This is a genomic window from Flagellimonas profundi, assembly GCF_017313275.1.
GTDB classification, from domain to species: domain Bacteria; phylum Bacteroidota; class Bacteroidia; order Flavobacteriales; family Flavobacteriaceae; genus Flagellimonas; species Flagellimonas profundi.
Map to the genome: position 1 here is coordinate 1 of NZ_JAFLNM010000005.1, position 115,343 is coordinate 115,343.

Annotated in this window: 88 protein-coding genes (1 of these 88 running past the window's edge); 37 read left to right on the top strand and 51 right to left on the bottom strand. The window is 41.5% G+C overall.

Annotation, left to right across the window (positions count from 1 at the left end; all coding sequences use genetic code 11):
- From J0654_RS16535 to J0654_RS16545, 3 genes are all read right to left on the bottom strand, one after another.
- Window positions 1-676 (bottom strand): phosphoenolpyruvate carboxykinase (ATP) (locus J0654_RS16535; RefSeq protein WP_207030235.1); only part of this gene is annotated, 676 nt, incomplete at its 3' end.
- 707 nt (window positions 677-1,383) lie between these two features.
- Window positions 1,384-3,579: a thioredoxin domain-containing protein gene (locus tag J0654_RS16540; protein WP_207030236.1), complete on the bottom strand. Its 2,196-nt coding sequence runs from the start codon at window positions 3,577-3,579 to the stop codon at window positions 1,384-1,386.
- A gap of 26 nt (window positions 3,580-3,605) precedes the next feature.
- The gene (locus J0654_RS16545) at window positions 3,606-5,108 is read right to left on the bottom strand and encodes a vanadium-dependent haloperoxidase (protein WP_237686038.1); all 1,503 of its coding nucleotides are present in this window, start codon (window positions 5,106-5,108) and stop codon (window positions 3,606-3,608) included.
- A gap of 496 nt (window positions 5,109-5,604) precedes the next feature.
- On the opposite strand from J0654_RS16545, the gene J0654_RS16550 reads away from it, so the two are divergent.
- From J0654_RS16550 to J0654_RS16565, 4 genes are all read left to right on the top strand, one after another.
- The gene (locus J0654_RS16550) at window positions 5,605-6,321 is read left to right on the top strand and encodes a VIT1/CCC1 transporter family protein (RefSeq protein WP_207030237.1); all 717 of its coding nucleotides are present in this window, start codon (window positions 5,605-5,607) and stop codon (window positions 6,319-6,321) included.
- Window positions 6,322-6,567: 246 nt separating this feature from the next.
- Window positions 6,568-7,815 (top strand): type III sulfide quinone reductase, selenoprotein subtype, encoded by a 1,248-nt coding sequence (gene sqr / locus J0654_RS16555; RefSeq protein ID WP_207030238.1) that lies wholly within the window; start codon window positions 6,568-6,570, stop codon window positions 7,813-7,815.
- A gap of 24 nt (window positions 7,816-7,839) precedes the next feature.
- A complete protein-coding gene (locus J0654_RS16560) occupies window positions 7,840-8,148 on the top strand; it encodes a TusE/DsrC/DsvC family sulfur relay protein (protein WP_207030239.1) in 309 nt (102 codons plus the stop codon).
- A gap of 52 nt (window positions 8,149-8,200) precedes the next feature.
- Window positions 8,201-8,677, top strand: a complete 477-nt coding sequence (locus J0654_RS16565) for a DsrE/DsrF/DrsH-like family protein (protein WP_119606865.1) — start codon at window positions 8,201-8,203, stop codon at window positions 8,675-8,677.
- 113 nt (window positions 8,678-8,790) lie between these two features.
- On the opposite strand, the gene J0654_RS16570 is transcribed toward J0654_RS16565, so the two are convergent.
- From J0654_RS16570 to hypA, 5 genes are read right to left on the bottom strand one after another with little or no spacing between them, the layout of a single operon-like run.
- Complete coding sequence (locus tag J0654_RS16570; RefSeq protein WP_207030240.1) at window positions 8,791-10,533, bottom strand: tetratricopeptide repeat protein; 1,743 nt, start codon at window positions 10,531-10,533, stop codon at window positions 8,791-8,793.
- Window positions 10,534-10,549: 16 nt separating this feature from the next.
- A complete protein-coding gene (locus J0654_RS16575; RefSeq protein WP_207030241.1) occupies window positions 10,550-11,233 on the bottom strand; it encodes a leucyl/phenylalanyl-tRNA--protein transferase in 684 nt (227 codons plus the stop codon).
- Between the two features lie 11 nt (window positions 11,234-11,244).
- Entirely contained in the window at window positions 11,245-11,511 is a 267-nt protein-coding gene (locus tag J0654_RS16580) for a HypC/HybG/HupF family hydrogenase formation chaperone (RefSeq protein WP_207030242.1), read from the bottom strand.
- 10 nt (window positions 11,512-11,521) lie between these two features.
- Window positions 11,522-12,409, bottom strand: coding sequence for a hydrogenase nickel incorporation protein HypB (gene hypB, locus J0654_RS16585; protein ID WP_207030243.1), 888 nt, complete (start codon window positions 12,407-12,409; stop codon window positions 11,522-11,524).
- Between the two features lie 16 nt (window positions 12,410-12,425).
- On the bottom strand, window positions 12,426-12,767 hold the full coding sequence (gene hypA / locus J0654_RS16590; RefSeq protein WP_207030244.1) for a hydrogenase maturation nickel metallochaperone HypA: 342 nt from the start codon (window positions 12,765-12,767) through the stop codon (window positions 12,426-12,428).
- Window positions 12,768-12,928: 161 nt separating this feature from the next.
- Between hypA and J0654_RS16595 the strand changes: the two genes are divergently transcribed.
- The 7 genes from J0654_RS16595 to hypE are packed head-to-tail and all read left to right on the top strand — an operon-like array spanning window position 12,929 to window position 21,510.
- Complete coding sequence (locus tag J0654_RS16595) at window positions 12,929-14,053, top strand: hydrogenase small subunit (protein ID WP_207030245.1); 1,125 nt, start codon at window positions 12,929-12,931, stop codon at window positions 14,051-14,053.
- Window positions 14,054-14,063: 10 nt separating this feature from the next.
- Complete coding sequence (locus tag J0654_RS16600) at window positions 14,064-15,797, top strand: nickel-dependent hydrogenase large subunit (protein ID WP_207030246.1); 1,734 nt, start codon at window positions 14,064-14,066, stop codon at window positions 15,795-15,797.
- Window positions 15,798-15,810: 13 nt separating this feature from the next.
- Window positions 15,811-16,563: a Ni/Fe-hydrogenase, b-type cytochrome subunit gene (cybH, locus tag J0654_RS16605; protein ID WP_207030247.1), complete on the top strand. Its 753-nt coding sequence runs from the start codon at window positions 15,811-15,813 to the stop codon at window positions 16,561-16,563.
- Window positions 16,564-16,573: 10 nt separating this feature from the next.
- Window positions 16,574-17,128 carry a hydrogenase maturation protease gene (locus J0654_RS16610; RefSeq protein WP_207030248.1) on the top strand — a complete coding sequence of 185 codons (555 nt, stop codon included), beginning with the start codon at window positions 16,574-16,576 and terminating at the stop codon, window positions 17,126-17,128.
- Window position 17,129: 1 nt separating this feature from the next.
- The gene (gene hypF, locus J0654_RS16615) at window positions 17,130-19,391 is read left to right on the top strand and encodes a carbamoyltransferase HypF (RefSeq protein WP_207030249.1); all 2,262 of its coding nucleotides are present in this window, start codon (window positions 17,130-17,132) and stop codon (window positions 19,389-19,391) included.
- Window positions 19,388-20,482, top strand: coding sequence for a hydrogenase formation protein HypD (gene hypD, locus J0654_RS16620; RefSeq protein WP_207030250.1), 1,095 nt, complete (start codon window positions 19,388-19,390; stop codon window positions 20,480-20,482). Before hypF ends, hypD begins: the two co-directional genes overlap by 4 nt.
- 2 nt (window positions 20,483-20,484) lie before the next feature.
- Window positions 20,485-21,510, top strand: coding sequence for a hydrogenase expression/formation protein HypE (hypE, locus tag J0654_RS16625; RefSeq protein ID WP_207030251.1), 1,026 nt, complete (start codon window positions 20,485-20,487; stop codon window positions 21,508-21,510).
- On the opposite strand, the gene J0654_RS16630 is transcribed toward hypE, so the two are convergent.
- Both J0654_RS16630 and J0654_RS16635 read right to left on the bottom strand, forming a co-directional pair.
- Complete coding sequence (locus J0654_RS16630; RefSeq protein ID WP_207030252.1) at window positions 21,507-22,211, bottom strand: sulfite exporter TauE/SafE family protein; 705 nt, start codon at window positions 22,209-22,211, stop codon at window positions 21,507-21,509. The genes hypE and J0654_RS16630 overlap by 4 nt on opposite strands.
- A 124-nt stretch (window positions 22,212-22,335) precedes the next feature.
- Window positions 22,336-23,259, bottom strand: a complete 924-nt coding sequence (locus tag J0654_RS16635) for a LysR family transcriptional regulator (RefSeq protein ID WP_207030253.1) — start codon at window positions 23,257-23,259, stop codon at window positions 22,336-22,338.
- Between the two features lie 96 nt (window positions 23,260-23,355).
- On the opposite strand from J0654_RS16635, the gene J0654_RS16640 reads away from it, so the two are divergent.
- The 6 genes from J0654_RS16640 to J0654_RS16665 all read left to right on the top strand — a co-directional run bounded on the left by J0654_RS16640 (window position 23,356) and on the right by J0654_RS16665 (window position 31,621).
- The gene (locus J0654_RS16640) at window positions 23,356-23,664 is read left to right on the top strand and encodes a hypothetical protein (RefSeq protein WP_207030254.1); all 309 of its coding nucleotides are present in this window, start codon (window positions 23,356-23,358) and stop codon (window positions 23,662-23,664) included.
- Between the two features lie 299 nt (window positions 23,665-23,963).
- Window positions 23,964-25,421, top strand: a complete 1,458-nt coding sequence (locus tag J0654_RS16645; protein ID WP_207030255.1) for a proton-conducting transporter transmembrane domain-containing protein — start codon at window positions 23,964-23,966, stop codon at window positions 25,419-25,421.
- Window positions 25,418-27,799, top strand: coding sequence for a DUF2309 domain-containing protein (locus tag J0654_RS16650; RefSeq protein ID WP_207030256.1), 2,382 nt, complete (start codon window positions 25,418-25,420; stop codon window positions 27,797-27,799). Before J0654_RS16645 ends, J0654_RS16650 begins: the two co-directional genes overlap by 4 nt.
- A gap of 200 nt (window positions 27,800-27,999) precedes the next feature.
- Window positions 28,000-29,001, top strand: a complete 1,002-nt coding sequence (locus J0654_RS16655; RefSeq protein WP_207030257.1) for a DUF6340 family protein — start codon at window positions 28,000-28,002, stop codon at window positions 28,999-29,001.
- A 33-nt stretch (window positions 29,002-29,034) separates the two neighbouring features.
- On the top strand, window positions 29,035-30,177 hold the full coding sequence (locus tag J0654_RS16660) for a helix-turn-helix domain-containing protein (RefSeq protein WP_207030258.1): 1,143 nt from the start codon (window positions 29,035-29,037) through the stop codon (window positions 30,175-30,177).
- A gap of 37 nt (window positions 30,178-30,214) precedes the next feature.
- Entirely contained in the window at window positions 30,215-31,621 is a 1,407-nt protein-coding gene (locus J0654_RS16665) for a S41 family peptidase (RefSeq protein ID WP_207030259.1), read from the top strand.
- Between the two features lie 40 nt (window positions 31,622-31,661).
- Here J0654_RS16665 and J0654_RS16670 read toward each other — a convergent pair whose 3' ends face one another.
- On the bottom strand, window positions 31,662-32,426 hold the full coding sequence (locus tag J0654_RS16670) for a 3-keto-disaccharide hydrolase (RefSeq protein ID WP_207030260.1): 765 nt from the start codon (window positions 32,424-32,426) through the stop codon (window positions 31,662-31,664).
- 163 nt (window positions 32,427-32,589) lie between these two features.
- Here J0654_RS16670 and trxA point away from each other — a divergent pair, with 163 nt between their 5' ends.
- Window positions 32,590-32,883, top strand: a complete 294-nt coding sequence (trxA, locus tag J0654_RS16675) for a thioredoxin (protein ID WP_207030261.1) — start codon at window positions 32,590-32,592, stop codon at window positions 32,881-32,883.
- Between the two features lie 11 nt (window positions 32,884-32,894).
- Here the strand turns inward: trxA and J0654_RS16680 are convergent, their stop codons facing one another.
- The 21 genes from J0654_RS16680 to J0654_RS16780 form a co-directional block, all read right to left on the bottom strand.
- Entirely contained in the window at window positions 32,895-33,755 is an 861-nt protein-coding gene (locus J0654_RS16680; protein ID WP_207030262.1) for a universal stress protein, read from the bottom strand.
- A gap of 3 nt (window positions 33,756-33,758) precedes the next feature.
- Window positions 33,759-34,604 (bottom strand): universal stress protein, encoded by an 846-nt coding sequence (locus J0654_RS16685; RefSeq protein WP_207030263.1) that lies wholly within the window; start codon window positions 34,602-34,604, stop codon window positions 33,759-33,761.
- A 151-nt stretch (window positions 34,605-34,755) separates the two neighbouring features.
- Entirely contained in the window at window positions 34,756-36,375 is a 1,620-nt protein-coding gene (locus tag J0654_RS16690; RefSeq protein ID WP_207030264.1) for a sodium:solute symporter, read from the bottom strand.
- 9 nt (window positions 36,376-36,384) lie between these two features.
- Window positions 36,385-37,569, bottom strand: coding sequence for an aldose epimerase family protein (locus J0654_RS16695; protein ID WP_207030265.1), 1,185 nt, complete (start codon window positions 37,567-37,569; stop codon window positions 36,385-36,387).
- A 23-nt stretch (window positions 37,570-37,592) separates the two neighbouring features.
- Window positions 37,593-39,098, bottom strand: a complete 1,506-nt coding sequence (araA, locus tag J0654_RS16700; protein WP_207030266.1) for an L-arabinose isomerase — start codon at window positions 39,096-39,098, stop codon at window positions 37,593-37,595.
- 15 nt (window positions 39,099-39,113) lie between these two features.
- Window positions 39,114-39,815, bottom strand: coding sequence for an L-ribulose-5-phosphate 4-epimerase (locus J0654_RS16705; protein WP_207030267.1), 702 nt, complete (start codon window positions 39,813-39,815; stop codon window positions 39,114-39,116).
- Window positions 39,816-39,817: 2 nt separating this feature from the next.
- Window positions 39,818-41,494 (bottom strand): ribulokinase, encoded by a 1,677-nt coding sequence (locus J0654_RS16710; RefSeq protein ID WP_207030268.1) that lies wholly within the window; start codon window positions 41,492-41,494, stop codon window positions 39,818-39,820.
- 27 nt (window positions 41,495-41,521) lie between these two features.
- Window positions 41,522-43,453, bottom strand: a complete 1,932-nt coding sequence (locus tag J0654_RS16715) for a glycoside hydrolase family 97 protein (protein WP_207030269.1) — start codon at window positions 43,451-43,453, stop codon at window positions 41,522-41,524.
- A gap of 3 nt (window positions 43,454-43,456) precedes the next feature.
- Window positions 43,457-45,469, bottom strand: coding sequence for an alpha-L-arabinofuranosidase C-terminal domain-containing protein (locus tag J0654_RS16720; protein WP_207030270.1), 2,013 nt, complete (start codon window positions 45,467-45,469; stop codon window positions 43,457-43,459).
- Between the two features lie 20 nt (window positions 45,470-45,489).
- The gene (locus J0654_RS16725; protein WP_207030271.1) at window positions 45,490-47,481 is read right to left on the bottom strand and encodes a glycoside hydrolase family 127 protein; all 1,992 of its coding nucleotides are present in this window, start codon (window positions 47,479-47,481) and stop codon (window positions 45,490-45,492) included.
- Window positions 47,478-49,382 (bottom strand): glycoside hydrolase family 43 protein, encoded by a 1,905-nt coding sequence (locus tag J0654_RS16730; RefSeq protein WP_207030272.1) that lies wholly within the window; start codon window positions 49,380-49,382, stop codon window positions 47,478-47,480. The genes J0654_RS16725 and J0654_RS16730 overlap by 4 nt, the downstream gene beginning before the upstream one ends.
- Complete coding sequence (locus tag J0654_RS16735; RefSeq protein WP_207030273.1) at window positions 49,379-50,968, bottom strand: glycoside hydrolase; 1,590 nt, start codon at window positions 50,966-50,968, stop codon at window positions 49,379-49,381. The genes J0654_RS16730 and J0654_RS16735 overlap by 4 nt, the downstream gene beginning before the upstream one ends.
- 6 nt (window positions 50,969-50,974) lie before the next feature.
- Window positions 50,975-51,946: an arabinan endo-1,5-alpha-L-arabinosidase gene (locus tag J0654_RS16740; RefSeq protein ID WP_207030274.1), complete on the bottom strand. Its 972-nt coding sequence runs from the start codon at window positions 51,944-51,946 to the stop codon at window positions 50,975-50,977.
- Window positions 51,947-51,961: 15 nt separating this feature from the next.
- A complete protein-coding gene (locus J0654_RS16745; protein WP_237686039.1) occupies window positions 51,962-52,969 on the bottom strand; it encodes a glycoside hydrolase family 43 protein in 1,008 nt (335 codons plus the stop codon).
- Window positions 52,970-53,007: 38 nt separating this feature from the next.
- Window positions 53,008-54,555, bottom strand: a complete 1,548-nt coding sequence (locus J0654_RS16750) for an alpha-N-arabinofuranosidase (protein ID WP_207030275.1) — start codon at window positions 54,553-54,555, stop codon at window positions 53,008-53,010.
- A 259-nt stretch (window positions 54,556-54,814) separates the two neighbouring features.
- Window positions 54,815-58,069 carry a VCBS repeat-containing protein gene (locus J0654_RS16755; protein WP_207030276.1) on the bottom strand — a complete coding sequence of 1,085 codons (3,255 nt, stop codon included), beginning with the start codon at window positions 58,067-58,069 and terminating at the stop codon, window positions 54,815-54,817.
- Window positions 58,070-58,078: 9 nt separating this feature from the next.
- Window positions 58,079-61,423 carry a VCBS repeat-containing protein gene (locus J0654_RS16760; protein ID WP_207030277.1) on the bottom strand — a complete coding sequence of 1,115 codons (3,345 nt, stop codon included), beginning with the start codon at window positions 61,421-61,423 and terminating at the stop codon, window positions 58,079-58,081.
- A gap of 1 nt (window position 61,424) precedes the next feature.
- Window positions 61,425-62,015: a hypothetical protein gene (locus tag J0654_RS16765; protein ID WP_207030278.1), complete on the bottom strand. Its 591-nt coding sequence runs from the start codon at window positions 62,013-62,015 to the stop codon at window positions 61,425-61,427.
- Window positions 62,012-65,368 (bottom strand): VCBS repeat-containing protein, encoded by a 3,357-nt coding sequence (locus tag J0654_RS16770; RefSeq protein WP_207030279.1) that lies wholly within the window; start codon window positions 65,366-65,368, stop codon window positions 62,012-62,014. The genes J0654_RS16765 and J0654_RS16770 overlap by 4 nt, the downstream gene beginning before the upstream one ends.
- Before the next feature lie 136 nt (window positions 65,369-65,504).
- On the bottom strand, window positions 65,505-67,034 hold the full coding sequence (locus J0654_RS16775; protein ID WP_207030280.1) for a RagB/SusD family nutrient uptake outer membrane protein: 1,530 nt from the start codon (window positions 67,032-67,034) through the stop codon (window positions 65,505-65,507).
- A 13-nt stretch (window positions 67,035-67,047) separates the two neighbouring features.
- A complete protein-coding gene (locus J0654_RS16780) occupies window positions 67,048-69,999 on the bottom strand; it encodes a SusC/RagA family TonB-linked outer membrane protein (RefSeq protein WP_207030281.1) in 2,952 nt (983 codons plus the stop codon).
- A 163-nt stretch (window positions 70,000-70,162) separates the two neighbouring features.
- On the opposite strand from J0654_RS16780, the gene J0654_RS16785 reads away from it, so the two are divergent.
- The 3 genes from J0654_RS16785 (at window position 70,163) to J0654_RS16795 (ending at window position 74,252) form a co-directional block, all read left to right on the top strand.
- Window positions 70,163-70,900: an NUDIX hydrolase gene (locus J0654_RS16785; RefSeq protein WP_417949265.1), complete on the top strand. Its 738-nt coding sequence runs from the start codon at window positions 70,163-70,165 to the stop codon at window positions 70,898-70,900.
- A gap of 409 nt (window positions 70,901-71,309) precedes the next feature.
- The gene (locus J0654_RS16790) at window positions 71,310-73,313 is read left to right on the top strand and encodes a beta-L-arabinofuranosidase domain-containing protein (protein ID WP_207030282.1); all 2,004 of its coding nucleotides are present in this window, start codon (window positions 71,310-71,312) and stop codon (window positions 73,311-73,313) included.
- A 243-nt stretch (window positions 73,314-73,556) separates the two neighbouring features.
- Complete coding sequence (locus J0654_RS16795; protein ID WP_207030417.1) at window positions 73,557-74,252, top strand: NUDIX hydrolase; 696 nt, start codon at window positions 73,557-73,559, stop codon at window positions 74,250-74,252.
- Window positions 74,253-74,269: 17 nt separating this feature from the next.
- Here J0654_RS16795 and J0654_RS16800 read toward each other — a convergent pair whose 3' ends face one another.
- From J0654_RS16800 to J0654_RS16830, 7 genes are all read right to left on the bottom strand, one after another.
- A complete protein-coding gene (locus J0654_RS16800) occupies window positions 74,270-76,420 on the bottom strand; it encodes a family 43 glycosylhydrolase (RefSeq protein WP_207030283.1) in 2,151 nt (716 codons plus the stop codon).
- Window positions 76,421-76,444: 24 nt separating this feature from the next.
- The gene (locus J0654_RS16805) at window positions 76,445-79,144 is read right to left on the bottom strand and encodes a DUF5695 domain-containing protein (protein WP_207030284.1); all 2,700 of its coding nucleotides are present in this window, start codon (window positions 79,142-79,144) and stop codon (window positions 76,445-76,447) included.
- Window positions 79,145-79,210: 66 nt separating this feature from the next.
- Window positions 79,211-80,908, bottom strand: coding sequence for a DUF885 family protein (locus tag J0654_RS16810; protein ID WP_207030285.1), 1,698 nt, complete (start codon window positions 80,906-80,908; stop codon window positions 79,211-79,213).
- A gap of 83 nt (window positions 80,909-80,991) precedes the next feature.
- Complete coding sequence (locus J0654_RS16815) at window positions 80,992-84,039, bottom strand: beta-L-arabinofuranosidase domain-containing protein (protein ID WP_207030286.1); 3,048 nt, start codon at window positions 84,037-84,039, stop codon at window positions 80,992-80,994.
- A 41-nt stretch (window positions 84,040-84,080) separates the two neighbouring features.
- Complete coding sequence (locus tag J0654_RS16820; RefSeq protein ID WP_207030287.1) at window positions 84,081-85,088, bottom strand: 4-hydroxyproline epimerase; 1,008 nt, start codon at window positions 85,086-85,088, stop codon at window positions 84,081-84,083.
- 3 nt (window positions 85,089-85,091) lie between these two features.
- Complete coding sequence (locus J0654_RS16825) at window positions 85,092-86,615, bottom strand: aldehyde dehydrogenase (NADP(+)) (RefSeq protein ID WP_207030288.1); 1,524 nt, start codon at window positions 86,613-86,615, stop codon at window positions 85,092-85,094.
- Window positions 86,612-87,535, bottom strand: a complete 924-nt coding sequence (locus J0654_RS16830; protein WP_207030289.1) for a dihydrodipicolinate synthase family protein — start codon at window positions 87,533-87,535, stop codon at window positions 86,612-86,614. Before J0654_RS16830 ends, J0654_RS16825 begins: the two co-directional genes overlap by 4 nt.
- Window positions 87,536-87,670: 135 nt before the next feature.
- Here J0654_RS16830 and J0654_RS16835 point away from each other — a divergent pair, with 135 nt between their 5' ends.
- Together J0654_RS16835 and J0654_RS16840 are read left to right on the top strand one after the other, a co-directional pair.
- A complete protein-coding gene (locus tag J0654_RS16835; protein WP_207030290.1) occupies window positions 87,671-88,513 on the top strand; it encodes an AraC family transcriptional regulator in 843 nt (280 codons plus the stop codon).
- Window positions 88,514-88,584: 71 nt separating this feature from the next.
- Window positions 88,585-89,955, top strand: coding sequence for an exonuclease domain-containing protein (locus J0654_RS16840; RefSeq protein WP_207030291.1), 1,371 nt, complete (start codon window positions 88,585-88,587; stop codon window positions 89,953-89,955).
- 3 nt (window positions 89,956-89,958) lie between these two features.
- Here J0654_RS16840 and J0654_RS16845 read toward each other — a convergent pair whose 3' ends face one another.
- The 3 genes from J0654_RS16845 to J0654_RS16855 form a co-directional block, all read right to left on the bottom strand.
- The gene (locus J0654_RS16845) at window positions 89,959-90,735 is read right to left on the bottom strand and encodes an aldose epimerase family protein (RefSeq protein WP_207030292.1); all 777 of its coding nucleotides are present in this window, start codon (window positions 90,733-90,735) and stop codon (window positions 89,959-89,961) included.
- Window positions 90,735-92,033, bottom strand: a complete 1,299-nt coding sequence (locus tag J0654_RS16850) for a M20/M25/M40 family metallo-hydrolase (protein ID WP_207030293.1) — start codon at window positions 92,031-92,033, stop codon at window positions 90,735-90,737. Before J0654_RS16850 ends, J0654_RS16845 begins: the two co-directional genes overlap by 1 nt.
- A gap of 65 nt (window positions 92,034-92,098) precedes the next feature.
- Window positions 92,099-93,340: an ABC transporter permease gene (locus tag J0654_RS16855; RefSeq protein WP_207030294.1), complete on the bottom strand. Its 1,242-nt coding sequence runs from the start codon at window positions 93,338-93,340 to the stop codon at window positions 92,099-92,101.
- 3 nt (window positions 93,341-93,343) lie between these two features.
- Between J0654_RS16855 and J0654_RS16860 the strand changes: the two genes are divergently transcribed.
- Window positions 93,344-94,567 (top strand): exo-beta-N-acetylmuramidase NamZ family protein, encoded by a 1,224-nt coding sequence (locus tag J0654_RS16860; RefSeq protein ID WP_207030295.1) that lies wholly within the window; start codon window positions 93,344-93,346, stop codon window positions 94,565-94,567.
- A 580-nt stretch (window positions 94,568-95,147) separates the two neighbouring features.
- Here the strand turns inward: J0654_RS16860 and J0654_RS16865 are convergent.
- On the bottom strand, window positions 95,148-95,978 hold the full coding sequence (locus J0654_RS16865; protein ID WP_207030296.1) for a sterol desaturase family protein: 831 nt from the start codon (window positions 95,976-95,978) through the stop codon (window positions 95,148-95,150).
- Window positions 95,979-95,999: 21 nt separating this feature from the next.
- Window positions 96,000-96,494: a YkgJ family cysteine cluster protein gene (locus tag J0654_RS16870; RefSeq protein ID WP_207030297.1), complete on the bottom strand. Its 495-nt coding sequence runs from the start codon at window positions 96,492-96,494 to the stop codon at window positions 96,000-96,002.
- A 73-nt stretch (window positions 96,495-96,567) separates the two neighbouring features.
- Here J0654_RS16870 and J0654_RS16875 point away from each other — a divergent pair, with 73 nt between their 5' ends.
- Window positions 96,568-97,278, top strand: coding sequence for a class I SAM-dependent methyltransferase (locus J0654_RS16875; RefSeq protein WP_207030298.1), 711 nt, complete (start codon window positions 96,568-96,570; stop codon window positions 97,276-97,278).
- Between the two features lie 41 nt (window positions 97,279-97,319).
- Window positions 97,320-98,120: a hypothetical protein gene (locus tag J0654_RS16880; protein ID WP_207030299.1), complete on the top strand. Its 801-nt coding sequence runs from the start codon at window positions 97,320-97,322 to the stop codon at window positions 98,118-98,120.
- Window positions 98,121-98,130: 10 nt separating this feature from the next.
- Here J0654_RS16880 and J0654_RS16885 read toward each other — a convergent pair whose 3' ends face one another.
- Complete coding sequence (locus J0654_RS16885) at window positions 98,131-98,763, bottom strand: 7-carboxy-7-deazaguanine synthase QueE (protein WP_207030300.1); 633 nt, start codon at window positions 98,761-98,763, stop codon at window positions 98,131-98,133.
- Window positions 98,764-98,795: 32 nt separating this feature from the next.
- Window positions 98,796-99,248 carry a RidA family protein gene (locus J0654_RS16890; RefSeq protein WP_207030301.1) on the bottom strand — a complete coding sequence of 151 codons (453 nt, stop codon included), beginning with the start codon at window positions 99,246-99,248 and terminating at the stop codon, window positions 98,796-98,798.
- 56 nt (window positions 99,249-99,304) lie between these two features.
- Here J0654_RS16890 and J0654_RS16895 point away from each other — a divergent pair, with 56 nt between their 5' ends.
- The 4 genes from J0654_RS16895 to J0654_RS16910 are packed head-to-tail and all read left to right on the top strand — an operon-like array spanning window position 99,305 to window position 102,686.
- A complete protein-coding gene (locus J0654_RS16895; RefSeq protein WP_207030302.1) occupies window positions 99,305-100,816 on the top strand; it encodes a helicase HerA-like domain-containing protein in 1,512 nt (503 codons plus the stop codon).
- Window positions 100,817-100,821: 5 nt separating this feature from the next.
- Window positions 100,822-101,370: a hypothetical protein gene (locus tag J0654_RS16900; protein ID WP_207030303.1), complete on the top strand. Its 549-nt coding sequence runs from the start codon at window positions 100,822-100,824 to the stop codon at window positions 101,368-101,370.
- A 20-nt stretch (window positions 101,371-101,390) separates the two neighbouring features.
- Complete coding sequence (locus tag J0654_RS16905) at window positions 101,391-102,230, top strand: alpha/beta hydrolase (protein ID WP_207030304.1); 840 nt, start codon at window positions 101,391-101,393, stop codon at window positions 102,228-102,230.
- A gap of 33 nt (window positions 102,231-102,263) precedes the next feature.
- Entirely contained in the window at window positions 102,264-102,686 is a 423-nt protein-coding gene (locus J0654_RS16910) for a VOC family protein (RefSeq protein WP_207030305.1), read from the top strand.
- Between the two features lies 1 nt (window position 102,687).
- On the opposite strand, the gene J0654_RS16915 is transcribed toward J0654_RS16910, so the two are convergent.
- Entirely contained in the window at window positions 102,688-103,314 is a 627-nt protein-coding gene (locus J0654_RS16915; protein ID WP_207030306.1) for a DUF2306 domain-containing protein, read from the bottom strand.
- 120 nt (window positions 103,315-103,434) lie between these two features.
- Here J0654_RS16915 and J0654_RS16920 point away from each other — a divergent pair, with 120 nt between their 5' ends.
- Window positions 103,435-103,587 (top strand): hypothetical protein, encoded by a 153-nt coding sequence (locus J0654_RS16920; protein WP_207030307.1) that lies wholly within the window; start codon window positions 103,435-103,437, stop codon window positions 103,585-103,587.
- Window positions 103,588-103,591: 4 nt separating this feature from the next.
- Here J0654_RS16920 and folD read toward each other — a convergent pair whose 3' ends face one another.
- From folD to J0654_RS16935, 3 genes are all read right to left on the bottom strand, one after another.
- On the bottom strand, window positions 103,592-104,470 hold the full coding sequence (gene folD / locus J0654_RS16925; protein WP_207030308.1) for a bifunctional methylenetetrahydrofolate dehydrogenase/methenyltetrahydrofolate cyclohydrolase FolD: 879 nt from the start codon (window positions 104,468-104,470) through the stop codon (window positions 103,592-103,594).
- A gap of 42 nt (window positions 104,471-104,512) precedes the next feature.
- Window positions 104,513-105,841: a signal recognition particle protein gene (gene ffh / locus J0654_RS16930; protein WP_207030309.1), complete on the bottom strand. Its 1,329-nt coding sequence runs from the start codon at window positions 105,839-105,841 to the stop codon at window positions 104,513-104,515.
- Between the two features lie 105 nt (window positions 105,842-105,946).
- Complete coding sequence (locus tag J0654_RS16935) at window positions 105,947-107,713, bottom strand: hypothetical protein (protein ID WP_207030310.1); 1,767 nt, start codon at window positions 107,711-107,713, stop codon at window positions 105,947-105,949.
- Window positions 107,714-107,827: 114 nt separating this feature from the next.
- Here J0654_RS16935 and J0654_RS16940 point away from each other — a divergent pair, with 114 nt between their 5' ends.
- From J0654_RS16940 to J0654_RS16955, 4 genes are all read left to right on the top strand, one after another.
- On the top strand, window positions 107,828-108,328 hold the full coding sequence (locus tag J0654_RS16940; RefSeq protein ID WP_207030311.1) for an RNA polymerase sigma factor: 501 nt from the start codon (window positions 107,828-107,830) through the stop codon (window positions 108,326-108,328).
- A 76-nt stretch (window positions 108,329-108,404) separates the two neighbouring features.
- A complete protein-coding gene (locus tag J0654_RS16945; protein ID WP_207030312.1) occupies window positions 108,405-109,319 on the top strand; it encodes a FecR family protein in 915 nt (304 codons plus the stop codon).
- Window positions 109,297-111,864: a TonB-dependent receptor gene (locus J0654_RS16950; protein WP_207030313.1), complete on the top strand. Its 2,568-nt coding sequence runs from the start codon at window positions 109,297-109,299 to the stop codon at window positions 111,862-111,864. The genes J0654_RS16945 and J0654_RS16950 overlap by 23 nt, the downstream gene beginning before the upstream one ends.
- Window positions 111,865-111,955: 91 nt before the next feature.
- Window positions 111,956-112,324 (top strand): endonuclease domain-containing protein, encoded by a 369-nt coding sequence (locus J0654_RS16955; protein WP_207030314.1) that lies wholly within the window; start codon window positions 111,956-111,958, stop codon window positions 112,322-112,324.
- 35 nt (window positions 112,325-112,359) lie between these two features.
- On the opposite strand, the gene argS is transcribed toward J0654_RS16955, so the two are convergent.
- On the bottom strand, window positions 112,360-114,138 hold the full coding sequence (argS, locus tag J0654_RS16960; RefSeq protein ID WP_207030315.1) for an arginine--tRNA ligase: 1,779 nt from the start codon (window positions 114,136-114,138) through the stop codon (window positions 112,360-112,362).
- A gap of 94 nt (window positions 114,139-114,232) precedes the next feature.
- On the opposite strand from argS, the gene J0654_RS16965 reads away from it, so the two are divergent.
- Window positions 114,233-114,658 (top strand): hypothetical protein, encoded by a 426-nt coding sequence (locus J0654_RS16965; RefSeq protein ID WP_207030316.1) that lies wholly within the window; start codon window positions 114,233-114,235, stop codon window positions 114,656-114,658.
- Window positions 114,655-115,343: the start of an SDR family oxidoreductase gene (locus J0654_RS16970; protein WP_207030317.1), read on the top strand. The gene runs 736 nt beyond the window's last position; only the first 689 of its 1,425 coding nucleotides appear in the window; its start codon is at window positions 114,655-114,657; its stop codon lies beyond the right edge, outside the window. Before J0654_RS16965 ends, J0654_RS16970 begins: the two co-directional genes overlap by 4 nt.

Sequence of the window (115,343 nt, forward strand, 5' to 3'; positions counted from 1 at the left end):
CATTGGCAGAGCAATGCATGGGCAAGGTGTTTTTGTAAACCGGTAAAATAAAATTGAGTGCGGAGAATATTCCCTTTTTAATCTCGCCCGTATATCCGGTCCCACCGATAAGGGCAATCTTCCGGCTAAAGTTAAGAATGGCAAAGTTATGCTGTCGGGTACCATCCACCTTGGGATCTGCCATAAAACCAGGGGCATTGACAACGGTCCACTCTGGATCAAAGTCATCCAACTCCGCATCGGTAGGGCGAAGGAACATATTGTAGGCGAACATATTGGACCATGGATATTCGTTGATTACCCGAATATTCAGTTTGTAGTCCGGGTCGGCACAGGCATACGAGTCCCTTACATAAAGCTCCTTTTCGTTCAGATAGGCAATGACCTTAGTATACAGCGCATCGAACTTGTCACTATCAAAAGGGATATTGATATCGCCCCACCAGACCTTATCCTTGGTAATATCGTCCTTTACGATAAACCGGTCCTTGGGAGACCTACCGGTGAACTCGCCAGTATTGACGGCCAAAGCGCCCGAGGAGGCCTCTTTGCCCATACCTTTTTCAATGGTGATGTCCTGAAGTTCTTCCGGGGATAGTTGATAATGGGTTTTATTAGGTTTAAGTTTTAATTTTTCAATGTAGGATGTAACGTTTGCTGGAGGCGATACTGACATGATATCTTGATTGTTAATTTTATGTTCCTATCAAGGATATCGAAAAAATAGCGGGAAATCAGACTTTAACAACGTTTACCAAATTTTATCGATTTTTAGATTTAATCCCAAATTATTGAAGTTTGTCTTGAGCTCAATAAATCCATACCCTTGTCAAATCCATAAAATTATAAGTATAAACGGGGGGTGCATAAATTTCAAAGTCATTAAAATATTATACTAGATGAAAAAATAATTGGTTAGAATCATTGGTTATCCACTTAATAGGATAATAATATTGATTATGTGGAAATGATATTAAAATCTAACCAATAGTAAAGCTTAATGAAATCCGGAATTTTAAATTTAAGCATCCATTTTTGGAATTAAGATTATATGGGCTTTACTCAAAAAATAATGCTGGTAATCAACAATAATTTTTCGGAGGATACCTATTCGGTGAGCATCAAATTTTGAATAGCTGAAAAGCCCTTATTTATTGAGGTTTTGAGAGATAGGTTCTGGTGCCTCCGGCTCCACTTTGAAAAGCTACCTATTGGGTAGCTTTTTTTTTAAAACTACTGGATCGAAAGCCAGCATTGTATAGCCGCTCCTGCGCCCAAAAGTTCTATCTACTAGACCTTTTGAATGCTCGGTTGTCCCCTACTTCACTGTAACACCATCAAAACAACACATTAAACCTGTGCTACTTTACAAAGCGGAATATCCTAAAAAGCAGGATGCCCAAAAGATGTCATTTGTTTTAAAAAATCGGGGATAGTGGTTACCGGAAGTTTACAGGTCTTGTTTTCGCAAACATAAATAAAGGTCTCCCCTTCCACATAACGTCCATCAAAAATAGACAGGTCACTTTCCGTTGAACTGCCTACCAATAGGGTATTCGAAAACGGATAATTGTCAATTTCCGAAATTACGGACGCTGCATTTTCCCCGACCACCACTATCTCCAAATACGGGTAAGCCTTATGCAACATCAACGAAGCCCAGGTGCCATAAAACCCGATATTTTCATTTATTCCATTTGTTGTCATGGAAAGCATGTCATCCGATTTTTGCAAAAACTTTTTGTTATATTCAATATGGCCTATTTTAAAAAGTAGTTGCGCCATTATGGCATTTGCTGAAGGAAGGACACCATCGGGAATGTTGATGATCTTTGTGATCAATTCATCCGATTTACTGTAGGCATACATGCCCGATTCATCCGCAAACCTTGCCATCGCCGTATTGAGCAGCCTTTTGGCCACATCCAAATAATTCGGCTTTAAGGTAACTTCGTATAGACCCAGTGCGCTTTTGGCCATAAAAGCATAGTCTTCCAAAAAAACTTCTTGACGGCTACCTTCTTCCTTAAACGAATGTAACAGACTTTCCCCGTAATAATTATGGGACATCAAAAAGTCAAATACCTTTTGTGCCTCAGTCAGAAAAACTTGATCATCAAAAGTTCTGTAAGCTTGGATATAACCGTCTATCAACAATGCGTTCCATGAGGTAATGATCTTATCATCAATAGCAGGTCGTTTTCGTTTTTCTCGATGGGAGACGAGGGCTTTTTCCCAAGTTTCTTTCTTATTATTAAATTCTTCCACACTTAAATCGTTTTCATCGGCAAACGCACTGCCCTGCCTGGTGGTGTAAGGAACAAAGCCTCCTTCTTGAAGTTCCTCCCCATCTTTGATATTGAAATACTCCGCAAACAACGGATAATCCTCCTGTAGCACAGACCTTAGATCATCTTTTTCCCAAATATAATAGCCGCCTTCTTTTCCATTTGAATCGGCATCCATGGCACTGTAGTATCCTCCATTGGGATTTCTCATTTCATCTTTTAAGAATCCAAATGTTTTATATACCACATCTTTAAATCGGGGATTCGGCATCACTTGATAGGCCTTTGCATAAAGTTGAATCAGCTGTGCATTGTCATATAGCATTTTTTCAAAATGGGGTGTTTTCCAGTATGGATCGGTACTATATCTAAAAAACCCACCGCCAATATGATCGTAAATGCCACCCATAGCGACCTTTTCTAGCGTAAGTTCAACATGGTGTTTTGCAGATTCGTCATTTTCCAAAACGCTATAATCCAGTAGCATGTTCAATTTAGCTGGGCCAACAAATTTTTGATTCCCCATATCACCTCCCCAGGTATTGTCCCATGAATTGGACCACTTGGCAATTCCTGATTCCACCATCAACCTGCTATCCGTTAATCCATTGGTAGATGCAGGCAGTTCATAAAAGCCCTGGACGCCCTTGGTAAGTAGGGCTGCATATTCCTTTATTTTATCTGGATTGTTTTTATACTCGCTGCTAAATTTAGAAAGTACTGCCATCCATTCTTCCTTTGTATGATATGTACCCAAATACACGGGCTTGCCATCGGGCAACAGTATCGCATTCAATGGCCAACCGCCATTTCCGCTGACCAGTTTTAATGCTGTTTGATATACCTGATCTAAATCTGGCCGCTCTTCTCGGTCCACCTTGATATTTACAAAGTTTTCATTCATCAAGGCAGCAACTTCAATATCCTCAAAAGATTCCTCTTCCATAACATGACACCAATGACAAGAGGAATAACCAATACTCAAAACGATCAGTTGATTGGTATTTTGAGCAGTATCCAGGGCATCAGGGCTCCACGGCCTCCAGTCCACAGGGTTATGTGCGTGTTGCAGTAAATAGGGGCTACTCTCATCAACCAGGTCATTTGTGAATTCAAAGACCCTATTTGCAGTTTCTCCATCAAGTTGACTACTTGGCTTTGATTCCCCTACATTTTTGCAAGATCCCATAGCCAGCAGAAGAAAAGCAAGAAAACCGGGATTAAAATGAAGTGTCCTGAAAAAGTCTATATAAGAAGTAATTGGTAAAAACCTGATTTGTTTCCACATCATATGCTTTCTGTATTTTAGAAAGATAGCTATTCTTTTCCAATGTGTTTTTCATAGAACTTCCAAGCCTCTCTGGCCACATCTTTCCCCAGTTCCAGGCCTGCTATATTATCAGATTGGATATGGTACCCCCCGAGTACCCTTGAAATACCAGCCATATTGGCCGTTTCCGTAAATGTTGGAAATTTCAAGGTAATAGTGTCACCTATATTATTAGGTTCGGTCAATGCTCCTGCGACAAGTTCCGTTTCATATCCGAATTCATCACTTCCAGTCCACAGCCTTAATGCTTCGGCACATCCACCACTTATGGTACTATGGCCAGAAGTATAACTGGGAAATGGCGGACAAAGGAAAGTATCCGGCGAATAGGGCCTCCACTGACTTCCGTCCATTTCCACCATGCCCTTGCCAACTCCTCCCCAAGCCTTTATTTTTTGGCCCGAGTAATATTCATGCACCAAAGCAAAAGGCCTTGCAAAGTCATAGTACATCTTGCTGTCCCAAGAAGCAATGAACGCATCCATTGCAACAACTTGATTGTAAAAGAACATCTTCACATCCTCGTCCAGTGTATGATTGTCCCTAAGAGAAACCTCCTGTGCAAAATTAAGCCAGTGCCCCGCCTGTTGTACGGATTGTGGTCCGTCCCTCATGAACTCCACTAAAGCCTTTTGGTAATCCGTAAGATTGGCCTGTAGTTCCACAACTTCCATCACCTCTTTCTCCAGTTGTTCCGATCCAATCTTAGGGGGAGGCCCGGGTCGAAATTGGTCACCTGATTTTAATGCAACAGGTTCCACTTTGTCCCAAAATGGCGTGAGGCAAGAAGGCGCGAACCGACCGCCCTTTCCATCCGAAAAATATTTGGGTTGCCAGCGATTGGGGTCTGTATTTTCATCCACAGGGTTGACCGGCTCATAACCGGTATAATCAAAATAAGGAACGCCATTGGACCCCTCTTCTTCCGCATACTGGTTGGCGCCGTCCCCTTTTCTTGCCTCGATGACTGCCTTAGCTGCCAAGTTACCGATTCCTTCTGGAGTATTGGGATCCAACGAAGTATTGTTCGGGTCCAGACCCAATTCCACCATAAAATCGGCAAACATGGGTTCATCGGAATAATAATACTCACTTAAGGCACGATAAGCCGCATAGCTGACCGCTATCTCCTTGTTCTCCAATGTAAGCTCCCCTTCGGGTCTTCTATCTACATCTTTTAAATACACAGGAATTGCTTGGGCATCAAACCGGCTCCATGCATCAAATATCGAGACAAAAATCAGTCCAAGAAACCGTGATGTCACTGTGGGCCTTGGATTGAATTTTTCGGTATCATGAGCAGTTCCCAAAATCGCCATTTCGCTCCATTGGTGGGCTACATTATCCGCTCCCAAAGGCTCTTCGACCTCCATTTCATTGTTAGTCTTTTCCGATTTGCTGCTCTCCTTGCATCCAACGAGGATAAGGGTAAGCAGTGCAAGCATTGCAAAACCCTTAAAGCCTATTGGCATCTTACGTATTTCTTTCATTCTATTTACACAATTATTGTTATAACCCCCCACACCCCATACTTTTCATAAAATGTCTTGGAAATATTATTACGGATTTGTTTCATAATCAACCTCAAACACTCCCGTACAAATTTGGTATTACAACTCCTTAGTAGCTTTCTGATTAGCTACGAAATAACTATATCTAATACACAAAAGCAAACGCCTTTTGTTTTCAACTGGGTTTCCGGCTCTTTTTGGTCATAGAATGTCCTTTTATTTGAAGGCTTGATATCAAGTTTTTCAAACCCTTTATTTATGAGGCTTTACTTGGGTAGGCTCCAGTGTCTCTAGCTTTACTAAAGCATCATCAAAACAATGTATAAAACCTGTAAAAAAGTAATTTAAAGGTTTTTCATTTTTTTTTACCCAACCACATAATTCCTTGTCAAGACAAGCTGATAAAAATCACCTGTGCTATTTTCCGTTTTTAGTATCTTGTTAAGGTTAAGCTACAACTCTCCAATTAGTTACCATGAAAGATAGTGAACCCAAATTACAAGATTACTTAGATCCACATTACATTACAAGGAGCAATTGGCTACGCGCCGCTGTACTTGGCGCAAATGATGGTATACTCTCTACTACAAGTATCGCTATTGGTGTTGCTGCCGCAAGCGATAGTAAAGAACCTGTTATTTTGGCCACCTTGGCCGGGTTGGTTGCAGGTGCTTTATCCATGGCCGCGGGGGAATATGTTTCTGTTAGTTCCCAAACCGATGTGGAAAAAGCTGACATTGAACGGGAAAAGAAAGAATTGGAGGAAACACCGGAAATGGAATTGGAGATGCTCACCCAGATATATCAGGAAAGGGGGCTCAAAAGGGAAACAGCGCAGATAGTGGCAAAGGAATTAACCGAGAAAGATGCCCTCGGCGCGCATATTCGTGATGAACTTGGAATCAATGAAATCAATCAGGCGAAACCGATACAAGCTGCCCTGGCTTCAGGTGGGGCTTTTACCTTTGGCGCCCTGCTACCTTTAGTAGTGACCCTAATTTTACCATTGAAGCATTTGGAATACTACTTATATGCTTTTGGGATTTTCTTCCTTGTATCATTAGGGGCCATGGCGGCCAAAACCGGAGGTTCAAGTATTTTAAAAGCCGTTGCCAGAATCACATTTTGGGGTACCATTGCCATGGGCATAACCGCATTGGTCGGTTATTTGTTCGATGTTACGGTCACCTAACTTGGGTAAAATGAATTAAAGGACTACTTTTAAAGCAATTCATGTTCCACTTCAAATATTAACATGATGTCTGTTCAGATTTCGATTTATGTCTAACAAACAGATACTTAAAGACCTAATCCACTATAAAACAACACCTTATGTAACTTAAGTTACACAGAAAAAAGTCAAAAACTGACAATTGTCATATTTGCAAATTTAACCATTGAGTACTTTTACTCCAGTAAATCATAGAAACCAGAAATCATGAAAAATTTAGTCATATTAGGAGCAGGAACAGCCGGAACAATGATGTCCAACCATCTTGTATCAAAACTTCCTAAAGATGAATGGAAAATCACCGTGGTAGATCAATATAAAACCCACTACTATCAACCTGGGTTCTTGTTTCTCCCCTTTGATATTTATACGACCAAACAGGTCAAGAAAAAAGGTGCCAAATTTATTCCTAAAGGAGTCAATTACATCAACGAGAAAATTGAACTTATCCAACCTGAGGATAATAAAGTTTTGCTCGAAAATGGCACCGAACTCGCTTACGATATCTTGATCATCGCCACCGGCACCAAGATTGCCCCAGAGGAAATCGAAGGCATGAAGGGCCCTGAATGGCACAAGAGTGTGTTTGACTTTTATACTTATGAAGGTGCCAAAGCCCTTCGTGATAAATTCCGTGAGTGGGAAGGTGGTAAATTGGTGGTTCACATCACCGAAATGCCCATCAAATGTCCCGTAGCTCCTTTAGAGTTTGCTTTCTTGGCCGACTCCTACTTTAAAAACAAAGGTATGCGAGACAAAGTGGACATTACTTTTGTAACTCCTTTGGGAGGTGCTTTTACCAAGCCAAAAGCTACCGAAGCACTGCACCACTTATTGACCGATAAAGGAATAAAAGAGGTGACCGATTTCAATATTGAGCGAGTTGATTATGAAAACAACAAGATCATTGACTACGCAGAAACAGAAGTTCCCTACGATATTTTGGTAACAGTGCCCACCAATATGGGAGATGCCTTGATAGAACGATCAGGAATGGGCGATGACCTCAACTTTGTTCCAACAAACAAGGCTACACTACAAACCGATGACCATGAAAACATTTTTGCCCTTGGCGATGCTACCAACCTACCTGCTTCCAAAGCTGGGTCTGTAGCACACTTTGAGGCCGAAATTTTGACAGAGAATATTTTGAGATATATCAACGGAGAACCTTTAAAAGAAGAGTTCGATGGCCATGCCAACTGTTTTATCGAAACAGGAGGAGGTAAAGCGTTATTGATAGATTTCAACTATACGCATGAGCCAGTTGAAGGTACGTTCCCGTTCCCAGGAGTAGGTCCATTGAACCTACTCAAGGAAAGTAGGACAAACCACATGGGAAAAATGGCCTTTAGATGGATCTATTGGAACATGCTGATCAAAGGAATCCATATTCCTTTTGTATCTGCCACCATGAGCGAAAAAGGAAAACATTTTGAAGAAACAGAAGCATAATTATTAAACCTAAATACTAAAAAAATGGACAAGACAATAGCACAAGCAACCGTTTCAGTGGACCAAGAAGGGTATCTAACCGATTTTTCCCAATGGAACAAAGAAATTGGTACAGAGATAGCAAAAGAGCAAGGTATTGAAATGACCGATAAACACTGGGAAATCATAGATTTCATCCAAGATAAATTTAAAAATGAAGAGCCACTATCCATTAGGGGTATCAAAAAAAGTGGTGTGATCAATATTAAGGAGTTCTATGCACTTTTCCCTGGTGGACCATTGAAAAAGGCCACTATGATCGCTGGGATTCCAAAACCAAAAAGCTGTATTTAATTACGGGTAATGTTAATTCAACGGATTTACAAACAAGGTTAAACTTAAGATTATGAGCGATACAAAAGTCAAAAAAATGCTCTTTATACTCTCCAAGGCCACTCTTGAAAATGTGTACGCAGCATTTGTGATGGCCAATGGAGCCCGAATGGAAGGCATCGAATCTGAAATATTCTTTACGTTCTTTGGATTGGAAGCTATTCAAAAGAAGAAACTGGAGCACTTGCACGTTGCCACAGTAGGTAACCCGGCAATGCACATGCCTACGATGCTGGGAGGTCTGCCAGGTGTTGAAGCTTTGGCCTCCAATATGATGAAAAAAGAAATGGACAAACTGGATATGCCACCAGTGGGTGAGTTCTTGGAAATTCTATCCGATTCCGGGTGTAAGCTTTGGGCATGTAAATTAGCCGTTGACATGTTCCACTTAGAAGAAAAAGATCTTATCGATGATTTGGACGGTATCCTTACCATTGGAGATTTCTACAGCAGGGCAGACCAAGATGGAACCCAATTGCTGTTCATATAAGAATATAGAAAAACAATACCTTTTTTATATTTAACGGGAACTGGCCAAAAGGTGCAATACTGTTTAAACAAACAGAAACACTTTTTGGTCAGTTCTTTTTTTGTCTTTCAAGATTATTTGAAACGCTCTGTTACCGTTTTGAAACCATCATGATCGATTCCGTCCCTCCTTAGGGTTTCAAAGTCTTTTAAAATGATTTCCATATAACTTTCATTCTGATTGTTCACTTTTTCCGAAAGTTCCTCATAAAGCAGCATTGCTTTATCCGTCTGATCTTTCAACAGATAACTATGTGCCAAATTACAGGTCAAAGAAAGTAAGGGGCTTTCCAATATCGGAGCTTCAAGTATGGTTTCCTCTGCTTTGCTAAACTCTTTTAGTCTCAATTGAAGCCAGCTCATATTTACATGGGCCAGGGCAAGTTCGTATTTTAAACGGTCATTACTGGGATATTTGTTGCGATTGTCTTTGAGGAGTTTCATTATTTCTTTTTGAAAGATCATTTTTTCCTTAGGGTAAATGGTTTCATCTATCTGCTCTTTCAGATGATTGACCTTTCTTAAAACATGATGTAAAGACAAGTGTTCCTCATTGATGTTTGTAAAATGATCTAAATAATGTTGGAGATCGTTTTTCATGTTTTTGATGACCGGCAAATGGTCTCCATATTTTCCCAAACGTGTCTCCACATCGGCCAGCAGCTCCAAAGCTTCGGCTTTAAAATTGAAATCTAATTTGTTTTCCAATTCGGATTGATAGAGCTCCACCAGGTTCAAGGCAGTTGCACAATAATCGGCATCAAACTCCTCAGGTTGTTCAGAAGCCAGTTTTTTCCTGATTTCAAGGGCTTGATCAAAATAGTACGTCGCTTTATCATAGTTCCTCAATTCAAAATGGAACAAGCCCAAATTATGTAAACCTGTGGCCAAATAATGGGTGTACTCCTGAGGTCTTGCATCTGCCAGCTCATTGTACCGATCTACAGCCTGACGTATGTTTTGAATGGCCTGGTCAAAATTCTGCATTTCGGAATGAACAATGCCCAAACTATTGAATGTGGACGCTACATAGGGCTGAAATACATCAAAATTGCGATCTGACAATTCCTGATACGCTTTTAATGTCATATCATAATATTGCAACGATTTCCCAGGCTCCTCCATGGCGTTGTAGGTGACGGCCAAATTGTTCAGTACGGCGGCCAAATAGGGTTTTAAAGTGTCGTATCCCTCTGCTATCAAATTTTCAAAAAGGGTCTGTGCCTTTATGTAATGAACTTTTGCATCGAACAGATTGAATTCTTCCGTATAAATGTTACCTAATTGATAGTGGGCACTTGCCCTAAGCTTCATATAGGCCCGGTCCTTTAAGTTTTCGTAAATTTTAATCGCCTCTTTATAATATTTTTTGGCGAAGTAGAAATCATTGTTCTTGGCATATACCTCTGCAAGGGCAAATTGGGTGTTTGCCAAATGTGGGTGATAATCAGTTTTTCCCTTTTCAACTGCTTCAGCATAAATGGCAGAAGATTTTTTATAATTTTCAATGGCCTTTACCTTCTCCGTTTCGGATTGTATGGCAGCAATATTGTTCAAGATGGAGGCCCTATCTATCGAGGAACCCAGATCAGGATTCCCTTCCATCAAAGTCAAAGCGTTGTTAAAAGCCTCAATAGCCTTTTTCGGGCTTTTTGTTCTTTGGTACAACCTTCCCAAAATACTGTTTAAATGGAGTTGTTGCTCGGAAGTTGTGGCCAACTGCAATGCTTCTTGATAGTTCTCAATGGACTTTTCCACTTCATTTTCGTGTAAGAGTACATTGGCATTTTGTATCTGTTCGGCAAAGGAAAGTCTCATAGCTTTTTGATTTTAATTAAAATTCAGTTTGGACATCTTTATACTTCAAAGCATTTTCTTTACAGATGTCCACATATTCCAATCTGGGCATTTCATCATAATCGATGCCAGGGGAGAAAAAGGTTTGTTTTTGCATATCCAACAACCTATAATCTTGATTCTTCAGTTTAGTGATCAAATACAATACGGCAAGCTCATCGGCACCTTCAACTACAGAAAACAAATACTCCCCGAAAAACAGTTTTCCTACGGTTACTCCAAACAGACCGCCGACAAGTTCTCCACCATTCCATACCTCAACGGAATGGGCATGTCCCATGGCATTCAATTCTGAGAATATACGCACCATACGCTCTGTCAACCATCTGTTGTCCATTTGGCCATCAATATTGTATGTTTTTTGACAACTGCGCAGTACCTGTTCAAAATCGGTATTGACCGTTACGGTGAACTCTTTATTCAAAGAATTCCATCTTGATTCAGGTGTTTCAAAACATTCTGGCTTTATCACGATTCTTGGGTCGGGCGACCACCATTTAATGTGTTTTAGTGGGTAGTGCCAATAAAAAATTCCGCTATTGTACGCCAACAGTAAACGCTCTGTGGACATAGTGCCTCCAACAGCCAGTAGCCCTTCTATATCTGCAAAATAGGCAGGTGGGAAATTCGTATCGTCCTTTTTAAGTTCAAAGTATGGCACTTGAGTATAAATTAACCGGTAGCGTCCGGTTGTTGGTTCAAATCTTCCAGTTCCCCCAATTGGGACAAAACCTCGAATGTTTTCTTGGCTTCTTCTTCATCAACAACGCTTATGGCTGCTCCTACATGGACCATCACATAATCGTCCACCTTTGCCTCTGGCACCAGTGCAAGGCTTACATCTTTTTTTACACCTCCGAAAGAGACCTTTCCCATTCGAAAGGTTTCATCCAGTGCGGAAGTTATCTCCAATAATTTCCCGGGTATGGCCAAACACATTGTTCTTTATTTATTGGTTGTCAGGATTCGTTTTACTGTTTTGCTCCAGCCACTCATACCATTGTTCCATTCCTGTTCCCTTGGTAGCCGAAACTTCGAAGAATACCAAGTTTGGATTCACTTGTAAAGCGTTCTTCTTTAACTCTTCAATATTGGTATCCAAATACGGTGCTAGGTCAATTTTATTGATGATGCAGATATCGGAGGTATGAAACATATCCGGATATTTGATGGGTTTATCATCCCCTTCCGTCGTGCTTACAATTACCACACGTTTATGTTCCCCTAAATTGAACATGGATGGACACACCAGGTTCCCCACATTCTCGATCATGAGAACCGAATTGTTCTTAATGCTCATTTTCTTAACGGCATCATGTATCATATCGCTTTCCAGATGGCATCCTTTGCCCGTGTTTATTTGAATAACCGGCACATCCAAGGCAGCTATACGGTTGGCATCATTTAAGGTCTGTTGATCGCCCTCGATCACATAAAAAGGGATCTTGTCCTTAAGATCTTTCAAAGTACGCTCTAAAAGTGAAGTCTTTCCAGATCCTGGAGAACTTACCAAATTGAGTGCAAAAACATCCTTGGCATCAAAATATCCCCTATTTCTTGCCGCCATGATTTCATTTTGCTGCAGAATGTCCCGCTCCACTTCCAAAACCGTTTTCTGATGATGGTCATGTCCATGCGAATGGTCATGATGATGGTGGCCGTGATGATGGTGATGGTGGTCATGGTCGTGATGATGCCCATGTGAATGATTAGGCGAGTGTTCGTGTGCATGGGAATGGTTTTTCCCATGGTCATGGCCATGTTTTTCCTTGCCAATTGTAGGGGTCAATATTTTTGGCCCGTTTTCTTCGCTACCACATCCGCAGGTTCCGCACATAACTGTATATTTTAATTTAAACAACCTCAAGGGCCTTGACCCTTAATTCTTTACCTTGAATTATTCCTTTTAAATTACTACCGCATTTTGGGCATGAATCATAAAAATGCTCAACTTCAAAAACCGAATCACAATCTGCACATTGGGCCAAACCTTCTTTCATATCAATTTTTCGTTCGGCATTTTCAAGTACCGTATTTTTAACAGCGGCTGGCCAAACAAAGTCCAATGATTCGAACTCAACACCGGCTAGTTTTCCTATTTCGAGTTCAATCAAAGTAACCTTCTTCGCTTCGGCTTTTTTGGTTTCGTCCTCAGCGATTTTAACGATTCCCATTGCTACAGATAATTCATGCATCTGCTTCTTGTTTAGCTTTTGATTATAAGCAACATAAGACACAATATTATTGAAAATCAATTTTCAATAACATGACATTTGTCATTTCCAAGGCATTGATTATTAGGTACTTTTAGTGTTAAACCCTTTAAAATGAATAGTTAGGTTTAAATAATTGGGCCATGGCAATAGAAAAATCAGTAAAAGAGACCTATTACGAAAGCATTATAAAACAGGGATATAGCAGAAGGGACTTTATGAAGTTTGCCACCTATATCGCTGCTTATATGGGCTTGGAAACTTCAATGATCGGCCAGGTGGCCAAATCTTTGGAGAACACGTACCGGATTCCTGTTATTTGGGAACACTACCAAGAATGCACATGCTGCAGTGAATCATTTATAAGATCGGACCACCCCATTGTTTCAGATATAATTCTTGACAAAATTTCGTTGGATTACACATTGACCTTGATGGCCGCCTCCGGACATCAGGCCGAAGCAGCCAAACAGGCTACAATGGAAAAATACAAAGGAGAATATATCCTTTGCGTTGAAGGTTCCGTTCCACTTGGCGACGATGGCAATTATTGCTGTATTGCCGGTAGATCCGCCAAAGATCTTTTGGTCGAGGCCGCCGAAGGGGCCAAGGCTATAATCGCATGGGGAAGTTGTGCATCCAATGGATGCGTACAGGCTGCCTACCCAAACCCAACAGAAGCAACCCCCATACATAAAATAATCAAAAACAAGCCTATTATAAGGGTTCCAGGATGTCCTCCAATAGGCGAGGTCATGGCCGGTATCATCGTGCACATGATCACCTTTGGTCGTTTGCCCGAATTGGACGGATTGGGCAGACCAAAGGCATTTTATTCAAAAAGAGTACATGATTCCTGTTACAGAAGACCTTATTACGATGCCGGGCTATTTGCCGAAACCTTTGACGATCAAAATGCAAAAGAAGGCTATTGCCTGTACAAAGTAGGTTGCCGAGGTCCAATGACCTATAATTCCTGTGGTACCATCAAATGGAACAATGGAGTCAGTTACCCAATCCAATCAGGTCATGGTTGTATTGGTTGTAGCGAAGAAGACTTTTGGGATAATGGCCCATTTTATAAAAGGCTTACAGGTTTGGCCGGATTTGGCATCGAAAGTACTGCGGATACCATAGGTAAGGTTGCCGCAGGTGTCGTTGCAGGTGGACTGGCAGTGCACGCGGTTGCAGCCAATATTTCTAAAAGAAAAGAACTCCGTAGCCGTACAACACGCGGAAAACAAAATGAAAAGAAACTAGATTCTTAATAAAATTATCATGGCAAATAGAATAGTTGTAGATCCCATTACCAGGATTGAAGGGCATTTAAGAATTGAGGTAGAAGTTAAAGATGGAAAAATAACCGATGCCTACAGTTCGAGTCCTATGGTAAGAGGTCTTGAAAATATTGTCAAAGGAAGAGACCCCAGGGATGTTTGGGCATTTGTTCAGCGTGCGTGTGGGGTATGTACAACGATACATGCACTGGCTTCGGTAAGGTCGGTTGAAGATTCTCTTGGGATTGAAATTCCACCCAATGCGGAAATGGTGCGGAACATTATGGAAGGTGCGCTTTACATGCACGACCATACCGTACACTTTTACCATTTGCATGCATTGGACTGGGTAGATGTGGTCAATGCCTTAAAAGCAGACCCGGCGGAAACCTCCAAACTGGCCCAAAGTATCTCAAATTGGCCCAAAAGTTCACCAGGGTACTTTTCTGATATCAAAAAAAGAATTACAAAGTTTGTTGAAAGTGGGCAACTGGGAATATTTGCAAACGGTTATTGGGGCCATCCCCAAATGAAACTGCCCCCGGAAGTTAACCTTTTGGCAGTTGCCCACTATTTAGAAGCTCTGGAATGGCAAAAAGAAATTGTAAAGGTGCATACCATTTTCGGTGGTAAAAACCCACACCCCAACTACTTGGTCGGGGGTATGGCATGTGCCATCAACACCGAAAGCCCTGGAGGAATAAATGCCGAACGGTTGGCCTATGTCGGACGCTTATTGGAAGAAGGAAAACAATTTATTGAACAGGTCTACATACCCGATTTATTAGCTATTGCATCCTTCTACAAAGATTGGGGCGCCATCGGAAAAGGGTTTGGCAACTATATGTCCTACGGAGATTTTCCAACCAATGGTTATGGGGATATATCCAATTTTAAATTCCCTCAAGGTATTATTTTGGATAGGGATTTATCCAAAGTGTACGATGTCGACCATAGAAATGATGATATCGCGGAATTTATCAACAACTCTTGGTACGATGAATATTCCGAAGGAAAAGAACATGGAAAACACCCATGGGATGGTGAGACCAACATCAATTACTCCGGTCCAAAACCACCTTACGACCAATTGGATGTAAGTCAGAAATACAGCTTCATCAAAACACCACGATGGAGGGGAAAACCTATGGAAGTAGGGCCATTGGCCAGATTATTGGTAGGTTATGCTCGTGGCAATAAAGAAATACAAGAAGCTGTAAATGGTGCTTTAGGTCATTTGGATGTTCCCGTAGAGGCGTTGTTCTCCACTTTGGGCAGAACAGCAGCGAGAGGTATTGAAACGCAACTGGTCGCCAATTGGACCATGGAATTTTATGATACTTTATTGCAGAATATCAAAAATGGGGACACCCGAATGGCCAATATGGACAAATGGGAGCCCGAATTATGGCCTGCAGAATCCAAAGGAGTCGGTTTTGCCGAAGCTCCACGGGGTGCCCTTGGCCACTGGATACAAATAAAAGACGGCAAGACCGAAAATTATCAACTCGTGGTGCCATCAACTTGGAACGCATCCCCCCGAGATCCCAAGGGACAACGTTCAGCTTATGAGTCCACCTTGTTGGGAACTCCGGTTGCAGACCCAGAGTTGCCATTGGAAATTATACGTACGATCCATTCGTTTGACCCCTGTATTGCCTGTGCAGTCCACCTGTACGATGAGCACGGTAAACATATTTCTCAAGTACAGAACGTTTCAAGCTGCGAAATCTAGAAAATGGGAAAACATGGAAACACGAAAATTTAGACGGGTATATGTCTGGGAACTCCCAGTTAGGGTTTTCCACTGGATCAATGCATTTTCAATAACCATATTGGCAATAACCGGCTTTATTATAGCCGACCCGCCCGCCATCATGTCCAATGCAGAGGCCAGTGATTCTTATTGGTTCGGAACGGTGCGTTTTATTCACTTTGCAACAGCCTATGTTTTCTTTTTCAATATGATTCTTAGAGTCTACTGGTCCTTTGTTGGGAACAAGTTTTCCAGTTGGCGCGCCTTTTGGCCCTTCAGCAAAAAGATGTGGCGTAATTTTTTGCACGTGATCAAAGTCGATGTATTTCTTGCCAATGAAAAAAAACCGGACATTAGAGATATCAGCATCGGTCATAACAGTGTAGCTGCCTTCTCTTATGCAATTCTATTTGTATTGGCCTTGGTACAGGTATTTACAGGTTTCGGCCTGTACTCTGCCACATCCAGTTGGTGGTTGCCGAACTTATTTAGTTGGGTAGTGCCCTTTTTAGGTGGTGATTTTATTGTGAGAACCATCCATCATACCTCAACTTGGCTATTCATTCTGTTCACCTTGATCCATGTATACCTTGTTTTTTATCACGATTGGCTGGAAGGTAGAGGTGAAGTTTCTTCCATGTTCGGAGGTTATAAATTCGTATGCGACGAACGTCTCAAAAAAATTGAAGAGGAGGAAGAAATTGAAGAACCTGTTGATGAAGAGGAATTGGAAACCTTAGAATAAGACCAAAAAAATGGCAGAATCAATACAACCCAAATCGGATTTTGACAAAAAACCCATTGCTATCAGCAGTGATGCTTTTTTCTTTGAAAAAGACAAATCCAAGAATATTTTGGTTTTAGGGGTGGGCAACTTCCTTATGGGAGACGAAGGCGTTGGGGTACATTTGATTCAAGAAATGGATAAAATGAAGTTGCCCGCCCATGTTGATATTCTCGATGGCGGAACCGGTGGGTTTTTGCTCCTCAACTGTTTTGAAAGCTATAACAAAATAATTTTTGTAGATGCTACCATGGACGGTAAAAAAGAAGGGACCATCTCCCTTATACGTCCAAAATTTGCCAGTGACTTTCCTTCTGCGCTTAGTGTTCATGATGTGGGTTTGAAAGATATGATAGAAGCCGTATACCTTATGGAAAACCAACCAGACCTCTATCTATTTACCATATCCATTGAAGAAGTGGTTCCAATGACCACCGAACTGGCTCCAAAAGTTAAAAAAGCAATCCCCAAGACCATTGAAGAGATCATACGTCTGAGCAATACTTTGCACGAACAAATTTTATAAAGTGCCCAAAACTTACAAAATCATAGTGACCGGTCGAGTACAGGGGGTCGGGTTTAGACCCCATGTCTTTAATTTGGCCACTAAATTTAAATTGAACGGTACCGTTTCCAATAATGAGGAGGGCGTTATCATCTACCTTACCGGTGATGAAGATGTGGTGCGTTCCTTTTATCGAATATTGACAGAACACCCTCCCAAGGCATCCAAAATAAAAGAACACCATCTTTACGAAGCACAATCGCAACATTTTGATGGTTTCCATATTGTTCCTTCCAAAAAAGCAGGGAAACTGAACTTACAGCTCACACCCGATTTTGCCATTTGTGATGACTGTAAGGAAGAGATCACCAATTCAGACAATAGGCGTTACCATTACCCCTTCACTACCTGTGTGAACTGTGGTCCCCGATGGGCGATCACCAATTCCTTCCCTTTTGAACGTGACAACACCAATTTGGATGTATTTGAAATGTGCGATACCTGCACCGATGAATATGAAGACCCTTCGAACAGACGGTTTCATTCACAGACCAACACCTGTTCTAATTGTGGTATACAGCTGAAACTATCAACAGCCAATGGAGATATCCTTTCAGCAGAACATCCTATTCAAAAAACCGCAATCCTGATCAAGGAAGGTAATATCGTCGCCATTAAAAATACAAGCGGGTACCTCTTGTGCTGTGAAGCCAATAATGCGGAAGCCATCAAAAAACTGCGGGAAAGAAAAAACAGGCCCTCAAAACCATTTGCCATTCTGTATCCCTCGTTGACCTTGCTAAAACGGGATTTAAAAATTAACGAGATTCAAGAAAAAACACTCACCTCTCCTGAAAGTCCTATCGTTATTATTCCAAAAACCAACTTTACTGGTGATTTGGCTTTGAATGAGCTCGCTCCCAACCTTAACCAATTGGGGGTTATGCTCCCCTACTCCGGTATTTTGCATTTGTTGGCCAAGGAGCTGGAAATACCCATCGTTGCAACCAGCGGAAACATACATGCATCGCCAATCATCAACGATGAGACAATGGCACATAAAGAATTGAACGGGGTTGCCGATTATTTCTTAGATCATGATCTAAAGATTACCAACCCCCAAGACGATTCTGTGGTCAAGTTCAGCCCAAAATTCAACACAAAAATCATATTTAGAAGATCAAGGGGACTCAGTCCAAATTTTGATACCGAAATCGATACCAATAAAAAAATTATGGCCATGGGCGGACACCTGAAAAGCACCGTTGCTTTTCTGCCCAATGATTACCTTTATATCAGTCAATATTTGGGAAATCTGGACCATTTTGATGTATTTGATCGCTATACATCGACCGTAGAAAGGTTCATGAAACTGTTTGAAGTGACACCCGAAGTTGTTTTGGTGGACAAACATCCCGGATACAACAGCACTCGCCATGGCATTGAACTTGCCAAATCAACCACGGCAGAGCTAAAACAAGTTCAACATCACAAAGCACATTTTGCTTCAGTTTTGGGAGAGCATGCCCTTTTTGATAATGAATCTGGCATTTTGGGAGTGGTTTGGGATGGAACCGGCTATGGGGATGATGCCCAGATTTGGGGAGGGGAATTTTTTACTTATCAAAATGGAGAAATGAAACGCGTAGGGCATTTTGACTATTATGATTGGTTGGCCGGAGACAAAATGGCCAAAGAACCCAGAATTTCTTTTTTCTCCTTGTCCAACGACACTATGCAAAGTGAAATCTGTCAAAAATTTTCCAAGCAGGAAATATCGGTTTATAATCATCTCAAGAAAAAGGAATCCCTGCAAACCTCATCGGTGGGCAGACTATTTGATGCCGTAGCCTCCCTTTTGGACCTTTGCAATTTTAACACCTACGAAGGCGAAGCTGCCATTCTTCTGGAAAATCAAATTACGGATTATCAACTTGAAAATTGTAAATCTTATGTATCGGAAATGGTGAACGGCACAGTGCCCACAAAGGAGCTCTTCAACAATCTATACTTGGATTTTAAAACTGGGAAAAAGAAAGAAGAAATTGCAACGAACTTTCTGTACACCTTGGCAACAGTAGTTTTAAAAATGGCAGAGCAATGGAACATTCAAGAGATTGCAATGAGCGGCGGGGTGTTTCAAAACACCGTTTTGGTTGATATGATAAAAGAATTATCCGGAAGCGAATACAAGCTATATTTTAATCGTAACTTAAGTCCAAACGATGAAAACATTTCTTTCGGGCAGTTGATGTACAACCAACATATAAAAATTGAACGATGAAGTATTTGAGCGAATATCGAAACTTGGAGGACACCAAAAAGTATTTGGACCTGATAGCAAAAACTGCCACGCAAACATGGAATATCATGGAAATCTGTGGTGGACAGACCCATGGATTGGTAAAAAATGGCATCATTGACCTGCTACCTGAAAATGTCCGAATGATTCATGGTCCAGGGTGTCCTGTCTGTGTTACTCCGATGAACCTGATAGACAAGGCCATTGAATTATTGGAAAATGGGGCTATCGTTTGCTCATTCGGTGATATGGTACGTGTACCCGGTAGTAAAAAAAGTCTATTGGAGGCAAAGGCCAATGGTGGCGATCTTCGTATTCTTTATTCCCCATTGGAAGCTGTGAACATCGCCAAACAAAATCCGGACAAAGAAGTGGTATTTTTTGCCGTTGGGTTTGAAACCACGGCACCGGCAAACGCCCTATCGGTTATGCATGCCAAAAAGGAAAACGTTACCAATTATTCCATTTTGGTCTCCCACGTGCTTGTTCCACCGGCCATGGAAGGAATTTTGGACGATGAACTCTGTACGATCGATGCATTCCTTGGGGCAGGTCATGTTTGCGCTATTATGGGAATGAAAGAATATTACCCATTGGTCGAAAAATATAAAATACCCATTGTCATAACCGGATTTGAGCCCTTAGATCTTGTTCAAGGCATCTATATGGCGCTCTTGCAGCTGGAAAAAGGTGAGTATAAATTGGAAAATCAATATTCTCGAGTAGTAAAAGAAGAAGGAAATGTTGAGGCCAAAAAAATGATGGAAGCTGTTTTTGAAATTTCAGACCGTGAATGGCGAGGCATTGGATCCATACCCGATAGTGGTTATCGTCTTAAAAAAGAATTTCTTGCGTATGATGCCGAAACCAAATTCGGAATCAGTTCCATTACAACCCCAGAAAATTCGGCATGCATAGCGGGTCAGATTTTAAAAGGCATCAAAAAACCGCACCAATGTGAACAATTTGGAAAGGCCTGCACACCTTCAAATCCCTTAGGAGCCCCCATGGTGTCTTCCGAAGGTGCTTGTGCAGCATACTATCATTTTTCTAACAACTTAATCACATCCTAACCATGAGCAATAAAGACCTTGGGTTCGAGACCATCAACTTGGGACACGGAAGCGGAGGATTGATGACCCGCGATTTGTTGGACCGCATTATTTTTGAAACTTTCAACAATCCCTATCTCAATCAAAAACATGACGGTTCCATAATAAAAATGGATGGTGAAATGGCCATTTCCACCGACAGTTTTGTGGTATCCCCCATATTTTTCAAAGGAGGGAACATTGGTGAACTGGCCGTCAACGGTACCGTAAACGATGTGGCCATGTGCGGTGCAGACCCTAAATTTTTATCATTGGCATTTGTAGTGGAAGAGGGATTGCCCATGGAAGATTTTGTGAAAATTGTTACATCCATCAAGGAAGCGGCAGATATTGCAGGAGTTCAAATCATTACGGGGGATACCAAGGTTGTGGAACGTGGAAAGGGAGATAAAATCTTCATCAATACCACGGGGTTTGGCAAGGTTCATCCCAAGGCACACATTTCTCCCGATAAAATAAGGTCTGGAGATAAAATAATCATCAGTGGACCTGTGGCACAACACGGTATGGCCATTATGTCCCAAAGGGACGGACTTGAATTTGAATCTACCATAGAAAGTGACACCACCAACCTCAACTTTTTGGTAAATGACCTCTTAGATGCCTTTGGAAACAAAATCCACTTGTTCCGAGATCCTACCAGAGGTGGTGTGGCCAGTGTACTTTCGGAATTGGCAGATGACACCAATTTGGGTATTTCACTGAAGGAAACGAATATTCCCTTGGATGACCAAGTAGCCGCAGCATGTGAAATTTTAGGTCTCGATCCCCTCTTCGTGGCGAATGAAGGTATTTTCGTCACTATTGTGAGTGCAGATGTGGCTGATGCAGTAGAGGAACTTATGAAGAAACACGAAAAAAGTCCCAGGGCGGTCTGCATTGGGGAATTTACAACGGAACACCCCAAAAAGGTGGTAATGCACAGTGTTATCGGAGGAAAACGAATGGTTACTCCCATGATCGGAGAGCAATTGCCACGAATCTGCTAAAAACTAAACATCCAATAAATACCGATTACGATGGCAAAGAGGCCTCCTGCCATCCGGATACCGTTAAAAAACATATCACTATGTCCATTCTTTGCAATGGAAGACACCTTGCCGATCACAAAGGCAAATGTGACCATTGCCACAAGTATTCCAGCACCAAAACCAATTACATAAGCAATGGAATCGGACTGTGTTTCGAAACCCAAAACAGGTAGGAACAATAAAAAATGGGAAATTCCTGCCAGACCATGTAAAATACCCACGGAAAACGATGCAAGATTGTTCTGCTTTAATTTCTCACTATGCACATGATGGTGCGAACTGTTATGATCATGGCGGTGTTCATGAGAATGGATCACGGGGTCATTTTCTGCATGAACGTGCAAATGTTTGTGCCTTTTTCGCTTTTTGAAGATGCGATACAAAGCCCAACAACCAATTCCTACCAATACAACTCCCACTAATTGCTCACTATACATGGAAATTTCCTCAACGGGAATTATTTCCTTGAATATGGCGAACAACAAACCTATGGCAATCATTCCCACCAAGTGCCCGACCCCCCAAAAAAGTCCTATTTTCCATGCTTTGCGTTTTGACTCTATGGCGAAAGGGGCCACTGCAGCCAAATGGTCTGGACCAGCAATTACATGAAGTATGGAAGCTATAAGTCCAGCGGTTAGTGGAAAGGTTGTATCCATAATTATTCTAGGAACAGCTATAGTAAATTTACGAATTTTACGGGGTAAAATCACCTCTCCAACACAACTTTATTGGGATAATTACATCTGAAAAGCACCCATACAATTACGGTGATCCATATCTTCAAAAATCATCGATCCAATCAAATTTCTTTTGGATTATTTCTTCCTTTTTCACTTCAAGATATTCCAAAAATGCAACGGCAGCAGGAGAAAGATTTTTTGACTTCAACCATATTAAATTCCATGTAGTGATTATTGGTAAACCCTTTACCGGCACAATCTTTAAATCCTTATTGAGCAACTCATTTTTTATACCTATCAGAGGCATAATGGAACAGCCAAGTCCAGAAACCACGGCTTGTTTAACCGCTTCATTAGAAGTCAACTCCATTTTCTTTTGCACTTTAAAATTGTTTCCTTCAATAAACCCTTCCATGGCATTGCGAGTGGCCGAACCAGGTTCCCTGTAAATCAATGGTATTTGTTCAAACAATTTTCTTTTCGTAATACTCTTGGGGAATTCCCTTCGGTAATCGCTAACATAAAAGAGTTTATTGGGCATTAGTTCCACTCCTTGAACATTCAATTTATCCGGAAGAACAGAAACCAGGGCAAAATCAACCTCATTGAGTTCCAAGCTCCTCACTACTTTGCTTTTGTTGGTAACGTCCATCACAAGGTCCACTCCATCATTCTCTTTCATAAAACCCGACATAAAATAGGGCATCACATACTTCCCTGTTGAGACCACCGATATTTTTAAGCGTCCCGATAGCTTACCCTGATAGGCCATGGTCCTATAATTAATTTCATGAACCTGATTGAGAATTTTTTCTGCCGCCCGAGCAATTTCTTTACCAAAATCGGTGATAAAAAGTCGCCTACCGACCACCTCGGTCAATGGAATTGGAAACTGATCCTGAAAATTTTTTAGCTGTATGGACACAGCTGGCTGAGTTAAATGCAGCTCCTCCGAAGCCTTTGTAATGCTTTGTAATTCAGTTATTTTAAGGAATATCTGAAGTTGGTGCAAGGTATAGTCCATAAATATTATTAATGTTTAACATTATAAATATAAATAAAAATTAATGATAAATATCTATAACCTTTGCAAACGAATTATTGCTAAAACCAAAAATTAATGGAAACAAAAGAATTAGCTGAAATCGTGATCAACACAAAAAGAATTCAATTGGTAGATGGGAAATTCAACCCAACCGAAGCCTCTGATGTCATTACCTCCTTAATTGATGAGAAAATCAACTTCCACAAAATCCAAAGATTAAAAATTTGGGAAGGTAATCACCATTGCAATACCAATGTACTGAACAATCGCATTCAGGAATTGGAACAAGAGAAACAAATTGCACGAGATATTGTAAACCAAGCTAGAACCAAAGGAAAGAGCTTAACAATAAACGGCATTTTAGAAATTACGTTGGAAGATTGAACCATCACCATTCAGACAGAGATTTACTGACTTATAAGCTATACTAAACCACAACATAAATTCAATTTAATTTCTATATGCAATCCTTAAAAAAAGTTACAACAACCCTTCTAGGTGTACTACTTATAACATCATTTATTGTACTCTCTTACATGGAGGAATCCTTATTCCTAGATCGTATTTTATTGTGCAGCTTTATACTAGGTGCTGTGCTATTGGCGAATATTCGAAGCGGGGTTCGTAGAGTTATCCCCGAAGAAGAGAAAAAAAACCGATAACTCTTTAAAAATCAATAGATAATGACATTGTTAACACGTACAATCAGAAATTCTTCCAAAAAAATTGATATTACCGGGACAATCCCGGTTTTATTTTGGACAATCTTTTTGACGAATCTGATCTTTACAGTTTCATATTCTCCCAATATTCCAGATTGGCGATGGAATAATCTTTTTAGGATAAATGGATTTTCTGCATTGCTTTGGACTACCGTAACATTTTTTAGTGCGATAATCGGTAGCTATGCGAACTCCTACTTCAAGGACAAGGACCAAAAGTCCAAATTTATGTTATTGTCCTTTGGATTCACCTTGGGCGTAATGCTATTTGTGATATCCGAGCACCTCGTTTTACTATTGCTAAGCTGGTTGCTAATGGGTACCATCATGTCGGCATTGATAGGTCTGGATTCCAAATGGGGCGATGCACGGGAAGCCAAAAGATTTACACGGCAATATTTTATCATCAGCACTATTTTTTTAAGCATAGGCCTGCTGTTGCCAGCATCTTACAATAATACCATCACATTAAGTGAATGGGTTGCTTCCATTGCGCAAACACCGAGTTATATAAAAATTATTTCGGCCTTGTGCATTATTATGGCTGCACTGGTACAATCAGCTATATTTCCATTTCACAAATGGTTGCTTTCCGCCATGACCGCACCTACACCGGTATCCGCATTAATGCATGCTGGCTTTGTAAATGGTTCCGGTATATTACTAACGCTGTTCGCTCCTTTATTGTTCGCTTCCAACACATTGGAAATTCTTCTGATCGTAGGAGGGCTTACAGCGATTTTAGCTCAATTTACCAAGCTGATCCAGGTTAATGTAAAGCAACGTTTGGCATGTTCCACGATTGCCCAGATGGGTTTTATGATCATGCAATGTGGACTGGGCTTTTTCAATGCGGCAATTGCCCATTTGATTCTGCACGGGTTTTACAAAGCTTACCTTTTTCTTTCCTCTGGAGAAGAAATTGAACAATCAACACCGACCGAACCGCCGGTTATTCGAATAAAATGGCTACAGGCACTTGTTGTGCTATTGTTCAGTCTATTGGGTGCATACCTTTTTGTTCTGTTGACCGGTAAGGGAATGCATATGGATAGTGGCATCTTCCTTACCCTTATTGTATCAACTACTGTAGGGCAAGCCACTTATAATATCGTAAAACAAAACCCGCTTTCCGGAATCCAGCGAATAGTGCTTCCTCCTGTTCTTTTTATTTCAGGAATTGGGGTCTATTCACTGTTCTACAATGGAGTTACAGCACTTCTGGCGGACATGCCGTTGGTGGTATCCCCCATTCAACTATCAACAACACAAATTGTATTCGGAATCGTGTTCTTGGTTGGTTTCTTTTTGATGAAACTTGGCATCTATCGCAGAATTCCTTGGTTATATGTCAAATTACTCAACCTGTCACAACCTCATAATCGAACAATTTTAATGTATAAATCCAAATTTCAATGAAGCTAATACACCTGAAACGTCATATTGAAGAAGCCTCCAAGATTGTTGGAAACACATGGCCCCTATATTCCTTTGTGACCTCCAATCCGTTGAGCTGCTACGAGCAATTACCATTTTCAGAGGCGGTTGATCAAGCAAAACAGCTATTGAATGCCCGGGTATATCCAAATGCATCCATTTATCGGAAGGCATGGGAAGATGGCGATATCGAAAAAGTTGAACTGGTACAAGCTTTAAAGGAAAATGGTTTTGAAGAGACACCCGAATACTATCTCAACCAATTGGAATCCGAAAAATCAACCGAAACCAAAAACAAAAACCACGATTTGGACCGAATCATGGTAAAATGGTTATCCGCTTTTATGGACGAAGGTTTGGCCGAATGGGAAATGCCGTTTAAAAAATCAGGATTTTACGCAGCCTGGAGGCAGCTCATCCCATATGATACTGAAATTGGAAAAGTAAGACTTAAGGATATACCAAAAACAAGTGAGAACACACTTTCCAAAGTGCTATCGAACTATTCGGAAGAAGAAATACTGAAAATTTTCACCCATCATTTGGCAGCCTTACCTGGTTGGACAGGGTATATCAAACATAGAAGCGCACAGCAAAATGCACGGCAAGAGGTATACCCTATTGAACTGAAAGATTATCTAGCCGTTAGAATCTGGACTGCCAAACAATTAAATTTAGAGGTCTTGCCAACTATTGTTGAAAAAAGTAGTAGTTCGGAAGTAACGCAACTACAACATCTTTGGCTAACTGCTTGGGAGAGAAGCTGGCAAAACCGTCTTATGCAACTGCTTGACAAAGAGTCCATATCTATCCAAAATGAGGCATTTTTGAACAAAACACCCGATGCCCAATTTGTCTTTTGCATCGATACCAGATCAGAACTTATAAGAAGGCACATAGAATCTGTAGGAGCTTATGAAACTTTTGGCTATGCTGGCTTTTTTGGAATTCCCATGGACTATAAAAGTTCCAAGGATGGCATCTCCCATAAATCGTGCCCACCGATTGTAGAATCGTCTTACTCGGTTACAGAAATAGCGCAAAACAATAAAGGTGACCAGAAAAAAGTCCAAGACAAGAAAAATGAGACAAGAAAGTTTTGGAACTATTTTTTAAAGCGAATGAAGAATATGTTGCCCTCTACATTCGGTTTTGTGGAAGGCTCAGGCGTTTTCTACGGGTTGCAATTGATTTTGAGGACCATGGCACCTGCATCACTTTATCGCATTTCGCAAAAAAACAACTCCATATATGAGTCTGTTTGTGAGCCAGAACTTCACAAATCCAACGGAGAAAAACTCAATATCCCAAAAGAAGAAAAAGCGATCATTGTGAAGTCGGCTTTTGAGTTAATGGGATGGAAACAGTTCTCGCCACTTGTACTGTTCGTAGGCCATGGAAGCCATTCAGCGAACAATCCTTTTGGTTCCAGTCTGGATTGTGGCGCTTGCGCTGCAAGTCCTGGAAGACATAATGCACGAATGCTGGCCAAGTTGGCCAACGACTTGGAAGTAAGGCGTATTTTGAAAGAAGAATATCAAATAGAGATTCCTGAAGCCACTTTTTTCCTAGGTGCTGAACACAACACAACAACCGAGGAAATTGTACTTTTTGATAGCAGTTTGCCCGAATCACATCAAAAAAATGTGATTTCATTGAAAAAAGACCTGCAAACCGTACAAGAAACAGCCACTCAAGAAAGATTGGGAGTTGACAAAAGTAGTGTTCTACATGCCAAAACCAATGCCAGCAATTGGGGAGAAACAAGACCGGAATGGGGGTTGGCTAAAAATGCCAGCTTTATAATTGCTCCCAGAAATACAACCAAAACACAAGCACTTGATGGGCGTTCCTTCCTACATTCTTATGATTGGGAAACCGACAAAGAAGGGCAAATCTTGGAAACCATTATGCAAGGTCCCATGGTAGTTACACAATGGATAAACAACCATTACTACTTCTCCACAGTGGATAATGATAAATTCGGAGGAGGAACCAAAGTAACCCATAATATTACCGGAAAATTCGGAGTGGTCCAAGGAAACGGAGGTGACCTTAAAACAGGGCTTCCATGGGAGTCACTTTATACCTCCAAAGACACACCTTACCACTCACCCCTTCGACTCTCAGTGGTTATTCAAGCACCTTTGGATAAAGTTGAGTCCATTCTGGCCAAAAATGAAAATTTAAAAACATTGGCAGATAATGAATGGATTTATCTTATAGTGATGGACCCATTGGAAGAAGGGACTTTCTATCGCTATAAAAAGGGTGCGGGATGGTCATCAACCGATAATGCGAAGATGACACCAAAGAAAAAAACGATCAAAAGAAACATTCCAGAAGAAGTTTTGGTATAACGGATTGTTCTTGTTAGTACAGAGCATGTTTGTTTTTTAGCGTAAAACCTGCAAATAAAATTTGCAGGTTTTATTATTTACATGCCATCTAACCTCTTGAAAATAATACACATACTTCTCCGTTAAAGCGTATAGGAAAGCCATTTGCAATATGTAATGGCACACTTGTTGCACTCTATGCCTTCCAAAATCTTACAATTATGAAAAACTTCAACCTTGTATTGCTTTCCATAATGATTTTAAGTATGGTTTCCTGCGCCAGTTCCGGGTTTGTTTATTTGGATTATCCACAAGAACCAGAATTGGTCTTACCACAAGAAATAGAAACAGTAGCCGTGGTTAACCGTTCCTTGACCAAAGAAGATGACAAAAGCAACAAAACGCTGGAATCCATAGCTACGGGTGAAATAGCCGGCTCGGACAAATTGGCCTCCGACGAGGCTGTTAAAGGTATTTTTGATGGACTTCAAAACAGCAATCATCTAAAAGCTGTAATACCTCCAACGGTTCGTATGTATGGTACTGGCACGCGAAAAACCCCTGAAATATTGAGCTGGGAAAAAGTAAATGACATTTGTGAATCTGCCAATGCCGATGTACTCTTGGTGCTCGAAAACTTTGACTCCAATTCAGATTTTGTAATTGCCAATGCGGTGAATCAGGTGACTTCGGTTTTGGAGACAGGGCGCACCAATACCCGGTTTCCGAGACGGGCAAGGGTCAACGTTAGAAGCTTTTGGAGACTTTACGATCCATATTCCAAGACCATTATGGATCAATATCAACAGACCTATTTTATGGATTTTGACCTGTTCAGCGGTGCCGCACCTTTATCCGCACTCCCTGAAACCGCCTATGCAGCTGGAATGGACTACACCAGTCGATTTTTTACCAGTTACTATCGAGTAAGGCGAGATATGTACAAAAAAGGTAAAGGCAGAGACAAAAACCTATTTGCCGCAGGTTGGAGAAGTAGCGAAGTGGCCAACTGGGACAACGCCATTAACATATGGACCGATGTAGCCAACAATCGAGGTAAATCGGCAGGAAGAGCCGCTCACAATGTTGCCGTTGCTTACGAAGTAAAGGGTGAGACCGATTTGGCCTTGGAATGGGCACAACGTGCCTATCAAGAGTTCGGAGATAAAATGGCACGTGACTATGCCAAAGTATTGCTTAACCGTAAAAGATTGGAATACTAAGTTACCTCGAGAATTGGTTAACTTAGCGACCTAATGAGTGCCTCCAATCCAATTTTAACAACAATCATATTTGTTTTTGCTGCGCAGGCCATTGTATTGGGCATTTTATTGCTGACCAAACGCCCACGAAGCCAGTCCAATATCTTTTTATCACTGCTCATTTTCTTTTTTGCCTTGATGGCTCTGAATATTGCCTTGGTGAATGTACTGCGAACCTACAATATGATGGACACCTTTAGGTATGTGCAACTGGAACTGCTTTACGGCATTGGCCCAGCATTGTACTTCTACACTAAAAGTATTACCGATCATGATTTCAAGTTTTCCAAAAAAGACCTGGTCCATTTTGCACCTGTAGTGTTGGAATTTATTTTTTATAGAACCGCCATTTACCGACTCGGTTCCGCTGGGCTTTATCAAACACCGGCACACCCCTACACCAAATACTATTTGACCGAGCAATGGTTAGGGGTTTTATCCATTACACTTTATACCATAATATCGCTTGTAGTTTTGTTCCGATATCAAAATTGGCTGAAACAACGCTTTTCCAATTTGGAAAACAAATCCTTGAATTGGTTAAAAGCGCCGATAATCATTTATTCGGCATTTTGGATCGGGTGGAATATTTTGTCCGAAATCGATCGTTTTGTTTTTGACCGGGGATTGAGAGAGATGTATTTCCTACCCGCTTTTGTAGGTCTTGCTATTGTAAGCTATTGGATTGGATTCAAAGGTTACTTAAAATCCCAAACCGAAACTTCGGGTTACTCATCAAGAAAAACAACATCCGATGACAGCGCACACAACCCCAAATGGGCCAGTAAAATTACCAAAGTGATGGAAAGCAAGAAGCCATATCTTGACCCAGAACTGGATCTGACCAAGTTATCCGAACTTGCGGACCTAAATCCCAAACAAGTTTCCCATACCATTAATCGTAGCTTTTCCAAAAACTTTTATGAGTACGTCAACGGGTTTCGTGTGGAAGAATTTAAACAGCTTGCGGCAAAGCCCGAAAATAAAAAATTGACCTTGCTCGGTCTTGCTTTTGAGTGTGGGTTCAAATCCAAATCCACTTTTAATGACGCCTTTAAAAAAATTACGGGCAAAACACCCAGCCAATATGTAAATCAAAAAAAAGAGTCCGAAAAGAAGCAGTCGGTCGCTCCATAGGTAGGATACATCTAGTTTTGCGGAAAATTTGAATTTGATGAAAACTATTTTTTCTCCCTCAATCCCGTTGGATAAACTTTTACTTGCAATAATCCTATTTTGCTGTACAAACCTTGCTGCCCAACATCATTTCTCAAAAAAGGAAATACTGGAAGACCTGGTATTCCTGAAGGAGTCATTGGCAGAAACACATTACAACCTATATGCCTATACCCCAAAATCGGAGTTTGATGTAAACTATAACCAAATCAAACAAGAAATAAAAAAAGATAGCTTTAGCCTATTGGAGGCCACATCCATTTTCCAAAAAGTTATTTCCAAGGCAAATAATGGCCATACCGAAATTGGTTTTCCGGGCACATCCTATGGAAAATACGCAAATGCCGGGGGCACGCTTTTTCCTTTGGAAATTGCCTTTGAAAATAATAAAGCCCTGATCAGGAAAAACTGGTCCAGTACCGGTAGTATTACCATTGGTTCTGAAATCCTCAGTATCAACGGCGCAGCAATAACCGACATATTATCGGACATATACCCATTGATTTCCGCGGAACGCACCTATTTTAAAAACGCCAAATTGGAATTGTACTCGTTCCCAAGGTATTATTGGCAGGTATATGGTAAACACGATAGTTTTAAGGTCGCAATCAAATCTAATGGAATTACAAAAACCTATAGGATTGATGCGGTCGATGTAATCCAAGGTTATGAAATGAAAAGAACGGAATTGATCGATTCGGAACGGAACTTAAAATTCATCGATGAATCTGCCTATCTAAAGCCAGGCAATTTTGGCGGGGATGAAGAAAAATATCAAAAGTTTATTGATTCTGCGTTCATCACAATAAAAAAGAAAGAGAGTAAAAATCTCATTGTAGACCTTAGGAACAATGGAGGCGGCGACGATTCCTATAGTGATTATCTGGTTTCCCATTTTGCCGATAGGCCATTCAAGTGGAATTCAAGCTTTAAGCTAAAAACAAGTGCATTTTTAAAGGAACACACCCGAAAAAACTACGATACAACCAGCACATTTTGGCAAAGTGTGCTCAACCATAAAAATGGTGAGGTTTACGAATATGAAATCGAAACCTACCAACCGCAACCAGAAAGCAAAAGGTTCTTGGGCAATGTTTATGTTTTGGTCAACCGACAATCGCACTCGCAAGCTACGGTTACGGCAGCGCAAATCCAGGATTACGGTTTTGGGACCATTGTTGGGGAGGAGACTGGGGAATATCCCTCACTTTATGCTTCCATTTTTCAATTTGAGTTACCGAACACCAGAATTTCCGTCAATGTTTCCAAAGGTAAAATCATCCGTGTCAATGGAAGCACTAAAGAAGAGGGTGTAATTCCTGATATTCATATCAAAGACCATTTACTGGACGAAGATGATGAGATATTGGATGGCTTATTGGAATTGACCAACCAAGATAATTGAAACACGACGCTAACCAGAAATATTATCGAAGCACAAAAACTTAGAGTTCCCTGATTTTTATATTACGGAACCAAGTTTCAAAATACCAATACTGTAGCGCTATTTTGCCTTCGGTGGTTTTACCAAATTCAGGATAATTTGAGAAACGGCTTTCCGCAATCATTTGTTTCCATTCAGGTGTGTTGAAATCTTGCTCAGCTGTCAGAACCCCATTCAAATAGAACGTTATTTTACCATCTACTTGCTTTATGGTTGTTTTGTTCCAATCTCCTTGTTTTACTTCCACTTCATTTTTCTGGGGCAAGAAAACATAAAGGCAACCTGGCCGTTTTTCGGGAACATCATAATCCATATGTTCCGCACCCAAAATTTGATATTCCGGTCCTGTTTGCCATGCCGTTGGAACCTCCGGCAATTCCTGTACATTGATAAAGACCCCGCTATTTCCATTTCCGGATATTTTCCATTCCAACGAAAGTTCATAATTGGTGTATGCCTTATCCGTCACTAGATCACCAGCGGTCAATGATTCATCGTTGGCATTACTGTGGAGCTCACCATCAACAACCTCCCAAACAGAATTGGCATTCGGGTCATTATATAAATGCCATCCATCCATGGTTTTTCCGTCAAACAGCAACTCCCAGCCCTGCTCTTTTTCGACATCCAATAATTGGTTGTGGGTGGCGTTTTCCACTGCTGCTTTTTTGGTGCGCCAAGTATCGGGTTCTTCTTTTTTCTTATCGCTTTTACAGGATACCAATAAAAACAAGACAAGGATAAATCCAGTGATTTTTGTGTGCATGCTCAAAGTAGTTTGTTTAGTTGTGCAGTGATTAAAGATAGAAAAAGTATTCGACCCAACTCGCTCTTCTATATACCTTAAAAAACTTTAGCGGTCAAGGTGACATAAGTCACTTTAAAAAAATGCGGGTTTTTATAAATTGCAGCGAATAATTTTTAGAAAAATGAAAGGAAATTTTGCAGCTTTAATCAACAGTGACCAATTAACACTTATCGACTTTTCCGCGGAATGGTGTGGTCCTTGCAAAATGTTGGCACCCATTTTAAAGAAAGATGAAATGGGGGATTCTTTGAAAATTGTAAAAATTGATGTCGACAAGAACCAAGGCCTTGCCAATACCTACCAAGTAAGAGGTGTGCCTACCATGATATTCTTTAAAAACGGTGAACAACTCTGGAGAAAATCCGGGGTACTACAAAAAGGGGAAATTGTACAGTTGGCAAAGTCTTTTTTATAAAAACTTGTCACTTACTCAAATAAATGGACTACCAAAAAAGGGACTTTGGAGTTGAAGCTCACTTTTTTGATGACAGGTTCTCGGGTAAGCCTTTCAAAAAATGAATGGTCTTGATTGATCATCACTACCATATCTATGGTATTGTCCTTATCAACTACATTTTGAATGGTCTGGTTGACGGAGGTATCTTTTTCTACCTCTACAAACTCAAAGTTGATCGTTTTTAAACGTTTTTCCAAAGAGATTTTAGAGGCTTTTTGTTCGGAGGTCAGCGCATCCAAACTTCCCACATGTGTAATCCAAAGCTTGGCATTGAAATGTTCTGCAAAGTTCAGCACTGGTTTTAGCTCGTAGCTTTCAAAAAGATGCTCATAGCCGGTTGCCAATAATATGGAATCTATTTTCCCGTCGGTCTCGTAATCATCCGGAACGGCCAACACAGGACAAAAATCAATTTCCTTGATTATTTTATAGGTGTTGCTTCCCATAAAAACTTCTTTTAACCCAGAAGCTCCCTTGGTCCCCATTATAATGTAATCTATCTCTTCATTATACACTGTTTTTCCAATGGCATTGACCAAGGTATCGGCCAAGGACCTTGTAATAAATGTATGCTCAGGGTTTTTATCCAACTTTTTTATTTTCGCCAACTCTCTTTTTAAATCACGTTCAGATTGTTCCTTTATTAAATTGTACAATCGGGTATCGTTGGCACCGGCCATTTTGGTTGATAAGCCGGAGGCTCCTACCTGATATGAATTGAGTACAAAAAAGTCGCAAGGCACATCTTTAAAAACCTTTAAGGCATAGGCAATGGCATTCCAGGAGTTCTTGGAAAAGTCGGTGGGCAATATAATTCGTTTCTTTTTCATTGCTTATCGCTTTAGATTTTGCATTACCAAAAATGGTATTTTAATCTTTAAGCCAAGTAGATCCACGGTTGACCTGTAGAGCATATCCTCAAAAAAAGAGTGTCTTGAATTCATCATTACCAGCATTCCCGCATCCTTCTTTTTTATATGCTCCAGAATAACCTCTGCTTTATTTTTAATGGGGGTTGTCTCAAAATAAAGATAAGGTCTGGTAAGCGTTTCTTCCAAAAACAACTTATTATCCTCTTGCCGTGGACTAAGCTCGTCAAAATCCGTGATGTACAAGCAATGTACTTTGGACCTGAATTTACCGGCCAAGTCGCCCAAAAGTTTAAGTTCCCTACGCTTGTATGGGAGCAAATAATCTGTTGGAAAAAGTATAGCTTTGGGTTGGCGATACTCAAAATCTTCGGGCACTGCCAATACCGGACACTTAACATATTTAAAAATTTCTATGGTATAACTACCGAAGGTGGTTTTATGATCACTGGTCTCTCCTTTGGTCCCCATGATCAGCAAATCAATATTCATTTCATCCACAAAGTCGTTAACAGCATCAATTAAGCTATCAAAAGAAGCGATGGTCTCAAAATTATGGAGCGGGTTTGGGGGTTCTCCTACTACCGAGTCAACTAATTCATCTAATTTTTTTTCTGTTTTCTCTTTTATTTCTTCTTTTAGCTTTTGGGCTTTCTCTTTGTCCACTGTCTTGTATTCCCCATATACTTCTTCACCATAAGCATGTAGGACAAAAAAGCACGCACGTTCACATTTAAATAGTTCTTGTGCATATTGCAGGGCATGCAGAGCATTCTTGGAGAAATCGGTAGGAATCAAAACTGTTTTCATCGTAGCACGGCTTTTATCAAAGATATACCTATGAGAACATGTAAAAAATGACATAGGTCAATCTTCAATGCTTTGAAATATGCTTCAACCGGATTTCAAAAAAAAGCCCCTCTTAAAAGAGGGGCACTGTAAAACTACAAGTTAACCGTTATTATTTTCCGTTAAACCATATCATTACATAAACCACGATGGCAATGATTACAATTGAGATGGCAATATCCTTCCAATTGTAACTGCTTTTGTTCTCCTTTCTTTCTTCTTCAGAAATGGTAGCGTAGGTAAGATTCTTCAGTTTCTCGTCCGATGGTGGTGCGGTAGCATAGCTCACGACCAATATCAGAATAATACAGAAGAGGAAGAACCAGGCCGCAAAGGATAAAAAGTTAATGTCGCCGAGTAGAAACCAAAAGCTTCCTGGGTCCAACGAATCCTTTACCAATTCCAGCACAATTCTCAACGCACCCACAATAAATCCAACAACCATGGTGACAAAAGCTCCTTGGGAGTTGATTCGTTTATGGAAAATACCCAATAAGAAAACAGCGGTAATCGGTGGGGCTATGTACGATTGGACACTTTGCAAGTATTCATACAATACTCCAGAAATATTGGCCATAATCGGTATCCAAATAATACCAATTATAACAACGATCACAGTTGCAATCTGACCTGTTCTTACCAATTTTTTCTCAGGAGTATTAGGTCTCAATTTTTTATAGATATCCACCGTAAACAGGGTAGAACAGGAATTGAACACCGATGCCAAAGAGCTCATTAAAGCTGCCAAGAGCCCAGCTGCCACCAACCCCCTTAATCCAGATGGCAATAAATTACTCATCAAAACAGGGAATGCTTGGTCTGGTGAATCCCATTCCAATTCCCCTCTCATTTTCAAGGTCAATGCAATAACCCCGGGAATCAAGAATAAGAATACTGGTAACAATTTCAACAAAGCGCCGAAAATTGTACCTCTCCTACCCTCTTTTATATTTTTTGCCGTTAAAGCACGCTGCACGATATATTGGTCGGTACACCAATACCAAATACCTGTAATGGTACTGGCAATCAAAAGCGATGGCCAAGGAAAATCGGGGTCAGAAGCCGATCTCCACATATTTAAATACTCTGGGGTCACTGTTTGTTTCATACTTTCCCAACCACCTACATGATCAAGACCTATTATGGTCAATGCTGCGGCGCCTATAACCAAAATAATAGCTTGGAGCGTTTCAGTATAAACCACTGCACGCATACCTCCTAGCACCGTATAAACCCCTGTCAAGACCACGGTTGCGATGGCGCCTGTCCAAAAATCAATACCTAATAAGGCAGAAACTACTACCCCGCCTGCATAAATGGTTACCGATATTTTGGTAAGCACGTAGGCTACAATGGAGAATACCGATAAAATCCATCTTGCTCTGGCATCGAAACGCTTTTCCAAAAATTCGGGCATGGTAAATACCCCGGCCCTTGCATAAAACGGAAGGAATACCCAACCCAAAATCAGAACCACCCATGCCTGAATCTCATAAATCAACATGGGCAATCGGTTACCCGCTCCAGCCCCCGCAAGGCCCACAACGTGTTCCGACCCAATATTGGAAGCAAATATAGAAGCACCGACCACAAACCAGCCCACATTTCTACCTGCCAAAAAATAATCCTCTGTGTTGTTCTCCTTTTTGCGGATCACCCAAAGAGCTATACCCAATAGGACCAAGAAGTAGATGGATATGGTTATCCAATCAAAAGTATCCAATGTCTTCATAGTAGTTTTTTATTTGGTTGATAGTTTGTATAAAGTCCTAGAAGAATATGTTTCTCCAGGGTTTAACCTTACTGAAGGAAAACCACTTTGATTAGGGCTATCAGGGAAATGTTGGGTTTCCAAACAGAAACCAGATCTTTGAGCATACGTCCCTCCTTTTTTTGCCGGCAAGGTTCCATCCAAAAAGTTCCCGCTATAAAACTGCATTCCCGGTTCATTGGTGTACACTTCCATGAAACGGCCGGTTTTTGGATGATGTACGGTTGCTGCCAAACGGAAATCTTCTTCTCCTTCATTTAGCACCCAGCAATGATCATATCCCTTACCAAGGTTGAGTTGTTGGTTATCTGTTCCTATCTCTTGTCCGATTAATTTAAGATTCTTAAAATCAAAAGGTGTTCCTGCTACCGGCCTCATCTCACCTGTCGGGATCAAACCTCCGTCTACCGGAAGAAAAGTATCGGCATTCAGGTATAACTTATGGTCCAATATCTTTTTGGTAAACATTCCGGACAGATTAAAATAACTATGCTGTGTAAGATTTACAATGGTGGGTTTATCGGTAACAGCTTTATACTGTATGTCCAATTCGTTATCATCGGTAAGTGTATAGGTCACCTTGACATCCAATTTACCCGGGTATCCTTCTTCCCCGTCCTTGCTTGTATACGAAAGCTCAACAGCCGCTCCGTCTTCAGTGTTCTTTGCAACAGCGTTCCAAACCACTTTATCGAATCCCTTTTCACCTCCGTGCAGATGGTTATCCCCATCATTGGTTGCCAAATCATACGATTTTCCATCCAAAGAAAACTTCCCATTGGCAATACGATTTCCGTACCTGCCGATAAGTGCACCAAAGTATGGGTTGCTCTCCAGATATTGCTCCAGGTTATCAAAGCCTAGAACTACATCTTCATAAACTCCATTTTTATCTGGGGCGGTCCAACGGGTTATGATACCACCATAGGTGATGACATCAACTTCCATTCCCGATTCATTTTTAAGTGTGAATTTCTTCACCTTGGTCCCATCGGGCATTTCGCCAAAGACCGTTTCCTCAATGGGATTTTGTTTGCTCTCGGTTTTTACAGTTTTCATTTCTGACTGGCTTTCTTTTTTGTTTTGCTTACAGCCCACATGCATAAGGACCACAAATAAAACGAAATAAAATATAGAAGGTTTGGTTATCCTCATTGTCTTAGATTTAAATTAGTTGACTACATGCCGTGTTGAAACAGATGATAATATGCCTCATTGGCATGGAGTTGATCTTTGAATGCTCTTAGTCTTGTATCCGAATCTATTACTAAAAGTTCTATTCCGAAAATATCTGCAAAATCTTCCATATACTCCGTGGTCAATGCCTGAGTATATACGGTATGGTGCGCACCACCGGCATGAATCCATGCAGTCGCTGCAACTTCCAAAGTAGGTTTGGCATCCCAAAGCACACGCGCCACCGGTAGTTTTGGCAAGTCGGACATCGGTTCAACGGCCTCTACTTCGTTTACGATCAAACGGAACCTGTTCCCCATATCGATCAGTGAAGCATTCAATGCGTCACCAGCAGGGGAATCAAACACTAACCTTACAGGATCCTCTTTGCCTCCAATACCCAACGGATGTACTTCACAGGATGGTTTAGCGCTTGCAATGGAAGGGCAGATCTCCAACATGTGGGAACCTAATACATAATCCTTTTGGGGGGTAAAATGATAGGTATAATCCTCCATAAACGAAGTTCCTCCATCCAATCCTTCTGCCATTACTTTCATTGCTCTTGTCAAAGCCGCCGTCTTCCAATCACCTTCGGCTCCAAAACCATAGCCATCGGCCATTAGGCGCTGAACCGGAAGGCCTGGGAGTTGTTTTAAAACACCTAGGTTTTCGAAAGTATCCGTAAAAGCCTTGAAACCACCATCTTCCAAAAAGGTTCTAAGTCCCAATTCTATCTTAGCGGAATCAATCAAAGATTGTCTTTGCGCTCCATTCTTTTGAAGTGATTCCGACAAATTGTAACTGGTTTCGTATTCTTCCAACAATTGATCAACTGCTTTTTGGTCCAATCCATCAATAATATTGGTAATGTCAGAGGAATCGTAACCATTTACCGCTACACCAAAACGCATTTGAGCGGCCACTTTATCTCCTTCGGTAACGGCAACTTCACGCATGTTATCACCAAACCTCGCAACTTTCATGTGCTTTAATTCGTTTGCGCCCAAAGCTACACGTGCCCATATGGAAAGTTTGTTCTGAACGCGTTCATCTTTCCAGTGACCTACCACTACTTTACGGTTTTTACGCATTCTGGACATCATAAACCCAAACTCACGGTCACCATGTGCTGACTGGTTCAGGTTCATAAAATCCATATCAATGCTATCCCATGGAATTTCAGCATTAAACTGTGTATGCAAATGGCACATGGGCTTGCTTAAAATCTTAAGGCCCGCTATCCACATTTTTGCTGGGGAAAAGGTATGCATCCATGCCACCACACCGATACAGGATGGATTGTTGCTTGCTTCACGACAAAAGGTTGTAATCTCTTGTGGGGTAGTAACGATAGGTTTAAAAACAAAGGAAACCGGCAACTTACCTGCTGCATTCAAACCATCAACGATCTCTTTTGAATTGCTGGCTACTTGTTTTAAAGTCTCTGGTCCATACAAATGTTGGCTTCCTGTTACAAACCAGATTTCTTTTTCGGATATTTTCATTTAACTGTAATTTGATTATTGACCGTAATAGGCGTTTTTGCCATGTTTACGTTCGTAGTGTTTTTTTATTAGTGAGTCTTTTAATCTAGGTGCCTCAGGATTTATCTGTAAGGTTAGATAGGCCATTTGGGCCACAGTTTCCAGTACTTTGGTATTATAAACCGCTTTGGCGGCATTTTTTCCCCAAGCAAATGGACCATGGTTTCCAATAAGCACCATTTCAACCTCGTTATAATCCAAATTTCTTTCTTTAAAACAGTCCAAAATCTGGATTCCCGTATTATGTTCATAATTTCCCTCGATCAATTCATCTGCCATTGGTGGTGCGCAAGGGATATCCTGTGTAAGGTGATCGGCATGTGTAGTTCCAAAAATTGGAATATCCTTTTGAGCCTGTGCCCAAGAAACGGAATACATGGCATGCGTATGGGCCACACCTCCAATATTTTCCCAGTTTTTATAAAGATAGCTATGGGTTTTCGTATCGGATGATGGCCTTAATCCTCCCTCTACCACATTATTATCGTAATCCATGATCACAATATCATCAGGTTTTAGAGTTTCGTAAGGTACGCCACTGGGTTTTATGGCAAAAACGCCATTGCCCCTGTCCACAGCGCTCACATTACCGAAGGTATATATGACAAGACCTAGGGCATTGAGTTCCATGTTTGCCTCGTAGCATTCTTCTTTGAGCGATTTATATTTTGAGCTCATGTTTACTTATTTTTATTGGTTTGTTCTTCCACAAAGCCTCCAAGTTCTTTATATTCTTCCAATATTTTGGCATATACTTCCACTTGTGAGGATTGTGGGAAATATTCTGCTTCAAAATCACTTCCCATTACTTTACTGGCCTCGATCACATTTTCGTAGATTCCAGAAGCAACAGCTGCATAGATTGCCGCACCCAAAGCAGGTGCTTGGTCCGATTCCGCAACTTTAATGGGCATGTTCAACACATTTGCCAAGGTTTGCATAATGAACGGTGATTTTCTGGCCACTCCACCGATACCGATTACGGTCTCTATTTTTACTCCTTCTTCCTCAAAACGATCCACGATCATTTTGGCGCCAAAACAAATGGCATTTACCAAAGATTTAAAAATATGTGGTGCCTTGGTTCCCAATGAAATTCCTGAAATCGCACTCTTCAATTCTTGATTGGCATCCGGTGTTCTTCGCCCATTCACCCAATCCAAGGCAACAGGTACTGCTTCGGACAAGGGAATTCCCTCAGCCTGTTCGGCCAAGGAACGAATAAATTTCGATTCCACTTCAGCCTTAAGTTCTTCTTTTTGAGCTTCGGAAAGGACCTTGGAATTTAAAACAAGGTTGTCTATCGGCCATTGCAATACGCTTTTGAACCATGCCAACACATCACCAAAAGCGGATTGACCTGCTTCAAGACCCACCATTCCCGGAATTACGGAACCATCGACCTGTCCACAGATTCCCTTAACGGTTTTGTCTCCCACAGCTTCATTGGAGGACACCATGATATCGCAGGTAGAGGTTCCCATTACCCGAACCAGGGCATGGTGGTCCACTTTGGCCCCTACCGCTCCTGCATGGGCATCAAAGGTTCCTACGGCTATTACTGTATTGGTAGTGAGTCCCAATTTGTCCGCCCACTCTTTATTTAAATGGCCAGCAATTTCGTTGGAGGTAAATGTTTCTTCATACAAATGATCGCGAAGTGATGCCAAGTATGGATCCAATTTGGACAAAAACTCTTTATCAGGTAGTCCGCCCCAGCTCTCATGCCACATGGCTTTGTGTCCTGCCGCACATCTACTTCTTTTAAATGCTTTTAAATCTTTTTCGTCCGCTAGTAGATAGGTAATAAAATCACAATGCTCCATCCAGGTGTGCGCAGCATCTATTACGCTTTTGTCCTGTCTGGCCACGTGTAATATTTTGGCCCAGAACCACTCGGAAGAATAAATTCCACCTTCAAACATGGTATAATCCACTCCTCCCCAGCTTCTCGCCAATTCGTTGATTTCATTAGCTTCATTAACAGCGGTATGATCTTTCCAAAGTACCATCATGGCATTTGGATTTTCCTCAAAACCCTTCACACAGGCCAATGCAGTACCATCTTTGGTCACGGGCATTGGGGAAGAGCCTGTGGTATCAATACAGATACCCTTCACAGTTTCTGGGGAAATGCCACTTTGCTCCATTACCGATGTTATGGTTTGTTCCAGTCCCTCAATATGGTCCAAAGGGTGTTGTCGGAATTGATTGATAGCAGGCTTACAGTACTTTTGTGCTTTCCATCTGGGGTACCAGAATATTTCGGACGCCAACTCCGCCCCATTTTGGGCGTCAATCATTACCGCTCTTACCGAGTCGGAACCATAATCAAGTCCTATTACGTATTTTTTCATTGCTCCTTAACTAACTTCTATTGTTCTTTATATTTTTATAACGAATCCTCCATAAGGCTCCACCTCTATTTCCGTAAGGGATTTGTCTATGGCTTTAATTCCGGGAATCTTTGTTCCATTATGGTAAAACAGCGTACCCGTTTGATTTTGCGTAAATGAAAGGTCGATTGACCATGATTTATCAACTCCTTCGCCGTTTATTCCCACAACATACCACTCGGTTCCCTTACGCCTGGCCATTATGACTTCTTTACCCGGATATCCCTGAATAAATTTCACCTCATCCCACTGTGTAGGCACCTGCTTTAATATTTCGACCACCGCTTTGGGCATTTTGGCCATTCCCTCAGGTATTTCAGCAATATGCTGTATGCCGGATGTGAACAAAATGGGGAGTGCCAATTCAAAAGTCGTTGTTGTTCTTCGGTCAATATGAGGTATACTATCCAGCACCATGGGGGTAAAATCCATAGGGTCATAAACATTTCTTGTAAAGGGAATTACCGCAGAGTGGCTAGGTTGAAGATCGGCAACCGCCTGATCAAATGTAACGAACTCCTCTCCTTTTATCGACTCCATGGTCATTAGGTTCGGGTAAGTACGGTGCCAGCCTCGTGGTAAAGTAGCCCCATGAAAGTTGATCAACAGACCATAGTCCGCGGCATCCTTCAAAATATCGTGATAGTATACAATCATGGATTGTCCGTCACCTCCGAAAAAGTCTATTTTTAATCCGCCCACACCCATTTTTTTAAGCTTGGCGAACTCTTCCCTTCTGTCTTTTGAATTCAATAGTTTGCTTTTTGGGGTATATTCGGTACTGTTCCAATCTCCTGAAGAATTGTACCATAGGATAATCTTTACTCCTTTTGAGGCTGCATAATCGATAAGTTCCTGCATTCGCTCATATCCGATTTTTTGGTCCCAATTCACATCAATCAAGGTATAGGGCCAGTTCATCGAAGCGGCATAGTCAATAAATTGATGCGATGTTTCGTAATCGATTTTATCATCTTTCAACAACACCCAGCTCCATGTCGCCAAACCACCTTTTACGGGAGTGGTGTCCATGGTAATTGCCGGAGCTGCCAAATCGGTTCCAAGGGTACTTTCTACAATTTGATCTAAATCACCAACGCTAATAATTCTCCATGGAGTTATGAAGGGCAATTTCCCTTTTGGCAATAAACCTCCTCCAGGAAATACTTCTTCTTTTTGAGGAAAGCTGACAGCTAATCCGTTTTTATCCTCCTCATAAATGAGTCTTGTTCCACAATAGTCTTCATGCAAATCGGTTTCGCTCACCAATAACCAAGAACCCCCAGTTTTGAACAAGGCAGGGTAAACATACCCTTCTCCAATAGGTGATGGCTCATCTACGGGAATCTCCATTTTATAATGTTCCTCATAGGAAGGGTTGGTCTCACTCCATCCGGTTTTTGCCTTTGACATGGGCTGCATCCAAGAAATTGTATTTTTAGGAAAACCATAGCTGGAAGATTCTCCCGTAATGGTGATAGGTTTCCCCTCATTACCCAAAACTCGATATCTAAATGCAAAACCTGTATTGGACAAGTTAAAATGACATTCCAATGTTATTCCACTTTCTGAAGAAAAGCTAACCACATATTTATTTGCACTATAGTTGATATCCTTTTGTTTGCCATGAAACATGGTGTAGGATTCAGAGATTTGTTGAACAGGTTTCTGTCTGTCAAGCGTCAGGCCTTTGGATAAATCAACATCTTCCAAAATGAGCCCGACATAGGAAGTATCCAAAACCATACTGTCCTTATGGAACAGTTGGTAAAAAGGTTTTCCTTCATCATCCAAAAACAACTCTGCCCGAAGCGTTCCTTCTTGGTTGGTCATGGACACACCACTTCCTTCCGGTTCACAACCGAAAAAGAATGCTGTTAGAACAAACAGCCACATGATGTTACCAACCCTATGCTTCATTTTCTACATGCTGATTTTATAGATTGAAAATGTCATCGATGGGATTTCTGCTTCTAGTACGTTACCATTTACAGAAGCGGTTCCTTCCTTAGGACTGATTTTCATCGGTTCTTCAAAGGAGTTTTCGGCCTCTAAATCATCCATTCCCATGGTTAACACCGTAACATTATCATTTACGCTACCTCCTGCTATCTCAACAGAAAGATTTTGACTTTGCTCGGATGTATTTACCACCTTAATGATCAACTCATTGGTATTCTCGTCTTTGACCGCACTGGCATAAAGCCCATCCTTTCCAATGATCTTATCACCATCTTCCGTTATTTTTAAAAGGTCTGTTCCTGGATTGGTGGAGTACATTTTTTGTACCTGATAGTTCGGCGTTCCGAACGATTCCAAATTGTTGAACCAAATCATGTCCGGTGTCCATTGCCAACCATCGGCATGCGCCATCAACGGTGCATAAGAAGTTAAGTGAACCACTTCTGCATTTCTTTCCAAACCGGTCATAAAGGCTGCCTCGGAAAGTGCAGACTCCCAGTTGTTCTTGTTCTCGGGACTTGCTATTGCCACGGTTTGTGCAGCGTACTCCCCTGCAAAAACCTTGGGTCCATTGCGGTCGTAACTATCATAGCGGTCTGCATTTTCACGGAACCATTCTGGTGGTTTGTAGTAGTGTTCATCCACAATTTCGGCATTCATTTGTTTTAATTGCTCCCAACCATATTCAAAGTAGTCTCCCTCCGGGAAAGGACCACTACCTGAAACAATAATGATTTCCGGATATTTGGATTTTATAGCTTGCTCAAACACTTTATATCTTTCGATGTATACAGGTCCCCACTGCTCATTCCCTATCCCAATATATTTCATATTGAAGGGTTCCGGATGGCCCATATCGGCACGTACCTGACCCCAAGGGGTGTTGGTGTCCCCATTAGCAAATTCAATCAAATCCAAGGCATCTTGTACATAAGGCCCCAACTCATCCATCGGGACCAATTCCCCAGTGTTAAACTGGCAAGCAATCCCACATCCCAAAATGGGAAGGGGCTCTGCCCCCATATCTTCTGACAATTGGAAGTATTCAAAGAACCCCAGACCAAAACTCTGATAGTAATCAGGTGTGGGTCGGTGTGCAAATTCGGTGTTCCAACGGTTTACCAATATTTCCCTATCCTCGATATCACCAACCGTTTTTTTCCATTGGTATCTTCGGGCCAAGGTCCTTCCTTCCACAATACATCCTCCAGGAAAACGAAGGAACCCAGGATTCAAATCGTCCAATAATTGAACTAGATCCTTACGTAGCCCTTTCTTTCGGCCTTTCCATGTATCTTGAGGAAAAAGGGAAATCATGTCCAAGTCAATTTCACCTTCACCCTCGAAAGTGATTTTGACCTTTGCCTTCATTTCAGTTTTGGATACTTCGAAGGTTGATTCGTAAGTCTTCCAAGAATCGCTATCGGGACTAATTGAAGTCTCTCCCAAAACATTGTCAAGGGAATCAATCACTTGGAGTTTAATTTTTTGGATGTCCCCAGAACGCTTGGCAGCATTTACCGAAAAGTCGTATTGAGCACCTTCCTTTACCCCCATACCGCGGAAGCCTTCATTAATAAGCACGTAGCCTTCATCGTTCTTGACCTCGACACGGGCAAAATTATGATTGGTTCCTTCTCCTGAATATTTGATGACCGATAAAATTCCCGACTCATTGTTATAGGAATGCCTATCACTATTGGGCTCCACCCAACCCGTTTTGGGCAGGGTAAACTCAAAAGAGCGGTTTTTGATCATTTCGGCATACAACCCACCATCTGCGGCAAAGTTGATATCCTCGAAAAAGATTCCGTACATCGTGGGTTGAATCTCAATTCCCATATCGGTAAGATCAACTACAAGATTTCGTTCAAGCGCACTTTTACTTTCGGAACTATCTGGCTTTTGATCTTTACAGGAAATAAGGCCTGAGACCAGAACCAACACTAAAAGTTGTTTAAATGAAAGCTTCATTTTGTTCTATATTGCTATTATTAATCTTCTTTGGTAGGCAACCAAACTTTCATTTTGCCAATACCACGGTTAGACCAGACGTAGTATGGAATAGCTGTCATTTCTTCATTAGAAACGGTATTTACACCACCTAAAAGGTCAGCATTCATTTCCACATTGAATTTTTCATCCGACGTTACACCAATCTGGTCAAAATTGATTTTGTTATCCACCTCTTCAATGGCATAAACAATAGGCCCATATTCCAAGGACATTTTACCTCTATCCTCCTCTACCAAAGGGTTAGCGATTACCTTTCTTACTTCCATTGGGAAATCCAAGGTTACAACATCACCACTTTCCCAAGTTCTTGTAATTGTGAAGTATCCATCTTCTTCGGCAGCTTCAACCTTCTCGCCATTTACACTTACCACATTATTTTCTTCCATTTGAGAAGCATAGTGATATAGATTACCAGGCAACACTTCATTTCTGGCCCATCCAGGAATTCTAAGTTTGATAGTGAACTCGCCAGCTTCTTCAGGTTTCACGGTAAGTTTTACTTTGCCATCCCATGGATAGGTTGTTTCCTGTGATACATTGACCTTATGGTCTTTAAGGTCAACTTCAGCTTCATTAGTAGCATACAAGTTCACAAATAAGGTGTTCTCTTGCTTGGAATAGATCAAACCAGGCATGGCAGGAATAAAACGAATCATATTGGTCGGGCAACAAGAGCAATCGAACCAATCAGATCTTGTACAAGCTCCTTGATTGAATTTGTATACACCATCTGCCTCCAAGGCGTTTGGGTAAAAGAATTGTTGACCGTCCAAGGATAGGCCAGAAATCAATCCATTGTAAAGGGTTCTTTCGATTACATCGAAATATTTAACATCGCCGGTCAAATTGTGCAATCTGTGGTTCCAATAAACATCTCCAATCGCAGCACAAGTTTCGTTATATGCTGTAAGGTTTGGCAATTCATAGTTTTCTCCGAAAGCCTCTCCTTCGTGCAATGCTCCAATACCACCGGTAACATACATTTTTTTGTTCACCATGTTATCCCACAGTGCATTAACAGCCTTTAAATAAGCTGTGTCTTTTTGGATAGCGGCAATATCCGTCATTGCTGCGTACATATAAACAGCACGTACAGCATGACCCACTACTTCGTCCTGATCTACTACTGGAACATGATCTTGCGAATAAGGTCCGAAGAGTTCGTGGTTTTCTGGGTCCCCACGGTGATCCAAGAAGTATTTTGCCAAATCCATATACTCTTTCTTACCGGTAACCTGATACAGTTTGATCAACCCTGTTTCAATGATTTGGTGACCTGGAACAGCAGCTATTTTACCTTCGCCATCGCCAAAAGTCTCTACCATTAAGTCGGCATTTTTAATGGCGATATCCAAGAAGTTTCTTTTACCTGTAGCTTTATAATGAACTACGGCAGCCTCGAATAAGTGACCTGCATTGTACAATTCGTGACTCATAAAAAGTGACTCCCATCGCTCTCCGTTTTTCACTTCTACCCACTCTGCTGGTGGATTGGCAGGATCAATTGTTCTCCATGTGGTAAGGTAACCGTCTTTTTCCTGTCCCACTTTAATAATGGACACCAAAGAATCCATTAACTTTTCCAGCTGCGGATTTGGTGAACTGATCAAGGAATTGGAGGCACCTTCAATAATTTTATAAACGTCGGTATCATCAAAAGGCATTTCCCCTCTAACGGTACCTTGCATTTCACCACCGGCTATCAAAAAGTTGTCGAACCTTCCTTCTTCCTCACATTTTTCGATGGCATACTCAATGGTTTTGTTCTGTACCCTTTCAATTATGGGCAACCAAAACTCATCCTTGAGCTTTACGTTTCTGATATCTACAGCTTCAATAGGATAGCCCGTGGAACTCACGGCCATTTCCGGTCCTTTGTCTTCAACTACATCCTGCTTGGCTTCCTGCTTACAGCTAATGAATAGTCCAATGGTAGTCGCGGTTAATAGTATGTGCTTGATTGTTCTCATTGTCCTTGATTATTAAAATTTACCTTTATTATGTGTCCAGTTTGTTTAAAATTCAATAGGTCCATGCATACCTCCCTATGATAGCCGGCAGCATCTCCCATGTTGATGCCGTTTGGTACCGAAAATCGGTGGTATACGATATGCCATTCATCGGTATTCGGAACATTGATTACCGAATTGTGCCCTGTTCCATAAAACCCTTTTTCAGGGGCTTTCTCCAACACAATGTTATCTTCAGGAATCGTTAGTGGCCCTGTTGGGCTATCCGACATGGCATATCTGACCTTATAATCGGGGCTGCGGGTATCGTCCTCGCTCCACAAGAAATAATAGATGCCATTTCTGTAAAAAACCTCTGTTCCCTCCCTGTAGGTAGCATCCGGGGTCAATACTTTAATGGTTTCTTTTTTTATGGAGACCATATCGTTGTTAAGTTCTGCCACGGCCATATATCCATTGCCCCAATAGAGATATGATTTTCCCGTTTTGGGATCGGTGAACACGTCAGGGTCTATTTCTTGTCCGCCTTCCACTCCTCTTGGCTTAAAATCGATCAATGCCTTGCCGGAATCCACAAATGGACCATTCGGATTGTCCGAAACTGCCACCCCAATTTTTTGGGCTGCGGTGAAGTAATAATAATATTTTGTTTCGCCATTTGTGGTTTTTTCAATGGCTGCCGGTGCCCATGCATTCCTGTCTGCCCAGACCACATCCTTTTTTAGATCCAAGATTGTTCCTTCATCTTTCCAATCAATAAGGTTTTTCGAAGAAAATGTCTTGAAATAATCCCCGCTCCAACCTGTAAAGCCATCGGATGTTGGATACAGATAAAATTTATTGGTTTTGTTGGAGTACAAAATTTCAGGATCGGCATAATAGCCTTCCAAGATCGGATTGCTCTTCAATTCCGGATACGCCGAAGGTTTGTCCCATTTACCAAACAGACGCTTTAACTCCGTTCGGGTAACCGGCAAAACGGTACCGTGCCTCGGATGGAAATCCATGGATATTTGGTCATCAATAATTTCAAAACTGTTCAAATCGGTGCTACTGGTAAATTGGTAGCTCCCTTTCATGTACACATCGTACATCAAAATGTAGGTGTCCGTATTGTTCAGCTTAAAAATCGAAGAACCTTCCACTGCTTCGTTAGTCTGTTGTTTGTAATCGTCTTCCTCTGCCCAATTGCCTGAGGTCAAATCCCGGGTTGTCGCGTGCTTTATACCATTTCCGTGTCCTTCGGTTTTGTAGAACAAATGATAGACACCATCCTTCTCTACAATGTCGCCATCAATACAGGATTTGCCATTTTTGGGAAAGAACAATTGTTGTGGTTCACTTTCCAAATCCGTGAAGTCCTTGTTAGCGTGGGCATAATAAATAATATCTGGTTCGTTCCCATGCTTCATGGAAAAATACACCATGTACTTTCCTGCTTTTTTATCGTAAACGGTTTGAGGTGCCCATACACGTTTCAAATCTTCATGTCCATCGAACCTTTCCTGAATGTTCACTACACTGGATTCCCAATTGACCAGGTCGTTTGATTTCAACAATACCATGGCCCTATTGGAGTCCCATCCTTTATGGGATGTCATGTCCGTAACAACCATATAAAATGTTTTGCCGTCCTCCCCCCTTAGTATATGTGGATCACGTACACCTCCCGTGGAACTGATCTTTTTAGAATCCAATACAGGTTCGTTCCCATTGAGGGCATAATAATTCAACCCATCTGGACTGACCGCAAAATGAATCGATTCGTCCTCTACGCTGTTTCCTGTAAAATAGGTGAACAAGTAACCAGATAAATCTTTTTGCAAAACACCTGGACCCTGTGCGAATATGTTCACAGCCCAAAAGAAAACAACGAATATGACTAGCACCACCTTTTTCATATTTCATCCGTTTTTTGAAGTACCAAAGTCGAAATGGACCTTTTGGGCAATTCTATTTGTTCCGGCATTGACCCTTCAGCCTGTTTATCCAAATTGATATTTGAATCCGCATTTGTTAAGTAATGCTTGTAATATTTATAGTTTTCCCACTGCTTCCCATCCAAGGCAACTGTTGCTTCCTCTTCGGAATAGTTGACCAAAACCATGGTCAATGCATCATTGGTCAAGTCCAAATAAGCAGAAACCATTAAATTTTGAGCCTCTTCTTTTGGCATCAATCCGCTAGAGACATCAACCCGTTTCATCCCGGGTTTTATGAAATAGCTGTAATGCCCCATGGCCCATAATGTTTTTACTGGGTAAAACTCCCCATCTGTATGATTTTCGTTGGGGTTTAGTGCTATGAAATAATATCTGGTATCGAAATCTGGGCTTCCAGGCTCCATACTGTTCCAAAATTGCCATGCACTGGCATTTGCCACTGTGAGATCAAAATGAATGACCTTGGCCAAGAACAATGCACAATCCATTGCACTACGTTTTCCTTCTTCCCCTTCTCTAAATCCATTGGCCAACATGGAGTATTCGGATTGCCAAAAATCAACTTCATGTGAAGTTGTAACATTTTGAACATTTTGTCGAATATGGATCATGGTAGTATCCGGAGTATCGGTAAAGTAACTGTGTCCGGCCACCACGGGAGCTACATGGCTCAAATCCCCCACATATAGTGAACTCTTCGGAGAGAATAACGCTGACACTTGCTCAGCTGCCGTTCCATATCCATCGTACAGAAAGTTAAGTTGGGCTGACTCCGACAGTAAAATTTTGGTATCCAAATCCCGGTCAGCCAAATTTGTATCCAGCAATTTTGTCAATTTTGAAATGTCTTCGTTGCTCCAAGGAGACCCTTCCTGTTTGGCGTTACCTACTTCGCCAAACCAATCCCATTGTGGTTCGTTTACAGGACTCACATAATCAAAATGAATTCCTTCCTCTTCAAAATGGTTGATAACAGTTGCCAAAAACTCGGCAAAGTCATCAAACTTATCTTCTTTTAGATTGGTCTTTTTATCCTTTTCGGTTTTAAAACCCAAACCGTTTTTCGTGAATTGAACAGGAGGCGAATTGGAAAATGCAATCAATTTTTCCACTCCATATTCCTTTGCTTTCTGAACCAACCACAAATAACCGGATTGTTTGCTCCAGTCATAGGTGCCATTGCGATTTTGGAAGCATTCCACTCGTTTTCTAAAGTCGCTGATACCACTTTGCTCACCTTGCTCAAAGGTTCCAGCACCAATATTGAATCTCCAGGCGGATAAACCTATTCCCTCAGGGTTTCCATTGGGATCCATCTCTTTGCTGAACAATAATTTGGCTATTTCTTCTTTTTTGTCCTTTGGCCAATGCTTTCCAACACCTTCACCAAACCAACATGCAGCTGCGCCAAAATTATCTATGGTCTGGTAGGCAATATCCGTATTGATGGATAATTTGTATTCCTTTTGGGCAAAAACAAGGCTTGTCCCCAAAAACAACATTGGGAAAACACTACACCATATATTTTTTGCCAGAATACTCATATTTATTTAGCTCATTGGTTTTACCTTGGGCCAACCATTGACCCATTCTATTTTCTTGGTCACTAATTTGGGACGGCCATTGTCTTTGGCATCATACGCATGCGAAAAGAAATAATCCTTTCCATTAAAACTATAGGCACTGTTGTGCCCAACACCATACCAATTTTTGTTTCCTTGAATCACCAAAGTACCTCCTCCACCTGCCAAATCCTTACCATTGGCATCCAAATAAGGACCGGTAACCGATGTAGATCGCCCTACCACTACTTTATAAGTACTGTTCTCTCCTCTACAACATAAGTCCCAGGACAAGAACAAATAGTAATAGTCATCTTTTTTAAAGATGAAGGGAGCTTCCAATGCTGCATCACCAGGGTTTATGTCCGCTAAATCAAAGCTTCGTTCCCTCCTAGCTATAGTGTACCATTCTTGTGGCTCTGCGATTTTCAATAACGAATCATCTAGTTTTACCATTTTTAAACCGTCCCAAAAGGATCCGAAAGCCATCCATGGAGTATTATTTTCATCAAATACAATATTGGGATCTATAGCATTCCACATATCCCTGTTCGGATGGGACTGAACCACAATACCATGATCTGCCCAACCATAATCAGGATTGGATGTATCTAAAGATTTTGTTGTTGCCACTCCTATGGCCGAAGTATTTTTAGCAAAAGCGGAAACAGAATAGTAGAGATAATACTGTCCGTTATGTTCAATGACATCTGGAGCCCAAATATGATTTTCAAAATTTGGAACTACATTATCCGTCCAGTTAGGTTTTTCACCAAACACGGGTTGTCCCATCTCCCAATTCTGGAGATCGGTAGAAGTAAAATGGGAAATTCCTTTACCTGTACAGAATAAGTGATAACTACCACTCTCTTCAATAACAACAGGATCATGAACCACAGGTGCTTGTTGCGACCAGCTCAACGTAGTCAGACCAAACATTAAAATTGTTATGAGGTTCATAGTTCCTTTCACGATTTACTTTTGAATTCCTTCGGATGTCATCACCACCCGTTTTAAAGTTCCATCTTGGTTATAAAAAAGTTCGTCTATACACACCGAACGTCTAAAACTTCCACCATTGGGTTGGATTCCTCCCGTGTGATAGATAAAATAATCCTTGCCCTTATATTCTAGAATAGCCTGATGATTGGTGTTCGTATTTCCGGCCAATTCGTTCAATATTCCTTTATACTCCCAAGGTCCTTCCAATGATTTACTCATTGCATATGCCGTTTTTTCGGGGAATTGATAAGCATAGCTCAGATAGTACCAATCACCCTTTTTATGTATATAAGGTGCCTCGGTAAAGTGAGGAAGATCTATACTTTTGATTTCACCGTCCAATTCAATCATATTGTCTTTGAGCTTGGCATAATAGCATGCGGTATTTCCCCAAAAGAGATAGGCTTGACCATCATCGTCTATAAAAACGGTCGGGTCTATATCGTCCCATGAAATGTCCGTGGCCTTTGTCATATCATTGGTGATCAACGCTTCCCCAATGGCATCTTCGAAAGGCCCCACTGGACTATCAGCAACCGCCACTCCTATGGACTTCCCGGGAATCGTGGCATGTTCGGTGGTTATATACCAATAAAATTTACCATTGCGCTCAATTACTTGAGCAGCCCAAGCATCAGCTTTGGCCCATTCAAAATCGGAGACTTTAAGAGGTACTGGATGCGATTCCCAATCCACCATATTCGTCGATGAAAACACCAACCACTCGTTCATTTTATAAAAGTGGAAATCGTTGGGCGCCTCATCATGACCCGCGTATAAATAAACCGTATCCTTATGAACAATGGCTGCTGGGTCGGCAGTGAATACATCCGTTATTATAGGATTGTTTATTTCTTTCTTTTCAACTTCAGGATCCTGTTGGCTTTCAGCAACAACATCCTTCTTTTGATTACACGCCAAAAACAGAAAAATCAACCCTATTAAAATTCCTTTCCTCATGTCTTTATTTCCGTTGCCCATAGCTTTTGAAAGTGTTTTATTTTCCTCGGAGCAACTACTTATTCTCCTTTAAGTACCAGTACAGAAAATGGTGGCAGTTCAACCTCAGCAATTCCTTTTTTTACTTTGATGGTAGAAAACTCTTTGGGTTGAATGGCCCCTGGGGTTTCAAAAGAATTATAGTCCTGAAGGTTATCTGAAGTCAAAATAATTCCAGACAGGCGTTTTACACCCAAACCTTCCAATGAAAGATTGATGTTATGTTTTTTGTGCGCATCAATATTTACCAAGGAAACATGTACAGTTCCTGATTCATTCTTTGAAGCTGAAACTGAAATTGCCGGCAACTCTTCTCCTTCAAATTTGTATGTAGGCGAATTGAACTCGACAGGCAATAGTTTTGCATCTTGGTGCACATTGTACATTTTCATGACATGATAGGTCGGGGTCAACAACATTTTTTCACCTTCGGTCAATACAACTGCCTGCAAGACATTTACAGTTTGGGCCAAATTGGCCATTTTTACTCTTTCCGCATGATTGTTGAAAATATTGAGGGTCGTACCTGCGATCATTGCATCCCTCATGGTGTTCTGTTGATATAGAAATCCTGGATTGGTGCCTTCCATTACCTCATACCATCCTCCCCATTCATCCACGACCAATGCGATGGTATTATCGGGGTCATACTTATCCATTATGGCAGAATGCTTTGTAACAAGCGTATCCATTTTCAATGCAGTTTTCATTGTGGAGAAGTACTGTTCCTCGCTATAGTCGATAGAGGAACCCTTTTCGTTCCATTCCACAAAAGAATAGGAGTGCAATGCAACACCTTCAATTAAATGTTTTGGAACATCCCTCATCAAAACCTCTGTCCAATGATAATCGTCCACATTGGCACCAGAGGCAATACGGAAAAGTCCATCGCTATTGGTCCAGTCGGTCATAAAAGTCGCATACTGACGATATACATCCGCATAATGCTCTGCAGTCATATTACCACCACAGCCCCACATTTCATTTCCAACACCCCAATACTTTACGTTCCAGGGTTCTTCGCGTCCATTTTCTTTGCGCCACTCGGCCATGGGACTTCCACCCTCATGAAGCACATACTCAACATATTCAGTAAATTCCTTTACCGTACTACTTCCCACATTGGCGGCCAAATAAGGTTCCGCCCCAAGGGTTTCGCATAGGTTTAGAAAATCGTGTGTGCCAAAGCTATTGTCCTCGGTAACACCTCCCCACCATCTGTTCACCATAGTAGGTCTTTCATCTTTTGGACCAACACCATCCTTCCAATGATAGGTGTCCGCAAAACATCCTCCGGGCCACCTAAGGTTTGGAATCTGTAACTCTTTTAAAGCATCAATGATATCATTTCGTACACCCGCAGTATTCGGGACAACACTTTCTTCACCAACATAAAGCCCTCCGTAAATACATCTTCCCAAATGCTCAGAAAAATGTCCATAAATATGCTTGCTTATCATTGGAGCCTCCGACTCTTCAACCACTTTAACCAGTGTTACGTCTTGCGCCGAGGTATAAACAGATAAAATACAGGTCAACAAGAACGTAGAATATTTTAGAATTTTCATGTGCAGAATCTTTGTTAAAAAAAGACCACGATCAAGACCGTGGTCTTAAAAATTACTAAACTTAAATTAAACCATTTATAAGATGTACCACCCACATTTCGAGGCCTGTCTTTTTAAATGTGTCTATTTTACATTTATAAAATAACGAAAGATTTTTCTCTAAAACAAATAATTCCAATAAATAAGTGTTTAAAAAACACTATTAAGTAGTTCAAGGGATTAAATTATTGCTTTTTAGACTAGGTCCCTTTTGGAGATCTCAGGGATTGATCCTATAGAATTGAAGTTTTCCACTGTTTAACCCAATCAATGGCCCATTGCTTTTACCGAGGCTTATGTTCTTGATAAAATTTGCATTTCCTATGCTGTGCAAGCCAGATTTTTTTGAATGTATTTCCTTGAAAAACCCATTTCCATCTCCCAATAACATTCCCCCCATCGATGAATTGATACGACCTATGGACGGAGCCAAACCTGAAAAATTCCCTACATATACGACATCCTTGATTCCGTCCCCATTATAATCGTGCACTTCAAAATCGTTTATGGGAGCCATTTGGGTAAAACCTGGAAGTGGCTTCATCTCATAGGAGTCACTTTCGGTGCGATACAAAATTTGGGATTGAAGCGTAAAAACCTCAAGGCTTATTGCATTTTCACGTAACTCTGAGGTAAAAATTTCATCAGCGCTTTTATTGGCAAAACTAGCATATTTGTTGAATACCCTTCCCATAAAGGGCATTTGCCGTTTTAGTTCATCCAAAGTACTGAAAACCCTATCCTTTCCATCTTTATATTGCACCAAAATAGGGTCTACCTGACCATTACCGTCCCAATCCTTTACCCAGAGCTTTAAAGGATGTTCCGAAGAGGCCTCCAAACCTGAATTGCTTCCTAGGTTGCCCAACAACAATTCTTCAGTGCCATCATTGTTTGTATCAATCAAATCGACAGCATTCCACCAGCCATTGGACTTTGGTATTTCCTCCAAAGTGATTTTTTTGCCATGGGCTACCACCTTGGTTATCGGCATCCACTCACCTACCACCCAGAGCACTTTTTGGTCTTGGTCCCAAACAGCATCCGTTACCATTCCCAATTGTGAAAGCACTTGATCTTGATCCGATTCGAATCCATTATCGCCATTGTTCCAAAGCATATGGCTTTTTGGAGACAACCCATAACTTCCAGGAACCGAACGTGAACCAATAAAAAGATCTATATCGCCATCATCATCAAAGTCCTCGGCCACCACTACAGATCCATTGGAAATAATATTTGGAACGCTATCATCTCTTTGAAATTTCCCTCCACTGTTTTTATAGAGCCTATCCCTGTTTTTTTCAGCACTTTTTGCCTCACCACTTCCCGCTACCACATAAAGATCAAGGTCTCCATTACCGTCTGCATCAAAAAAGACTGCGTCCACATCTTCGGACATCTTATCTTGTTCAAAGGCCGGAATCCCCATTTTTTCAAAATGAAATCCATCTTCAGTTTGTTTTTGAAGGAATAATCGGGAAGCCTGTCCACTGGCACCTCCCACAAAAACATCTTCCAAACCGTCTCCATTAACATCACCAATGCACAGAGCAGGGCCTTCGGTAGATAGTTTATGGGGAATTAGCGTTTCAACATTAAAATCGATGAATTTGTTTTCTTGGTGCACAAAATCAAGTCCAATACTGTCGACAGGAACAAAAAAGGTAGGTTCCTCTTTTTTGGATCGGTTTTCTTCCGAAGCTTCTTTGTACTTTAAAACCAGGGTGCCATTTACACTTACATTCTTTGATTTTTGAACCATACCATCCGGCCATTGCACCTGAACGTATGCTATATTCGGGTTTTTCCCCAAACCAAAGTTCAGGGCATGCTCCGAAGATGACAGCCACCCCCGGACAGGGTACATTTCCTGAACCAATGTTTGTTCCTTCAACTTGACCTCCACTTTTGCACCAACTCCGTATGGATTTTCAGCACTTCCTTCCAACTTTACTTTTAAGTAATTGTTTTGGGTGGTTTCGGCATTGTTTTTATATAAAGTAGAGGGAGCATTCAAGTTGTTCAGTACCAAATCAAGGTCTCCATCATTATCAAAATCTGCATAAGCAGCCCCCATGGAGCAGCCCGTTAAGTCCAAGCCCCATTCCTTGCCCACATTTTTAAATTTTAGGCTTCCCTCATTTTTATAGGCATAGTTGGGGACCTTTCCTTCCGGCATTTTTTGTGCGAGCTGCAAACTTGGCACTTTACCTGCTCTTACCGGATAATCGTATTTTATGTAATCCAGATCATTGGGTCTTCGGAGGATGCCATTGGTAATGTAAATATCCTTGTGGCCATCGTTATCATAATCCGCTAAAAGCACGGACCAACTCCAATCGGTGGCCTCTACCCCAGCATATCGGGCCAACTCACTAAATCTTGTGTGTCCAGAGATATTCCCTTGATTGAGCTGCAGCATGTTTCGAGGACTTTGCTCCCCAAAACCAAAACTCTTTTTGTATTCATAAATATAATAAGGGTCCTCACCTGCACTACTTTTACGAATCACTTCCTTTTCCGGCTTCATGTCAAGGGTCATAACATCTATAAGACCATCATTGTTCATATCGGCGGCATCGCTACCCATAGAGAAATTACTACTTAGGTCCATACTGTTGGCTATCCCTTCCTTAAATGTTCCATCACATTGGTTATAGTATAGATAATCATTGTCGTGAAAATCATTGGAGACATAAATATCAGGGCAACCATTATTATCCACATCCGTGACCAATGCAGAAAGTCCGTAACCTATTGCCCCTCCATAAATCCCTGCCAACTCACTAACATCGTGGAAGTATCCGTTGTTGTTTTGCAACAAACGATCACCGGAAAGACTATCCCGAACTGTTCTTTTCTCTGCTTTTACGTAGACATCGGCTTCATGCACAGAATGGTTCAACTGGAACATATCCAAATCCCCATCACCATCATAATCAAAAAACAGAGCTTGTTGACCATAGCCTTTTAGATCTAGGCCATAATCCTTAGCTTTTTCGGTAAAAGTACCGTCCGTATTGTTTATAAAGAGGAGATTATGCCCTTCAAACCTTTTTCCATCCGCGACTTGTGATACATAAATATCCAACCACCCATCGGCATTGACATCGGCTACTGTAACTCCCGTGGTCCAATTCTTAGAACCTATCAGGCCTTGCACCCCGGCTTTTTGGGTCGCATCGATAAATTGAAAATTTCCTTGATTTATATAAAGTTTGTTGGCCACTTGGTTGCCTGTAAAGTAAATATCAGGCAATCCATCCTTATTGAAGTCTCCTACTCCAACACCACCCCCATTGTATGCGTACAGGTATTCATTTATGTTGATGGAATCTGTCTCGTTCAACTGGTTTACAAAACCAATACCGCTGCTGGAAGTGGGAACAGTAGAAAAGAGCGTGTCGTTTCTATTGCACCCCAGCATAAGTAGAAGCATCAAAACAATCCCGATAAAGCCACTTCTGAACATCTCAAAAAGTTATTTTGGATTAACGGACAATGCCTGTACCCTATCGTTGTTCTTTGCTGCAAGAAATAAAAGTTCCCCATTTAATGTTATGGGTTCAATATCCCTGACCTGTCCATCCAACTTTAAGTCCACCATACTGTTGGGAACTGCTTTGAATTTTCCCCCTCCTTGGTTAACAAGGCACACTCCATAGCTGGCGTCGTAGCGTCCCACTTCTGGTTTAACCTCAAAAAGATTACCTCCCAAGAGCAAGTCCGGCAAGCCATCTTTATTGAAATCCTGAACATGGATCGCATAAACTGGTGATATCTGAGCTTGGGTTGGCAGGGCTTGTAATTGGAATCCATTATCCGTATTCCAAAGTACCGCACTTTCCAAATACGTTACTTCCTGATGCACGGCATCTTCCAGTTTTTCCGGAGTAAAAATATCTTCTACAGTCTTCAGCTTATAATCTTCATATTTCAAAAAGCGTTTATTGAGATATGGCATCTGCTTGGTCAAGTCATGACGGAGCGCCAAAGGGTATGAGGTATCGCCATTATAGGTACAAATAATCTGATCTTGAATTCCATTTTGGTCAAAATCCTTGATGTAGCAACTGATGGGTCGTTCTTGACTGGCTTTAAACCTACTGTTCAACCCATGATTGCCTAAGACATAATCCATATCGCCATCATTGTCCAAATCCGCTTCTTCAATGGTATTCCACCAGCCTCCATAGTCTTCTAAACCATATTTTTCAGTCACATTTTCGAACTTTCCATTTTGATTCCTGAACATCTGAATCGGCATCCATTCCCCCACAACGATTAGATCCATTGCACCATCGGAGTCAAAATCTGTCCAAATGGCATCTTTGATCATTCCAATGTTTTCCAAGCCTTTAGCCAAATCGTTTGTTTTGTTGGTAAAGCGTCCTCTTCCATTATTAACAAGAATGTAGCCGTTTTGTGGAATTCCATATGCACGATCTTTTAGCCGAACACCAACGAAAAGATCCAAATCCCCATCCTTATCGAAGTCACTGGCTCTTACGCAGGAGGTGCTTTCGCCTATCTTGGTGGGGAAAGACTCAAAGGATTTTCCAAAAAGACCGTTACCATTATTAAAATACAATCTATCGTTGAGTTCCCTGGCTCCGTATGGATATTCGTTGCCTCCACTGACCACATAAAGGTCTTGGTCTCCATCCATGTCGGCATCAAAGAAAAGAGCATCTACATCTTCAGCACTTTTATCCAATACAAAATCTGGGATGTTCACAAAAGTAAGTTCTCCGTTGGCCTGCTGCAGAAATAGTTTTCCTGGGGTACCTGCAGCGCCACAAAGATAAATATCGTCCAGCCCGTCTCCATTGCAGTCACCAACAGCTATCTTCGGCCCTTCTGTGGAGTTCATGTGAAATAAAAGTGCATCCTTATCAAAATCGCTAAATGTATTTTCATCATGAACCATGGTTTCAGGCAATAAGCCTTCTTCGTTTGCAAAAGCAAATTCTTGTTCTTTACCCTTTGGCCAAAGTCTGTTCGGTTTCTTTACAGTATCCGCTTCTTGCTCGGTGATCGCAAGCATGTTATTGGGCTCTACATCGGTTAAAAAAGATATTTTCCCAGAAGGCCATTGCACTATTATTGAATCCAATAATTTATTATTGGGCAGACCAAAGTTTAAGGTGTAATCCATGGAAGACTGAAACCCACGGGTCGGGATTTGCTCTTGAACCATACTAAGACCATCTTGAAACACGCTTACCTTGGCTCCAATACCTCCGGTATTTTTACCTTCTCCCTGTAAGTTCACCTTAACATAATTACGGTTCGTATTTACCGTTTCCGATTTATTTTGATAGACAAACGCCTCCATATTGACATTGTTGACCACAAGATCCAAATCGCCATCATTGTCCAAATCACCATAGGCGACTCCATTTGAAAATCCGGGATCGTAAAGTCCCCACTCCTTGGTTTTGTCCTGAAAAGTTGTTTCTTCCCCTCCTTTGTACATAAAATTGGAAATGGGAACTGAGGGTATGATATCTATAAGTTTCTTAAAATTGATTCCTTCCTCTGTAATTACGCTTTTCATGATCACATCGTTGGAAATGTAGTTAAGATAGTCCTGATTCAAAATATCTTGATATACTCCATTGGTGATATAGATGTCCTTGTATCCATCCAGATCAAAATCATTCATCAAAACCGCCCAGCTCCAATCTGTAGCTTCCACTCCTTTGATACGTCCTTGTTCAGCAAAGCTTATCTCGTCTTCATTGATTTGTCCTTGGTTAATTTGCAACATATTTCGAGTGAACTGATTGAAGTAACCGTACCTTCTATTGTGTTGATATTTGTTCCAGTTTTCAAAGGACATGGAAGTCTTGAGTCGGGATTCTTCCTTTGGAAGCATTTCGGTTACGAACATGTCCGGATATCCATCGTTGTTCAAATCTGTTGCATCCACGCCCATGGATGCCATTCCTATGGAATTCATCTGCTCTGTTAGGGTCTCGCGAAAAGTACCATCACCATTGTTCATGTAAATGTAATCCCGTTCAAAAAAATCATTGCAGACGTAGAGGTCTTCCCATCCATCCAAATCCAGATCTGAAACCATTACCCCAAGGCCAAAACCTATAACACTGCCAAAAATGCCCACCTCATCACTGGCATCCCTAAAAACACCTCCGTCGTTGATGTAAAACCGGTCTCCGTTTATGGAATCGCGCTGAGTACGTTCATTTTCCCGGAGATTAAAGGAGCCTATGGCCCTGAACGAGTTATTCAAAACATATGCATCCAAATCCCCATCATGATCGAAATCAAAAAAAGCGGCATGCGTGGACAGGCCTTTATCGGCCAAGCCCAGGGAATCGGCCATTTCCAAGAATGTACCGTCCTTTTGGTTGATAAAAAGTTCATTTTGTTTGTTGTCGCCTTCAATATCCCCTGAATTACATATATAGATATCCAGCCAACCATCGCCATCAACATCTACCATGGTAACCCCTGTGGACCAAGATTTTTCGCCGCCCACTCCAGCTTGCTCCGTAATATCTTCAAATGTAAAGTCGCCTGTGTTCCGGTATAGTTTATTCTGACCTAAATTGGAGGTCATGTAAACATCGGGTAGCCCATCCTTATCGACATCACCAATGGCAACACCTCCTCCATTATAATAGTTCCTGTAGGTAAAAACATTAAAATCCTTGTCGTAGGCCAACGTATTTGCAAAATCCATCCCTGTTTGTTCAGGTGACATTTTTTCAAACAATGGCGATATCTCCTCTTCTGAGTTTTTACAGGAGATCAAGAAAAATACTAGTATCGTTATGTAAAGGATATTTTTTTGCATGCTAGCTTTTATGCTTTTTGGTCCCTTTTAAATCATAAAACCAAAGATTGATCATTTGCCCGCCTAAATCGGGAGTAACGGTAATCCTACAATTTCCTTTAAGATGTACATAAACGTCGTTCTTATAAATAACCGGACTGTCGACCTTGAAAGTTTTCCCTCCGTACCAATTATTCAACAACCTCATTACATCCTTTAAAAGGGCGTCGCTTTCCAAGGGTTCATCTGTTTCCACATTGGATTTGTAGTAAATGGCGGCATTCATTTCCGTAATTGTATCATTGGTGAAATTAGGATAGAAATTGATGGCTGCCGGAAATTGCAATCCTTCCAAATCGGATTCTACCCATGCCATGTTCTTTCTGCCTCCCTGCCAAAATTTCTTTTCTATATTTTTATCAAAACAGTACTCTCTAAACTCTTTTTTGGGCATTCCAAAATACAGGCCCATAAAAAGTGAATCTTGTACGGGACCATTTTTAAGCTGCTCCTTTTCGTAAGCCATATATTTTTCTGCCTCACTTTTTTTACAGGAAGTGGACAAAACCAATATGGTAATTGTGGACAATAAAATTGTTTTTAAAAATCTCATTGTAAAGCATTCTTTTTTAATACTACCAAACTATCATTCAGACGTGAAATTATCAATAACTCGGCACCTTTCACTCGCAGGGGTTTAATTTCGCGGATTTCGCCATCTATTTGTAAGCCGGACTCCGCCATGGACATACTTTCGAAGCTTCCGTCTCCAAATCCTTTTAGCAATACTCCGCGAGAACCATCGTTTATGCCAACCTCTGGCTTGGACCAATAGAAATTGCCCCCGGTCAAAATATCGAGTTTACCATCTTGATCAAAATCTCGCACTTGCAACCCAAATATTCTGGACAACTGTGCCTCTGCCGGGAGTTCTATTTTTTCAAAGGAACTTCCTTGATTAAGGAAAACAGCGGAAGCTGTATTGAACACTTCCAATTTAAGAGCGCCTTGTATGGCCTTCTTTCCAAAAATATCCTCCACGGTCTGCTCTTTATAGGAGTGGTACTTTAAATATTTCTTTTTGAGGTAAGGTAACTGCTCTACCAAATCTGAGCGGCCTACCAAAGGATAATCTTGTTCACCATTATAAATGGTGATAATGTGTTCCGGTTTCCCATTCTTATCAAAATCCTCCACATACATACTTACCGGCTTGTCCTCAGATGCCCTTAAACGAGTATTTTCACCAAGGTTCCCTGCAATTATGTCCAATCGTCCATCTTTATCGATGTCCGCTATTTCCAAAGTGTTCCAAAAACCATTGGTTCGGGCAAATCCGATCTCATTGATTTTCTTTACAAGTTTCCCATTATTGTTTTCAAATAGGGTCAATGGCATCCAATCCCCGACCAGGATCAAATCCTGATCACCGTCTTGGTCATAATCAAACCATTCGGCATCTGTTATCATTCCCAGGTTACGCAACTCCGGAGCCACATCTTCACCCACTTCTGTAAATTGTCCGTTGCCATTATTTTTCAATAGATAACCATTGCAGGGTTCGCCATAATTAAAGGGTTTCGCCCTAATCCCAACGAATAGGTCCATATCCCCATCACCGTCGTAATCCGCCGGAGCTACAGCAGAACTATTTTCGTATCGGTTGGTTGGCAACCATTGTTCGGATTTTACAAAAATCCCCTCTCCATTGTTTACATAAAGGCGGTCTTTTAAAGAAGAGGAACTATTCGGAAACTCATTTCCCCCACTGCACACATACAGATCCAGATCACCATCGTTGTCCGCATCAAAAAAAGCAGAGTTTGTATCCAAACTGGATTTATCGGCTTTAAAAGCAGGTTGGTCAACTTTTTGAAAACGGCCATCGCTACCTTGTTTATAAAATGCTGCCGCTTCACCTTTGTTACCCCCCAAAAAGATATCGGTTCTGCCGTCACCATCCACATCAGCAGTGTTTATATGGGCAGTGCCCGCGGAAACCATATCAAACAGCAGCAAATCCCTGTCAAAATCGTTAAAAGAAGATTTTTTGTGCATGTTGGGTATGGATATGGAGTCGGATACATCCCGGAACCATGGTTTGCCAACCTCCACATCGGTTCCTACTCGCTTTTGTGAACTATCTGTATTTTCGGAATAAGAAATGGTAAGGAATTGGTTTACGGCCACATCTCGCAAAATCCTGATATCGCCATCGGACCATTGTACTCGAATTGAATCTATTTGACCCACACTGCCCAAACCAAAATGAAGACGGTCGTCAACAGTGGATTGATACCCTCTCATGGGAGCAAGTTCCTGATAATACGTTTTATCCCCAGCATATACCGTGGCCTGAGTTCCCAGACCTGCCGTGTTGATTTGGGATTCAAGACCGACAAATTTTAGGTTTATAAAATGGTTTTCCTGTTTTTTTGTTTCCGCATTGTTCCGATAGACGAATGCGGGCATGTTAACATTGTTCAACACAAGGTCCAAATCACCATCGTTGTCCAAGTCGCCATAAGCTGAACCATTTGAAAAACTGGGACAATTAAGCCCCCATTCTTCGGAAGTGTTGGAAAAAGTTAAGTCACCATTGTTTGCAAATGCAAAATTGGGAATGGGATTGGAAGGGATACTATCAATAAGTTGTTTTAGATAACTTCCTCTTTCCTTGAAGAGTCTTGCCGTTGTGATGGGATCGGCATAAAAATTAAGATAATCCAAATCTATAAGGTCTTTAAAAATCCCATTGGCCACAAACATATCCTTGTTCCCGTCATTATCGTAGTCTGCAATAAGTGCTCCCCAGCTCCAATCGGTTGCCTCAACACCCGAAAACCTAGAGATTTCGGACATACTGATATGGCCTTCAGCATTGGGTGAACCTTGGTTTAATTGAAGTACATTTCTTGGAAATTGACGGTGATAACCCGCATTGACATTGGCCTGGTACTTGTTCCAGTCTTCAAAAATAGCCTTGGTTTTTAACCGGGATTCTTCTTTGGGCAGCATTTCGGTTACAAATATCTCCGGCCATCCATCGTTATTAATATCTGCCATGTCGGCTCCCATAGAACCCAGGCTTATCTCACCAATGATTTGCTCCAAAGATTCGGTAAAAGTACCATCGCCGTTATTGATGTACAGGTAATCTTTTTCGAAGAAATCGTTAGAAACAAAAATATCTTGCCAACCATCGCGATTAATATCTCCAATGGTAACTCCAAGTCCAAAACCTATGGCACTGCCATAAATTCCGGCTTTTTCGCTAACATCGGTAAAGGAATCACCATCATTTCGGTATAATTTGTTCCCTCCATTAGGGTCGCGAATCAGTCGTTGGTCTTTTTTTAAGGTATAACCTCCCACGGAACGAATGGAATTGTTCAGAAGATACATATCCAAGTCCCCATCTTTATCGTAATCAAAAAAGGCAGTATGTGTAGAGAGACCGTAATCGGCCACACCATATTCTTTGGCTTTTTCTTCAAAATTCAAATGGCCATCTTCATCTGTGCCCTGATTAATGAATAACTCATTATGCCTGTTCGCACCTTCGGGCTTTCCTGATTTGCAAATGTAAATATCCAGCCAACCATCGCCATTTACATCAGCAAAGCTTACCCCGGTAGACCAAACATCACCCGAATCCAAGCCGACATCATCGGTAATATCATCAAAAGTAAGATTGCCTTTGTTCAAGTACAGTCTGTTACCCACCATATTTCCCGTAAAGAAAATATCGGGAAGCCCATCCTTATCCAGATCGCCAATGGCGACACCTCCGCCGTTATAAAAATTTCGGTACGTGTAGGTGTTGAACTCTTCGGTATATTCCAAATCATTCCTAAAGTCAATCCCAGTTTCCTCAGCAGACAACAGGGAAAAGAGCGTATTGTCACCAGTACCGCAATCCAAAGGTTCCGATTTTTTTTGACAACTGGCCAGCGTAAGTATCACCAAACAAATTAATCCCCTATACATCATACCATCTCACATCGATTACTACTTAGGAAGAAGAAAAGACACAAATGGATGTTTGTGTCTTTTCTTTAAAACTAACTAAAACAAACTAATATACTTAACAATTAATCCATTAATAACCTGGATTCTGTTCCAAATTAGGGTTACCGTTCCTTGCACCGGTAGGAATCGGATAAACTTTTTTGTTCGGGTCCGTACTGGTTTTTTCCCACCATTGGTCAGTGAATCTGCCAAATCGGATCATAACGGTTCTCGCGTGACATTCAAAAGCCAACTCGCGTTGAATTTCGTTATAAAGATCGTCCTCCGTTAATGGATCGATTACACCCAACCCGGCTCTTTCTCTCACCTGTCTAACCAACTCAACTGCTTCGGCACTTCCATTATCCATTCTCCACAATGCTTCCGCACGCATTAGAAGGATACCAGCATATCGATACACGGGCACATCGTTATCCATGGCCAGGGCAATACCGTTTTCAAATTCAAATTTTCCAATTCTTGCACCAGACTGACTAAAGGCCTTAGGTGTCAATTCATTGATATATGGTGTAAAAATTAATGGTTCTCCATCCGGATCAGGATTTCCTTCGGAATCGATCTCAATGGCTCCGTTGGGATCCATAATTGGCTCACCAGTTGAAGTGTACTGCTGACCTACAATAAACATATCTTTACGAGCATCTGTATCTTCAAAAGAATTATAGAATTCTTCCAGTGCGGTAAATCCATTCCAAGGACCATCCGTAAAATTATAGGTTGCCTTATTTAGTGGGTGCAAGGTTTTCATGTGCATAACCAATGCTTGTCCACTTGTTTTGGAGTAAGGTACGACCATAATGTTTTCGGCCGACCCTTCGTTCTGATAGGTGAAATTATCCAAATAGGAAGGCTCCAGGAAATATTGACCGCCATCGATTATTTGTTGGGTCAACTGAGCTACTTTATCCCATTGAGCAGTTCCTGTATAGGTTTCTGCGTTCAAATACACATTGGCCAAAAGAGCCATTGCAGCCCACTTGTTGAATCTTCCGTAATACTCACCTCCAACTGTCTCTGTCATGGTAGGAATCACTTCTTCCAATTCGGCTGTGATAAAATTGAAAACTTCCGCTTTGGGAGTACGGGTAGGATTTACTTCCGCCCCGTTAAATTGGGTAACCAATGGAATGTCGCCGAACAAATCCATTGCCATGAACAAATACTGCGCACGTAGCACCCTTAATTCATTTATGGCATCTTGGGTATCACCCGATGTTGCTTCAAATTCCTCGATAAACCTGTTACAGTTTGATATACCTCCAAAGTATACCGTCCATGCCGTTTCGATGCTACCAAGGTTGTTTTCCCATTCATGTCTGTGCAAACGGGCCCAAATTCCTCCATCATCCCAAGGTCCGAATTTTGCAGGAGCGGCACTGGTTTCTGTAGATAGCTCCTGAAGGTTGAAATATGCCTCATGATAATCCCTTAATGGCGCATAGGCCGTTAAGATGGTCGCCAACTGAGTATCGGTAGTGGTATACTCCGTATCAGGTGTTAGTTCACTATAAAGCGTGGTCTCCAGGTCTGTACAGGAATTGAATCCCAACAGCAAAACGACCACCAAAGTCAATTTAGTTGATATTGTTGTGCTTTTCATTACAATAATTTTTTTAAAATGTTACGTTTAGACCTAAACTTACCGTACGAGTCCTAAAATAAGAGGTCCTGTCGTCTATTCCGGGAGCGAGCTGATCGCCAAACCAATCGTAGTGAACTTCTGGGTCCACTCCGGTATAACCAGATATCACGAATAGGTTTTGTCCGGAAGCATAGACTCTAAATTCTTTGATCGTATCACTTTTCAAATTGAAGTTATATCCCAGCGTAATGTTATCCAATTTAAAGAAATCGGCTTTTTCCACATAGTAACTGTTCCAGTTTTCTCCCTGGGTCAATTCTGGCAAATAATACTTTGTACGAACCGGGTTGTAGTTATTGGAAGCTCTTGGCGATTCGTAATACGCTCTGTTAATGTTTACCAAGCTATGACCGAATGCTCCCCTAAAAGTGGCGCTTAGATCAAAGTTTTTATAACGCAGGTTGTTACTCCAAGCCAATTCAAAATCAGGAAGACCATTACCTACAACTACAGCATCATCTTCTTGCGTGATCACGCCATCACCATTTTGATCGGTAATAATACGTGAGCCATCTTCTGCAAGCCCTTCAAATATTGGAGCCACAATTTCTCCGATGGGCTCTCCCTCTTCCAATTTAATCGGGCTGATACCATTCAATCCAGGAGGGCCTAAGTTACCTCTAAAGGTTTTTTCCGTTTCACCGTTCAAGGTTACCAACTCCGTATTAAATGTGGAGAACGTAATACCTGTAGTGTAATTCAATTCGTTTTTCTGAACTAGAGCTGCATTCAGGGCAATCTCCAATCCAGTGGTTTTCAACTCCCCAATGTTTCGAAGGGTTGTGTCAAAAAAGTTTGGTGGTACCGATACCGCTATGGGCTGCAATACATCCGTAGTGTTTCTGGTATACCAATCTATAGATCCGTACAATCTGGAATTCAACGCACCAAAATCCAAACCAATATTGGTCTCTGCCTTCTCCTCCCATTTTAGATCAGGGTTAGGGTTTGATGCAAAGTTGACCCCTTGCAAATACCTAGAGTTATTGAAGAAAACCCTGTTTCCTCTGGATAATCGAGTCCTGTACTCGTAGTTCTGGGTAGGAAGGTTACCGGTTACACCGTATCCTGCACGCAACTTAAGTGTGCTGAAAGGCGTATCCAATACTTCGGCTATGTCCAATCCACCACTTACTGCGTAGAAGTTACCCCATTTTTCATTGTCTCCGAATTTAGAAGAACCTTCTCGTCTTAAAGAGGCACTAACAAAATATTTGTCGTCCCAGTTAAGCATAACCCTTCCAAAGAAAGAAATCAATCGAGACTCTTCCTTCTGGCTATTCATGCCCATCAGCGCATCGTTTCCTGTAGCTGTACCAAGACCTAGCTCCAATGCATTGTAGTATAGGTCGTCTGTGATAAAGTTGGTATTGAATGCATCAAAATTGGTGTAAGTAAACTCCTGCCAAGAATATCCTCCAAGCAAGCTGAATTTAAGGTCACCAAAATATTTTTCGTAATTCGCTGTCAATTCAAACAACTCGTTCTCACGATCCTCAGCAAATTTGGTAGCCCTACCGCCTTGACCGGAAGCAGAGGCAAATCTCATCAATGAACCAAAGTACTGTGAACGTTGATCGCTTTCGTGCTGCAAAGAGTAAAAGCCTGCTACGTTAAGATTATCCGTAAGCTTATAATCTGCTTTGATGGTACCTAATAAAGTAGTGAAAATTCCATCATCCGTAGTTTCCTGTGTAATTGCATAAGGGTTGTGATACTCTGGAGTATTTGGCTCCCAATATCCATTGGCTGGATCATTATCGTTATATATAGGAGCGGTAGGGTCTGCAATAATTGCAAATCGCTGAGCCTCATAAGGAACAAACTTCGCCTTTCTTTTGGTCAAAGCGCCGTTAATGGTCAGGGTCAACTTATCATTCATTGCACGCTGCACCAAATTAAAACGCATGTTGAACTGATTAAACCCACTGCCCAAAGCCACACCTTCTACATCCCTGTAGTTGACAGAGGCTCTATAGTTTCCACTTTTCATTCCATTGGATACCGCCAGGTTGTGCACATTGGTAACTCCGGTCCTTGTAACAAGGTCCAACCAATCTGTTTCGTAACCATTATCAATACCACCAGCCTCTATATATTGTTGTGGCGTAGAGTTTTCCACAAACTTGGCCACGCTTTCCATGGCCAAATAGGTATTGTACTCCACACGGGCATTATCAACACCACGGGTTTTTTTGGTAGTCACCAAAATAACCCCCGATGCACCTCGCGTACCATAAATAGCTGCCGCAGAACCATCCTTCAACACCTCTATGGATTCAATATCGTTAGGGTCGATACTTTGGAGGGAACCTCCCAAAACCCCATCGATAACCACTAAGGGTTGAGAGTTGGCGCCAAAAGTGGACAATCCCCTCAACCGGATATTGAATCCAGCATTCGGGTCGCCCCCAGGCCTGGCAATGGAAAGTCCCGCCACTTTACCTTGTAGTAACTCGGCAGGGTTGTTAATATTTCCAGTGTTAAAATCTTTGGTGTCCACACTGGCAACGGCACTGGTAATTTCCCTACGTTCAACAGTACCATAACCAATTCCTGTGATGGTTACCTCATCCAATTGGGTAAAATCCTCGGTAAGGGAAACATCTATGGTTGTTTGACTACCCACTTGAATCTCTTGAGGTTTAAAACCAACATAAGAGAATACAAGAACGTCTTGATCGCTAACTTCGATTGAATAAATACCATCAAAATCAGTGACAGCTCCTATACTTTTTCCTTTAACAATAACATTGGCTCCAGGAATAGGTGTTCCCGTTGCCTCGTCCGTTACTGTACCTGAAACTGTTTTTGTTTCTTGAGCCTGCATCTGCAAACCAAGAAAAAATGTGAAGACCGCAAGCATCCGAAACATTTTTGGAACTCGCAACTTCACAGTTGATAGTTGTTTGTTTTTCAGCATTTTGTTTAGTTTATATTACATTAAGTGTGCTTTTCACACCTTAAAGGAAACAAATAAAATTAAGATTTGCAAACATTTCGTTAAAAAAATGTATTTTTAACACTTAAAGAACTTTTGGATACATATTCTTGCTTAATTAATTTAAATCCATGATTTTAGCTTCATGAAAATCACCCATAGCGCCGGAAGTGCTGATGACATCAACATGCAGCTCAATTATTACCAAAGGGAAGATCAGGTTCTTTTAGCTGTTGACTGTATAATTTTTGGGTTCGACAAAAAGAACCTCAAGGTTTTGCTCATCAAACGTAACTTTGAGCCCGAAAAAGGCAAATGGTCACTTATTGGTGGCTTTTTGAAAAAGAATGAAAATCTAGATGAGGCAGCTGCAAGAGTATTAGAGACCCTTACAGGACTCAATGATATTTATCTTGAGCAACTTCACACCTATAGTAAGATTGATCGAGATCCCGGACAACGAACTATCTCGGTAGCGTATTATGCCCTTATCAATGTGGATTCCCACCAATTTGATGGCATACAAATTGACTCGGCCAAGTGGTTTAAACTAAAGGAAGCTCCCGATTTAATTTTTGACCACAACGAAATGGTAGAAAAAGCGATGGCAAGACTTCGCAGAAAAGCAATGACCAAGCCAATTGGTTTTGAACTATTACCGGAAAAATTCACCATGCGTCAGCTTCAAAATCTTTACGAATCCATTCTTGGCAAAAAGTTGGACAAACGTAATTTCATCAACAAAATAAATTCACTGGACGTTCTCATCAAACTTGATGAAAAGGATATGACAGTTTCCAAAAAGGGTGCATATCTCTATGTTTTTGATAAGGACAAATATGAGAAGAAGGTTGAAGAGGAAGGATTCAGCTTTAAACTCTGACTTTTTTAAATACGCTGGATAACATTTCAGGGGTTCCCATTCTTCACATTTCATTTTCACAACCATCAACATATAGAAAGTGGCCTATGAAAGCTGTTGTGAAGCAAACAATACCTTTATATTATATATTAAGGTATACCATCCTCAAAAAATCCCAATATTCCAACCTTAAAACTTTTTTAGTGTTAATATCACACTTATTTACGTGAAATATTTGTTTTCGTGGGAAAACTTTCGTTATTTTATAAATGTATTATTTACACATTTAAACAGCGAGATAAAAAAAGAAGGTGATACTTTGTTGGTTTTTAATGCTTTATACCAAAATTAAAAACACCTAACAAGTTATATTGTTTTAATTACTAGAATCATCCAACATCTTGCGATACAAAACAACTAACAAATGCACATGAAAAAAACAATCATCTTTTCGCTATTATTGGCATGGGTCATGCCAACAATCGTCCACGCTCAGAATAAAAACAAAATCGGCTTTTTAGAAAAGCCGGTCCAAGTATCCTCAGTAAATGACATAGAAGGATTCTTTGGTGATCGAATTGCGCTCAATCGAGAGGTGTATCTCAAAGACTTTCCTATTGATAAATATGTTGACTTTGTTGTTGCCAGGCAACATACGGATTGGGATTGGACAAAAGCAGAACAACACGGAAAATGGGTCGAGTCAGCGTATTTATCCGCTATACAAAGTGGTGATGAGGAATTGCTGGTCAAAGCCAAAGCCGTATTAAAACGAATCATAGATTCCCAAGAAGATGAAGGGTATGTCGGTGCCACCGCAAAGAGCTATAGAACTGCTGAACGCCCCGTTAGAGGAATGGACGCCTACGAACTTTATTTTGTTTTTCATGCGTTCCTTACCGTATATGAAGAAACGAACAATAAAGATGCCTTGGTTGCCGCCGAAAACTTGGCAGATTATTATATCAAGTATTTTGGACCGGGAAAACTGGAATTTTGGCCTTCAGATTTGAGATATCCGGAGAACAAAAACAAAGAAGTCGCTGGAACATCGGACTTTGCAGGACATAGTGTGCACTACTCATGGGAAGGGACATTGCTGTGCGACCCCATGGCCAGGCTGTATGAACTTACAGGCAATAAGAAGTATTTGGATTGGAGCCAATGGTTGGTAAACAATATTGACAAATGGAGCGGTTGGGATTCTTTCTCACGATTGGATTCGGTCGCTGAAGGTACTTTGGGTGTGGACGAACTTCAACCCTATGTGCATTCCCATACTTTCCACATGAATTTTATGGGATTCTTGCGCCTCTATCAAATTACTGGTGACGAATCACTTTTGAGAAAGGTAGTTGGGGCATGGAACGACATTAGAGAACGCCAAATGTATATCACAGGTGGCGTAAGTGTCGCAGAACATTATGAGTACAATTATGTAAAACCGCTTTCCGGTAATGTTGTTGAAACCTGCGCTACCATGTCCTGGATGCAATTGACACAGCTGTTGTTACAATTAACAGGAGATACCAAATATGGTGATGCTATAGAGCGATTAATGATCAACCATGTTTTTGCCGCCCAAGATTGCGAAGGAGGTGTTTGCAGGTATCACACTGCACCAAATGGTGACAAACCTAGTGGTGGTCATGGTTTTTTCCATGGGCCCGATTGTTGTACGGCCAGTGGACATCGTATCATTTCATTGCTGCCCACTTTTCTTTATGCAGAAAAAGGGAACGAGTTTTTCATAAATCAATATATCCCTTCAAATTATAAAGGGGAAGATCTTAGCTTTGAAGTGGAAGGGAATTATCCGGAATCGGAAGATTTATCCATTAACATATCTACGGATAAAAAAGTTAGAAAAACCATCAACTTAAGAATACCATCCTGGTGCAGCTCGCCCAAGGTAAGTGTTAATGGCAAAGCAATGGAGGCAACACCGGGCACCTATCTTAAAATATCCCGTAGATGGTCTCAGGGAGACAAAATAGATATTACTTTTCCTATGGAAACCCAATGGGTCAAAAGAGAAAATCATAGCAACTATGTGACCTCTCGTTTACCAGGTGGCGAAATCATGTATAAGGAAGAAGAAACCGATCAAGTTCCCTATGCATTTGTTAGAGGACCAATAGTTTACGCTCTTGACATGGTTTGGAACAAGCAAGTAAACAACGACGATGTGAACATAGAGCAAGATATACGCATAGATATTTCGGAAGAACCCACCATGGTGGACAACAATCCATTTCAGAGTATATTGGGCCCTGTGTACAAAACAAAGGCATTGTACAAGGGAAGTGAAACGGATGTATTCCTGACACCCTTTACCAACATTGGACAATGGTACAGACCGGACGACCAAAAGCCACAGAAAACCGCTGAAGCATTTACTTATGGTATATGGTTGTTCAACGAGACGGAATAATATGCTGATTTTTTAATTGTTCCAAGGCATTTTATTTCAGATGTACATTAACTATCCTAAACCCGGAAACAAGTTATAACCACAAAGTCTTTCAAAGGTTCAGGAGATAGATAAATTACAATGGAATAAAATGCCTTTTACATTATATTGATGTATTGGATATTTGCTTATAAACATTAGTTTTTGGATTTTAGCATTCATAAGAAGATCATTGATTTGGAAGTAGTAGAAGAAGACCCAAACATGCAACTCAACTATTATCAGAAAGAAGACCAAGTACTTTTGGCGGTCGACTGTATAATTTTTGGGTTTGACAAAGAGAAACTCAAGATTTTATTGATCAAAAGGAATTTTGACCCCGAGAAAGGCAAGTGGTCATTGATTGGGGGATTCCTCAAAAAAACGGAAGATCTTGACCAAGCTGCAGAGAGAGTTTTAGAAACACTGACAGGGCTTAACGATATTTATCTGGAGCAACTCCACACCTACAGTAAAATTGATAGGGATCCTGGACAACGTACCATTTCGGTTGCATATTATGCACTTATTGATGTAGATAATTACCGCTTTGATGGAATACAAATAGATTCCGCCCATTGGTTTGATATTAAAGAAGCACCTCACCTAATTTTTGACCACAATGAAATGATAGAAAAGGCAAAAGCCCGTTTAAAAAGGCGTGCCTTGACCAAACCCATTGGGTTTGAGCTGCTCCCGGAAAAATTCACAATGCGACAGCTCCAAAACCTTTACGAATGTATTCTGGATAAAAAGCTGGATAAACGAAACTTCATCAACAAAATAAACTCATTGGATATTCTGGTCAAACTTGATGAAAAGGATATGAGTGTTTCCCGAAAAGGAGCTTATTTATATGTTTTCGACAAGGATAAGTACGAGAAAAAAGTCCAAGAGGACGGGTTTATATTTAAAATATAACACTATTCAACAGGAACCTATTCCTTGTTCTTGAATGGTTTCGTTGACTGCATCAACTTTTTTACATCCATTTCATTCAACGCATAATCGTACATCTGCACGGAGGCCAAATAGCCTGAAAAATTCTCACCAACATCAGAAGCTCCTATTCGGATTTTGGCATTTTCGATTTGTGAAGCCAATACCATATTTTGGGAATTGTCCAATTTCCCGTCCACATATATTTTTTCCACTACACCATCAAACGTTAACACAATATGGTGCCATTCATTGGGAGATGGTAGATTGTTGTATTTCATATCAAAATGGCCATCCAAATGTGCTGCAGCTCCATAATTTCCACTATTAAAATGTAACGCATTGTAAGAATTCGCCAGGTTGAACCTAAACCTATCACACCAAGAAACCAAACATTCACCTTCTTCGGATATCTCAGGGTTTTTAACCCATGTGGCCACGGTAAAAGAACCGTTCCACTCCAAGCTTTTTGGAACCGGCACATCCAAAACAAGGGCACCCTTGGCAAAATTAAATGCGGTTACTCCTTTATCATCCTTCGCTAGAGCCACCTCTCCTTCTTGAATAAAATTTCCGCCGACATCCCCTTTATTGGGTATACTTACAGTTTGCTCTGCTTGAGAAAAGTCGCTGGCATGAACACTTACCAGTTTGCTATGGGAGCTTTTAACCCCAGGACCTTCAGTTGAAGGGTTGCCCTGTAAATTCAATGGGGTATCAAACAAGGATTCGAATACCTGTATATTCCAGATAGCAGCATACAAACCAGTTTTTTCCGTATCCAAAACAGTTAATTTCAAGTAGCGGGCTTCAACATTGTTATCGTCGATCATAGGGCTGCCTGCAATCGTATTATTGGAGCGGTCCACATAAAGCTCCCAATCTTCTCCATCCTTGGAAAACTCCAATTTGTATTGATAATAATACCCTGCAAATTCAAATTGGGTCATTACCCTTTTAATGTTCGTTACTCTTCCCAAGTCAACAGTCAAATGTTGTGGTAAAGTATTATCACCGGCTTTCCACATGGTAGCGTTGTGGTCATCTACGGCAAAGGAAGGTTTATACTTATAATCATATTCCAGCGATTGCAAATGGTAATACGAAGAAGCTGTGGTATTCGTTCCCAAGGCTAAATTAGGAGGTACGTTGGATTTCAATAAATTTTGAAGGCCCTTTGCTCCCGGCACAACTTTTTGCAAGGTGGAATCGTTTTCAAAAACCAATTCATCAACACTTACTTGACGAGACAGACCGCCCCTGGTCATTGGGTAATCGTGCTTGTGGTAGACAATGTAATAACGCCCATTTTCTTCCAACACGGAATGATGCCCGGGCCCGTGCACCGTTTCATCTTCATTGGTAGCTAAAATAGCATTGTTCCCACCAGGGGTAAAAGGACCATAAGGACTATCGGCATATGAGTATCGAACGTTATAGGTTTCATCATGACAGGAACCTCCAGAATACATAAAAATATACTTATCCCCTTTTTTCATCATGTAGGCCGCTTCAAAAGGGTCGGGCGTTTCTTCCAAAGGAATGTTCTCCGGGTTTCTGATTTTTGACATACTTTCCCTATCCAACTCTCCCACTGCATACCCGCCATTGTAGTGGACCCAAGTTCCCCAGTAGGCATAAATTCTTCCATCATCATCCGTAAAAAACTGCGCGTCCAAAGAGGGAAAACCTTCCTTTGGGCAATTATGGGCAATCACCGGAGTATCATCCTTGTTCAATTTTTTCCAAGGTCCAATTGGGGTGTGGGACACGTATCCATAAATATTACACCCAGCCTGACAGTTACCAAAATACAAATAGTACTTTCCATCGTCACCTTCAATAATATCAGGTGCCCAAAAATTTCTAAGATTAACGGATTCCAAGGAAGGAACATCCATGGTATAATTGTACCAATACTTAAAATCTTTACTGTACCAAACCGTGGGAACCCCTGACGCCAACATTTCATTGTCTGTTGTAGCGTAGATATAATAGGTATCCCCAAATTTCTTGATGGTAGGATCGGCAAAGTAACCCGGAAGGAGCGGGTTCACATTTGCAATGGGCAACTGTCCCTTCTTCTCTTGACCAAAAACATGACCAAAAATCAAAAACAATACAAATATGTTCAGTGTCCTATTGCCCATTCCAAAGGTTAATCCTCTTGATCTTTAAAGTTTGATGACTGTCTCTTTCTTCCCCAATTCAATTTGATAGGCTCCCCTGACTTTTTTATAGGGTAGTTCAACTTCGCCATCAATACGTAAATAGGCATTTGGTGCATGCGGGGTTTTACTTCCCAAGGTGAGCGTCACCTCCTCGGTTTGCTCATTATACGCTACTTTTTCAAATTTGCCTGCATCCAATGTGAGCCATAGCTTTTTGGGAGCAATAAATACTTTGGATTTTGCCGCTGTGGTCAATTCCATTTCCACCATATTTCCTTTGTTGGACAAATTACCACCAAAAGCAAGCCAGCCCATATCCTCATCATTCACAAGATAGGACGAGGAGTTCACCACATAGCCGTAAAAACCTGAACCATAATCCCCAGAAATCCCATCAATTTTTAAAGTAGAGGGATAGGAATGGAACGCTGCCGGTCCAAAACCATCTTGGGTGATATTGGAAATTCCACCCAAAAGCCCCCCATAACCTACTTTCAACAGATAAAGGTCATCTGGATTTTTCCTGAAATGGCTCAACACTGGAATAGCATTCAGCGATGAACCGTAATGGTGGATTTGACGCTCTACCCTAGATGTCTCGCCTGCTTTTCCTCCGTACAAAAAATCCCAGTATCTTCTGGCATTGCCGTTATAGCCCCAATGCGGCATTGTTGGCATATAGGCCAATATGGCATTTAGGGTAATGTAGGCCTTTCTGTCGTACCCGAAATAACTGGACCACATATACACTTCTTCCTGACCCGTGGAGTCCCAAGGCATTTCACTCCCAAAAGGGTAATCCAACGCCCTCCAATGGTTTGCTCTTTCCTTCATGAGTTCCTCTAAATCCATGGCCATATCGCTAAGCCCCTCGTTTTTTAGATCTTCGAGAATAAACAGGAACACAGAACCTTCCATCTGCCCAAACTGGGCATAGTACGGAGCTTTTTCCACCATGGCAACACTGGTATGGTAGGCGTTTTTTAGGTACCAATCCCAAGATCTGTTATCTACAAGTCCTTCATGGTATCTAGACAAACGGTACATTACCCAATAAGCAGCCGCTACATGCGGATAATTATAGGACCTTCCCGGGTCGTTAGCATGTTTATGATCCCACGCAGCCCATGTATTATAGTTTATGCTATCGCTGTAGGTTCCTTTGGGCAAAGAGTCGGGTTCGTAATAAAACAGACTCTTTTTAACCCCATATTTGTTGGGACCGTCATTGTACTGTATTCCTCCCCATAGGGTTTCATCAATAAAGCCTTGGATTTTTTTGACTTCTTCTTGGTTTGGTTGCACCAATTGTTTCATTACCGCAGCCAACCAACTTCCTGCCCCTCCTTCGTCGCTCAGTCCACTGATCCAAACCCTACCATCTTGTACCACCTGTTCTTTTTTATCATAATCGTAGCTAATGGCAGAACGATTACGACCAAAAGGGTCGTTGGGATCATCAAACCATTGTTCTGTAGTTAAAAAATGTCCAAAATCCTTGATGACATCAGTTTCAGGTTTAATGATTTTGTAATTAATGGTTTGTTCAACACCATCATTATAAGTTATGGTTAGTCTTGCCCTGCCCCATTTTTCGCCTTGAACGAGGTACTTCTTCTTTCCAGAAGCTGTAGTACCCTCTTCTTTGACCTTTAAAGCCCCTTTGGGCTCAATTTTTATAGAAGCAATGTCATTTTTGTAATCAACAAACAATTGTCCCTCCACGTCTTGTGGCAATACATACCCTGGTACACCTACAGCCACCGGGCGTGCTTCCTTGACCAAGGTTTCCTGAATATTTTTAATTCCTTCCGAAAGCACAAATTTTAAGGCAAAGCTTTTTGACTCTCCAGGTTCAAGTACAAGCGATGTGGGTTTGTTCCATTGCTCCACACCTTTCCATTCTTGCTCAGCATATGCCTTGCTATGGGACATCCATTCGTGGAAACCTTCAAAAACGATACTTTTCGGAGTCGGATCGTCCAACAAAGGTCGGTAGGCTTCAAAGGCCATATTCTCTTTGGGCAGTACCAATAGCGCAGGCCCTCTTCCACTTAATCTTTTAACTTCGAGATAACCTGCATCTTTTCCTATATAGGGATCAAAAAATACATTTTGGGCATGGGTATCTACCAGGGATTTACCTTCCAAAATATTATTGAAAATCATTGGAACGCCCAACGCCCCGATTTCCACAGGCCTATTTTGCTTGTTGGTGATTTCGAAACGCATCACCAACTGATCATTGTCCAACTCGTAATAGCGTTTTACCGAAACAGGAATATCACTGGGCAACGTATTGGCCAAATCGGCTGCTGCCAAAACATTTCCACTGGTTTCCAAAGCTGTGACCTTGGCTCGAGTGGTGGCAGTGGAATAACTTTTCCAGATTCCATTGGCATCCTTTATCCTGAGATTGATGTCCCCCAAATGATAAAGGCTGTCCTTATCCCTGATTTCCAATCGTTCTCCCGGGGTAAAATCAAAATAGGGTTCGCTGTTTGGCCTGAGGGCCGCGACGGTTTGGGATGCCCTGACCAGTTTTAGTTGAAAATCGGGAGTAGTAAATTTTTGATAAACATCGGCTATACCCAAGGTCGATTCCCGCTGCTCCACCCTGCTCCAATAGGTTTGTTGTGCTTTTATGGTCGATATGGCCACAAAACAAAATACGGATACCATCCAATACGTTACATGCTTCATTTTTCTGCTAGTTTGGTTTTCTTTTCAAAGGGAAAACTCCCTCTCCTTGCAAGAATGCGTATGTACCTATTTGAACTCTGTAGAGAACTTCCACTTGGTTTTATAGTTCTTGTTCAAAGGAAGTTCTTGCAACAAAGCGCGTAACATTTCCACGGGCATTCTGCCCTCGTGCATTACACGGTCATGGAACTGTTTCTCTGTCCACCCTTTGTCCAACATTTCATTTCTAAGGGCATAAAATTGCAATCCTCCCATCATATAGGCCAATTGGTACAATGGTGGATAGCTGGTTGTAAAGGAGCGTCTCACCTCAGCTTCTGCATTGGCATATTCGTGTCCTACCTCATCAACCAAAAGGTCTATACATTCCTGTGGCGTCATCTCACCCAAGTGGAACTTCAAAGAGAAAATGATTCGTGCACATCGATGAATCCTCCAAAAGAGCATTCCCATTTTTTGTTCCGGAGTCTGGGGAAAATCCTTGTTCCACAAAATAATTTCCCAATACAGTGCCCAACCTTCGGTCCAAAAAGGATTGTAAAAAGGTCTTCTGTAGCTTTTATGGCGACTTGTCATAAAATATTGAAGGTTATGTCCAGGAAGCAATTCGTGCTGTACCGTGGGAAAGGAGAAATTTGGATTGTTTCCTCTCATACTCATCAACTTGTCGTTATGGTCCATTTCCATAGTGGGATAAGAAATTATAATATCCCTACCTCCCAAAAAGAAGGGGCTTACCTTTTGCCTTTCCGGGCTCATCATTTTCATGCCCCAAGTTTCCTTGGCAAGTTCGGGCAAGGTGATCAAATCCCTTTCTTCAATAAAATCCACAGCATGTTGATAGAGGTCAAAAATAGCCTGAGGCTGCTCTCCAGCAGGAACATAGGTATTCTTGACATGTTCCAATGCCTTTTTCCAATCATCGCCGTACCCCAGTTCCCGAGAAGCTTTGATCATTTCATTTTTGCACCATTCAAATTGCTCTTCTGCCGTTTTTATGAGTTCTTCAGGGGTATAGGGAATCAATTCCAACGCTAGGCTTTCTTTTAATGCCTCCTCGCCAATGGGCTTTCCTATAATTCCGCTTCCGTCGTCCTTAACGCTGTCCTCTGAGTAGTTTTCCTTTAAGAACTCGGCATAAGCAGTCAGTTTTTCGTTCAGTTTTTCATAGGGCTTTTCTACCCACCAGGTAAAGTCCGGGTCGTAGCCGTAATAAAAATCATATGCTTCTTCAAGTCCTTTTTGGAAAGAAACAATGAGTTCTGATGCTTTATCTGCAGTTTGCCAATCTTTGAAAGGTTTGGCTTTCCAACTTTCCATTTCAGAATCAATAATCTCGGTCGCATCTTGAAAGGTTTGCGCTAATAGTTTGGCATCTGGTTTTTTGCCTCTTCTTCTATTTTCGATAAAAGGAAAGATGTCCTTGGCAAAGTTGTTTACTTCACTAACTTGTTTAAAGGCATCATAATCTTGGGTTAAAAAATATTCCCTCTTGGCAACCAAATTTTTTAATAGGATATAGTCCACCTTGCCTTGTTGCGATAATGATGCGAAATCTACTTCATTCATCCTTTTTTTCCAGTCGGAATAGAATGTGGAGAGTCGTTGATAGTATTCTTCCGATTCATCCACAATGTAAGTGCGGTTCAAAGCCCGGTTATCCGTTTCAAACTCGGTTACAAGGTCGGCCAACTTACTTGTCTGTGCAGTTGCACAGGAGCCTACCATGACCGCTACTATAATTCCTATTTTTTTAAAACCCATGTTGGTCATATTTAGTTGATTGCTTTGCTACCTAAAGGTAGTGAATGGTTTTTCAATGTTTTTAATTCGATACTCATCGTTGTTTATTCCAATGTGATATCAAGGTAGACCGAATGGCGGCCGTACGTTTCATAGAAGGGCTTAAATAGCACACCATCAATGGTAAATTGTAATGTTTCGGGATCCCCTTGAATGGATTTGCCAATATCCTTGGCATCCAATGTTACCTTTCGCCAATCGGTTCTGGCTTCTGTTTCTTGTGCCACCAATAATACGGGACCGTAAAAAATACTAGCAATGTTCTGCTGGTCCATTACGGGGTTCAGGTGGAATTCAAAAGGCATATTTATATCAATTACATCTCCATCTTTCCATGTACGGTTCAAGTTAAGATACTTACCTGGCTCAGCCTTTGCTTTGACCTTCTTCCCGTTTATTTTTACGAAAAAGCCTTTGGTTGCCCAATGAGGCACTCGAATATTCAAATCAAATTTCCCCTGGCCCTTTATCGTCAATTGCGTGTTATCTTCTTTAGGAAAAGCTGTTTTCTGTTCAATGGTGATATTTTTATCGGTCCACTCCAAGGTAGAAGGAACAAATAAATTCACATAGAGTGCACTATTGTTTTGACTTTTGAAATAAATTGAGTTTTGCAGTTTGGTGCTACTTTCCAAAGCTGTTCCGTTACAACAGGTAAAGCCGGTCATATCGGAATTTCCAAATCTTTTAACGGAACCAGGCCTTAAGGGGACGTGATAGGTATTGGCCGGACTGTCCTCGGCCACCGAAGCAAGAATATGATTATACAACCCTTTCTCGTAGTAATCCATCAATTCGGTACGCTGGTCAAAAAGAAATAAGTTTTTAGTGAGTTTTAGCATGTTGTAGGTAGCACATGTTTCATTTTGGCCTCCTGATGAAAATCCATTTTCATATAACGTGGCCGGTTGACCAATAAAACATTCCGCATTTGTAGGGTTCCTTGCCCCGGCTACACCACCTATGCTATACATGTAATCATTTTTTGCTTTGTACCAGAAGTTATCTGCCACTTGGTAATATTCCGGTAATTCCGAATCACGGTATATTTCGAGCGCACCCATAATCTGAGGTATATGTTGATTGGCATGCAGACCTCGGAAGGTATCCACGTTTTTCGCCAATCCATGGGAGTGTTCGGCATCACCGAAAAACATTTTTATATTGTCGAACAATTGCGCCACTTTCAGATACCTTGGTTCGTCGGTGATCCTGTCCAAACGGGCCATGGCTTCGTTCATACCGCCAAACTCTCCCGCAATGTAAGTGTTCCACATACCAATAAGCGTATCGGTGGGCAATTGGCTCAACCGGGCATATACCCAATCTCCCATGCCTTTAGCTATTTCTAAGGCTTTGTCATTGCCACTGACCTCATAAACATCCATTAGACCGGCCAAAATTTTGTGCAGGGTGTAATAGGGTGCCCATATTTGAGTAGGTTGTGTTCCATAGGTAGCTCCTTTTTCCAACATAATGAACTGGTCCGGTGGGTAGGCGCTTATAAAACCTTCGCCCCAATTCCAATAATCCGTACGTATACCGTTTTCACTCAAATCAGAATCGTAGGTTGATTTGCCCGGACCGGGAGGAACGGCGGTAGGGTCATCTACATACGGTCCACCTGTTTTAGCGGGGCGACCTGACATCTGGGAAAGTTGATACAACACTTCCACCATATAATCCATTTTATCGGCGAAATTGGCTTGCAATTCCTTGTCATAGCCGGTACTCGCATAGGCTTGGGCAATGGCCGTTAAATAATGGCCCGTAGCATGTCCTCTCAACTTTGTTTCTTGACTGTCCCAAACTCCCAAGGGCTGTGCTCCTTGTGGTTGTTCTTGCCCATAAGCATTACGGAACATATAAAGAAAGGAATCCGGATTGGTTTGAGCCAGCGTGCTTATGAACTTGTCTCTATTTTCTATGAATTTTGTTTGATTTCCATGCGCATCAACATCCAAAGAAACTTGATCCAGACCAAACACATCCAATGTAAGGTTGGGCGTTTCCGGTTTTTTATTGGCAACAACGGTTACTTTTGCCCTGGGTTGAAAATCAGTTCCAGCTACTCGACCCGTAACCACGTAATTCCCTGTTTTTGAAACCATGGAATTATCTTTTGGAGCTGGCCATAGCACCCTCACCTTTGGACCTTCGATACCAGTACGATACGTTCCTTGAACAAACCTTGGCAATCTAGGTAAAAAGCCTACAGCGGTTTCTACCTCAACATCGGATACGCCCACCAAATATTCATTGTACAATTGTGGAGTTTCCGGAGTAAATTTTGGAAGGTCATCTTCGGGTTTTTCCTTTTTCACTACTTCATCGCCTCCTCTTAGAGCAATGTTGCGAATCGTTCCTATTTGCTTTTCACTCAAAGGGATTCTGTATAATCTGAAATCGTGGATCTTGGCACTTAGATAAGGGTTTCCAGATATAATGGACCTACCAATATAGAGTACATTTTCGTGGGTGAACATTTCATCCAATTGCATGTCCATGTTTTCTACCTTACCTACTTGCTTCCCATCAATAAATAGATTGATGGATTTTGATGGAATATCGAAAACCAAACCAAGATGAACCCATTGGTCAGTTTCAATTTTTGAATCAGGCACAAAAATCTCGTACGTTTTTTCACCGTTTTTGATGACTTGTACTTGGGAACCTTCTTTCTCTTTGGTTCCAGCCAAAGCAACAAAAAAATGGGTTCGGCCATCTTTTCCGAAATCAAAAAGTGTTTGACCTGGTTGCAAGGATTTAAAATTTACCCAAGTCGTGATGCTCAACGATTCTTCACCTTCCAAAGATTCACCAGGAATGGAAACATAGGATTTGTCTTCTGCAGACAAAGAAAGCACTTTGCCAAACTGCCCATCATCTTCAAACTGGGTATCCGAGCCATAAACTCTCCCATGAAGATTGTTTCTAGACCAATCTTTGGCATCTCCATCAAAAATATAGCGGGCAATCATTCCAGTTTCACCAATCCCATCCAAAATTTGGTTTCCACTTTGTGCTTGTACAAAGTTTGTGGACCAAACGAGTAAGGATAGTACCGCAATGAATAATTTTATCGGTTTCATACTAATTATCTCAACATTTATTTTCTAAACTGATTAATGCATTACAGGACTTGAAACCCGTGTGCATAAGGGTCATCATCATCTATTATAATATTATTATAACCAATTACTTGAGCCCAACCCTGAATGCTAGGGACAATGGCCTGTTTTCCATCCAAGGTGGTTTCTGCCTCGACCTTTCCCACGAACTTGCTTCCTATGATGCTTTCATGTACAAAAGGCTCTCCCAGATTTAGTTTTCCTTTCGAATATAGTTGTGCCATACGAGCCGAAGTCCCCGTACCACAAGGAGACCGGTCTATGGCCTTATCCCCATAAAAAACAGCATTCCTACCCGATGACGAGGCATCCAAGGGGTTGCCCGTCCACATCATGTGGCTAACATCCCTTATGGTCGGATTTTCCGGATGGACAAACATATCGGGGTACTTTTCATTTATTTTTTTTCGGACCACTTGTGAAAAGTGAATTATTTGACCTGCCGAATAATCCTGCAATCCCGTAAAGTTTTGTTGTGGATCCACAATGGCATAATAATTTCCTCCATAGGCCACATCAAAAGTAATTTCACCCAACTCTGGACATACCACCGTTAAGTTCTCGGCAGCCAAATACGATTTTACGTTCACGAGTTTTACCCATTCCACTTTTTTGCCGGTCAATTGGTATTCGATTTCAACCAGTCCCGCAGGGGCCTCCATTCTAATCTTGCCCGGTGTTTTTGGAACAATCAGCCCTTCTTCGATCGCAACCGTAATAGTTCCTATCGTGCCATGGCCACACATGGGCAAACAGCCCGATGTTTCTATAAAAAGGATGGCAAAATCATTCTCCGGGCTGTGCGGTGCCATCAAAATGCTTCCGCTCATCATATCGTGCCCGCGCGGCTCAAACATCAATCCCCGTCTGATCCAGTCGTACTCTTTTAAAAAGTGCTGACGCTTCTCGCTCATATCCTTGCCCATTAAATTAGGGCCTCCACCTGCAACGACCCTCACGGGATTCCCGCAAGTATGTGCGTCTACACAAAAAAATGTTTTTCTGGCCACTCGCTATTTTTTTAAATGGTCTGGCAATAGTTCCATGGGAAAAGATTGATAGCTAATAGGTCTCACCCAACGTTTGATCGAGTGGATGCCCACAGCCGTAAACCTTGAATCGGTGGACGCGGGATAAGGTCCTCCGTGCTGCATGGACGGACATACTTCCACACCCGTGGGAACTCCATTATAAATGATCCTTCCCACTCTATTTTGCAACGCTTCCACTATTTCCAATAGGTTTGCACCATCATCATTCTCAGCGATAAGGGTTCCAGTCAACTGACCTTCCAATCCTTCTATAATCTGAAGAAGTTCGGCTTCATCCTCACATTGAACCACTAGCGAAAACGGCCCAAAGACCTCCTGATGCATTTTGGGGTTTTTCAGAAATGCCGATCCAGAAACACTGGCAATAATCGAAGCTGCATCATTCACACTTAAATCCCCATCATATTTGCCAACTACCTCTACTCCCTCCTGAGCGATAACATCCTCTCCTTTGGACTCGTATCCTTTTTTAATATTGGGATGTAGCATGGTCTGGGGGGCAATGGTAATGGTTTCTTTAGCCAATTCTTGAATAAAGGCTTCGGTATCTTTACTCTTTACCGTTAACAAAAGCCCCGGATTTGTACAAAACTGCCCTGTACCCAAACTGATGGATCCCGCATAGGTCTTTGCCAGCTCACTTGCTCTTTTGGATATAGCATTTGCCGTCATGATCACAGGATTGACACTCCCCATTTCCGCAAAAACAGGTATAGGTTCATCTCGCTTGGCAGCCAAATCAAAAAGTGCCCTTCCCCCTCCAATGCTACCGGTAAATCCAACAGCCTTTATTTTTGGGTGGTTCACTAAATCAATTCCGGTCTGTACTGCTCCATTAACACTTGAAAAAACACCCTTCGGCATTCCTGTTTTTTCCGCAGCCTTTACAATGGCCGAAGCCACCAATTCGTTGGTACCTGCATGCATAGGGTGACCTTTTACGATTACCGGGCAACCAGAAGCCAAAGCACTTGCCGTATCCCCGCCCGCTGTGGAGTAGGCCAATGGGAAATTACTGGCTCCAAAAACCGCCACGGGCCCTAAGGGAATCATAGTTTTCCGTAAATCTGCTTTGGGCTGGGGTTTTCTGTCCGGTTGAGCTGAATCAAAGGTGTTTTCACGCCAGTCATCATTGGAAACAAGCTCAGCAAACGAGCGTAACTGGAAAACAGTTCTTCCACGTTCTCCAATGGCCCTCCCTTCTGGGAGGCCGGATTCCAACATATAGGTGTCGATCAATTCCTGGTCCAAAGCCAAAATTTCATCGGCAATGGTGTTCAGAAAATCTGCTCGTTGTTTTCCCGGAGTTCTTCTAAATGTTTTAAAAGCTTCCCAAGCCAGTTCGGCAGCACTTTCTATTTCTTCTTTTGTTGCTTCCAAAAACACTGTGGGGTTCTGAACATTCTCCTTTGGATCAATGGTCCTGAACTCCGTGGACCCGTCAGCCTTAAATTGTCCTGCAATACAGTTTTTACCTGTAATCATACTACACTATTTATATTTTTATATTCCGGAAGTTCCGGTCTATTCTTCATTGCGGTTTCTATTACCTTTAAAACTCTTTCCCTTTCCGCTCCTTGCAATGGCAATCTAGGGGCACGTACATGTTCGGTACCGATTCCCGTAGCGACTTCCGCCAACTTTATGTTTTGTACCAATTGCGGACTGATGTCCAGCTCCAACAATGGCATGAACCATCGATATATCTCCAAAGCTTCCTGAATTCTTCCTGCTTTTACAAGCTCGTAAATAGCCACTGTTTCGGCAGGATACGCGCAAACCAATCCAGCTACCCAACCAACAGCTCCGATTACTAGGCTCTCCAAGCCCAATGTATCAACCCCCGTAAAGACTTTGACTCGATCTCCAAACTTGTTTTGAATTCTAATTACATTGGTGATATCTCGAGTGGATTCCTTTATAGCCTGAATATTATCGCATTCAATCAATTCCTCAAGCATATCCAAAGTCACTTCAATCTTATAATCCACGGGATTATTGTAGAGCATAATGGGCAGTGAAGTACTGTTCGCGACAGCCTTGAAATAGGCAACGGTCTCGTAATCCGTCGCTTTGTAGCGCATTGGTGGCAAAAGCATTAACCCGTTTGCACCCACTTTCTCTGCTCGTTGGGCTGCCTCAATGGCTGCTTTGGTACTTTGCTCGGCCACGTTCATTATTATTGGAATTTTACCATTGGCCAATTCGAGTGACTTTTTTATCAGGGTTTCTTTCTCTTCTTGTACCAAGGTACTCGCTTCTCCCAAAGTGCCCCCGAGAATTATTCCGTGAACCCCGGCTTCAATCTGCGCCTTGATGTTCTTTTCGAACATGACAAGATCTAACTTGTCTTCACTTGTAAACTTCGTAGTTACAGCAGGCATTACGCCCTCCCATTTTACCATAGTCTTCTTAAATTATTTCCATCTAAAATTACAAAGCCGATCCCACTATCTTTTATATCATTATTAGCTTATTATTATACTATATTACCCTATTTTAGCTGTAAAATAATTTTTTGAAATAATTTAAGCTCATCAATGAAAGTCCTCCCCTTTAAAATACCCAAACCCAAGAACGAGGCACTTGTCTATCAAATTGACAGGGAACAGGTGTTTTATGACCAATTGCACCAGCACGGGGAAATTCAGATCAGCTATGTGGAAAAAGGAGCTGGCTCCCTTATTGTGGGCGACAGTATAAATGAATATAAGGCCGGTGACGTTTTAGTGATCGGGAGTTATATCCCTCACGTATTTCGCAGCGACACCCGGATCAAGGAGGAATCTTTGATGCACACCCTGTTTTTTGATGAAGATTCCTTTGGTAAGGATTTTTTTCAGCTTACGGACCTATCATCAACCCAAAATTTCTTTAAGAAATCGGTATTTGGGATGCGTATCCTTTCTCGGAAAAGCAAAATCATTCCCTTGTTCAATGCGCTATCACATCAAAACAAAGTGGAACAAATCGCATCGTTGTTGATGATCATCAATCAAATCAACAAGTCGAAAACCACCCCCCTTTCCTCCTTTGTTTATCGAAAATCGTTTACCGATGACGAGGGTAAGCGAATGAGCCAGGTGTACGAATATGCCATGGAGCGATATGCGGAGCCGATTACATTGGATGAGATAGCGGAAAGGGCCAATATGAGTAAAAATGCATTCTGCAGATATTTTAAAAAGCGGACCAATAAAACTTTCTTTCAGTTTTTGATTGAAATACGGATTGAAAATGCCTGTAAAATTCTCATCAAAAACCCTGAACTGTCCATTGCCGCAATTGCGGAACAATGCGGATTCAACAATATTGCCAATTTTAACCGCAAGTTCAAGACGTTCAAACATTGCACACCAACCCAATACCGCAATCAATTTTAAAGGGAAAACTATTACCCCTTGGATGCTGAAAACTTTATCCATAATTTCAATCTTTATTCAGCGCTACGAGTTTGTACACTATTATTGACATAGAAACCACAGGAAACGGAATCAAAGGCAACAGGATTACCGAGATTTCCATTTTTAAATATGATGACGGACAAATTGTGGACGAATTTACCTCATTGGTCAATCCGGAAAGTCCCATTCCCTATTTTATAACCGGCCTTACGGGAATCGATGATCAGATGGTGCAAAACGCACCTACTTTCCAAGAGGTTGCCCAAAACATCCTGCATATTACCGAGGGATGCATTTTTGTGGCCCACTCTGTTAATTTTGACTATGGTGTGATCAAAGAAGAGTTCCGACAAATAGGTATTGATTTTACCAGAAAAAAACTCTGTACGGTCCGTCTATCTCGAAAGTTGATACCGGGACTCCGTTCCTACAGCTTGGGAAAATTGTGTTCCGCTGTGGACATTCCCTTGGTAGATCGCCACCGTGCTCGCGGAGATGCACATGCTACGGTGCTTTTGTTCGAAAAACTTTTGGGAAAACCCGAATCCAAAATGGTATTCAAAAAATTCTTGAACGCCCGAAGTCAGGAAGCGACCCTTCCACCACATTTGCCCAAAGCTGTTTTTGATAAAATCCCCCAAAAACCGGGCATCTATTATTTTATGAATCAGAATGGGGAAATCATTTATGTGGGAAAGGCCATTAACCTTAAAAAAAGGGTGCTGGGACACTTTTACGACAAAAGCCGCAAGGAAATTCAAATGTGCGGGGAGACGGCTAATATCGACTTTAAGCTGGCCGGCAGCGAATTAGTGGCACTCTTGATGGAATCCGCGGAAATAAAACGGCTTTTTCCACCCTATAACCGTGCGCAAAAAAGACAAGGCAGACAGTACGCTATTTTTGCCTATGAGGACCGAAATGGAATTACACACTTGGCTTACAACACCATTAAAGGGGTTCCAAGTCCCTTGAAAGTGTTCCATAATCAAACCGAATGCCGAGCATATCTGGAAGAAGTATGCAAAGGTTTTTCACTTTGCCCCAAATATTGCCATCTGCAGCAGACCAATTCAGCTTGCTCCCATCATGAAATTAATACCTGCGAAGGAATTTGCAGAGGCGAAGAGTCCCCAAAAGAATACAACCAGAAAGTCGAGGAAGCGATAGCACATATGAAAATACTGTCCTCTGAAGTACGTATTATTAAAGAAAAGGGCAGGAACGAAAACGAAAGCGCGGTTATTTTAATTGCAGATGGCATTTACAAAGGCTTTGGTTTTATCGATACGAACATTGAAGTATCCTCCATTGAAGATATTGAGGCCTTCATCAGCCCGCAGAAACATACTTTGGAAACAGAAAGTATCCTTACCCACTATTTTTTGAAGCACAACAAAAACCAAATTCCTGCTTCTTAAGGACTAAGCTCCAGGTTTTAGAACGACCTTAAACTGGGCGGAATCCTTCAACATTTGAAATCCTTGGTGAAGATTGACTTGCTCAACGGCATAGGGATAAAACGAAATGGGTTCTATACATACCATGTTCCTCACCTCTGTCCAACACATAAAATTTCCAAAACCTTCGGTCTCGATGGTGATTTCCTTCTCGTCCTTTAGTGTGATGGAGGTACAATCGGCCACCTGCAATGCTCGACTCCCAACGGCCAACACCTCATCCAGTGAAATCTCTTTGCCCTTTGCCAAAATTACCGGTGATTTTGAATGCAGTTTAAATGCAGGATGATACCCCAACATAAAGGGCATCCCTTCTTCTCCTGAAATTTTAAAATGAACCTCAAGACTATCATCCTTCAACAAAAAGGATTTCTCAAACCTAAAATCGTAGGGCCAAGACAATGCCTCTTCCGTTGATTTTTCAGGAAATTTTGAATTGGAAACCTCGCTTCCCGATTCATATTCCTTGGCGAAGACAGCAGAAGTATCTGTTTGATGTTCCAATATATAATCCATTTGGCGTAGATGTCCATGTTGGTCTTGGACCGCTTCGCCTTTGGGTGTTTTTACACGAAAATCAGCCTCGTTGACCGGCCCTATTATGGGAAACATTTCAGTATCGGCACTGCTCCATCCCGGACTTCCCTTTTGATGTATGAACTGGTATCCGTTTACTTCATAACCCACCAACTCTCCAGCATCAATCTTCACTGTGGTGTTATTTCTTTTAAGTTTCACCATTATTTTGTGTTTATTAATCGGTAGATCAAAATGGCAGTACGCTTGGTCAACGCTTCAATCGTATTTAGGTTAACGGTCTCTTGTGGGGTGTGGGCATTGGAACCCATGGTACCCAATCCGTCCAACCCATCCACATATTTGGCCACAAAGGAAACATCGGCAGCACCCCTTCTTCCTGGGTCATAGGCCAACACTTCTCCCTGCTTCAAATCCAGACTAACCTTGTTCAATGTGCTCAATAATTCAAGGTTGCCATCAGTTGGTTGCATAGCCGGATAACTATCGGTAAAACTTACGGATGCTGAAGTTTTAGGCAAGTTGTTCGCCACGATTTCCCTCATTTTTGCCCTGGCACGTTCTTTCTGTTCCTCGGATATAAATCTGAGTCCGCCTTTTACTATGGCCTTTTGGGCAACTACATTGGTTTTTCCAAAGGCATCACCCTTACTGGTCAATTCATCGTAATTGACAAAAGTTCCACCAAGTAAAACACCTGGGTTAAAGGTCAACAGGTCTTCGCCCTTGACATCTGTATAAAATTGATGAAGGATTCGGGACATTTCGAATATGGCCCCGGCACCTGTACCTTCGCTAAAAATTCCAGAGGAATGGGCTCGTTTCCCTTCCACTTCCACGGTCCAACCTGAAGCACCTCTCCTAGCCACTGTGGCATAATTAAAACCCGTGGAAGTTTCAAAACCAAGGGCAACATCGCTTCGCTTGGCTGCATCTATCAAATCTTTTCTACTAATGGACAAAGGGTCGCCTGTGCTCTCTTCGTCCCCAGTAAATGCCACAATGATCTGTGCATCATCCAACAAACCGTTATCGGAAAGTGCTTTTAAGGCATATAGCACAATTACATCTCCACCTTTCATATCGTTGCCCCCTGGGGCGTGGGCAATGCTATCGTTCACCATTTCAAAAGTCTGGAAAGGACTGTCCTCTTCAAAAACAGTGTCCAAATGTCCAATAAGCAACAGCTTTTTTCCCTTTGAACCCGAGGTTTCCGCAAATAAGTGACCAGAACGGTTCATATCGGCCGGCATTTCTATCCAAGTAGTTTCAAAACCGATATCATCAAAGGCATCCTTAAATACCATCCCTACTTTTTTCACGCCTTCCGCATTAAGGGTTCCGCTGTTGATATTGACCACTTTTTCAAGAAAGTCAATGGCTTCAGCATTGTTTTTTTCAATGGTGGAAACAATCTTTTTTTCAGCCCTGGAAAGTTTTTGTGCTGATAAAGAAACGGTTACAACTAACGCAAATAAAGTTGGATAAAATTTAATTTTCATGGTGGGTTATTTTGCTCGACAAGTTATCAATTTAGATTGATAAAGCCCACTCAACAGCATATCTTCTACTCGAACTGAATGGCTTTTACGGGCGTGATTTTAGTGATGATGTATGATGGAATCAAAAGCATCAACAAACAAAGCAACATCACCCCTATATTCAATAGTAAGACGGTTTGCAAGTCCATATGCACGGGAATGTAGTCGATATAGTATTCCTCGGGGTTTGGGAATTTGAACATTCGGTACTTATTCTGAAGAAAGATAAGCCCCAAACCAATCAAGTTACCCCAAAAAAGTCCGATGGCGATCAAATAAGCCGCATTGTACAAAAATACTTTTCGGATGCTCCAGTTGGCAGATCCCAACGCTTTTAAAATCCCGATCATTTGGGTCCGCTCCAAAATAAGGACCAGCAAAGCGGTTATCATATTAATGCCTCCTACAATGATCATGATACCTATGATCAGGGCGATATTAAAATCAAAAAGACCGATCCATTCAAAAATGCGGAAGTATTTACTCTTGATGTTCTGCGTATCCAAGTTGGAGAGCGTTTTATTGTATATCTCATTACTCTTCTCTTCCAATTGGTCAAAGTCATCTATAAAAACCTCGAAGTTTCCAATTTGATTTTCCTCCCATCTGTTCATCAATTGGATATGGCGAATATCCACAAACACGTAGGTTTCATCAAACTCCTCAAAACCGCTGTCATAAATACCAACTATTTCGAACCTACGATTGTTCGGTGGCTTGGACGCATCACCATCACGAAGAAAAAAGGAAAAAAAACTATCGCCGACTTTTAACTGCAACCTATTGGCCATTAAACTGGATATGAGCACTTCCTCATTGAGGTCTCCACTATAATCGGGTATCCTCCCATCGACCAGATACTCTTCAAAAGTGCTCCAATCGTAATCGGTTCCCACTCCCTTGGCCAACATCCCCTCAAACGTATCGGCTGTTCGGATAATTCCACCTTTGGTGGCTACCGCCTGAACGTGTCTTATACCTTCCACATCTTTGAATTCAGGATAAAAATCCTGATCAAGGATAATCGGCATCAGGGAAACCTCGGAGTTATTGTTATCGAAACTGGAAATTTGAATATGGCCGTTAAAGGCTGCGACCTTTTCGCGTATCTTATTTTTTAGGCCAATACCTGTGGCAATGGCAATGAGCATCATTACCACCCCAATGGCGATAGCGGCAATGGCAATTTTTATTATCGGGGCGGAAATACTAATTTTATGTTCCTTCCCTGTAACAAGGCGTTTGGCAATAAATAATTCTAAATTCAACGAATGCCCATTTTATCTAGATTCAAAAGTACAGTTTTATTGTTGTTTTTGGTGTTTTCCGCATGCAAGGGACAACAAAAAGAAATCATTTCCGCTTCAGATGCCAAAACCGAAGTGTTCGCACCCATAAAAGTGGCAGCCAACCGAACCGAGGTTTACCTTCCTTTACTTCAAGGTAAAAAGGTGGGTATAGTGGCCAACCCAACAAGTGTCATTTTTAAAGGAAAAGGCCACACTCATTTGGTGGATTCTTTGCTCTCCCTGGGTGTGGATATAAAAAAGGTTTTTGCTCCTGAACACGGTTTTCGAGGTAAGGCAGATGCAGGGGAACACGTAAAAGATGGGGTGGATACCCAAACAGGGCTGCCCATTATTTCACTCTACGGTAAAAACCGAAAACCATCCCAAGAGCAACTGAGCGGCTTGGATGTGGTTGTTTTTGACATTCAAGATGTTGGGGTCAGGTTTTACACCTTTATTGCTTCCTTACAATTGGTGATGGAGGCCTGCGCCGAAAACAATACGCCTATAATGGTTTTGGACAGACCCAATCCCAATGGACATTATGTGGACGGACCCACCATGATGAAAGAACATACAAGCTATTTGGGAATGAACACGATTCCCTTAGTGTATGGGATGACCATCGGCGAATACGCCCAAATGTTGAACGGTGAAGGATGGCTGGAAAATGGAAATAAAGCTGATTTAACCGTAATTGAACTGGAGAACTACACCCACGATTCAGAATATCACCTGCCTATTCGACCTTCACCCAATCTGCCCAATGATACATCGATTACACTTTACCCAAGTCTCGGATTATTCGAGGGCACCAATGTAAATGCCGGCCGCGGCACCGAATTCCAGTTTCAACGGTACGGTGCCTCTTTTATGGATAGCACCACCTATGATTTCAGTTATGTTCCCGAGCCCAACTTCGGTTCCAAATACCCAAAAGAAGAGGGCAAAATCTGCTATGGCCGAGACTTGTCCAAAACTCCAAGAATGAACGAAGTAACCATGGAATGGATCATTGATGCTTACAATAATACTTTGGACAAGTCCAAATTCTTTTTAACCAGCGGATTCACCAAACATGCGGGTACTCCCCTACTTCAAAAACAGATTGAGGAAGGTTTATCGAACGAAGAAATCAAGGCAACTTGGCAAAATGATCTGGAAAGCTTCAAAAAAATCAGGCAGAAGTATTTAATTTACAATTGATACATAGCTTGACACGAATTCCACGAATTGATCTGAACATTCTTTCTTTGTCATTCTGAGCAGAACGGAGAATCTCGTCACCCTGAACTCGTTTCAGGATCTAACTTTTATGGATTCCGTGTAAGGCACAGAATGACAGGGGATATGATGGATATAAATTTTAGAAAAACTGAACATTGCTCTTTGTCATTCTGAGCATCGCGAAGAATCTCACCGACCTGAATTCGTTTCAGGACCCCACTTTTATGGATTCCGTGTCAGGCACACAATGACAGGGGATGTGATGGATGTAAATTTCAGAAAAACCGAACATTTAACTTTGTCATTCTGAGCAGCGTGAAGAATCTCACCAACCTCAACTCGTTTCAAGACCCCACTTTTATGGATTCTGTGTCAGGCACGGAATGACAGGGGATGTGATGGATACAAATTTTATAAAGTCCGAACATTGCTCTTTGTCATTCTGAGTGTAGCGAAGAATCTTTCGTTTTTTGGACTTTAGGTTTTTCCTTTCTCTCGAAGAAGCGATTCTTCAGTCGTTTCTCAATTAATGCTTTTGCACCACATATCCGAAGAAATTTTACCCCTGGGTTGTAGGTCTTCGATATTTATGAAAAGGTTGTTTCAGCAAGCCTTTGATGCTGCTGTTTTCCTTTTCGTCGGGAAAGGTATCTACCCCATACACAATATTTTTAGGATCCATGGACATGTATGTGCCGAACAATCTGTCCCAAATAGAGAAAATATTTCCATAGTTGGAATCGGTATAAGGCAATTGATAATGATGGTGTACTTTGTGCATATCGGGACTTACAATGAACCAGCTGATGGCATTGTCCACTTTTTTGGGCAAGCGAATGTTGGCGTGATTGAATTGTGAGAACACGACGGACAAACTTTGGTACAACATAATGATGCCGATGGGCGCTCCAACAATAACAACACCCGCCAACGTAAATGCATACCTGATCAAACTTTCCAAAGGATGATGACGATTGGCCGTAGTCGTGTCCACATTATGATCGGAATGGTGCACTAAATGAACCATCCACAATGGTTTTACCTTGTGCTCTACCCAATGCGCCGCATAAGCCCCTATCAAATCCAAGAGCATTACGCCAAGAACCACGTAAAGCCATAACGGCATTTCTGGCAGCCAGTTAATAATCCCGAATTGATTCTCAACAGCCCAATCCGACGATTTTAGCAACAAAAACGCGAGCGGAAAATTCACAATAATGGTAGTCAGTGTAAAAAAGAAGTTGGGAACGGAGTGCCGCCATTTCTTATAGGGTACATTGAACAGGGGCACCATCCCTTCCAAAATCCAGAAAAAAGTGATTCCCCCCACCAAAATTAGGCTACGGTGCCATGAAGGGATAGTCTCGAAATATGAAATAATCTGTTCCATCCCTTCAAATATAACAAATCATTAAAATTTGATGTTTTTTTTCATCTCTTCTACAATATTGAATGCAGCAGGACAAATCGCAACGTTTTTCATGGTAAGGTTCGCTATCTGTTGAAACTTTTTTCGGTCGGTGTGCGGAAACTCCCGGCACGCTTTGGGCCGAACATCGTAAATGGAACAGTAATTTTCAGCTCCCAAAAAAGTACAGGGAACGCTTTGCAACACATAATCGTTCTCCTCATCCACCTTTAAAAACTCATCAATAAATTGTGAGGGCTTCATCCTAAAATGTTTGGCAATCCGCTCAATATCGGCATTGGTGAACAATGGTCCCGTGGTTTTACAACAATTGGCACAGCTTAGGCAATCGGTTCGTTCAAACTCGGCCTCATGCAATTCCTGCATCGTATAATCCAAGTCCTTTGGCGGCCGCTTTTTCAGCTTGGTGAAGAATTTTTTGTTCTCGGAATGCTTCTCCCTGGCCTTTTGTGGTAAATCCCTGAGTATTTCATCCATAGTGCACAAACTTATCCATTTTAAACCTTTCCAAGCAATTAAAGTCCCACCTTTGCAAAAACAAACTCTGGCTATGGCAGATGTTTTTGGAATGGCCCTGCGCGATTATCAAAATGGGGAGTATACAGAAGACATAAAAACCTACTCATCTTTGGATGAAGAAGATGTGATTCCCATTCCCTATTTGTTCCGGACATTTGATGAGATGCCCAAAATTGAACAGAAAGCACTTCAGTTGGCGTATGGTAAAGTGTTGGATATTGGTGCTGGCGCAGGTAGCCATGCCCTTTATCTACAAAAGAAAGGACTGGAGGTAACGGCTTTGGACAATTCTGAAGGTGCCATTGCCGTGTGCAAGCAGAGAGGTCTAAAATCCACGGTGCTCAGCAATATCATGAACTATTCGGGAGAAAAGTACGACACCCTACTTTTGCTCATGAATGGTATTGGGTTGGCCGGAAAGCTGAACAACTTAAGTCATTTTTTACAGCATTTGGCCTCATTATTACGGCCTTATGGACAAATTTTGTTGGATTCCAGTGATATCATCTATATGTTTGAACAAGATGAAGATGGTGGATATTGGATTCCAAACAATGAAGCTTATTATGGTGAAGTGGCCTTTACCATGGAATACAAAGGCAAAAAAAACAAACCATTTTATTGGGTTTATATAGATTTCAATACCTTGCAGAATGCCTGCGAATCCAATGGATTCAATTGTGAGCTTGTAATTTCGGGAGATCATTACGACTATTTAGCAAAGCTTACGTTAAAGAAATAATAGATTCCGATATAAAACGTTGTAGTACATATTCACTTGCTATGAAAAAAATTGCTCTTTACACTCTTCTAAGTTTTGGACTGCTTTTAGGGTGCTCCAAAGATTCGGAAGTTACTTCTTCATCCAATTCCGAAGCAAACCTTAAAGCTGGAAATCTCCTATCAACGGGTGCATCGGCTAGAGACCTCTTATCCAACGAGAATTTTGATAAGCTGGTAATCGAGATTGCCTATGTTGCTGGTTTTGAGCCCACTTTTGAGGCCATTGCCAACTTTGAGGATTTTTTACTCGAAAGAACGTATAAGCAAACTATCGAATTCAAGTATACTTCCCTGTCTACCCCTTCGGAAGAAACTCTTACATTGGAAGAGGTTGTTGACCTAGAATCAGAGAACAGGACCCAGTACAACAACGACAATACGTTGGCGGTCTATATTTATTTCGCAGATGCTCCCGCCGACACCGACAAAGACGACGAAGGACTCGTCACCTTGGGAGCGGTATATCGCAATACTTCTATGGTAATCTATGAATCTACTGTGGAGGAGATGGCAAACAGTAGCGAGACCGTTACCATTTCCGATGTTGAAACCGCTACATTATTTCATGAGTTTGGACATTTGTTCGGATTGGTCAATTTATCCACGGAATCGGTAAACGATCATGAGGATGTTGATGCTGAAAACCATTGCAATGTGGATGGTTGTCTAATGCGGGCCGAATTGCAGTTTGGAGCCTCCCTTTTAAAGCAGATGGAAAAAAATGCCTCAAAGGGTCTAGCTTCTATTCCAGACTTTGATAGTGAGTGCTTGTTAGATCTTCAAAAATACGGGGGGCGTTAATCTATTTGGATTAAGGAATATTCAAATACTTATGGGTCTGCAGGGAAACCTTCCATTTGGGATGTTTCATTACATAATCCACTATTTGTGGCACCATTTTGTCGCGCACGCTCCATTCCGGTTGTAAATAAAGGATACAATCATCATTGACTTTGGCCGCTTGCTCCTCGGCAAAAATAAAATCGTGCTTATTGTAAACAATCACTTTAAGTTCGTGGGCCTTCCCATAAATATCTTCAACAGGAAGTTTATTCTTTTTGGGCGAAAGGCAAATCCAATCCCAAACCCCCGTTAAAGGGTAAGCGCCAGAGGTTTCAATATGAATTGTCATGCCTTTTTCCTTTAGGGCTTGGGTCAAAGGTCCCATGTCCCAAGTAAGTGGTTCACCTCCCGTAATCACAATGGTATCCGAATATTTTTCAGCATTGGCCACAATACTATCAATAGCCGTTGGGGGATGCGTTTCCGCATTCCAACTTTCTTTTACATCACACCAATGGCAGCCCACATCGCAACCACCGACCCTTATAAAATAAGCAGCGGTTCCTTTGTGGTAACCTTCCCCCTGAATGGTATAAAATTCTTCCATAAGGGGCAGCATCAAGCCCTTTTCCACCAAATCCATTACATTTTCTTCTACCATGGTGCAAAGATAGTCCACTTCTATCGTTTCACCTATTTTACAGCAATAACATCAATCTCTATGTTGCTGTTTGCGGCAAGTCCCTTAGCTGCAAATGTGGTCCGAGCCGGTTTTTTGGTGAAATATTGGGTGTAGACTTCATTAAAGGCCGAAAATTCGTCAATATCAGCCAAAATCACAGTGCATTTCACCACGTTGTCCAAGGTCATACCATGTTGGGCCAGCACGTCTTCAATATTATGTATGGCTTGCTCCGTTTCAGCTTTAATTCCTCCTTTAACAAGAGTTCGGGTGGTATGGTCCATCCCTATTTGGCCGGCCAAAAAGTACATATTGTCCGCTTCTACCACATCACTAAAAGGAGCGTTTTGCTTTTTTGGTTCGTGCGATTTGTGGAAAATAATCTCCGTACTTTCTTGCGCATAGGAAGTGGCCATGACCCCACTCATCAAAATGGACAACAGTGCATACTGAAAAGGTTTCATAATCTCGTTTTTAGTTTTGCTTAAAATTACCCTATTTTTATCGCAAATTGAACGCGATGGGCAACAAAGAAAAATTCTTTGAGCATATAGAACAAGGGTACGCCATGAAAGGCGATTACATTACTGTGGGTGCAGGAATGTTGGATGGTGAAACCATGACCAATGCCTACATAAAAGTCCCTCTGAAAACGATGAACCGCCATGGACTTATAGCCGGTGCCACGGGTACGGGAAAAACCAAGACCCTACAGGTATTGGCAGAAAACCTATCCGACAAAGGTATCCCGGTATTGCTCATGGACCTAAAAGGGGACCTGAGCGGTATTGCCCAGCCTAGCCCGGGACATCCCAAAATTGATGAGCGTCAAGAAAAAATCGGACTCCCGTTCGAACCCAAAGGTTTTCCCGTTGAAATTTTATCTCTTTCGGAACAGAGTGGGGTGCGCTTACGTGCCACCGTATCCGAGTTTGGCCCAGTGCTACTGTCAAGAATTTTAGACCTGAGCGTTACCCAAGAAGGCATCGTGGCCGTGGTTTTTAAATACTGTGATGACAATAAATTACCCTTGTTAGACCTTAAGGACTTTAAAAAGGTGCTGCAATATGCCACTGGCGAAGGAAAAGAGGAGTTCCAAAAAGACTATGGCCGCATTTCAACGAGCTCTACTGGGACCATTTTAAGAAAAATCATTGAACTGGAACAGCAGGGGGCCGACCTTTTCTTTGGCGAAAAATCCTTTGATGTGGATGATTTGGTTAGAATTGACGAAAATGGACGTGGTTATGTGAACATTATCCGTTTGACCGATATCCAAGATCGCCCAAAACTGTTTTCAACATTTATGCTGAGCCTTTTGGCCGAGATTTATTCTACCTTTCCGGAGCAAGGCGATAGCGATAGGCCGGAGTTGGTCCTGTTCATTGACGAGGCACACCTGATTTTTGACAATGCCAGCAAAGCACTTTTGGATCAGATTGAAAGTATTGTAAAACTGATTCGCTCCAAAGGAATCGGTCTTTATTTTGTGACCCAAAACCCAACCGATGTGCCGGACGATGTTTTGGCACAATTGGGACTAAAAATACAGCATGCACTCCGTGCTTTTACCGCCAAGGATAGAAAAGCAATTAAGCTTACCGCCCAGAACTATCCGATTTCCGATTTTTACGATACCGCTGAAGTACTCACTTCATTGGGAACCGGGGAAGCTTTGGTGTCCGCCTTGGACGAAAAAGGACGCCCCACTCCTTTAGCAGCCACTATGATGCGAGCCCCCATGAGCCGGATGGATATTTTAAGCGATTCCGAAATCAAAGAGGTGTTGGACAAATCCAAATTGATCAAAAAATACAATGAGGAAATAGACCGCGAAAGCGCCTATGAAATCTTGTCGGAAAAAATAGAAAAAGCTGAAAAAGAGGCAGAGAAAGAAAGGAAAGAAGAAAAATCAACAAGCCGTCGGTCATCGAGCCGAAGAAGTACCCGCATGAACCCCGTGGTCAAAGTTTTGACCAGTGCCACATTTATAAGAGGGGTTTTGGGCGTATTAAAAAAAGTCATCCGATAAATTATATGAAAAAGACAAGTAGAATTATTGCCCTCGTTTTTGGGATTGTATTACTCCATTCTTGCCAAAAAGACACTACATTTCTGATTACTGAAACCAGTGTTGGACCATTGACCCAGTCTACCAAGGTGAAAGAGATGGAATCCACTTTTGCAAAAGATTCGGTTGTGGGAGACACCGCCCAAATCAGTCTTGGGCTTTCCCCTAAAAAAATTGAGATTTTTGAAAAAGGAGGCAAACATCTTTTAACACTTACCTCAAATTCCGACAGTATACCCACTATTGAGAATATCAGGATTATGGATGCCCGATATGTTACGGAAAAAGGTATTGGGCTTCGAAGTACCTTTAAGGATATCCAGAGCAAATACGACATCAAAAAAATTGTGACCACCTTGAACAGTATTGTTGTTTTCCCAAAAGGCAGCAATCTCTATTTCACTATTGATAAGGAGGAACTGCCAGAAAATTTACGTTTTTCAACTGCTGATATCGAGGCTGTACAAATTCCTGACGATGCCAAGATCAAATACTTGATGTTGGGCTGGGAATAAGCTCCAAATAAGGTCCCCAAATGAAAAAGTTACTTAACAAAATTATTCCTTTGGCCTATGGCCAGTACTTTAATGCATATAGCCTTATTGCACCAAAAAAGATGGCAAATAGTGCCTTCCACGTATTTTGCACCGTAAGAAAAGGTAGGATCACACCGGAACAGGCCTCTTATCTGGATGATTTTAAGCTCACCGTTGAAGAAGTTGCCGGGCATAAAATACAATCGTATCATTGGCCAGGGAACAAAGAAACCATTTTACTGGTCCATGGTTGGGAGAGCAACACCTTTAGATGGCGAAATCTTATTAAAAAGCTTAGGGAGGCAGACTTTAACATTATTGCTTTTGATGCACCCTCCCATGGCTATTCGTCCGGCAAGCACTTATACGTACCCTTGTATGAAGAGGCCGTAAATTACATGGTGAAAAAGTACAATCCAAAACACCTTATCGGACATTCGGTTGGGGGCATGACCATTGTTTACAACCAATATAAAAACCCCAGCTCCCATGTGGAAAAAATGGTCACCATAGGTTCCCCATCCGAGTTTCATGAGATCATGGGACACTTTCAAGATATTTTAAAGTTCAATAATAGGGTGATGAAGCAATTGGATACATATGTCCATAATCGTTTCGGCTTCAAAATTGATGAGTTTTCCACATCCAAATTTGCACGGTCCATCAGCAAAAAAGGATTGCTCTTCCACGATAAACACGATCAAATCACTCCCTACCACGCCTCCGTGGCGGTTAACAAAAATTGGAAAAACAGTGAACTGGTAAGCACCGAAGGCTTGGGGCACTCCATGCACCAAGATGATGTGAACAATCAAATCGTATCATTTTTGGAAGCTTGATAAAGTTGTCCTAATTTTCAGAAAAAATAGACCATGCAAAAAATAACCCCCTTTCATGTTGCCGTTCCTGTGCACAATTTAGATGAATGTAGAACCTTTTACCGGGATGTACTCGGTTGTAAAGAAGGGAGAAGTGCCGAACAATGGGTAGACTTCGACTTTTTCGGGCATCAATTTGTGATTCATTACAAACCAAAGTCCGAGGAAGAGACCCACACCAACCCTGTTGACGGAAAAAATGTACCGGTTCCGCACTATGGTGTTGTTCTGCCGTGGGACACTTTTCAAACATTTTCCAAGGAGTTGATTGAAAAAGGAATTGATTTTGTAATCGAACCTTACATCCGTTTTAAGGGTGAGCCTGGGGAGCAAGCTACCATGTTTTTTCTGGACCCTTCAGGTAATGCTTTGGAATTCAAGGCGTTTAAAGATATGGGGCAACTTTTTGCCAAATAGGTCAAACAAGGTTCAGGCCTTTTTTCTTTACCCATATTTGGGCAAAAATCATATTGGGAACCCAACATAGCCAGGCAACTATTTTATAAGCCACTAAGAATTCTCCAAAAACGATAGTGAGCAAGGGCAACCAAATACGCAGTGTTACTGCGGCAAAGCAAGCAGCATAGCTATAGATCATCATACCTTGATGAAGGGAAAGGTCTTTGTTTTTCACGGCGATATATGCCCTTGTTGTGGTAAAAATCCATATTACGCCCAAACTGATGAAACCTATGGATGAAACCAAACCACCAGTGGCAAAAAAACCGAGGTATACTCCGCAAAGTCCACTTAATAGGGCGGAGACCACATATATTTTACCAAGGTTTCGATGAAGATTCAGTCTTTTGGACCTGAGTTTTTTAATAAACTGTGACCACCCGACCAACAAGGCCAAGCCTCCAAAACTGATATGACCGTAAAACGCTGTTTTCCATATGGTGCTTGCCAACAATTCATGGGATTTATTCATTAAAAGTCCAAAATTGTCGGAAGCGAATACATAGACCAAAGGATAAAGACCAATTCCTATGGCCAGGAACACAAAAACCACCCAAGCTACTTTGTTTCTTGCCGTTTGAGCCATAATGCCTGATTTATCGATAGGTAAGTTATCGATATTTTAAACACAAAAACAAGAATTTCAAATGTAATTCGTTATAAGTGTACCAATTAGTCATTTAAATCGAACGCAAATCCTACTGCTATGAAGACAATTTTACTCTTGGTCACCCTTATTTTTTCTGCTATGGCCGTATCCAGTTGTACCAATGATGAAAGTGATACCGAATTTGAATTTCTTACTCCGGAAGAAGAGCAGAATGCTGCACTAAAAGCAGAACAAGAAAATGTAAACTAAAGTTTTACGCATTGTGGCGTTCCCGCGCCAACAAGGTGTTCTTGAGCAGCATGGCAATGGTCATTGGCCCAACTCCACCAGGTACTGGAGTAATGTACGATGCTTTTTTACTGACATTTTCAAAATCCACATCCCCTGTGATGTAATACCCTTTTTCTTTGGTTTCGTCAGGTACTCGGGTAATGCCCACATCAATAATGGTTACCCCATCCTTGACCATATCCGCCTTCAAAAATTTAGGAACTCCCAATGCAGAAATCACAATATCCGCCTGAAGCGTCAGTTCCTTTAGGTTTTTGGTTCTACTGTGTGCAAGAGTGACAGTGGAATTTCCAGGGTTTCCCTTTTGGCTCATTAAAATACTAATGGGTCTTCCCACAATATGGCTCCGACCTATCACCACCGTATGTTTTCCTTCAGTTTCAACCTTATACCGCTTTAGCAGCTCCATAATCCCGAATGGGGTGGCGGAAATAAAGGTTTCCATATCCAATGCCATTTTACCAAAATTGGTAGGATGAAATCCGTCGACATCTTTATCGGGATCTACGGCCATCAAAACCTTTTCCTCATCAATATGTTTTGGCAAAGGAAGTTGAACAATATAACCATCTATATCTGGGTCGTTGTTCAATTGGTGCACTTGCTTTAGCAAATCTTCTTCTGTGGTTTCCTCTGGAAGATGGATCAATGTGGATTCGAATCCTATTTTTTTACAGGAACGTACTTTACTTCCCACATAAGTAAGGCTGGCACCATCGTTGCCTACCAAAACGGCTGCCAAATGGGGGACTTTTTCACCACGTTCTTTCATTTGGGCCACCTCAACGGTGATTTCTTCTTTAATCTGGTTCGATACTTTTTTTCCGTCAAGGATTTCCATGGGCTATGTTGGTTTTACTTCTGACTTCTTTTCTGACCTAAGTTATCTCATGTTTTGCATCATCTGCATCATCTTCTTGCCGCCACCACCTTGCATCATCTTCATCATCTTGCTCATTTGATTGAACTGCTTGAGCAACTGGTTAACCTCTTGAATAGAGGTTCCACTACCAGCAGCAATTCTCTTTTTTCGGCTGGCATTCAATTTAGCTGGTGTAGATCTTTCTTCTGGGGTCATGGAATGGATGATGGCTTCAATGTGTTTGAAAGCATCATCATCAATATCCAATCCTTTCAATGCTTTTCCAGCACCTGGAATCATTCCCATGAGGTCCTTCATGTTCCCCATTTTCTTGATTTGCTGTATCTGGTTCAGGAAATCATCAAATCCAAACTTGTTTTTGGCAATTTTCTTCTGGATTTTTCGTGCCTGCTCTTCATCAAACTGTTCCTGCGCACGCTCCACCAAGGACACCACGTCCCCCATTCCAAGGATACGGTCGGCCATACGGGATGGATGGAAAACATCGATCGCTTCCATTTTTTCCCCTGTACCGATAAACTTGATCGGCTTATCGACCACGGATTTAATGGAAATGGCAGCACCACCTCGTGTATCACCATCCAACTTGGTTAAAACAACCCCGTCAAAATTCAAGACATCATTAAAGGCTTTCGCAGTATTCACGGCATCCTGACCGGTCATGGAATCAACAACAAACAAAGTTTCTTGAGGCTCAATGGCCTTGTGGATATTGGAGATTTCCGTCATCATCTGCTCGTCCACGGCCAAACGACCTGCGGTATCGATGATCACTACATTGCACCCTGTGCTTTTTGCATGTGAAATACCGGCCTTGGCAATAGCAACGGGATCATTGTTATCGCGATCGGAATATACTTCTACCCCTATTTGATCCCCGACTATATGCAACTGGTCTATCGCTGCCGGACGATATACGTCACAGGCTACCAAAAGTGGTTTCTTTGTTTTTTTGTTTTTGAGATAATTGGCAAGTTTACCCGAGAAGGTGGTTTTACCAGAACCTTGCAGACCGGACATTAAAATAACCGAAGGATCACCTGATAAATCTATTCCTTCTGCTTCACCCCCCATGAGCTCGGTAAGCTCATCCTTAACCAATTTCACCATAAGCTGACCTGGCTGTAATGAGGTCAGTACATTTTGACCAAGCGCTTTTTCCTTTACCGTATTGGTAAATTCCTTGGCAATTTTAAAGTTAACATCGGCATCAAGTAAGGCTCTTCGAATTTCCTTAAGGGTCTCTGCTACATTGATTTCCGTAATCTGTCCGTGCCCTTTGAGGACGTGAAATGCCTTATCTAACTTTTCGCTTAAATTATCGAACATATGTTCTTGGTTTTAAAGAGGGACAAATTTAAGAATAATATAAAAGAAAAAGGACGGCTTTGGGGAGAGCCGTCCTTCTTTTGGAAAAAAGATTGGGGAAAATTCTTATGGTTTCTCGAATACCAAGGTATCTACCGAACCATCATCACTAACATCCTTTAATTCGATTCGAGTAGCTGTAACGGAAACTATCTGCCAGTCATCTGTTAGATCTGCCAAATCATCACCGGTATCAAAATTGATGTAGAACTTCAAACCTTCGTCAGAATCTCTCAGTACTCTCCAAAGTCCATTGGCTATAGGGTCGGCATTGACAGACACTTCTATTTGATACATTGTAGAGAAATCAAAATCCATTCCGGCATATGAGGCGGTCATATCCACTTCTCCTTCTTGATAAAGGGCCACATTCCATGGTCCGCCCATAGCTATATTTCTAATTTCAGTGACATCGCCATCATTGGCACTATCATCGCAGACTCTCACCAATACCATTTCATGGTCTGTTTCTTCTATTTTAAACTTTAAACGGGTTTCCAACATTTCCCTGATTGGCCATTCAAAACTAACCCCAGGTTCTTCACCCATATTTATTATAAGCGAAAGTTGGAATTGGCTGTTCAATCCAATCTCCCAAGTACCTTCTATGGTGCTCACCCCATTTCCAAGGGTTACCACACCATCCGTCATAAATTGGAATTCATAACCCAAAAGCCTTTCTATTTCTGCTCCTTGGTTCTTTACTTTTTTAACTACCCACTCACATTCATTGAGCAGGGCCATAAAGGCTTCCCTATCAATTTGTTCGGAAGGATCTACATCACACCTCTTTTTAAGAATTATTCTGTTTCCTCCATCTTTATAAAGTTTGATGACTCCTTCTTCCAATTGATAAACATACCATTCCAAAGAAAAGTCCACCAATGCTTCAAACTCGAGGCTCAATAGAGCTCCATTATCGGTCATACTGGTACTCCAAGTACCTGAAACAGATGCCCCAGTATAATTGGACAATACGACTGTCCCATCCTCGTTGAATGTCATTAGTTGTTCAAAGTACTGTTCAGAGTTGTCAATCTCGTCACGGATTACCTGTCTAACCTGAAGCGGACAAGCAACTAAAAACTCATCCAGCTGTCCTTCTGTAAAATCATCATCATTGTAATCATCGTCATCGTCCTCATCACATTGGTTTTTGGCCATTTCCAAGGCTGCCGCCAATTCGGCGTTGTTCTGTACCGTTACTTCGGTACCATCATATTTCTTTAAGGTGATCGGGAATTCAATGCTGATCAGGTCATCATCTTCGAGCTCATCAAAAAACCTTCTCAATTCTTGATCGCTCATCACCTGAACTTCGTTGGCCTGCTGGTTATCCACACCAAAAGTGAACAGGGTAATAGGGTAAACAAAATCAATACACTCGATATCATCATCATCACCACCTTCTAGACATTCACTTGCCAAGGCTTCGAGCTCGTCTTGGTTTTCGATGCTTATTTCACTAAAATCAGAAAGTGTAATGGTGATTGGGAAAGCAATATCAAGGATGTCATCATCGTCTTCAAGTTCATCAAAAATTTCTTCAACCACTTCCAAATCACTTTCGGAATCTATGGTCACATCCACTCCATTAACAGTAACGGTATATGGAAATTGAACGGCAAAACAACTGGCTCCATCAATAATATTATCGTAGGAACCGTCACTGGAAGACGTGTTTTCAATCAAAACCGCAGTAGTGGAATTAGCGGCAATGGTTTCACTTTCACTGCCACCGCCAACTTCTTCGTATTCTTCTTGGCATGCGGACAAACTAAAAACAAGTACAACAAGTGCTGCGCGCAATATGTTGTTCATCAACTTTTTCATAATAATTGAACTTTTGGGGTTATAATTCAACTGTAAAACAACCATCCAGATAAAAACCCTACTTTTTCTAAAAAATTTTCAAATATATTTGAGTCGACAAACAAACTCCCACCCATGAGCAATGTATGCGAAGACCATGTTTTCAGTAAAGTTTTCAAGACCCATTCCAAAACGGTCTTCAACTACATCTTTTATAAGTTTGGGAATGAGGAGAAGGCACACGACGCCGTGCAGGAAGCCTTTGTGAAACTTTGGCAAAACTGTGCCAAGGTAAGTCCAGAGAAAGCCAAATCCTACGTTTACACGATTGCCAACAACCTTTATTTAAATGTTTTAAAGGCGGAAAAGGTCAGACTAAAACATGCTGACAGCCTTGTAAAAGACCGTACCCATGAGTCTCCAGAGTTTTTGATGGAGGAAAAGGAATACAAGAAAAAACTGGACGATGCCATAAACGCTTTGCCCGACAACCAAAGGACCACTTTTTTACTCAATAGGATAGATGGGAAAAAATACGCGGAGATTGCGGAAATGGAAGGGGTAAGTGTAAAAGCCATTGAAAAAAGAATGCATTTGGCCCTGAAGAGTTTACGGGAACAGATTGATGGAATCTAAAAATTTGAGTTTATCTTTAATTATAAGGTAGGGTATTTTAAAAGTTAGTTGTTACAATAGCGTAAAGCATAAACCCATGCAAGAAAATTATTTGGCAAAATGGCTGAGCGATGAGCTTTCTGAGGAAGAACTTCGGGAATTTAAAAGTTCCGAGGCGTATACTTCTTACCAAAAGCTCAAAGAGGCTTCAAGCAGGTTGGCAGCCCCTGATTTTGATGCTGACCAAGCGTTGCAGCGCTTAAAAGACGAGCACATCGACAATGCACCAAAGGTGATTACCCTGAACCCGTTCAAGAAATTCCTTAGGGTCGCTGCAGTTATAGCCGTTCTAATTGCCGGTTCTTATTTCTACATAAACACTTTGGACGAAAAAGTGAGCACTGAATTTGCCGAACGTTCCGAAGTAGTGCTTCCCGATGATTCCGAAATCTTTTTGAACGCAGACTCCCAAATATCATACAGCAAAAAGAATTGGGACAATAAAAGAAATGTTGATTTAATGGGTGAGGCCTTCTTTAAAGTGGCCAAAGGAAAAAAATTCACCGTTTCCACCGACCATGGTACCGTTGCCGTTTTGGGAACACAGTTTAATGTGGAAAACAGAAAAGGGTTCTTTGAAGTAACTTGTTACGAGGGATTGGTAAGTGTGACCCACAACAATAAAGAGTCCAAATTACCTGCCGGAACCTCTTTCTTGGTAATCAATGGGAACATTGTAAGTGCCGGAACACCAGATGGCAGCGCCCCCTCTTGGATGAACAACGAAAGTAGTTTTGAAAGCATTCCTCTAAAATATGTGTTTGCCGAACTAGAAAGACAGTTCAATATCAAGGTAACTACAGAAAATATAGACACAAACCTCTTATTTACTGGGTCTTTTAACAACACAGACCTAAATATGGCGTTAAAAAGTATAAGTACCCCCTCCAAAACAAGGTTTACAATAGACGGAGACAATGTACTTTTTTATGCTGGGAACACACTACAATAAACATTCAGGCCTCGTCCTCGGTTTCTTGTTTTTTCTGGTTTGCAACATTCATGCACAGGAAAAACAACAGTCTCCCATTGACCTTATTGCCTATATAAAAAACTTGGAGAATCGTTTTGATATCAAGTTCTCCTATATTGATGAGGACTTGGAAGGTCTGACCATCACAATTCCAGATAACCTTGATACATTGGAAGAAATGCTTCAATATATTGAAGAGACCTTCCGTATTGAAACAGAAAAACTCAATGACCGATATTACACTCTCTCCACCAACAATCAGGTCAATATATGTGGTGTAGTTTTGGATAATTTCGCGGAGAACACCGTTATGGGGGCCACGGTAGAAGTTTTGGGAACGAACACGGCCAAGATAACGGATAACAATGGAACTTTTTCACTGGAGAACGTTCCTAGAAACGCATCATTGCAAATCCGATATCTGGGCTACGTCACTAAATATGTGAAGGTAGAAACGCTTTTACAGCAAAGCGGGTGTCCAAAAATACTTTTAGCTCCGTATTACGAACAATTGGATGAAGTATTCGTATACAAATACCTTACTTCGGGAATCATAAAGGAAAAAGATGCGAGTATCACCTTGAACACCGCTGAGTTTGGAATACTTCCCGGACTTATTGAGCCCGACATTCTACAAACCGTACAGGCTTTGCCAGGCATTAAAAGTATTGATGAGACCGTATCCGACATCAATGTACGCGGTGGCACCAACGACCAAAACCTCATCCTGTGGAACGGCATTAAAATGTATCAATCGGGGCACTTTTTCGGGTTGATATCCGCGTTTAATCCTTACCAAACAGATAAGGTGACGATATATAAAAACGGGACACCCTCCAACTTTGGTGACGGGGTAAGCAGCGTTATCCAAATGGAAACGGGCAACAAGGTGCCGGAAATTTTTAAAGGGGGTGGCGGATTTAATCTGATCAGTGGTGATGTTTTCGTAGAAGTACCTGTAACCAGTAACTTGGGCGTTCAATTTGCCGCGCGACGTTCCGCCACAGACTTTTTGAGCACCCCTACCTACAAACAATTCATCAATAGAGCGTTTCAGGATAGTGAAATAACCCTTCAAAACAACAGCACCGTTGATGATGATTTTATCCGAGACGAAGATTTTTTCTTTTATGATTTTTCTGGAAAAATCCTGTATGACCTCAACGATTACCACAAAATCAGGTTGAGTGCCATCCACATTAAAAACAATTTAAAATTTGAAGAAACCAATGTCTCTTCAGATGAAACCAACATCAGTTTACTGAAGCAGGGCAATATTTCCGTTGGCGGACAATTACAGAGCGATTGGACGGATAGATTCTCAACTCACCTCAACATTTACTATTCCAAGTATAATTTGGATGCGCAAAATGTTTACGATAATCAAGTGCAGCAATTGTTCCAGAACAATCAAGTGACCGAAAACGCCCTAAAATTAAATACGAATTACATTTTAAGCGACGAATTTAATTGGAGCAACGGGTATCAATTCATCGAGACAGGAATTACCAACGCCACTGTTATCAACGAACCTGATTTCAACAGTGAAATTAAAGGTGTCATCCGTACCCATGCCCCCTATTCTCAGGTAAACTACAATTCTCCAGGGAACAAGTTCATTGGAAGTATCGGAGCGCGTTTCAACTTTATTGAGAACCTCAACACGTTTCAGAAAGTCCTTATCGAACCAAGGGTCAATCTAAACTTCAAAGTGGCCAATTATTTACGGGCACAAGTTTTGGGAGAGTTCAAAAGCCAGACCACGAACCAGATCATAGATTTGGAGCAAAACTTTTTGGGCATCGAAAAACGCAGGTGGATCCTATCCAATGACAACTCCCTTCCCGTTACCAAAAGCAAACAAGGTTCTGCTGGCGTCAATTACGAAAAAAACAATTTTTATGTGGGTGTGGAGGCCTTTTACAAAAACGTGGATGGCATCAGTACAAGTACCCAAGGGTTTCAAAACCCGTATCAATTTTCGGGGGAAATCGGAAGTTACGATGTTAAGGGAGTAGAAGTGCTCATCAATAAAAAAGGGGACAATTACAGCACTTGGCTCAGTTATGCTTACAATAAGAATGATTATACCTTCGATTCCATTGTACCGCAATCCTTCCCGAACAATTTGGACATTAGGCATACCATTACATTTGCGAGCACCTACACATACAAAGATTTGAAATTAAGTATCGGGCTCAATTACAGGACAGGTAAACCCTTTACGGAACCTGTTGAGGGTGAAGAAGGCTTGGACCGAAATTATTATCCGCCCAGAATCAATTATCAGTCCCCGAACAATAGCCGATTGCCCGAATATTTTAGGGCAGATGCATCGGCGATTTACAATTTTCAAATCAGTAGGACCATTCGTGCCAATGCCGGACTGTCCATTTTAAATTTTACTGATAGAAAAAACACCCTGAACAAATATTATCGGGTCAACGAGGACGACGAAATTGAAACGATAGAAAACTTTTCTTTGGGCATTACACCCAATGTGAGTTTTAGGGTGAGTTTTTAAATTTTGTAGATTTATAAAATCAATCTCCCCGATTCAGAAAGTCTGAATCACCCCTCTTGGGTCAAGAGGGGAACTTTTAAAGTAGAGATTGATGAAAAAAAGAATCCACAACCGCAAAGAACTAGAACATTTTCGGAAAAAGTTAAGGAAGAACCTAACTCCAGCCGAAGCCTTTTTATGGCGATATCTAAAAGCCAAAAAATTAAAAGGTAGACGTTTCAACCGTCAACACAGTATAAAGAATTACATTGTTGATTTCTATTGTGCTTCAGAAAAATTGGTAATTGAATTGGACGGAGCGGTTCACAATACACCTCAAGCCAAAGAGCACGATGCAAAACGTACCAAAGTCATAAATGAACTAGGTTATACAGTAATACGATTTGAGAATAAAATGGTATTTGAAAACTTGGAATCCGTATTGTCTGAAATCGCAGAACACTTTAAGCAAACCCCATAAGCTTCTCCCTTTTTAAAAGGGAGATAAAGAGGGTTTTACATCCGCTCAGGAACATCAATACCCAACAAACGGAACGCCGACCGAATAACCTCGCCCACTTTTTGGGACAACTGTACCCTAAAGTTTTTCTTCTGCTCATCGGTTTCTCCCAATATGGAGACTTGCTGATAAAAGGAATTGAACTCCTTTACCAAATCGTAGGTGTAATTCGCAATCAAGGCAGGGCTAAAATTTTCTGCCGCCAACTGAACCGTTTCTGGGAACAATTGAATCTGCTTCAACAACTCTTTTTCTTTTTCATGCAGGTCCAAAGTGGTCTCCACTGTGCTCGAACCGACATTGTCCGCCTTGCGCAAGATAGATTGGATCCTAGCGTAGGTATATTGGATAAAAGGCCCTGTATTCCCTTGAAAATCCACAGACTCTTCTGGGTTAAAAAGGATACGCTTTTTCGGGTCCACTTTTAAAATGTAGTATTTAAGGGCACCCAAACCTATGGTTCGGTACAATTGTTTTTTCTCCTCTTCGGAATAACCGTCCAATTTGCCCAATTCTTGGGAAATGGATTCGGCCGTGTCCTCCATATTTTTGATGAGGTCGTCCGCATCCACTACGGTACCTTCCCTACTCTTCATTTTTCCACTGGGCAGGTCCACCATTCCATAACTTAAATGGTACAATTGCTCGGCCCAAGAATAGCCCAACTTTTTCAGGATAAGAAACAGCACCTTAAAGTGATAATCCTGCTCGTTGCCCACCGTGTAGACCATTCCGTTGATATCAGGGAAATCGGTAACCCGTTGAATGGCCGTCCCGATATCCTGTGTCATATACACCGCCGTACCGTCGGAACGCAACACAATTTTTTCATCGAGGCCTTCATCCGTAAGATCGATCCAAACACTACCATCCTCTTTTTTAAAGAAAACGCCTCGTTCCAACCCATCCTTTACCACATCGCGCCCTAACAAATAGGTATCGCTCTCGTAGTATAGGGTATCAAAATCAACTCCCAAGTTTTTGTAGGTGGTATCAAAGCCATCGTACACCCAACCGTTCATTTTTTTCCAAAGGGAAACAACCTCATCATCTCCAGCTTCCCATTTACGGAGCATATCCTGAGCTTCCAATAAAATTGGTGCCTCCTTTTCCGCTTTTTCCTTTTCTGTCCCAGCCTCAACCAATTCGGCAATCTGTTCTTTATATGCTTTATCAAAAGCTACGTAGTACTTACCTACTAAATGGTCTCCTTTTAAACCGGAGGATTCGGGAGTCTCGCCTTCACCAAACTTCTGCCAGGCCAACATACTTTTGCAGATGTGGATGCCTCGATCATTGATGATCTGGGTTTTATATACCTTTTTACCGGATGCCTTTAAAATTTCCGCCACGGAGTACCCCAAAAGGTTATTACGGATGTGCCCCAAGTGCAATGGCTTATTGGTATTGGGAGACGAATATTCCACCATTACAGCATCATCCGACTGGGTTTTTACATAACCGAAATCGGTTTCATCAAAAATGCTGTTGAAGAAGTCTAAGTAATAACTATCCTCGATAACAATGTTCAAAAAGCCTTGAACTACATTGCATTTGGATACTTTATCCACATGTTCAACCAGGTATTCCCCAATTTTTGTCCCGATCTGGACGGGATTCCCCTTTACGTGGCGCAACATAGGAAATACCACTACGGTAATGTCTCCCTCAAAATCCTTGCGGGTAGGTTGAAATTCTACCGTAGGCAGTTCAACTTCGTACAGTTGTTTTACCGCTTCGATTACTTTATGGGTCAAATCGTTCTGCAAACTCATCTATAAAGGCTTTTCAGGGCGCAAAACTACGCATTTTTTGGGCTTTTCCCACACCAAAACAAAACGGTCCGCCGTAATTTGATTAATTTTAGATATGCTATTGAACGTCTCCTACAACGATAAAAAAATCACCAAAAAAATTAATGAGGCCGTAGGTAAAACAATACCCTTAAAAAAGCGCTTTGCCATGGGCGGGATAGGCTCCCCAAAATTGTACATTACTGAGGCCAGTATCGACATTTACAACCTCCTTGTTTTGGACAATAGCACCAATAGCTGTAATGTTGAAATGCGCCCAAATGGCATAATTGTCCGGTTCCGCTCCCGTTTGGAGACCTATGCGCTGATCATCCCCTACTACAAATTGAATGTGTACAAGGGTGACATCGGTATTTACTCCATTTATATGGACCACTACTTTATAAAAGTACGTTCGGACACCAAGGCCATTCAACGATTCTTCCGAAAATTAATGGACCACCGCGCGGACAACCTGCCCACCAACCTCGAAGATCTATGAAAATATTATTGACAGGAGCCAATGGCTACATTGGAATGCGTTTATTGCCCAAACTATTGGATATGGGACATAGCGTGGTTTGTGCCGTACGGGATGAAAAACGGCTTTCGGTCGATGCAAAGACCCGTTCCAAAATTGATGTTGTTGAAGTTGATTTCTTGGATGACCCTGAAAAACATCAAGTACCCAAGGATATTGATGCCGCCTACTACTTGATACATTCCATGGCCTCTTCGGTGACCGATTTTGATGAAAAGGAAGCACAGGCTGCCAAAAACTTCAATACCATTTTGGAGAACACCCAATGCAAACAAGTAATTTACCTCAGTGGTATTGTGAATGATGAAGAACTCTCCAAGCACCTCAGTTCCAGAAAAAATGTGGAAGAAATCCTCTACAAAGGCCCTTTTGACCTTACAGTGCTCCGTGCAGGAATCATCGTGGGATCTGGCAGTTCCTCTTTTGAAATTATACGCGATCTATGCGAAAAATTACCCGTGATGATCACACCGAAATGGGTGCTCACCAAAACACAGCCCATAGCCATTCGCGATGTCATCCAGTTCCTTACCGAAGTGTTGGGCAACGATAAAACCTACGACCAGTCTTTTGATATTGGCGGTCCCGATATTCTCACCTATAAAGACATGCTACACGGTTATGCCAAGGTACGTGGCTTTAAGAA

Coding starts and splice junctions, on each gene's coding strand:
- J0654_RS16540 (WP_207030236.1), bottom strand. CDS start 3,579: ATGATGTGGAAACAAATCAGGTTTTTACCAATTACTTCTTATATAGAC.
- J0654_RS16545 (WP_237686038.1), bottom strand. CDS start 5,108: ATGAAAGAAATACGTAAGATGCCAATAGGCTTTAAGGGTTTTGCAATG.
- J0654_RS16550 (WP_207030237.1), top strand. CDS start 5,605: ATGAAAGATAGTGAACCCAAATTACAAGATTACTTAGATCCACATTAC.
- sqr (WP_207030238.1), top strand. CDS start 6,568: ATGAAAAATTTAGTCATATTAGGAGCAGGAACAGCCGGAACAATGATG.
- J0654_RS16560 (WP_207030239.1), top strand. CDS start 7,840: ATGGACAAGACAATAGCACAAGCAACCGTTTCAGTGGACCAAGAAGGG.
- J0654_RS16565 (WP_119606865.1), top strand. CDS start 8,201: ATGAGCGATACAAAAGTCAAAAAAATGCTCTTTATACTCTCCAAGGCC.
- J0654_RS16570 (WP_207030240.1), bottom strand. CDS start 10,533: ATGAGACTTTCCTTTGCCGAACAGATACAAAATGCCAATGTACTCTTA.
- J0654_RS16580 (WP_207030242.1), bottom strand. CDS start 11,511: ATGTGTTTGGCCATACCCGGGAAATTATTGGAGATAACTTCCGCACTG.
- hypB (WP_207030243.1), bottom strand. CDS start 12,409: ATGTGCGGAACCTGCGGATGTGGTAGCGAAGAAAACGGGCCAAAAATA.
- hypA (WP_207030244.1), bottom strand. CDS start 12,767: ATGCATGAATTATCTGTAGCAATGGGAATCGTTAAAATCGCTGAGGAC.
- J0654_RS16595 (WP_207030245.1), top strand. CDS start 12,929: ATGGCAATAGAAAAATCAGTAAAAGAGACCTATTACGAAAGCATTATA.
- J0654_RS16600 (WP_207030246.1), top strand. CDS start 14,064: ATGGCAAATAGAATAGTTGTAGATCCCATTACCAGGATTGAAGGGCAT.
- cybH (WP_207030247.1), top strand. CDS start 15,811: ATGGAAACACGAAAATTTAGACGGGTATATGTCTGGGAACTCCCAGTT.
- J0654_RS16610 (WP_207030248.1), top strand. CDS start 16,574: ATGGCAGAATCAATACAACCCAAATCGGATTTTGACAAAAAACCCATT.
- hypD (WP_207030250.1), top strand. CDS start 19,388: ATGAAGTATTTGAGCGAATATCGAAACTTGGAGGACACCAAAAAGTAT.
- hypE (WP_207030251.1), top strand. CDS start 20,485: ATGAGCAATAAAGACCTTGGGTTCGAGACCATCAACTTGGGACACGGA.
- J0654_RS16630 (WP_207030252.1), bottom strand. CDS start 22,211: ATGGATACAACCTTTCCACTAACCGCTGGACTTATAGCTTCCATACTT.
- J0654_RS16635 (WP_207030253.1), bottom strand. CDS start 23,259: ATGGACTATACCTTGCACCAACTTCAGATATTCCTTAAAATAACTGAA.
- J0654_RS16640 (WP_207030254.1), top strand. CDS start 23,356: ATGGAAACAAAAGAATTAGCTGAAATCGTGATCAACACAAAAAGAATT.
- J0654_RS16645 (WP_207030255.1), top strand. CDS start 23,964: ATGACATTGTTAACACGTACAATCAGAAATTCTTCCAAAAAAATTGAT.
- J0654_RS16650 (WP_207030256.1), top strand. CDS start 25,418: ATGAAGCTAATACACCTGAAACGTCATATTGAAGAAGCCTCCAAGATT.
- J0654_RS16655 (WP_207030257.1), top strand. CDS start 28,000: ATGAAAAACTTCAACCTTGTATTGCTTTCCATAATGATTTTAAGTATG.
- J0654_RS16660 (WP_207030258.1), top strand. CDS start 29,035: ATGAGTGCCTCCAATCCAATTTTAACAACAATCATATTTGTTTTTGCT.
- J0654_RS16665 (WP_207030259.1), top strand. CDS start 30,215: ATGAAAACTATTTTTTCTCCCTCAATCCCGTTGGATAAACTTTTACTT.
- J0654_RS16670 (WP_207030260.1), bottom strand. CDS start 32,426: ATGCACACAAAAATCACTGGATTTATCCTTGTCTTGTTTTTATTGGTA.
- trxA (WP_207030261.1), top strand. CDS start 32,590: ATGAAAGGAAATTTTGCAGCTTTAATCAACAGTGACCAATTAACACTT.
- J0654_RS16680 (WP_207030262.1), bottom strand. CDS start 33,755: ATGAAAAAGAAACGAATTATATTGCCCACCGACTTTTCCAAGAACTCC.
- J0654_RS16685 (WP_207030263.1), bottom strand. CDS start 34,604: ATGAAAACAGTTTTGATTCCTACCGATTTCTCCAAGAATGCTCTGCAT.
- J0654_RS16690 (WP_207030264.1), bottom strand. CDS start 36,375: ATGAAGACATTGGATACTTTTGATTGGATAACCATATCCATCTACTTC.
- J0654_RS16695 (WP_207030265.1), bottom strand. CDS start 37,569: ATGAGGATAACCAAACCTTCTATATTTTATTTCGTTTTATTTGTGGTC.
- araA (WP_207030266.1), bottom strand. CDS start 39,098: ATGAAAATATCCGAAAAAGAAATCTGGTTTGTAACAGGAAGCCAACAT.
- J0654_RS16705 (WP_207030267.1), bottom strand. CDS start 39,815: ATGAGCTCAAAATATAAATCGCTCAAAGAAGAATGCTACGAGGCAAAC.
- J0654_RS16710 (WP_207030268.1), bottom strand. CDS start 41,494: ATGAAAAAATACGTAATAGGACTTGATTATGGTTCCGACTCGGTAAGA.
- J0654_RS16715 (WP_207030269.1), bottom strand. CDS start 43,453: ATGAAGCATAGGGTTGGTAACATCATGTGGCTGTTTGTTCTAACAGCA.
- J0654_RS16720 (WP_207030270.1), bottom strand. CDS start 45,469: ATGAAGCTTTCATTTAAACAACTTTTAGTGTTGGTTCTGGTCTCAGGC.
- J0654_RS16725 (WP_207030271.1), bottom strand. CDS start 47,481: ATGAGAACAATCAAGCACATACTATTAACCGCGACTACCATTGGACTA.
- J0654_RS16730 (WP_207030272.1), bottom strand. CDS start 49,382: ATGAAAAAGGTGGTGCTAGTCATATTCGTTGTTTTCTTTTGGGCTGTG.
- J0654_RS16735 (WP_207030273.1), bottom strand. CDS start 50,968: ATGAGTATTCTGGCAAAAAATATATGGTGTAGTGTTTTCCCAATGTTG.
- J0654_RS16740 (WP_207030274.1), bottom strand. CDS start 51,946: ATGAACCTCATAACAATTTTAATGTTTGGTCTGACTACGTTGAGCTGG.
- J0654_RS16745 (WP_237686039.1), bottom strand. CDS start 52,969: ATGGGCAACGGAAATAAAGACATGAGGAAAGGAATTTTAATAGGGTTG.
- J0654_RS16750 (WP_207030275.1), bottom strand. CDS start 54,555: ATGAAAATTCTAAAATATTCTACGTTCTTGTTGACCTGTATTTTATCT.
- J0654_RS16755 (WP_207030276.1), bottom strand. CDS start 58,069: ATGTTCAGAAGTGGCTTTATCGGGATTGTTTTGATGCTTCTACTTATG.
- J0654_RS16760 (WP_207030277.1), bottom strand. CDS start 61,423: ATGCAAAAAAATATCCTTTACATAACGATACTAGTATTTTTCTTGATC.
- J0654_RS16765 (WP_207030278.1), bottom strand. CDS start 62,015: ATGAGATTTTTAAAAACAATTTTATTGTCCACAATTACCATATTGGTT.
- J0654_RS16775 (WP_207030280.1), bottom strand. CDS start 67,034: ATGAAAAGCACAACAATATCAACTAAATTGACTTTGGTGGTCGTTTTG.
- J0654_RS16780 (WP_207030281.1), bottom strand. CDS start 69,999: ATGCTGAAAAACAAACAACTATCAACTGTGAAGTTGCGAGTTCCAAAA.
- J0654_RS16785 (WP_417949265.1), top strand. CDS start 70,163: ATGAAAATCACCCATAGCGCCGGAAGTGCTGATGACATCAACATGCAG.
- J0654_RS16790 (WP_207030282.1), top strand. CDS start 71,310: ATGAAAAAAACAATCATCTTTTCGCTATTATTGGCATGGGTCATGCCA.
- J0654_RS16795 (WP_207030417.1), top strand. CDS start 73,557: ATGCAACTCAACTATTATCAGAAAGAAGACCAAGTACTTTTGGCGGTC.
- J0654_RS16800 (WP_207030283.1), bottom strand. CDS start 76,420: ATGGGCAATAGGACACTGAACATATTTGTATTGTTTTTGATTTTTGGT.
- J0654_RS16805 (WP_207030284.1), bottom strand. CDS start 79,144: ATGAAGCATGTAACGTATTGGATGGTATCCGTATTTTGTTTTGTGGCC.
- J0654_RS16810 (WP_207030285.1), bottom strand. CDS start 80,908: ATGGGTTTTAAAAAAATAGGAATTATAGTAGCGGTCATGGTAGGCTCC.
- J0654_RS16815 (WP_207030286.1), bottom strand. CDS start 84,039: ATGAAACCGATAAAATTATTCATTGCGGTACTATCCTTACTCGTTTGG.
- J0654_RS16825 (WP_207030288.1), bottom strand. CDS start 86,615: ATGATTACAGGTAAAAACTGTATTGCAGGACAATTTAAGGCTGACGGG.
- J0654_RS16830 (WP_207030289.1), bottom strand. CDS start 87,535: ATGGTAAAATGGGAGGGCGTAATGCCTGCTGTAACTACGAAGTTTACA.
- J0654_RS16835 (WP_207030290.1), top strand. CDS start 87,671: ATGAAAGTCCTCCCCTTTAAAATACCCAAACCCAAGAACGAGGCACTT.
- J0654_RS16845 (WP_207030292.1), bottom strand. CDS start 90,735: ATGGTGAAACTTAAAAGAAATAACACCACAGTGAAGATTGATGCTGGA.
- J0654_RS16850 (WP_207030293.1), bottom strand. CDS start 92,033: ATGAAAATTAAATTTTATCCAACTTTATTTGCGTTAGTTGTAACCGTT.
- J0654_RS16860 (WP_207030295.1), top strand. CDS start 93,344: ATGCCCATTTTATCTAGATTCAAAAGTACAGTTTTATTGTTGTTTTTG.
- J0654_RS16865 (WP_207030296.1), bottom strand. CDS start 95,978: ATGGAACAGATTATTTCATATTTCGAGACTATCCCTTCATGGCACCGT.
- J0654_RS16870 (WP_207030297.1), bottom strand. CDS start 96,494: ATGGATGAAATACTCAGGGATTTACCACAAAAGGCCAGGGAGAAGCAT.
- J0654_RS16875 (WP_207030298.1), top strand. CDS start 96,568: ATGGCAGATGTTTTTGGAATGGCCCTGCGCGATTATCAAAATGGGGAG.
- J0654_RS16880 (WP_207030299.1), top strand. CDS start 97,320: ATGAAAAAAATTGCTCTTTACACTCTTCTAAGTTTTGGACTGCTTTTA.
- J0654_RS16885 (WP_207030300.1), bottom strand. CDS start 98,763: ATGGTAGAAGAAAATGTAATGGATTTGGTGGAAAAGGGCTTGATGCTG.
- J0654_RS16890 (WP_207030301.1), bottom strand. CDS start 99,248: ATGAAACCTTTTCAGTATGCACTGTTGTCCATTTTGATGAGTGGGGTC.
- J0654_RS16895 (WP_207030302.1), top strand. CDS start 99,305: ATGGGCAACAAAGAAAAATTCTTTGAGCATATAGAACAAGGGTACGCC.
- J0654_RS16900 (WP_207030303.1), top strand. CDS start 100,822: ATGAAAAAGACAAGTAGAATTATTGCCCTCGTTTTTGGGATTGTATTA.
- J0654_RS16905 (WP_207030304.1), top strand. CDS start 101,391: ATGAAAAAGTTACTTAACAAAATTATTCCTTTGGCCTATGGCCAGTAC.
- J0654_RS16910 (WP_207030305.1), top strand. CDS start 102,264: ATGCAAAAAATAACCCCCTTTCATGTTGCCGTTCCTGTGCACAATTTA.
- J0654_RS16915 (WP_207030306.1), bottom strand. CDS start 103,314: ATGGCTCAAACGGCAAGAAACAAAGTAGCTTGGGTGGTTTTTGTGTTC.
- J0654_RS16920 (WP_207030307.1), top strand. CDS start 103,435: ATGAAGACAATTTTACTCTTGGTCACCCTTATTTTTTCTGCTATGGCC.
- folD (WP_207030308.1), bottom strand. CDS start 104,470: ATGGAAATCCTTGACGGAAAAAAAGTATCGAACCAGATTAAAGAAGAA.
- ffh (WP_207030309.1), bottom strand. CDS start 105,841: ATGTTCGATAATTTAAGCGAAAAGTTAGATAAGGCATTTCACGTCCTC.
- J0654_RS16935 (WP_207030310.1), bottom strand. CDS start 107,713: ATGAAAAAGTTGATGAACAACATATTGCGCGCAGCACTTGTTGTACTT.
- J0654_RS16940 (WP_207030311.1), top strand. CDS start 107,828: ATGAGCAATGTATGCGAAGACCATGTTTTCAGTAAAGTTTTCAAGACC.
- J0654_RS16945 (WP_207030312.1), top strand. CDS start 108,405: ATGCAAGAAAATTATTTGGCAAAATGGCTGAGCGATGAGCTTTCTGAG.
- J0654_RS16950 (WP_207030313.1), top strand. CDS start 109,297: ATGCTGGGAACACACTACAATAAACATTCAGGCCTCGTCCTCGGTTTC.
- J0654_RS16955 (WP_207030314.1), top strand. CDS start 111,956: ATGAAAAAAAGAATCCACAACCGCAAAGAACTAGAACATTTTCGGAAA.
- argS (WP_207030315.1), bottom strand. CDS start 114,138: ATGAGTTTGCAGAACGATTTGACCCATAAAGTAATCGAAGCGGTAAAA.
- J0654_RS16965 (WP_207030316.1), top strand. CDS start 114,233: ATGCTATTGAACGTCTCCTACAACGATAAAAAAATCACCAAAAAAATT.